A 108,901-nucleotide genomic window follows, 5' to 3' on the forward strand; every position below is an offset into this window, starting at 1 on the left:
GGTTTATGGACAAACGACAGCGAATTCGGATTCGTCTAAAAGGTTTTGATCACAGGTTGGTGGAGCAATCCACCCACGAGATCGTCGAGACTGCAAAACGCACTGGGGCCCAAGTGTTGGGTCCGATCCCTTTGCCAACCAAAAAGGAGCGCTATACCGTGTTGATCTCGCCGCACGTCAACAAGGACGCGCGGGATCAGTATGAAATTAGGACGCATAAGCGGTTGATCGATATTGTTGAACCTACCGATAAAACAGTCGATGCGCTGATGAAACTGGATCTGGCAGCAGGTGTCGACGTGCAGATTAAGCTGAATTGAGGTTGTTGCCATGACGATTGGAGTTGTCGGGCGCAAATGTGGGATGACGCGGGTATTTACCGAGGAAGGGCAGTCGATTCCGGTGACTGTAGTTCAAGTAGAAGAACACCGCGTCACTCAGTTGCGCACTCTAGAGCGTGACGGCTATCGGGCAGTGCAGGTGACCACCGGCAGATGTAAGCCCTCCCGTTTGACTAAGCCGGAGGCCGGGCACTTTGCCAAGGCTGGAGTCGAGCCGGGTCGTGGTCTTTGGGAGTTTCGTCTGGAGCCTGGGGAGGGGGAAAATCTGCAGGTAGGGGAAACCTTACAGGTCGAGTTTGAAGTCGGCCAATACGTGGACGTCTCCGGTTTGACCATTGGCAAAGGTTTTGCCGGGACGATCAAGCGTCACCATTTCAACAGTCAGGACGCAAGCCACGGGAACTCTTTGTCTCACAGAGTGCCCGGTTCGATTGGCCAAAACCAGACCCCAGGCAGGGTGTTTAAAGGCAAACGGATGGCTGGGCGTATGGGCAATGTGCGCCGGACCGTGCAAAACCTTCAGATCGTGGCTGTAGATAAGGAGCGCAATTTGCTCTTGATTAAAGGGTCGATACCGGGACACAAAGGGGCTGATGTCATAGTCCGGCCGGCGGTAAAAAAATAGGATGAGCCATGAGTATTGAAATTCCAGTCATCAGCGAGAAGGATTCAGCGCAACCGTTGGCGGTTTCCGAAACTGTTTTCGGGCAGCCTTTTAACGAGCCTCTCGTGCATCAATTGGTGACAACTTATTTAACCAACGCAAGAGCAGGCACTAAAGCGCAGAAAAACCGCTCTGCGGTTAGCGGTGGGGGGAAAAAACCTTGGCGTCAGAAAGGCACCGGTCGGGCGCGCGCCGGCACGATTCGTAGCCCACTTTGGCGAGGGGGTGGGAAAGTGTTTGCTGCTTCCCCGCGCGATTATTCGCAAAAACTGAACAAAAAGATGTATCGAGCTGGGATGCGCTCGATTCTGTCCGAATTGCTCCGCCAGAATCGCTTGGCGGTGAGCGCGGATCTGGTGCCCCACGAACCTAAAACTAAGGCGGTAGCTAGTAAGCTTAAAGAATACGGCTTAAAGCGGGTGTTGATTCTAGTGGATAAGAAAGACCCGGCGGTCGAGTTGGCAGTGCGCAACATTCATTACGTCCAGCTCAGTGAGGCAAGCCGTGTTGATCCCGTGTCTTTGGTCGCGGCTGAGAAGGTTGTGCTGACTTCGGCGGCAGCTAAGGTATTGGAGGAGCGTTTAGGATGAATCGGCTGGAATTGATGAAGGTGCTAGTCGCTCCGGTGATTTCGGAAAAAAGCACTCGACTGGCGGAAAATGAGAATCGGTTTGTATTTAAGGTTCGAAAAGACGCTACTAAGCCTCAGGTGAAAAAAGCAGTTGAGCTGATGTTCTCGGTCGAGGTGGAGTCAGTGCAGCTCTTGAATACTAAACCTAAGGTCAAGCGTTTTGGCCGCTTTATCGGCAAACGTCCAGGCTGGAAAAAAGCTTACGTGCGTTTGAAGCCGGGGCATGAAATCGACTTGTCTGCATCCTGAAAGTGCGTAGCCAAAGATTGAAGGAATAAGGTCATGTCAATCGTTAAATGCAAACCGACCTCGCCGGGTCGCCGCTTCGTCGTTCGGGTCAAAACCGAAGGGTTGTATAAGGGGGATCCTTACGAGCCGCTGGTAGAAAAGCTGGTCAAAACCGGTGGGCGTAACAATGTAGGTCGTATTTCGGTTCGCCATCGTGGGGGTGGGCACAAGCGTCGTTATCGAATCATCGATTTCAAGCGTGACAAAATCGGCATCCCAGGTAAAGTAGAGCGCTTAGAATACGATCCCAACCGCACTGCCCATATCGCATTGATTTTGTATCGGGATGGCGAGCGGCGCTACATTATCGCGCCTAAAGGTTTGCAAGTCGGCGATGAGATTCTCTCCGATAAGGAGACGCCGGTTAAAGTCGGCAATTGCATGCCTTTACGTAATATTCCGGTAGGCGCCCAGTTGCATTGCGTTGAAATGACTCCTGGCAAAGGCGCACAACTGGCCCGCAGCGCTGGTACCTCGGTGCAGCTGTTAGCGAAGGAGGGAGTGTATGCCACCTTGCGCCTGCGGTCTGGAGAAATGCGTAAAGTCCACATCGATTGCAAAGCGGTGATCGGGGAAGTGAGTAACCCCGAGCACAACCTGATTTCTTTAGGCAAAGCAGGTGCGAGTCGTTGGCGTGGCCGGCGACCGACGGTAAGAGGGACAGCGATGAACCCGGTTGATCATCCCCACGGAGGCGGTGAGGGGCGCAATAAGGGCAAGCACCCTACCTCTCCTTGGGGGCAGCCGACAAAAGGCTATAAGACGCGACGTAATAAGCGTACCGACAATATGATTATTCGGCGACGCAGCGCGAAGTAAGTTAAGTTAAGAGGGAAAGGCAGTGCCACGTTCGGTTAAGAAAGGTCCGTTTGTCGACCATCACTTGTTAAAAAAGGTCGAGCAAGCGCTTCAAAGCAAAGCTAAAAAACCGATTAAAACTTGGTCTAGACGGTCCATGATTGTCCCTGAAATGGTGGGGTTGACGATTGCAGTACATAACGGTCGTCAGCACGTTCCGGTATTAATTACCGAAAATATGGTGGGGCATAAGTTGGGTGAGTTTGCGCCGACTCGCACTTTTCGCGGGCATGCGGCAGATAAGAAATCCAAATAGAAACCTAAGGGGTTGCAATGGAAGTAGCAGCAAAGCTGCGTTATGCTCGAATCTCCGCGCAGAAATGTCGCCTGGTAGCTGATCAAGTGCGGGGCTTGCCGGTAGGCAAGGCTTTGAATATTCTTCAATTCAGCAATAAAAAAGCGGCTGCTCTGGTTAAAAAAGCATTGGAATCAGCGATTGCTAATGCTGAGCATAACGAAGGTCTAGACATTGATGAGCTGAAGGTTTCCACTATTCATGTGGATGAAGGACCAACAATGAAACGTTTTAGGGCCAGGGCAAAAGGGCGTGCTAATCAGGTTTTAAAACGCACCTGTCATATCACTGTCAAAGTTTCTGAGAGCAAGTAATATGGGGCAAAAAGTTAATCCAATCGGAATCCGACTAGGATATGTTCGGGATTGGAATTCTCGTTGGTATGCCAATTCCAGGAATTATCCTGTGCTTTTGCACCAAGACTTAGATGTGCGTGAATTTCTTAAAAAGAAACTGGCTCATGCTTCAGTAAGTCGGATTCAGATTAATCGCGCGGCTAATAATGCGCAGATAATCATTTACACAGCGCGCCCCGGATTGATTATCGGCAAAAAAGGTGAAGATATTGATCGCCTGCGCCGGGAGATTGGAGAAAAACTAGGAATCCCGTTGCAGATCAATGTAGAGGAGATTCGTAAACCGGAGCTCGATGCTCAATTAGTCGCCGAAGGAGTCGCTCAGCAACTGGAAAAACGCATTATGTTCCGGCGGGCTATGAAACGCGCCGTCCAGAATACTATGCGCTTGGGCGCAGAGGGAATTAAGATCAGCGTGGCTGGGCGCTTGAATGGAGCAGAGATTGCTCGGAGCGAGTGGTATCGCGAAGGGCGGGTCCCTTTGCATACTTTACGCGCGGATATCGATTATGGCTTTGCCGAAGCGCATACTACTTATGGGGTGATTGGGGTTAAGGTCTGGATTTTCAAGGGTGAGGTGTTTGAACCAACTGCCCGGTCCGAGGTTAGTAAATAGGAGCCTAGGATGCTGCAGCCTAAACGAACTAAATATCGTAAGCAACAAAAGGGTAGGAATACCGGACTGGCGACGCGTGGTAATAAAGTGAGCTTCGGTGAGTACGGCCTTAAGGCGATAGGCCGCGGTCGAATTACTGCGCGTCAAATTGAAGCTGCACGCCGGGCGATTACGAGGTATGTACGCCGCGGTGGGAAATTATGGATCCGGATTTTTCCGGACAAGCCGATCACTAAAAAGCCTTTAGAAGTGCGCATGGGTAAAGGTAAGGGCAGCGTGGAATACTGGGTAGCGGAAGTTAAGCCTGGTATGGTGCTTTACGAAATCGAAGGGATTCCAGAAGAGACGGCGCGTGAGGCGTTCCGGCTAGCTGCAGCTAAGCTGCCGATAAAGACTTCGTTTACTCTGCGGACGGTGATCTGATGAAGGCCAACGAATTACGTGAAAAGACCAAAGAGGAGCTGGAAGCTCTTTTGGTGGATCTTCATAAAGAGCAGTTTAATTTATGGATGCAAAAAGGAACTGGCGCTTTGACTCGACCGGATCAGCTGAAAAAGGTCCGCCGTGATATTGCTCGGATAAAGACGATACTAAGCGAGATGGCAAGAGCTTGAATTATGAGTGAGCAACGAGAGAATTTAAGGACATTAACGGGTCGAGTGGTCAGCAACAAGATGGATAAGACCATTGCAGTGCGTGTGGAACGCCTTGTAAAACACCCTTTATATGGGAAATATATCAAGCGTTCTACCAAGTTGCTTGCCCATGACGAAGAGAATCAGTGCCAAGAAGGGGATTTGGTTGCTATCGCCTCATGCCGCCCCTTGTCTAAGCGTAAGGCATGGAGATTAGTAAAAATTTTAGAAAGAGCCAAATAGCGTCAATGGAGGATAGCTATGATCCAGATGCAAACAAGGCTTGAAGTCGCAGACAATAGTGGTGCTAAGGAAGTTCAATGCATAAAGGTTTTGGGCGGTTCGCATCGGCGTTATGCAAATATCGGTGATGTTATTAAGGTCAGCGTTAAAGACGCGATTCCCCGCGGGCGCGTTAAAAAAGGCGATGTGTACAATGCGGTGGTGGTACGAACTAAAAAAGGCGTCCGCCGGCCAGACGGTTCGGTGATTCGCTTTGATACTAATGCCGCGGTTTTGCTCAATAACCAAATGCAGCCTATTGGTACCCGCATATTTGGGCCGGTTACACGTGAATTGCGAACCGAGCGGTTTATGAAAATCATTTCTTTGGCCCCGGAAGTGCTTTAAGCCGGATAGGTTTGATAAAATGCGTAAGATTAAGAAAGACGATGAAGTCATCGTTTTGACAGGAAAAGATAAAGGCAAGCGGGGTAAGGTCAAGCGCGTGCTTGCAAACGATCGGGTGATTGTAGAAGGCATCAACGTCGTCAAAAAACATCAGCGGCCTATCCCAGCAAGAGGCATTGCAGGTGGGATCGTAGAAAAAGAGATGCCTATCCATATTTCTAACGTCGCGATTGTTAATCCTCTGACCGGCAAGGCCGATCGGGTTGGCTTTCGTTTCTTGGAAGATGGCCGCAAAGTGCGTTATTTTAAATCTAACAACGAAGTAATTGACGTCTAAAAACATGGCCAAACCACGGTTGGAATTAGAATACCGAGAACGGATCGTGCCAGAATTGGTTAAACAATTCAATTACAGATCCGTTATGCAGGTTCCAAAGATCACCAAAATCACCATCAATATGGGTTTAGGTGAAGCGGTGACCGACAAAAAAGTTTTGGACAATGCTCTTCAAGATCTTGCTTTGATTTCCGGGCAAAAAGGGGTGGTAACCCGCGCCCGTAAATCGATCGCGGGTTTTAAGATTCGTCAAGGCATGCCGATTGGCTGCAAGGTCACTTTGCGTCGCGAGCGCATGTATGAATTCCTTGACCGTTTGATCAATGTGGCGATTCCCAGAATTAGGGACTTCCGGGGCTTGAATCCAAGGGCATTTGATGGGCGCGGTAACTACACCTTAGGGATCAAGGAGCAGATTATTTTTCCGGAAATCGATTATGACAAGATCGACGCGCTTCGAGGTATGGACATTACTATTACCACCAGTGCACGAACCGATGATGAGGGTCGTGCACTGTTAGAGAAGTTTAATTTCCCCTTTAGGAGCTAAGACTGATGGCGAAGAAGTCTATGGTCGCCAGAGAGGAGCGGCGTAAGCGCCTGGTAGCTAAATACGCTGCAAAGCGAGCCGAGCTGCGGAAGATTTTGAAAGATCCGGCGGCCTCATTCGAAGATAAGTTGAAAGCCCAATTGAAATTGCAGCAACTGCCGCGAGATTCCAGTCCGGTAAGATTGCGCAATCGTTGCAAGCTAACTGGACGCCCGCGAGGTTTTTATCGCAAATTTGGTCTTGGGCGTAATAAGCTTAGAGAGTTGGCCATGCGTGGTGATCTGCCGGGAATCACCAAGGCAAGCTGGTAGAGGATGAAGCGATGAGCATGAGTGATCCGATTGCGGATATGTTGACCCGCATCCGAAATGCCCAGATGGTAGGGAAAGCAAGTGTAAAAATGGCTTCTTCCAAGCAGAAGGAGGCTATTTGCCGCGTCCTAGCAGATGAGGGCTACATCGCCGGGTTCGAAGTTGAGCGCAGCGATGGTAAAGCCTTTCTGACCGTGCGCTTGAAGTATTTTGAAGGCCGCCCTGTAATTGAAAACCTGCAGCGGGTAAGCAAGCCCGGTCGGAGGATCTACCGGGGAAAAGATGAACTACCCAAAGTACAAGGTGGTTTAGGGATTGCAATTGTCTCCACCTCTAAAGGAGTAATGACCGACAAAGCAGCACGTAAACTGGGGTTGGGTGGAGAAGTAATTTGTGTCGTTTCATGATTTGGAACGAAGGAAAATATATGTCTAGGATAGCGAAAAAGCCTGTACTAGTTCCTAAAGGAGTGGAGGTTAGCCTGGAAGGCAAGAAGTTGTCGGTCAAAGGCGCAAAGGGGAACTTATCTCAGTCTATTCCAGATGCTGTTGAGGTACAGTTAGGAGACGGCGTGATTAACGTGCGCTATCGCCAAGATGCTAAACAAGCCAAGGCGATGGCAGGCACTTTACGCGCTTTGATCAACAACATGGTGGCTGGGGTTCATCAAGGATTTGAAAAAAAACTCGTACTACAAGGAGTAGGCTATCGCGCCCAAGCTCAAGGCAAGCAGTTGACTTTGACTTTGGGGTTTTCTCATCCGATCGTGTATGAAGTTCCTCCGGGGATCACGATTGAAACTCCAAGCCAAACCGAAATCATAGTCAAAGGTGCAGATAAACAGCAAGTGGGCCAAGTGGCAGCGGATATTCGCGCCTATCGCCCTCCTGAGCCTTACAAAGGTAAGGGAGTCAGGTATGCCGACGAATACGTTGTCAAGAAAGAAGCGAAAAAGAAGTAAGGGTGTCGCATGGATAAGAAAGCATCACGAATGCGGCGAGCTGCCAAAACGCGGGCGCGGATTCGCCGATTGGGTATTCATCGTTTGACTGTGCATCGGACACCTAAGCATATTTACGCGCAGATTACGACTGCAGACGGATCGAAAGTATTGGCAAGCGCGGCTACGGTCCAGGCGGATATTCGCAGTAAAGTCAAATATACTGGCAATATCGAGGCGGCAAAGCTCGTGGGCGCTGCGATCGCAGAAAAAGCGCTTGCGGTGGGAATAGAGCGGGTTGCTTTTGATCGTTCTGGGTTTTTATATCACGGTCGGGTGAAGGCTTTGGCTGAAGCAGCCCGTGAGCATGGGCTGAAGTTTTAGGAGAGCATTGAAATATGACAGACGGAACGATGCAGACGGGCGGGGAACTGCAAGAAAAACTCGTGGCTGTTCGCCGCGTAGCTAAAGTGGTCAAAGGAGGACGGCAGTTCGGTTTTACCGCCCTAACGGTGGTAGGGGATGGCAACGGCCGAGTGGGTTTTGGCTTGAGTAAAGCCCGCGAAGTTCCTGTAGCGATCCAAAAGTCTTTGGAGCAAGCCCGCAAGAATATGGTGCAAGTTAAGCTGCGGGGAGATACCTTGCAGCATCCCATTACGGTAACCGAAGGTGCGGCTAAAGTGTATATGCAACCGGCCGCCGAGGGTACGGGTATTATTGCGGGTGGGGCGATGCGTGCGGTGTTCGAGGCCGTTGGAGTACATAACGTTTTGGCTAAGTGCATTGGTACGACCAATCCAATTAATGTAGTCCGGGCAACAATCAAAGGCTTGGCTGAGATGCAGGATCCCAAATACGTAGCTGCCAAGCGTGGTAAAACTGTAAAAGAGATTCTTGGTTGAGGAAGAAGAAATGGAAAAAAAGCTCAAGGTTACTTTGATACGCAGTAAAATTGGTCGAATTAAGTCCCATCGGGATTGTCTGCGTGGATTAGGCCTTAAGCGCATGCATCAGTCAGTAGAGGTAAGAGATACCCCGGAAATTCGGGGAATGATCCGGAAAGTATCTTACATGCTGGACGTTGAGGAAGGCAGGTGATGTATTTAAACACGCTGAAACCAGCAGCTGGTAGTAAAAAGGACCGTAAAAGAGTAGGCAGAGGGATAGGCAGCACCTTAGGGAAAACCTGCGGTCGCGGGCATAAAGGCCAAAAAGCGCGTGCCGGTGGTTATCATAAAGTTGCCTTTGAAGGCGGGCAAATGCCCTTGCATCGCCGTTTGCCGAAAGTTGGATTTCGTTCCCAGAATAAACGCTACGTAGATGAAATCCGACTCTTTGAATTAAACAGGTTAGCAGATGATGTGATCGACCTTGAAACGCTGCGGCGGGCAAACTTGGTTTCTGGGCAGACTAAACAGGTCAAGATTATTGCCTCAGGACAGCTCAAACGACCGGTAGTTATTCGAGGTCTGATTGTAAGCAAAGGGGCCCGTCTGGCGATCGAAGCAACTGGTGGTAGGGTAGAAAATTCGTGAGCACTCCAAGCATAGCAATGCTGGGCCGCTTTGGCCATTTGAGAGAGTTGCGCCAGCGTCTGTTTTTTTTGTTGGGAGCTTTAGTTGTTTATCGGCTGGGTGCGCATATTCCAGTTCCTGGCATTGATCCTAAGGCACTCGCCCTGCTGTTTAAACAGCAGGGAGGATCGATATTGGACATGTTCAACATGTTCTCAGGTGGCGCCCTAAAGCGTCTAAGCATTTTTGCCTTAGGGATTATGCCGTATATTTCAGCTTCTATTATTATTCAGCTTCTGACTATTGTAATACCGAAGCTGGAGCAGCTGAAGAAGGAAGGCGAATCGGGGCGTCGCAAGATAACGCAATATACTCGTTATGCGACGGTATTTTTAGCCACATTTCAGTCGATTGGGGTGGCGGTTGCGTTGCAAAACCAAACGGCGGGCGGTCTGCCGGTGGTAATCAACCCCGGCCTGCAATTTGTGTTTATTACGACAGTAACCTTGGTTACTGGGACAATGTTTTTGATGTGGCTGGGTGAGCAGGTCACCGAGCGGGGGATAGGGAACGGGATTTCGATGATTATTTTCGCAGGAATTGTTGCTGAATTGCCCTCCGCCTTAGCCACAACTTTAGAGTTAGCGCGAACTGGAGAAATGAGCCCTATCACTCTGGTAGTATTGTTTGCTTTAGCAATCGCGGTAACCGCATTCGTAGTCTTTGTGGAAAAAGGGCAAAGGCGCATTCCGATTCATTATGCTAAACGTCAAGTGGGACGGCAGATATATGGAGGCCAGCGGAGTTTTTTGCCTTTAAAGCTAAACATGGCTGGCGTGATCCCGCCGATCTTTGCATCCAGTATTATTTTGTTTCCAGCGACGGTAGCTAGTTGGTTTGGAAGCGCCCAAAGCATGGAGTGGTTGCAAGATGTAGCTGCGGCTTTATCTCCAGGACAACCTTTATATATTTTATGTTACTCAGCTGCAATCGTGTTCTTTTGTTTTTTTTATACGGCGGTGGTATTCAATGCCAAAGAAACCGCTGAGAATCTGAAAAAATCAGGCGCGTTTATCCCTGGAATCCGGCCAGGTGCGCAGACCGCGCGTTACATCGATGCCGTCATGACCCGCCTTACTTTAATCGGGGCAATATACATCACTTTGGTGTGTCTTTTACCAAATTTTCTGATCTTATATTGGAATGTTCCTTTTTACTTTGGCGGAACTTCGCTTTTGATTATCGTAGTAGTGGTTATGGATTTTATGGCTCAGATTCAAACCCATCTGATGTCTCAGCAGTATGAAAGTCTAATGCGCAAGGCTAATCTTAAGGGAAAAGCTTCATCTACCGGGTTAACGCGTTAACGTTGAATTTAAGAGGTTAACATGAAAGTCCAAGCTTCAGTGAAGCGGATTTGTCGAAATTGTAAAATAATACGCCGTAAAGGCGTTGTCAGAGTAATATGCAAAGAGCCTCGGCATAAACAGCGCCAGGGTTGAAACGTTTACGATTTCTGAAAGGAGACCAAGCGCATGGCGCGTATCGCTGGAGTCAATATTCCAGATAATAAGCATGTAGTTATTTCTTTGACGTCGATTTATGGGATTGGTCGATCTCGGGCGCGGCAAATCTGCGAATCGGCTCAAATCGAACCAACCACTAAAGTAAAAGATTTGACGGAGGAGCAGATCGATCGCATTCGGACTGAAGTGAGCCGGTATACTGTGGAAGGCGACTTGCGAAGAGAGGTCGCCATGAGCATTAAGCGCCTGATGGATATCGGGTGCTACCGTGGTTTGCGTCATCGGCGTGGATTGCCGGTGAGAGGGCAAAGAACTCGCACGAATGCAAGAACCCGCAAAGGTCCAAGGCGTCCAGTGCGGAAATAAATAGGTAAGCTTTGTTGTATCTAGTGAGGTAATTGATGGCGACTCCGAGTCGTACGCGTAAAAAAATACGGAAAGAAATTTCTGATGGGATCGCGCATATCCATGCATCCTTTAACAATACGATTGTCACTATCACCGATCGCAAAGGAAATACATTGACGTGGGCCTCTGCAGGAGGATGTGGGTTCAAGGGATCACGTAAAAGTACTCCTTTTGCTGCTCAGGTAGCTGCGGAAAAAGCAGGTAGTGCGGCTAAAGAATACGGTATGAGAAACTTGGACGTTCAGGTTAAAGGACCGGGTCCTGGTCGTGAATCGGCAGTACGAGCGCTCCATAATTTGGGTTTTAGGATTGTGCAAATTTCAGACGTGACGCCGATTCCCCATAACGGCTGTCGTCCGCCGAAAAAACGGCGTGTGTAGGAGGAGCAACGATGGCACGATATATTGGTCCACGGTGTAGGTTGGCTCGGCGGGAAGGTACGGACCTGTTCCTGAAAAGCCGAGGTAAATCGCTGGAAGGAAAATGCAAATTAGATCAATCGCCTGGTCAGCATGGGCAGAGACGCCGGGGGCGGCTGTCCAACTATGCTATGCAGCTCCGTGAAAAGCAAAAGATCAAACGTATTTACCAGGTTTTGGAACGTCAATTCCGCAATTATTATAAGAAAGCAGCGCGGCAAAAAGGGTCCACGGGCGAGAATCTATTATTTCTCTTGGAAAGCCGCTTGGATAACGTAGTTTATCGGATGGGTTTTGCGTCTACTCGGATTGAAGCTCGTCAGTTGGTTATCCATAAGGCTATTTTAGTCAATGGTTCTGTGGTTAACATTCCCTCTTATCAGGTTAAACCAGGAGATATAGTTGCAGTCCGGGAGAAAGCGAAAAAACAGCAGCGCATTCAAGAAGCTCTGACGGTAGCTGAGCAATATGGATTTCCTAGTTGGGTAGAGGTGGATGTTAAAAATATGTCCGGAGTTTTCAAATCCCTGCCTGACCGTGCCGACCTGGGTTCAGACATTCAAGAGCAACTAGTAGTAGAGCTGTATTCGAAGTAATCCGGTTAAAAAATCATGATCGATCTTTTGTTAAGCTCTCATAAACCCCGCGTTGTCAGTATCGAGACCGATTCGAGCCGGCATCGTTCTAAGATTGTGATCGAGCCGCTCGAGCGCGGTTACGGACATACTCTCGGCAATGCGTTGCGTCGGGTACTTTTATCCTCCATTCCGGGCTGTGCGGTGACCGAGGTGCGAATCGAGGGGGTGCTGCATGAGTACATGACGATTGAGGGGGTGCAGGAAGATGTTATCGACATCTTGCTAAACCTTAAGGGTTTAGCGGTTATTCTGCACCAAGGCGATGTTGCGGAATTAAAGCTGTCGAAAAAAGGCCCCGGGCCCGTATTAGCCGGAGATATTGCTCTAACCCACGATGTCACCGTCGTTAATCCAGAGCTGGTAATCGCGAATTTGACCGACGTTGGCGAATTGAATATGACCTTGAAGGTAGCGCGTGGCCGCGGCTATCGTCCTGCTGCCGATATGCGTATGGAAGAGGGAGATCAAGCAATAGGTGTTTTGCGGCTTGATGCTTCTTTTAGCCCGATTCGTAAGGTCGCTTATCGAGTTGAGAACACCCGAGTTGACCAGCGCACCGATCTGGATCGGCTAGTCATTGAATTGGAGACTAACGGCACGATTGAACCCGAGGAATGTATCAAACAAGCCGCCCGGATTTTGCGCGATCATCTTGCGGTATTCGTAGATCTTCAGGAAGAACAACGGGAAGAACCTAAGGAAAAAGGTCCTAAGTTTGCGCCGATATTACTGCGGCCGGTAGACGATCTTGAATTGACTGTGCGTTCGGCGAATTGTTTGAAAGCAGAAAATATTTTCTACATCGGGGATCTCGTCCAGCGTACGGAAGTGGAGCTTTTGAAAACTCCCAATCTGGGTAAGAAGTCCTTAACTGAGATCAAGGATGTGCTGGCGTCTAAAGGATTGTCCTTGGGTATGCGGTTGGAAGGCTGGCCGCCTGAAGATTTGAAGCGGCCGGAAGAAACTAAAAAAGAAGACAAGGCAAAAGCATCTTCTTAAGATTTAAGGGAAAAGGAAAATGCGCCATCGTAAAGCAGGAAAACATTTAAGCCGTACCAGCAGTCACCGTCAGGCTATGTTTCAGAATATGACAGCCTCGCTGTTCCGGCACGAGTTCATCAAAACCACCTTGCCCAAGGCGAAGGAGTTGCGTAGGGTGGCAGAGCCTTTGATCACTTTGGCTAAAGAGGATAATACGGCGCGCCGCCGCTTGGCATTTGCCAAATTGCGGGATAAACAGGTTGTGACCAAGTTGTTTAGCGAATTGGGTCCGCGTTATAAACTTCGGCCAGGGGGGTATATACGCATCCTAAAGTGCGGTTATAGGCCTGGGGATGCGGCGCCAATGGCTTATGTGGAATTGGTAGATCGCCCCGTTAAAGAAGCCTCAGAATCGGAATAAAGCAAAGCCGGGAGGTCCCCGGCTTTACCTTCATCTTTTGTCCTGAAGCGAATTAAGCAACGCTTCCGCTTCCTTGCGTTCTGGAAACGGCCGTTTCGATGCCAGAGCTTGCTTTAGACTGGCGATCGCTTCTTGTTTTAACTGGCTTTTTTCCTGGGCCAGCGCCAAGTGATAGCGGATCGAAGGGTCTTCAGGTGCTAAAGTGGCCGCTTCTTCTAAGACTTTCAAAGCCCGTTCGGCGTTGTGATTGGCGAGCAGGACCACCCCCAAGGTGTCACCGATTTGGGCCGATTTGGGCGCTGCCGCATACGCTTGCTCAGCATAGCGCAGGGCGCTTTTAGGGTCTTCTTTGCGCAGCAACCAGGCCAAGTCGTTTAAAGCCAGAGGATTTTGCGGGCTGATCTTAAGCACTTCAGACAGAGCTTGGCGCGCTTCTTGTTCTCGCCCTAGAGTCTGATAAAGGCCAGAACGCAAGTATAAGGCCTGCGCGTCTTTGGGATAACGCAGGTTCCATTCTTCTAAGACTTGAATTGCTTTTTCTTTGTTGCCAGCGCGCCAAAGCGCATTGGCAAGATGAGCGACGAGGATACTGCTTGGCTGTTTGGCGAGCGCTTTTTGATAGTATTCGACCGCCTCTTCCGCGTGGCGTTGGCGCATTGCCCACCAGCCTTGCAGAGCCAAAACTTCCGCGTCCTCTGGAAAATCTTGCGCCAATTGCTTGAGGGCGCTTTGGGCTTGTTCGGGCTTTCTCTCCAAGGCCAAGAGCTTGACCATCGCCAGGCGCGCAGGCAAGAACTTGGAGTCGAGTTTTAAACTTTCTTCCAGCTCCCGCCGGGTTCCTTCTGCGTCTTTGAGCTGGGCGTGAGCCTGCGCGAGAAGGTAATGAGCAAGAGGCGAAGCGGGAGCGACTTTGGCTAACGCTTTGGCGGTTTCAAGTGCGCGCTTAGGTTGTTGGGCCTCGAGTTGGGCTTTAGCCAGCACCGCCAAGAGCTCAGGATGCTCGGGGTAACGGCTGCGGATCTCCTCGAGCAAGTTCTGGCTGCGCTCGGGCTGACCGAAAGTGAGATAGTACTTGGCCAATTCCAGGCGCGGTTGCAAAAGCTCCGGTTGGGCTTGGATCAGGCCGGTTAGGCGTTCTTCCATCGCCTGGAACTTGCCTTCGCGGAAATCCATTTCAGCCAGCCGCAGCCGAGCCAAGGCATTGTCGGGATGGGCTGTTAAAACTTGCTGGTAGATTTGCCGCACCTTGTCGAATTGCTTGTTTTTGAAGGCTAGGCGCGCTAGGTTCTCGGCGGTGGTGGGATGGCCAGGCTCGATTTGCCAAGCTTGCTCCAGCGCGGCCTGCGCGGCTACCTCATTGCCCTGCGCGTAGTGCCACATCGCTTCGAGATTGAACGGCAAAGGGTGCTTGGGCAGCTTGCTTTTTAAGCGCTCGATGGCTTGCTTGGCTTTTTCAAACTGCTTTTCGCGCAGGTACGTGGTGGCGAGCAGGACTTCCGGTTGCACGAGGCTTGGGTCTTCGACGAGGGCTTTTTCCAAGGCTTTCAAACCCTCCTCCTTGAGCCCAGCGGCGAGCATCCCCATCCCCAGGCGCGCTTCGACCGCGCCCGATTCGGGTTTAAGCTCGGCGAGCTTCTGCAGGTATTGCAGCCCTTCTTTGGGGTGGCCGCTGGCCAATTCGATGTTGGCCATGAGGTTCAAAGCCAAAGGGTCCTCCGGGCGGCTGAGCAGCACCGGCATGAGCAAGGAGCGGGCAGCCTGGAAGTCTTTTTGGCGGTATTTGACGGCCGCCTGTAGGAGATGGGCTTGCGGAGAGCCTGGAAAGAGGCGAGCAAAGCGCGATAAATACGCATCGGCTTGCTGCAGTTGGTTTTCGCTCAAGGCGACCAAGCCTAAATAAAACAAGGTAAAAGGGTAGTTTTCGTTGAGCGCCAAAGCCCGATCCAAAGGTTCTTTGGCCTCTTTGAGTTGACCTTGGGCGATTTTGAGGTAGCCTTCGGCAAAGTGAGTGAGATACAGCTTAGGGGCGGTCTTTTTTAAGATTTCGATATCTTGCTCGGCTTCTTGCAGTTTTTGCAATTCGATGCGCACCAAGGCGCGGTTAGCGCGGTCAATTTCGTTTTGGCGGCGGTGTTCGATCGCCTGAGTGTAAGCCGCTTCGGCTTCTTTGAGCTGGCCGCGGCGTTTGTGAAGTTCGGCTTTGAAGCTGAATGCTTGCCCTTCGGGGGCGGCTTGGAGGGCGTCGTCGACCAATTTGAGCGCCTGTTCAAGGTCGTTTGCAGCCACGGCTAGATAAGCCAGTCCCAGCTTGCCGTGCGGCGCTTTGGGATCCAGGCGCAAAGCTTCTTCGTACTCGCGCCTGGCCTGCTCGGGTTTGTTGAGCGCCAGCCAAGCGTCTCCGCGGTAGGCGGCCAAAAGCGCCTGGCTTTCGGGCGGCAAGGAGGGGGGCAGGGTGATTTCGTCGAGCAGGGCCTGGAATTTCCCCTGCAGCTTGAGGGCTTCGGCCAAAGGCAAGAGCACCGCCTCGCGGGCAACGCCGAGGTCTATGGCCCGCCGAAGCTCTTTCTCGGCTGTCTCGCCGTCGCCCAATTTGGCGCTGATTTCTCCCAAAAGCCTTCGGGCTTCAGCGTTGCTCGGGTTTTTTTGGAGAGCGTTTTTCAGTTCGATGACGCTGGTGCGAAGATCGCCTCGGTCTTGAGATTCCTTGGCGCGGGCAAGGTGCTCTAAGTCGCTAGCGCGGTCGCCGCAACCGCTCAAACCGAGCCAAAGGGCTAAACCTACCCCGATCAGCGCCTTGGGTTTTTTGGCTTTGGCGAGAAAACGCGGAGAGTTGACTGGCGGTTTTTGCGCGTTGGCCATGGATTGCTTCTCCATCGGGATGGCTAAGTTTGGAAGTTGCCCTTGCAGAGTATAGCGCGCTGAAGCGGAGTGCGCTCATCAAAAGAAAGATAGGCGGGGGATCGGCCTATAGTCTAAACTTAGCTTGAAACCAAGCAGGCGATTTCCAGCGATGGCAGATGCCGATTTAAATCCTCAAGCCGACGGGAAAGACCAGCAATTCGATCTGCGTGCCAAGTTTTACGAATATTTTGAGTTGGTTCCTGCGAGCACGGCAACGCTCAAGCGCGAGGTGTACAAACTTAGGTTTCAGGTGTATTGCCTTGAGACCGGATTCGAGCGCCCTGAGGATTGTACAGTGGTTAAGGAGGACGGCAGGGAAGTTTACTTGGAGACGGATCCTTATGACCGCCGCAGCGATCATTATCTGGTCCGCCATCGCCGTTCCGGTCTGTACGCCGCCACGGTGCGCTTGGTGCTGCCGGATCCAGACGATTTGTTCCTGCCTTATCCAATCGAAGAGCACTGCGTGTTGGAGACGCCGGTCACCGATCTGGGAATTCGCCGTCATTTAGCAGAAATTTCGAGGTTTGCCGTTTCCAAGGAATTCAAGCGGCGCCCTAATGAAGCCGGAACCTTGGCTGGGATCGGGGCGCAGCCAGAAGTGTATTTTGCTCCCGACGAGCGCCGGGTGTTGCCCCACATTACCGTCGGTCTATTTGCTGCGATCGTGCGCATGACCCGCGCTCACGCGATCACCCATTGGTACGCAGTGATGGAGCCCGCGCTGTTGCGGTTTCTGCGCTTGTTCGGGATCCACTTTTCGCCGATCGGACCGGATGTCGACTATCACGGCCTAAGGCGGCCTTGCCTGGCCGAAGTCGATCGTGTCTTGCCGGGGATCAAAAAAGTCAATCCATCGGTGTGGGAATTGATCACCGATAACGGCCGCTATGCGTAAGCAATAACCACCTGCGATAAGCAAGCCGCCTATTCGTGCAGCGCCGACGGTAGTTTTGTACAATAAGCTGAATTTGGAATGGCGCGCATGGCAAAGTGGCAGGCACGATCCGCATCGCAACCCGCAAGAGCCCTCTAGCGGTCTGGCAAGCCGAGTACGTTGCTTCCTGCCTGCGACGGCAGCACCCGGCGCTTAAGATCGAGCTGGTGCGGATGACCACCCAAGGGGATAAGATCTTGGATGTGGCTCTGGCCAAGGTGGGCGGCAAGGGCTTGTTTGTCAAAGAGCTGGAGCAAGGGATTCTCGATGGCCGGGCCGAGATCGCGGTCCACTCCATGAAGGACGTGCCGGTGGAACTGCCCGAGGGCCTGCATATCGGCGCCATCTTAAGGCGCGAAGATCCGCGCGATGTGCTCGTCAGCGTCGAATTTTCCGGTTTAGATCAGTTGCCGCAAGACGCCCGCGTTGGTACCTCCAGCCTGCGCCGCCAGTGTCAGCTTAAACGAAATTTTCCGCAGTGGCGCATTATTCCCTTGCGCGGTAACGTAGGCACCCGGCTAGAGAAACTAAAAAGTGGGCAGTTTGACGCCATCGTCCTGGCCGGGGCAGGCATGAAGCGCCTCGGGCTGGAAGGACAGATCACCGAGTGGCTCGATCCAGAGCTGTGCTTGCCGGCGATCGGCCAGGGAGCGATTGGAATCGAGTGCCGCTGCGACGATGCTTTAGTCAATCGTTTGATCGCGCCGTTGCACGATCCGGGCACCGCGGCGTGCGTGCTCGCCGAACGTGCCCTAAACGCCCGCCTGCAGGGCGGCTGCCAAGTGCCCATCGCCGGCTTGGCCGAGTTGCGTGAGGGGCGCCTGTATCTGCGCGGGCGGGTGGGAATGCCGGATGGGAGCGAAGTGATCGCGGCAGCGATCGAAGGGGGAGTGGAGGAGGCGCAGGATTTAGGATGCGCCTTGGCCGAGACCCTGCTCGCCCGAGGCGCGGATCGGATTTTGCGGTCGGTGTATGGCTAGAGGGCTTGCGGGGCGGCGCGTCTTAGTGACTCGGCCCCAAGAGCAAGGCGAAGGCTTGTGCCAGGCGATCGAGGCGCTCGGTGGGGTCGCCCACCTTTGCCCGATGCTGGAGATCGTTCCGCTTGACCCGCCGGCGGCGGGGTGGTGGCAAGGCGCCGATTGGCTGATCTTCGTCAGCGCCAATGCGGTTCGATTTGCCCTCAAGGCCGGCTTGCCTACGGGTGGGCAGTTTAAAGTCGCAGCGATAGGCCAAGCGACGGTAAAAACCCTGGCTAAAGCTGGGATTTGCGTGCATCTGCAAGCGCCTCCGCCGCACACTTCAGAAAGCTTGCTCGCGCAGGAACCCTTGCGCCAGGTTTTAGGCCAACGCGTCGTGCTCGTGCAGGGGATCGGCGGCCGCACGGAACTGGCCGACACCTTGAGCGCGCGCGGTGCCCGGGTCGAGCGCGTCGAACTGTATCGGCGGGCTTCGCCTCGGCCAGAGACGGTCGCACGCCTTCAAAGCTTGCTCGACCAGGGGCTGGATGTGGTGTTGATCAGCAGCGGCGAGAGCATGGACAATTTGCAACAAGCTGCCGGCGCGAAGATCGATAAGCTCTTGGCCTTGCCGGTGATTGTCGTAAGTTCCAGGCTGGCTGCGAAAGCGCGCGAGGTAGGGTTTACCCAAGTGATCGAGGCCGCCTCGGCGGTGGACGAGGCAGTGGTGGAAGCGCTGGTAGCGCGTTTCGGTTTAACCTGAGGAGAGACGATGGCACGATTGGACCGCGCGGAGGAGTACGAAGAAGAAGGTCTATCGCGGTTCGGCTTTTGGATCGCGGTGATTCTCGTGATCCTGCTGTTGAGCCTGGGCGGGGCGGGTTATTACCTGTTCTATTGGCTCCGGGCCGAGCAGATGAGGTTGGGCGGGGAGACAGGCAAAGAAAGCCAGCGGCTTATCGATTTGACCCATCAACTGACCGCGCTGCAAAAAGAGGTGGCCACCCTCCACGCACAGGTAGCCCAGCTGGAAGGGGCGGAAACCGCCCGCCGGCAGCAGTGGCAAGCGATGCTGGCCGATCAGGCCAAGGTCTTCGACGAGAAGCTAGCGGCCCTCTCCAAGCAACTGGAATTGAGCCACGCCAAACTCCAGACCCAGGTGCAGAGCCTTCAGCGCCAAATTAGCCGGACCAAGACCGATGTGATGCTCGCCGATGCCGAGTACCTGCTCAGCGTCGCCAGCCAAAAACTCAGCTTGGTGGGAGATATTGGCGCGGCGCTGAAGGCGATGGAAACCGCCGACGAGCTGTTGCGCCTCGCTGGCGATCCGGCGCTGTTTAAGGTGCGCGAGGCGCTGGCGCGCGAGATCGCGACCTTAAAAACTACGCAGGCTCCGGACGTGGTAGGGATTTCCGCGCAAATCTTGGCGCTTGAGAGGCAGGTCGAATCGGTGCCTTTGCGCCTGCCCCACATGGGCAAGGTCGCCCCGAAATCCGAGGCTAAAGGGGAGGGGTTGATTGAGGAATGGAAAGAAGTACTCACCATCCGCCGCCGGCAAACCGAACGGCCGGTGGAAGCGATCCTGACCCCGGAAGAGGTCGAGGCGATTCGCCACGCGCTGATTTTGAAACTGGAGACCGCCAGGCTCGCGGCGGTGCGGGGTCAACCGGAGCTCTATCGGAGCAGCCTGGAGGCAGCGCGAGCCTGGCTAAGCGAACACTTTGACACCCAGGCGCAGCCGGTGCAGGAGTTTTTGAGCCAGCTGGAGGCCGTCTCCAAACAACCGGTGGCGGTGCAGATCCCGGAAATCGGTTTGGCCCTCAAGCTCTTGCGGGAGCTGCCGCAGCTCAGGTTGGAGCAGATTCTCTTGCCCGCGGCAGAGCCTCAGGCTGGCGACGCGACGCAACCTGCGACCCCATCCCAGTAAGGGCAAGCCATGCAGGCGTGGAAAAAACAACTTATTCTCTGGTCGGCGATTTTGGTGTTGGCAGCGATCGCGGCCGTTTTCCTGCCGCGCTTGGAACTGTTGCGTAGTGGTTATGTGTTGATCGGTTTGGGGCGGTGGGAGATCGAGCTGACTTTCTTGACCCTGGTGCTGATCGTACTGGTTGGTTTTGTTTTGTTCTATGCGACTTTTAGGTTGATCGGTCTGCTTTGGTCCTTGACTTCTCCGCGCCGCCAGAGGCAAAGCGAAACCGCTTTCCGGCAGTTGGTGGAAGGCCTGCGCCAGGCCGCCGAAGGGAACTGGGAACAGGCCGAGCGGGTATTGATCCAAAGCGCGGGTTTAAGCGACCAAGCGCTGGTCCATTACCTGACTGCGGCGCGCATCGCCCAGCGCCGAGGGGCAAAGGCCATGCGCGATCGGTATTTGCAGCAAGCCTACGAGGCAGCTCCCGATGCCGAACTTGCGGTCAAGCTGACCGAGGCGGAGCTGCACTTGGAGGACGAGAAATTCGACCAGGCGCTGGAGACGCTGTTGCGTTTGGAGAAAATCGCCCCCGGCAACGCTTGGTTGTTGAAATTGCTGCATCAGGCGTATGCCAAATTGGAGGACTTCCACGCGCTGCACACACTGCTGCCGCGCTTGCACGAGCAGAAAGTCCTGATGGAAGCTGAGGTCCGGTTGTTGGAGCTGGAAACCTACAGTGCCTTGTTGAAGCAAGCGGCAGCGCGTAAAGACGCGCAGGCGCTTTCCTCCCAATGGCAGCAGCTGCCCGAGCACGCGCGGCGCTTGCCGGAGCTGCAGGCGATTTATTTTGCCGGAATGATCCGGTGCGGGCAAAGCGCGGCCATCGAAAGCCCGCTGCGCGAGGCTTTAGCGGCCCATTGGCAGGCGCCGCTGTTGGTGCTCTACGGCACGCTGGAGCTGGATGCCGCCGCTCAGCTGCGTGAGGCCCAAGGCTGGCTCGAAAAGCATCCGAACGATCCCGTGCTGCTTTCGGTGCTCGCCAAGCTCGCCGTCCGCGCTGGCGCGCCGGAGTTGGCCGAGGACTACCTGCGCCGCAGCTTGGCGCTGCAGCCCTCGGTGGAGGCGTATCGGCTGCTGGGCGACTTGCTGCAGCAAAAAGGCGATTGGCAGGGCGCCAGCGATTGCTACCGGCGCGGTTTGATGCTTGCCTCGGAAGCAGTGATCGAAGAAATCGAGGCGCATCCTGAAGGTTAGAAGATATTCAGAGCGCTCCAAATCTCATCCACCCGGCGTTTTACTTCTGGGTTCTGGACGATGGGCCGGCCCCATTGACGCTCGGTTTCCCCCGGCCACTTGTGGGTGGCGTCGAAACCGATCTTGGAACCCAAGCCTGCAGTCGGCGAGGCAAAGTCTAGGTAATCGATCGGAGTGCGCTCGAGGATGGTGAGGTCGCGGGCCGGGTCCATGCGGGTGGTGATGGCCCAGATCACGTCCTGCCAGTTGCGGATGTCGATGTCGGCGTCGGTGACGATGACGAATTTGGTGTACATAAACTGGCGCAAAAACGACCACAATCCCAGCATTACCCGTTTGGCGTGGCCGGGGTATTGTTTCTTGATGCTGATCACCGCCAGGCGGTAGGAACAGCCCTCGGGCGGCAGGTAAAAATCGACGATCTCGGGGAATTGCTTTTTGAGGATCGGCACGAACACCTCGTTGAGCGCTACCCCTAAAACCGCCGGCTCGTCCGGGGGGCGGCCGGTGTAGGTGCTGTGGTAGATAGGATTTTGCCGTTGGGTGATGGTCTCGATGGTGAATAGGGGAAACTCCTCCACCTCGTTGTAATAGCCGGTGTGATCGCCAAACGGCCCCTCGGGAGCGGTCTTGCCCGGATGGATAAACCCTTCTAAAACGATCTCAGCGCTTGCTGGCACCCAAAGCTCAGACAACTTGGCTTGGACTACCTCGGTTCGGGCGCCGCGCAGGAGGCCTGCGAAAGCGTATTCCGACAAGGTGTCCGGGATTGGGGTGACCGCCGCCAGGATCGTTGCCGGATCCGCCCCCAGGGCCACCGCCACCGGAAACGGCTTGCCTGGATGGGCTTTTTGCCATTCCTGAAAGTCCAGCGCCCCGCCGCGATGGGCGAGCCAGCGCATGAGGGTTTGATTGCGCCCGATCACCTGCATCCGGTAGATCCCTAAGTTTTGGCGCTCCTTGTAAGGCCCTTTGGTGATCACCAGCGGCCAGGTGATGAGCGGGCCGGCGTCTTCCGGCCAGCAGGTTTGGATGGGATAGCGGCTAAGATCGACTTCGGACCCTTTGAGCACCACTTCCTGACAAGGCGCGGATTTGATAACCTTAGGCGCCATGGTGAACACTTTTTTAAACATCGGCCATTTGCCGAACGCATCCCGCATTCCCTTAGGGGGTTCCGGTTCCTTCAGAAAGGCTAGAAGTTTTCCCACCTCGCGCAACTCGGCCAGCGATTCTGCCCCCATCCCCAAGGCGACCCGTTCCACGGTGCCGAACAGATTGCCCAGCAGCGGGATTTGGGATCCCTTGGGACGCTCGAACAGCAAAGCAGGCCCCTGAGCTTTTAAGGTGCGGTCGCAGATTTCCGTGATTTCCAGATACGGATCCACCTCCAGCGCAACGCGCTTGAGCTGGCCGCGCCGTTCCAATTGCGCGAGAAAGTCGCGTAGGTCGTGGTAGGGCATCGCCGGCATTTTAAAGGATCTATCGATCCCCGAATAATAACAGTTAAGGCAGATAATGGCAGCGGTCAAAGCGTCGGTAGTGATTCCGGTAAAAAACGGTGGGGAGCTGTTTGCCCGTGTGCTTGAGGCTGTGATGGCCCAGGAAACCCCGTGGCCTTTCGAGGTATTGGTGATTGACTCGGGATCCAAAGACTCGTCTCGAGAAGTGGCCCGTTCGTTGAAAGCTAAGCTCCATACCATCGATCCGGACCAATTCGGTCATGGTCGGACGCGCAATTTGGGTGGGCAGTTGACCCGTGGGGAGTATCTCGTTTATATCACTCAAGATGCCCTTCCGGCCGGTCGCGATTGGTTGCGTACTTTGGTGGAACCTTTAGAACGCGATGCGCGCATCGCAGGAGCCTTTGGCCGTCATTTGCCCTACCCTGATTGCAATCCGATCACGGCACGCGAGTTGGAGGTGCATTTTTCCGGGTTTGGTTCCGCAGTAAACGTGTTTGCGATCGATGACTGGAACCGCTACCGGGTCGATGTTGGATACCGTCAGTTCCTTCATTTTTTCTCTAACAACAATTCCTGTATCCGCCGCAGCGTGTGGCAAGAGATTCCCTTTCCGGATGTGGATTTCGCCGAGGATCAGCTGTGGGCTAAGGCGGTTTTGGAAGCTGGCTGGCGCAAAGCATACGTCCCATCGGCCTGCGTGTTTCACTCTCATGATTTTGGTGTGCTAGAAACCTTTCGGCGCGCTTTTGATGAGTCTAGAGCCTTGAAAAAATATTTCGGTTACGACTTGGTGCCGTCCTTAAATGTTCTCTTATATCAATGGCCTCGCTTTATCTTGCGAGATTGGGGCTGGGTGGTGCAAGCCGATCTTTCTGGCCTTGAGCGATGGCAGTGGTATGCGGAGGTGCCGGTACGCTCCTTGGCGCGCTTATTTGGTTTCTGGCTAGGAGGTACAGAAAGGCTCCCTGATTGGGTGGAGCGGCGTTTTTCCCGCGATCAGGCTTTAAAGTCTCAGAGCGCAGGGTAAGCGCGTGGGACGGTTTGGATACCGATTGCAGCGAGCTTTGTCGCTCCTTAAGGTCCTTGGCGTTTTGGGGTTTCTGCGGTTTCTGGTTCGCCGACTGTGGCGGGGTCGCGGGGGCTTTGGCCAGATCGATTTGTTTGCTCATTATGCTTTCTTGGAGGCGAATTCAGCGCTTGGAGCAGATTGCAAGATCAAGGAAGGAGTCCCGAAGAATACTATGGTATGGGTTATCCCCGGCTTTGAGATTGGCAGCGGGGGGCATCTGAACATCTTTAGAATGGTGCGCAATCTTGAGCTTTTGGGTTATCGCTGCCAAATCTGCATTGTTGGGGAAAACCGGTTTTCCTCCGGTGCGGAAGCTAGGCGGATAATCCGCAAGCACTTCGTGCCCCTTGATGCTGAGGTGGTTATTGGTGCAGAGCATGTCTTGCCTGCTGAATTCGCAGTTGCAACTGCATGGATGACTGCTTACATTGTTCGCGCACTGCCCGAAGCCTCCCATCGCTTGTATTTCATTCAAGATTTCGAGCCTTGGTTTTTCCCTATGGGAAGCGATTATGTGTTCGCTGAGCAAACTTATCGCTTAGGTCTGGTTGCCCTCGCTGCAGGCGATTGGCTTGGGAAGATAGCTGCAGATTACGGAATGCGGGTGCACGTATTTCGGTTCTCCTACGAGAAGGAGCGTTATCGGCCCTTGCCCCGCCGTCCAGGACCTAGACGGGTTTTCTTCTATGCTCGTAACGTCACCCCGCGGCGCGGTTTCGAGTTGGGTATGCTGGCTTTAAAGAAAGTCAACGAGAGATTGCCAGACGTGCAATTCGTGCTCGCCGGTTGGGACGTGTCTGCCTACCGCATCCCTTTCCCGGCGCTCAACGCGGGGGTCGTGCCGCTGGACGAGTTGGCGGATCTTTACAGCCAGTGTGACTGCGCCTTGGTGATTTCCCTGACCAATGCGTCTTTGCTGCCATTGGAGGTCATGGCTTGCGGTTGTCCGGTGGTTTCTAACCGCGGACCCAACGTCGAATGGCTGCTTCGGGATGGCGAGAACGCTCTGCTTGCCGATCCTACCCCGGAAGGCTTAGCTCAAGCGGTAATCCAGGTGCTCGAGGACGATCGCCTACATCGGAGGCTGCGCGAGGGCGGGCTGGTCTCTGCCGCCTCTACCGACTGGATGGCTGAGGCGGTCAAGATCGACGCCTTTCTTAAGGAATTGCGCCGTGGTGTTTGATAGATTGGAGCTGGTTCGATTTCTACAGATATTGCGCCTATGGACTCGCCGTGAGGTTACTGCCCGCTATGCAGGCTCTTTGATAGGGGTACTTTGGGCTTTTTTGTTACCTTTAGGTAACATTGCTCTCTTTTATTTTGTATTTGCGGTGGTCCTCAAAGTGAGGATACCTGAGCTTAACCTTGAGCACGGTTATTTTTTTTATTTGCTAGCAGGTTTGCTGCCTTGGATGGGGTTAGCCGAAGGAATTACTCGGGCCACCTATTCTTTGGTAGTGCAAGAGCAGTTAATCCAGAAGATCGCGTTCCCAGTGGCAGTATTTCCAGTCTCGGCAGTGCTTGCGTCCTTGCTACCGCAACTTATCGGTATGCTGATCTTCTTAGGGCTGTTGGCCATCTCTGGTCTGCTTACGTTTTCTACCTTAGGGCTAATCCCTTTACTTTTGTGTCAATTGGCTATGACCTGCGGTCTTGGTCTGCTTTTGGCGGTACTTGCGGCGGGTTTCCGTGATTTACTGCATCTGGTGCCAATTTTGGTCCAGTTTCTGTTCTATGCTACCCCAATTTTGTATTCGCGCAGTATGGTACCTGAGGAGTACCAGGTGTGGTTTTTTTTTAACCCTTTTGCCGCATTGGTGGACGGTTACCACGCTGTTTTACTTAGCCTGCCTCTCCCTATTTCGAGTCTGCTCGCCTTACTCGTCTGGACGGGTTTGCTGGGGGGCGGGGGGCTGTGGTTGTTCCGCACCCTGCGCGGTGCTCTGGGAGATTGGCTGTGACCATAGCGGTACGGCTAGAGAACGTCTCCAAGGGCTATGCCTTCTTCCCTCGCCCGATAGACCGCCTGCGTGCCTTGTTTGGCGGGGTTTCTCAGCAAACCTGGTACTGGGCTTTGCGTGACGTTTCCCTGATGGTGGCGGCTGGGGAAACCTTCGGGATCATCGGCGAAAACGGTGCGGGTAAAAGTACCCTGCTCAAGCTCGTTGCCGGCACTATTCGCCCTTCATCGGGTCGGATACAGGTTAGCGGACGAGTGGCAGCGTTGTTAGAGTTGGGGGCTGGCTTTCATCCGGAGGAAAGCGGTTGGGAGAACATTCGTTTAATGGGCGCTTTAGCTGGGATTCCAACCACTGAAATGCCTCGTTACGTGGAGGAAGTGGCGGCGTTCTCAGAACTGCCCGCGGATGTTTTAGCTCGCCCGGTCAAAACCTACTCCTCTGGGATGTTTATGCGCCTGGCTTTTTCCGCTGCTACTAACGTAGACCCGGATATTCTGGTCATCGATGAAGCGCTCTCAGTGGGGGATATACACTTTCAGAAAAAAAGCCTAGACCGCATTTTGGCTTTCCGCGACCAAGGGAAAACGGTGCTGTTTTGCTCCCACAATTTATACCAAGTGCGCAGCCTCTGTTCCCGGGTGGCCTGGCTGGACGCAGGGCGGCTGCGTCTAGTGGGGGAGACCGAGAAGGTAGTGAGCGCTTTTGAGAACTACGAGCGGGAGAAAAACGCGGGTCTGCGCGAGGCGATTCCAGGAACGCCGTTTTGCAACTTGGATCGGATCGCCGATGCGCCGGTGCGCCTGCGCGCTGTTGCTTTTGCAGATGCGGAAGGCAAGCCGGTGGCGGAGGTGGAGACGTTTCAACCCTGCCGAGCAGTGGTTGAGATCGAGTCGGCTGCATTTACCCCATGCCACCTGGGGGTGGCCATCGTCCGCAACGATCGCGAGAACGTCTTTGGCACGGCCACTCACTTTTATCCTGGTGCTCGCCCCTTATGCCCTAATGGCATCCTACGCCTTGCGTTGATTTTCCCCTCCTTGCCCCTGCTTTCTGGCGAGTATTTTTTAAGTGTCTATGTCTTGGATGATTCCGGCCTCCAAGTCTATGACATGGCCGAGTTGATCTGCCCGTTTACCGTGCGGGGAAAAGGACGGGAGGTCGGGATCGTTTATTTGGATCACCGCTGGGAGGTGACCTGATGGGCAAGCGCCTGTGCTATCGGCTGTGGTATCCCACACTGGCGCGCCTTCCCCTTCCTTTAGGCTATGCGTTGGCAGCGGTTTCTGGGATTTGGGAGATGCTAATGGATCAAGGCGGGCGGTATGCGGTGTCAAACGGCTTGCGCTATCTGCTGCCAGGGCTATCACCGCTGCGGCGGGCCGAGATCCTGGCCCGTCACTTTGTCATGAAGTCTTTAGAGCGCTTGGACGCCTTTGTGCTCATGGCGGATGCTCGCCGCGCGGCTTGCCTGGTACAGGTTTCGGAACTCGAAATCTTGCGCCAAGCCCGAGCTGCGGGCAAAGGCGTGATTTTGGTGATGGCCCATTTTGGCCGCGTCAATCTGCATGCTTTAGGTTTGGCTCTGGCCGGCGAACGATTGGGGATGTTGACTATGGCCATCGACGCCAATCCGGAGCTGGATCCAATCGAGCGCGATTACCTGCGCGCCAAGGCCGCTGCTCTGCATCGTCACCTCGGCGGGAGCTGGATTCGCCTTGGCGACAACTTGAGGGAACTTCATCGCGAGCTGGCGCGGGGAGAAGTCGTCATAATCCTGCTGGACGCTTACGTGCCGGGATGGGAAAAGCGCGCGATCCGGTCGCTGTTCCTCGGTGGCCGCCTCGTTTTGCCGAGCGGTATTTTGCGCCTGGCTAAGCGCACCGGGGCACGACTGATATATGCCAGTGCCCTCCAGGAGGGCTTTCGGGTGCGGGGCTACCTGGAGCTTCTCCCTCATGAGCCTGAGGCGGCTTTTCAGGCTGCGGTCCACTGTTTGGAGCGCGACGTCCAAAAATATCCCTGGCTTTGGTGGCAGTGGAATCTGGGGCCGCAGATCTTTGAACCCTGTAAAGAAAGGAAAGAGGCATGAAACGCTGTCTGGTTATCGGCGGCAATGGCTTTATCGGTAGCCATGTGTGCGAGCGCTTATTGGAACTCGGCCATGAGGTGGTGGCTTTCGACGTCGCGCGGGATTTTTCCGCGTTCAAAAGCCTGCACAATCCTCGCCTGCATACGGTTACAGGGGATTTCCTCAATCGGGCCGAGGTCAAAGCGGCGCTTGAAGGGATCGACTGGGTCTTCCACCTGGCCACTACTACCACCCCGGCGACCTCCAATCAGAATATCGTGTTCGACATTCAGAGCAACGTCATCGCCAGCATCGAGTTGTTCGAGGAGGCCGTATCGGCCGGGGTCGAAAGGGTTTTATTCGCCTCTTCGGGAGGCACGGTCTATGGCCGCCCTCCTGTTAACCCGGTGCCTGAGGACGTCCACCACGATCCTCTCGTATCGTATGGCGTTACCAAACTGATGGTCGAGAAATATGGGGCGTTATTTGAGGCCTTGGCCGGCCTTAAAGTGATAGCCCTGCGTATTGCCAACCCTTACGGACCTAGACACCGCAGCGCCACTCAAGGGGTCATTCCGATCTTCATCCGCCGCCTCCTCGCGGGGAAATCCTTGCAAATTTGGGGGGACGGCAGCATCGTGCGGGATTACATCTACATCGACGATGTGGCCGAGGCGTTTTGTCGGGCAGCGGTTTACGATGGACCGGAGCGGGTGTTCAACATCGGCAGCGGCCGGGGAATTTCCCTGAACGCCTTGGTGGAACATCTGGCGCGACTGAGTGGCCGACCCCCAGAGGTCGAGTATTTCCCGGCAAGGTCGTTTGACGTTCCCGAGATCGTTCTGGACATCTCCCGCGCCGTCCGCGAATTGCGCTGGCGGCCTGAGGTTTCCCTGGAAGAAGGTTTACTGCGTACCTGGGAATGGTATCGTAAAAATTCTCTATGACCCAGTTCCAGACCGATGCCGAACGTTACAGCTACGCCGTGGATCTTGCCTCTGAAGTCCCGGCGGCCAAAATCTTGCGCCTTGTCGGGCAAGGCAAGCGGGTGTTGGAGTTGGGCACGGCGGTGGGGGTGATGACTCGGATTCTGCACGAGAAGCAGAACTGCACCGTCGTGGGAGTGGAGCGTAATCCGGAGACCGCCGCCATCGCTTCCGCCTGGTGCGAAAAGATGGTGGTGGGGGACCTCGAGAACTTAGATTTGGCTGCCGAGACCGGCGCAGAGTTCGACGTCATTCTCGCCGCCGACATCCTCGAGCACTTGGTGGATCCTTGGCGTTGTCTGGAACGGCTGGTGCCCTTGTTGCGTCCAGGGGGATACCTGGTGGCCTCGGTTCCCAACGCGGCGCACAATAGCCTTGTCGCTGCCTTGCTGCAAGGGCGTTTTCCCTACCGGGCTAAAGGGCTTCTGGACTTTACCCATCTGCGTTTTTTCACCCGCGCCGACCTGGAGGAGATGCTGCTCGCCTGCGGCTTTCTGCCGGTAGTATGGGACGTTTACCGCCTTCCCCCCGAGCAGGCTGAATTTGACTGGCTCTGGCTTGCCCTGCCGGAGGCGCTGCGCGACTGGCTTGCTGCTAGGCAGGACGGCGATGTCTATCAGTTCATCGTCAAGGCGTATCCGGCAGCAGAATCTGAGGTGCGCCTGGAGTGGCATAAGCGGCTTGAGGCCGGCGAGCAGGAGCGGGTGCGCCTTCAAGCGAAGCTAAAGGCCGTAGAAGCTGACTTGGCCGAACACCGCAAAGCGTTTGCCGAGGCCAGGGAGCTTTTGCTGGCGCGAGAGCAAACCATAGCTAAGCTCCAGGCCGAACTGGAAGAACACCGCAAAGCGTTTGCCGAGGCCAAAGAGCTCATCGCTGCCCGCGACCAGGCCATCGCCCAGCTCCAGGCCGAACTGGAAGAACACCGAAAAGCCACCACTGAGCGACCAGCCGCGCCGCGTTGGTGGCAGAAATGGCGTCGTCTCAAACCTTGAAAAACGGAGGCATCGATGATCCGCACGCTTTCGCTCGTGCTATTGACTGCGATGTTGGCTGCTTGCGCCACCTTGTGGCTGAGCCAGGAGGAGCGTTTGAGGCAGCGCGTGGTTGGATTTTGGGACGCCCTCAAGGCGAACGACCTGGTGGCCATGTACGGTTATGAGGAGCTGTCGCGAAATCCTCAAGCGAGCCTGCAGAAATACGTGCAAAGCAAAGGCGGGATCCGCTATTTGAGTTACAAGATCCAATCGATCCGGATTTTGAACCCCGACGAGGCCGAAGTGAGCTTGGAGGTGGAATATTTAGTTCCGCCGGCGATCCAAAAGCCAATCAAGTCTAAGATCCGCGACCGCTGGGTGAAAATCGGCGGCACCTGGTACCATGCGCTCAGGAAACCCGGCTCTTGAGGAGCCCGACCGCCTGGCCAAGCCGGGCCTTTGGCTGCAGGCTTGGTTGATCGCCGCGGCGATCGGCTTCAGCTACGGCCATACCCTGGATGTGCCGTTCTATCTCGACGATTACCTGACCGTCCAGACCAACCCGGCGGTCAAGCAGTTTGACCTGGGCCGCCTGTGGCACGAGGAGCCGCTGCGCTTTTTGGGTTATCTCAGCCTGGCCTTGGATTATAAGCTGCACGGCCTGGAAGTGGCAGGCTATCACTTTAGCAATCTGCTTTTGCATTTCTTGGCCGCTTTGGCCCTTTGGCAGTTGGTGCGCGAGCTGGTCAAGACGCCGGCCGGGCAAAATGCCGCCGGCGCGGGATTGCCTTTGGCGGCGGCGCTTTTGTTTGCCGTCCATCCCTTGCAAACCCAGGCGGTGACTTACATCAGCCAGCGCTTTGCGGTGCTGGCGGCGCTGTTTTATCTGACCGCTCTGGTCTGCTACCTGCGCCTGCGCCTGGCCTCCGGCCTAAGGCACCGGCTGCCGTGGGGGGTAGGGCTGGTACTGGCTGCGGCCTTGGCGCTCTTGAGCAAGCAGAACGCCGCCACCTTGCCGTTGGCCATTCTGTGGGTGGAAATGGTCTGTTTTCCGGCTTCCCGCCACGCCGCTGGGCTGCGCTTAGGCGCCCTGGCCGCATTGGGGTTAGGTTTAGGCCTGCTGTGGGCGGTCAATTACCTGCCGCCGCTTAAATTCCTCGACCGTCTCACGCGCGAGACCGATTGGTTTGGCCGCAGCGATTACCTAGCTGCCCAGGTCAAAGTCCTGTGGTGGTATCTTCGGCTGTTTTTCTGGCCGCTGGGCTTGCGGTTGGATTACGCCGCCCATCAAACCCCTACGTGGTCCGATCCTTGGGTCATCGTGGCGGCTTGGGGGCATCTGACCCTCATCGGCCTGGCGCTTTGGAATCTAAAGAGAGCGCCGCTTGCGGCTTTTGGGGTCTTGTTTTACTACACCGCCCACCTGGTCGAGTCCTCCATCGTCCCGATCCGGGATCTGATCTTCGAGCACAGGACCTATCTTCCCAACGCCGGCTTAAGTATAGCCTGCGCCTTTGGGCTGCTGGTTTGGCTTCCGCGCCGCCTGCCCAGGCTTGCCTGGCTGGGCCCGGGGGTGTTCTGCCTGGCGCTCGTCGGTCTTCTCTGGCAGACCTGGCAGCGCAACCAATTTTGGCGCGACCCGATCGCGTTCTGGGAGGATAACGTCCATCTGGAGCCGCAGGCACTGCGGCCCAAGTTGGAGCTGGCGCGCGAATATTTTAACGCCGGCAGGGTGCAGGAGTCCTTGGCGCTGGGCAGGCAAATCGCCGCCTCCACCCCTTGGCCGCCCAAGGCGCCGTTGCCGCAGAGCGTGGTGGCCAATCTGGCCGCCGCCTATCTGGTGGCGGGCGACTACGACCTGGCCCTGCGCGCGGTGGAGGACACCTTAAAGCGTCCCTTGTTGCCGCAGGTGAAAAAGCGCCTCTACTGGGTGCGCGGCAGCGTGTATCTGGCTCAGAAGCGCTATTCCCCGGCCGAGGCCGACTACCGCGCGGCGCTGTCGCTCGATGGCGAGGACGCGGCCCTGTGGCTGTCTCTGGGCGAGGCGCTGCTCGCCCAGGGCAAAAGCGCTAAGGCCAAGCGCGCCTACCGCAAAGCGCTTGCTCTTGAGCCAGACAACGCTCTGGCCAAACAGCGCTTGGCGCAGCTTGGGGGAGGGGCGTAAATGGGTGGCCAAACCTGCCGCAAGATTGAATTTGCAAGTCCGGCGGCGTTGTGGCTATACTCATTCAAGTCCATCAAGGCAAGGGTTGTCGATTTGGCGTTGCCTGAATGCAACAAAACAAGCGCGTGGAAACCGATTACAAAAGCGCTTTTGCGATTTCTTGCTTGCCAAAATCCAACAATGCCGTTATATTGAAGCCTAGCCTTGAGCTTTTTTTAGGTCAGGGCAGGCGTTTGAGTTTGTGGTTTCGCAACACGTAAGGGAGAAAAGCGATGAAGATGAAAAAACTAGCGCTCAGCACAGCCATCGCCGCGGCGATGGGGACGACCGCTGTCCAGGCGGTGGTCGAGTCCGAATATTCGGTAGGTTTGCTCGTTCCGAACGTGATCCACGACGGCAAGGGAAACACGACGGCAGTGGGTCTAATTGCCCGTCGGCCCGGGGTGATTTATTGGACCTTCTTCGATCAAAATTCTAAGCACGTCACCGACGGCCAGATCAAAGTTACCGAAAACGACTACGTTTCTTTCGTCTGGCAGGACGAAGGGGGGTTCGGCACGGAAAACCAGCGCGGCTATTTAGTGTTCGTCGAGGACGTGGACCCGGACGGGGCAGGTCCTAACGTTCCGGACGGCGTGATCAATGTAAGTGACTTTCAGAAGGCCCCGCTGGCAGGGCATGCGGTGCAGGTGATTCCGCCGAACGACGTGGCTTTCTTGCCCAGCGTGCCTTTGACCGACATCGATTTCGAGGGCGATTTGGGCACAGCGATCGATCCGACCAATCTGACTGCAACGAGCGTCGATTATTTGATGGCCGGGGCCAACTGCGTCTCTAATGGGGCCACCAGCAATGGCCAAATCGGCACGTTGACCGAGACCATCAGCGGGCCGCTCCAGGAGGAGATCGACATGCGTTATTTCATCGACGGCAAAAGCGGGGGTCGCGATACGAGCATTCTCGCGTGGTCGGCGAGCGCCATCAAGGGCACCTACACGGTCAACATGTTCGACGATCAACAAAACCGCAAGTCGGTGAACTTCGAGCTGCCCAACGAAGAGCAAAACTTCATCGACGTCGAAAAGATCGTCGGCCGGCCGGCCAATTTCCTAGACGGCTTCATCCGCTGGCCGGTACCCTGTGGCTTTGTGGATGACCAGCACAAAAGTGCCGCTCCCTGGAACGGCGTGGTCACCTTCAGCACCATCTCCGCGCCGGACTTCGGGGCGGTGCAGACCATCATCAACCCTTGGGGCAACAACGTAACGCCGGAAGCTGGGGAGCAGACGATCGCAATCGAATAATAAATTTTAGGCGATTTCGCCTTGAAGCAAGCGCCGGCTTTGCCGGCGCTTTTCTTTGGAGGGCTTGCACTTGAAAAGTGCCTGGCTGCTGCTTTTGCTTTTGCTTGCCGCGTGCGCGCCCTTGCCTGAAAGGCAAGAGGCGCCCTTGCCGTTTGCCAAGGCCAGCCCGTGGGACGCTTTGCTGCTTGAGGAAGACGGGCGATGGTTTCTAATCGCCAGCCTCCACGGCGACAACGCCCTGGGACTTTGGGACCTTGAGCAAAACAAGGAAATCGGCCGCTACGAGGAGGCCGGCTATCACCCCGACGGCCTGTGCCGGTGGGAGGGAGAGCGCTTGGTCCTGGCCGCCGAAGGCGAGCGCCAGGTTCAATTGTGGCGCCTGCAAGGCGGCCGGCTGGTCTTGGAAAAAGCGCTTCCTGCCCCCTTTGCGGTGCGCGATTGCCTAGCGGTGGATTTGGACGGCGACGGCCATAAGGACCTGGTGCTCACTCCTTACGCCGGCGCTCAGGTGGTGATCTGGTGGGGGGCGGGAAATTTTGCCTTTCCCCAATCCCAGGCGCTTGCCGCCGCCCCCACCCCCTGGCACGCGGCGGTTATCGATTGGAACGGCGATGAACTCCCCGATCTTATCTGGAGCGATTGGGATACTGGTTCCATCCGCGTGCAGCTCAATTTGGGCCGGAGGCGGTTTGCGACCCGCTTTCTGCAGCCTGTAAGCCCAGGCTCACCGCGCCAGGTGGCGGCCGGCGACATCGACGGCGACGGCAGGGAAGATGCGGTCGCCGCGCTCGAGACCGGAAAGGCGGCGCGCGTCTTTTACCACCGCGGCCAAAACGTCGAGACCGAGGACATCCCCGCGCCCGAGTGGGGCTATTCCAGCGCCGCGGTGCTCAAAGACGGCACTGTGGCCTTGGGCGAGGAAGGGCGGGTGATCCTGGCGCGCAAAGGCCCTTCGGGCTGGAGTCTGCGCCAGCTTAAAGCCGGCAGCCTGCCTTCGCGCCTTCGGGTGGGAGACTGGAACGGCGACGGCAAAGAGGATCTGCTGGTAGTCAATTCGGCAGGCCCTGGGGTGAACGTTTATTTTGGGCCGCTGTGGGAAAAGGCCAAAGCGCTTGAGGAGAAGCGATGAGAGCGTGGGTGATTTGGCTGTTGGGCTTGAGTCTGAGCGTGTGGGCCGCAGAGGATCCGGTCCTGGCTGTAATCGGCGATGAGAAAATCACCGCGGGCCAAGTGCGCGCCTACGTGAAAAAACGCCCCTTGCTTGCGGGCTATCTGGCGACCGGTTATCCGGGCTGGCGACGGGTGTTGGTGGATCTCATCGACCTTAGGCTTTTGAATCGGGAAGGCGAGCGCCTGAAAATCCCACGCGAGGCCGAAGACGACGAGGACCTTTACGCTTTGCGCGTCAAGCGCAAGCTTTTGCCCCCCTGCGCGAAGCCCGACGAAAAAGGGGCCAAGCGCTTTTATCAAGAGCACCCGGAGCGCTTCTCCACCCCGGCGTTCGTACGCCTAAATCGCCTGGAACTGCCGGTCTCAGCCCAGATCGAGGGCAAGCCGGCGATCGAGTTTCTCCAAGAGGCGGGCGAGCGCGTGCGCGCCGGCGAGAAGAACTTGGCTGAGCTCGCCGAGCTTTGCCCGCAGGGCAAAGCCTGCCTGCAGGATCTGGGCTTTGTGCGCACTGAGGCCTTTGCCGAATTGGGCGAGGCGGGGCTGAAAGCTTTGCAAACGGCCAAGGTCGGGGAGGTGGTCGGCCCGCTCGTGGTGGGAGAGTGGGTCTATCTCTATCAGGTCACTGCCCGCCGCGAGCCGATCCTGGCGCCGTGGGAGCAGGTCCAAGCCGAAGCCGCCGAGGAAGCCTTGCGCTTTTGCCGAAGCGAGGCCTTTGCCCGCCTGCGCCAGGACCTTTATCGACGTTACGGCGTGGTCCTGCACGAAAAAGCCCTGCAGACCTTGCGCTAGCCATGCTCGGCATCCCAGGGCTCACCTCCCATCATCCCGGCATCGACCGGATGGGAGCGGGATGCCGGATCGCGGCTTCGGTGAGCGTGTGCCGCTTCGACGAGGGCCGCTCGCGCATCGTCTTGGGCGAGCGGGTCAGCCTCTATGAAGGCGTGCGGCTGGTAATCGGGGACGGTTTATGCCCTGAGGCGCGCCTGGTAATCGGCGACGATACCATCGTCAACGTGTACGCGTATCTTTCCGGCGAGGGCGGGCTGGAGATCGGGCCCAAAGTCTTGATCGGCCCGCACGCCATGCTTTTATCCGCCGGCCATCGCACCGAAGGCAACTTGCCGATCCGGGACAATCCCTTAAGCTATGGGGCGATTCGCATCGGCGAAGGGGCCTGGATCGGCGCCGGGGCGATCGTGCTGCAAGGGGTTTTGATCGGCGCTGGGGCGGTGGTGGGGGCTGGTTCGGTGGTGACTAAAGACGTGCCGGACGAAGCGGTGGTGGTGGGCAGTCCGGCGCGCTTTCTGCGCTGGCGCGATGGTTGCCGTTCTCGCTTAACGTGGCTTAAGCGTCTATGGAGCGGCTAAGAATCCCGGTCAGCGTGGTCCTCGTCAACTGGAACGGCGGGGAGATGCTGATGCGAACGCTTTCGGCCCTGGCCGAGCAGAGCGTTTCGCCGCAGGCGGTGGTGGTGGTGGACAACGCCTCGGGCGACGGTTCGGTTGAAGAGGCGGCGCGAAGATTTCCCTGGGTGCGGCTTAGACGGCTGGATAGAAACCTAGGCTTTGCCGCGGCCAACAACCTGGCGCTGCGCGAGGAGGTAAAAACCCCATGGGTGGCTTTGCTTAACCCCGACGCGGTCCCCCAGCCCGACTGGCTCGAGCGCCTGTGGCAGGGCGTTTGCGAGCATCCGGGCTATGCCGCCTACGGCGGCAGGATGCACCGGTTGGACGATCCTTCCCGCCTGGACGGCAGCGGCGACTGCTATCACCCCTGCGGCTGGGGATGGCGGCGCGATTTCAATCGCCCGGAGGCCGAGGGCGAGCGTGTTCCGGGGGAGATTTTTTCTCCGTGCGCGGCAGCGGCCCTCTACCGGCGCCAAGACGTGCTGGAAGTGGGCGGGTTCGACGAGGATTTTTTCTGTTATTTTGAAGACGTGGACCTGGGGTTTCGTTTGCGGCTTGCCGGCAAGCGCTGCTATTTTCTGCCCGAGGCGGTGGTTTACCATAAAGGCTCTTACAGCACCGGCTACAAGAGCGATTTTACCGTCTATTATGGTCTGCGCAACTCGATTTGGTGCTGGTGGAAGAACCTGCCTTGGCGCTGGATCGCGCGCTATCTTCCGGCGCATCTTTTGTTCTGTTTGGGGTTTTGCCTTGCCGCGGCGGCGCGCGGGCAAGGAAAAGCGGCGCTTTTGGCCCTGCGCGATGCCTTTTGGGGTCTTCCCAAAATGCTGGCCAAGCGCCGCCCGGTTTCCCTGCAAGAAACCGCCACCTCGGCCATGACGCGCTCGTTTGGAGAGCTTTGGGCCGCGTTTTGGGCGCGCCGTGCCTGATCTTATCGCCTCCATCGTCGTCTATCGCTCGCCCTTGCCGGCTTTGGAGAAGGCGCTCTTTCACCTGCGGCAGGCGGGCGAATGCGCTGTGGCCCAAGGGCAACTTGGCGCTTTCAAAGTGGTTCTGGTCGATAACGCCTCCGGCCCGGAATACCGCCGCGCCTTGCAGGACTTGATCCGCCGCTGGCGGCAAAGCTTAAGGCTTGAGCTCATCCTGAGTCCCGCCAACGGCGGCTACGGCCTGGGCCACAACCAGGTGGCAACGCAAGGAGGGGATTTCCGCCTGGTGCTCAACCCCGACGTGTTTTTAGAAACAAAAGGCCTTGCGGCCGCGCTTGAGTTTCTTAAAGAGCATCCCGAGGTCGGCGTGGTGGTGCCTCGGGCGCTGGACGGCCAAGGCCAAAGGGCCTATTTGTGCAAGCGCTATCCCAGCGTGTTGGTCCTGGCGCTGCGAGGGTTTGCCCCGGCCTGGCTGAGAGCGCCGTTTCGATCCCTGCTCGCGGCGTATGAGATGCGCGATCTTAACTGGGATCGGGCGCAGTTCGATCTGAGCTTGGTCAGCGGCTGCTGTCTGCTCGTGCGCGGGCGGGTGTGGCGGCAAACCGGCGGGTTTGATCCTCAGTATTTTTTGTATTTTGAGGACTTCGATTTTTCTTTGCGCGCGCGTAGAATCGCCAAAATCGCTTATCTTCCCGATTTTCAAATCGTCCACCTGGGCGGAGGGGCGGCGCGCAAGGGCATCCGGCATACGATCTGGTTTTTGCGCGCAGCGTTTCGGTTTTTCCGTCAATACGGCTGGCGCTGGATCCATCCAGGCGACTGACGCCTTGCGCGCTAAAGGCGTGTACACTGTTTTTCTTTAAACTACAGGAGGCGATTGTGGCGCGCGCCGAAAAGAAATTCACCAACCGCCTGATCCTGGAAAACTCCCCTTATCTCCTCCAGCACGCCCACAACCCGGTGGACTGGTACCCGTGGGGGGAGGAAGCCTTTGCCAAGGCCAGGCGCGAAGCCAAGCCCATCTTTCTCTCCAGCGGCTATTCGAGCTGCCACTGGTGCCACGTGATGGAGCGGGAAAGCTTCGAGGACGAGGAAATCGCCGCCATCCTCAACCGCGATTTCGTCCCGGTCAAGCTCGACCGCGAGCAGCGCCCCGACGTGGACGCCGTCTACATGCACGCGGTGCAGCTTTTGACCGGCCACGGCGGCTGGCCCCTGTCGGCCTTCCTGACCCCGGACGGCAGGCCATTCTTCGGCGGCACCTACTTCCCGCCGCAGGCGTTCAAGCGGCTTTTGCAGCAAGTGGCGGAGGCTTGGCGATCCCGGCGCGCCGAGATCGAGGCGCAGGCCGAAAGGCTCAAACAAGCGCTTCTTGAGCTGGAAAGCACGCACCCCGGGGAGATCGGCCCCGAGACCGTCGAGGCGGCGATCGCCGAAATCCTCGCGCCGTTCGATCCCCGCCACGGCGGCTTCGGCGCCGCGCCCAAGTTTCCCAACGAACCGTGGCTGGCTTTGCTCATCGACGAGCTGTGGCGCGGTGACGATCCCAAGGTGCTGGAAGTGGTGCGCAAGACCCTCGATGCCATGGCCCGCGGCGGCCTCTGCGACCAAATCGGCGACGGCTTTCATCGCTACTGTGTCGATGCCGCCTTCCAGATTCCCCACTTTGAAAAGATGCTCTACAACCAGGCCCAGCTCGGCCGCCTTTATGCTCGGGCCGCCGCCTTGACCAAAGACGCCCTGTTTGCCTACGCGGCGCGTTGCACCTTCGACTTTGTGCTGCGCGAGCTGACCGCCCCGGAAGGCGGCTTCTACGCGGCCATCGACGCCGACAGCGAAGGCGAGGAGGGCAAGTTCTACCTCTGGACTCCTGAAGAAATCCGCGCCGCCCTGCCCAAAGACGACGCCGAACTGGCCATCGAGCTCTTCGGGGTCAGCGCGTCCGGCAATTTCGAGGGCAAAAACGTCCTCCACCTGCCCCGGCCCCTGGCCGAGATCGCCCAAGCCAAAGGCATGACCGAAGAAGAACTGCTGGCCTGCCTCGACCGCATCCGCCAGCGCCTGTACCAGGTGCGCAGACGGCGGGTGCCGCCCCTGCGCGACGACAAGATCGTCACCGCCTGGAACGGCATGATGATCGCCGCTCTGGCCGAGGCCGCCCGCCTGTTCCACGAACCCAAATACCTGCTCGCCGCGCGCCGCGCCGCCGAGTTCTTAAGCCGCCACCACCTGCAAGGCGAGCGGTTGCTGCGCGCTTCCCGGAACGGGCGGCCGGCGGGGGAGGGGCTGCAGGAGGACTACGCCTTTCTCGCCGAAGGCTTTTTAGCCCTGTACGATGTGAGCGCCGACCCGGTCTGGCTCCAGGAGGCTGAGGCCCTCACCGCGGCCATGTTGGCGCAGTTCTGGGACGAAGCGCGGGGCGCTTGCTTCATGAACCGCGCAGACGAAAGGTTGGCAGTGCGCCCTAAGGACCTGTTCGACGGCGCCTACCCGTCTGGGAACGCGGCCGCCGCGCGCGTGCTCGCCCGCCTTGCCCGCCGCACCGGCAAGCTCGCCTACGAGAGGTACTTCAAGCCGCTTGCCGCCGCGCTAGGCGCCTGGGTGCGCCAACATCCGTCCGGCTTTGCCTATTTGCTCTTGGCCTGGCGCGAATCGCAAGCAGGCGAGGCGGGGCCGGTGCAGTGGGCCGCGGGCGGCCAAGTTCGCCTCAGCGGCTTGTGGCAGGGAAGGGAAGGCGTGGTCTGGCTCAGGATCGCCGACGGCTGGCATCTCAACGGGCCGGAAGCCACCGAAGACCTCATTCCCACTCGCTTGAGCCTGGACTGGCCGGCCTGCGGCTGGCGCCTCGGGCCGATCGCCTATCCTCCGCCCCAGAGTGTCAGAATTTTTGACAGCCGCCGGCCGTGGCGCGGGTATCTGGGCCGGGTCGAGCTGCGTTTTCGGATCGAAACCGCTGGACGGGGCCCTGTGCCCTTGAAACTGCAGCTGCAGGCCTGCGGCGAACGCAGCTGCCTGGCGCCGGAGACGGTGCGGTTTAAGGTGCCGGGGTAAAATGCCTATCGTGAGCCGTTTTCTCGGTATCATCATAACCATGTACTATAACGATCATGCCCCGCCGCATTTCCATGCCCGTTATGGAGATCAAGAGGCGGCCGTTGCCATTGATAATGGTGAAATTTTGGCCGGACGGTTGCCGCCCCGGGTGTTGGGTCTGATCCAGGAGTGGCGTGAGGTTCATCGGCATGAATTGCTGGAGAACTGGCATTTGGCCTCCCAGCATAAAATCTTGAAACCAATCGAGCCACTGATATGACTTCATTGCCAAAACTGATCGAAGCGAAATACATCGCTGATTACAGGATTTGGGTGCGATTCGCCGACGGTGTGGAGGGGGAGATCGATCTGAGCGGTGAGCTGTGGGGCGAGGTTTTCGAGCCCCTGCGTGATCCTGGCGAATTCGCCCGTATGCGCGTGGATGCGGAGGCAGGCACTGTGGTCTGGCCCAACGGGGCGGATTTTGCTCCGGAATTTCTTTACCACAAGCTTCGGCCCGAATATGCCCTCAAACCCGAGGCGGTCAACAGCGCGGCCTGAATGCCCCTTGCTCGTCCTCTTTAAGGATTGTGTGCGGGCCTACTGCCGAAGGCTTTCTGAGCTTGTCAGAATTTTTTACAGCGGCCGCCGCCGGATGTTCAAATATTCTTTATAAATCAATAACTTTAATATAATGGTACGATGCTTGCTTGAAATTTTTCGCGCCTGCCCGCGGGCAGGTGGGTTGGGAAAATTTCAATTTTTGAATCAGGAGAATCGGCCATGAAAAAACTGCTTTCCCTCTTTGGCCTGGCCCTGGCCCTGTATGCTGGGGGGGGGCAGGCCCTTCCGATAATAACCGATGTATATGTTACGGACAGCGATCCTGGCTCAGTGGCCTACGTCGAGTTTGACGTAACAACGGCCGGTACTTTTTCGATCGCTGCCCAGGGCCAATTTTCTTTAGATCCTGACGGGTATTGGAATTGGGATCCCCAGATCCATTTATTTGCTTCCAGCCTTGCCCTGGCGAACCTCATCGCGTCAAACGATGACAGCTTCGGCTGGGATTCGTTGATCAGCGCAATTCCTTTGGGAGTGGGGCATTATATCTTGGCCGTAAGTGAATATCACTTTACCCCCAGCGAGGCGATCTCGGGAAGCAATGCTTCGTCTGTGTATGATCCAGGCTGGATTCGTGTGACCATTGATTCGCCCGATGGGGATGCGCGTTTGTCTTCTGTCCCCGAACCCGCTACCCTGGCCTTGTTCGGCCTGGGGCTTGGGGCCTTGGGTTTTGGCCGCCGCAAGGCTCAAGTGTAAAGTTTCTTTACGCGAAAGGACGGCGCCCGCTTTCCGGCGGGCGTTTTTTAAAGGGGTCAGGTCTTGCAATCCAGCAAAATCTTATCCATGCTTGCAATATGACAAGGCCGCCGGCAGGTATGGCCTCAGGTGTTCGCTTTGGTGTCAAGGGGTGTTTCGGTAAATTGCTTTCCGATGTCCCACTCGGATGATTTCTATGATCAAAACGTCTGCAAGCACCGAATAGACGATCCGGTAATCCCCGGTGCGAAGCCGGTAGGTGTGGGATGCGCCACGCAATTTCCTGCTTCCTGGAGGATGCGGGTCGTTCGCAAGCGCCGTAACCTTCTTCAGAATTTTGGGGATGACCGTCTTGGGAAGCTGCCTCAATTCCTTTTCCGCCGAGCGTTTCCACTCAATCCGGTAAGAGGCCATCCCTTTCGAGCTTGTGCATGAGTTCCTCGTGGGGGACCGTCTGCTCGTCCCGCCTTTCCGCGAGCGCTGCGAGATCCTCCAAATCCTCAAGGAGTTCCTCAAACTCGGAAAGCGGTAAGATGACCGCCTTTTTTTCGCCTTTCTCGTCGCTGATATATTGAATGTGTATATCGGATATCCGGACCATCGGAGAATCACCACGATACTTACTATTTTTGCCAGTCTAGAGCAAACGGGTCAGGTCTTGCAATCCAGCCGATCTCATCAATCCGGTAAGAGGCCATAATCCTTCGGGTGATAGACAAAGGCGGCAAAAAAATTTAAACTTGTTAGAGTTCGTCCCCATCGTCTAGCCGGCCTAGGACACAGCCCTCTCAAGGCTGCAACACGGGTTCGAATCCCGTTGGGGACGCCAAACTTCTAGACACGTTCTTTCTTCCTGCGTAGAATAACGCTTCTTTCGGGGCCATAGCTCAGCTGGGAGAGCGCTACAATGGCATTGTAGAGGTCGCCGGTTCGATCCCGGCTGGCTCCACCACTTTCCGTCCCCATCGTCTAGACGGCCTAGGACACAGCCCTTTCAAGGCTGCAACACGGGTTCGAATCCCGTTGGGGACGCCAACACCCGCCTCAAGGCGGGTTTTTGTTTGGCGGAAGGGCATCCATGGACTTGATTGCGATCGCCGGCGAACTCGCGCACAAAGCCTCTAGGTTAAATTTCGGGCCGCCGGTGGCCTGCGTCTACAATCCCTTGGAATACGCTTGGCAACCCCACCGGCAGTACCTGGAGCGCTACGGCCAAGCGCCCAAGGAAATCCTGTTGGTGGGCATGAATCCGGGTCCCTGGGGCATGGTCCAGACCGGCGTGCCGTTCGGGGACGTGGTGTTGGTGCGCGACTGGCTCGGCGTTGCCGCGCCGGTCGGGCGGCCGGCAAAGGAGCATCCGGCCCGGCCGGTGTTGGGGTTTGCCTGTCGCCGGCGGGAGGTGAGCGGCATGCGGTTGTGGGGCTGGGCGAAACAGACCTACGGCGTACCTTGGCGCTTTTTTGCCCGCTTCTTCGTCCTCAATTACTGCCCTTTGGCCTTTTTTAAGGAGACCGGCGAGAACCTTACCCCCGACCGACTGACTGCGGAAGACCGGCGGCCTTTGCTTGAAGTGTGCGATGCGGCGCTTAAGGCGGCGGTAGAGTATCTCAAACCCCGCTACGTTTTCGGCGTGGGGAGATTTGCCGCGCGCCGGGTGGGCAAGGTGCTGGCGGGAACGGAGATCGTCGCCGGCGCGGTCCCCCACCCCAGCCCGTTAAATCCTGCCGCCAACCGGGGTTGGGCGCAAGCCTTCACGCACGCGTTGGCGGCGGCGGGCGTCCGGCTGCCTTGAAGGACGATTCTTGACCTAAATTGTAGGGTAAAAGGATAATGGCAACCGTCTTAACGCTTTGCGAGGGAGTCTATGTCCGAGACACCTATCCTTTTTACCGACCGAGCCGCGGCCAAAGTCGCAGAACTTTTGGCGGAGGAAAATAACCCCGACCTCAAGCTCAGGGTGTACATTACCGGCGGCGGGTGCAGCGGGTTTCAATACGGTTTCACCTTTGACGAGCGCGCCGCCGAGGACGACACCGTGATCGAAAAGCACGGCGTGACGGTGCTGGTCGATTCCATGAGCCTGCCTTATCTGCAGGGGGCCGAAATCGACTATAAAGAAGACCTTGCCGGGGCGCGCTTCGTCATCCGCAATCCCAACGCCAAGACGACCTGCGGCTGCGGTTCGTCGTTTGCGGTTTAACCCGCCGGGTAGATCCCGCCCAGGATCACTTCACGGCGGGCGCCGGTGACCGCAGGCAAATTGCCCGGCAAGCCTTCCAGAGTCCGCCAGGCTAGCCAAGCGAAAGCCGAAGCTTCCACCCAGTCGGGGTCGAGGCCGTAGCTCGCCGTGGTCTCCACCGGGCAGCCGCAGTACGCCGCCAAAAGTTCTAAAAGATAGCGGTTATGGGCGCCGCCCCCGCACACCAGGAGCCGGTCCGGTCGGGCGCTTTTGAGGCTTGAAGCCACTGAGGCGGCGGTCAGGTGGGCGAGGGTAGCCTGGACGTTTTGGGGTGGGATCCTAAAGCCCTGGAGCTTTTCTTCAAGCCAGGCCAGAGAGAAATACTCGGGACCGGTGCTTTTGGGAGGCGGTAGGCGAAAATACGGGTCGGCGAGCAGGGCTTCGAGCAATTCAGGCACTGCCTTTCCCGCGCGCGCCCACTGCCCGCCCTCGTCCCACGGTCTGCCTAAGTGTCGGTCGGTCCAGCGATCGAGCAGCGTATTGCCAGGACCGGTATCGAAACCGGTGACAGGTTGCCTAAGGTCTTTAGGCAGCAGGGTGAGGTTGGCGATTCCGCCCAGGTTCAGCACCGCGCGGTTTTCTTCTGGAGAAGAAAACACCGCCTTGTGGAAGGCGGGGACCAGCGGGGCGCCTTGGCCTCCGGCGGCCAGGTCGCGGCGGCGGAAGTCGGCCACGACGGTGATCCCGGTGATTTCGGCGATGCGGTTGGGATCGCCGATCTGCAGCGTGTAGGGGTAAACGCCCTGCGGATGGTGGTGCAAGGTTTGACCGTGGCTGCCGATGGCGCGCACTTGGCGCGGCAAGATTTTGGCCTTCTCGAGCAAGGCCAGAGCGCAGCGGCCAAAAAGCTCTCCCAGTTCGGCGTCCAATTGGCCGAGCACCTGGGTGGGAACGGTGGCGGCAAAGCAATAGCGAGCGAGCCGCTGTCTGAGCTCGTGGGGAAACGGCGTGTAATGGCGCTCGCGCAGGGCGAACGCCTGGGCGGAGACCTCCGCCAGCACGGCGTCGATGCCGTCGAGGCTGGTGCCGGACATCAGGCCGATGAAGTACTCGCCCATGAAAGCGCCAAAGTGCCCAATAAGGGTTGTTAAGTTTAATGGACTGCGTGTAACCTTTGCCAGTTAAACACACCTTAAAAGCAACCATGCAGGCAGCGACCGCATTGACCGAACTTAAACGCGGCACCGAAGAAATCCTCCGCGAAGACGAACTGTTGGCCAGACTCGCCGAGGGGCGCCCGCTCCGCGTCAAGGCCGGTTTCGATCCCACCGCTCCGGATTTGCACCTAGGACATACGGTTTTGCTCAACAAACTCAGGCAGTTCCAAGAGCTCGGGCACGAGGCGATCTTTTTGATCGGCGATTTCACCGGCATGATCGGCGACCCTACCGGCAAGAGCCAGACTCGCCCGCCGCTGACCCGCGACGAGGTGATCGAAAACGCCCGCACTTACGAGGAACAGATTTATAAAATCTTGGACCCGCAGCGCACTCTGGTGATGTTCAATTCGAGCTGGCTGGGCGAGCTTTCTGCCGCCGATCTGATCCAGCTGGCGGGCAAGTACACCGTGGCCAGGATGCTCGAGCGCGACGATTTCAAAAAGCGCTACCAAAGCGGCCAGGCGATCGCCATCCACGAGTTTCTGTATCCCTTGCTGCAGGGCTACGATTCGGTGGCGCTCAAGGCCGACGTGGAGTTGGGAGGGACCGACCAGAAGTTCAACCTTTTGGTCGGCCGCTACCTGCAACAGGTCTACGGCCAAAAACCGCAAGTGGTGATCACCCTGCCGATCCTGGAGGGGCTAGACGGGGTGCAGAAGATGTCCAAGTCGCTCAAAAACTACATCGCTATTTGCGAACCGCCTGAGGAGATGTTCGGCAAGCTCATGTCGATCTCGGATACCCTGATGTGGCGCTATTTCGAGCGGTTGAGCCTGCGCCCGGCGGCGGAGATCGAGGGCCTAAAGCGCGCCTGCGCCGAAGGCAAAAACCCGCGCGAGGCCAAGATCGAGCTGGCGCTGGAAATCGTCGGCAGGTTCCACGGCCCGGCGGCGGCGCGTCGCGCGCTGGAAGATTTCGAAGCGCGCTTCAAACGCGGGGAGCTGCCCCAGGACATCGCCCTTTGTAGAATCGCCGCGCCTTCCGGCACAGGCTTGGGCGTTGCCTACCTCCTCAAGGAGGCAGGGCTCGCGCCCAGCACTTCTGAGGCGATCCGCTTGATCCGGCAGGGGGCGGTGCGGGTCGACGGCGAACGGCTCGGCGATCCGGGGCGCACGATTGCGGTCGGCGAAACCCACGTCTTTCAGGTCGGCAAGCGCCGCATCGCCAAAATCGAGGTGGTTGGAGGGGAGGCGTGATGGGGCCGAGTTTGCAAGAAGTGTTGACGTTTACACCTAAGCCCCTCCAATTCGGGACCAGCGGCGTGCGCGCCCGCGTGGAGGAGCTGACCGACCTTGAGGTGTACTGTCTGACCCGCGGCACGTTGGCGTATTTCGAGCGCATCGGCAAGCTCGCGTGCGTTGCCAAACCCAAAGAGGCCATCGCTATCCCTCTGGCCGGGGATCTTAGGCCGTCCACCTTGAGGCTGCTTGCGGCGACCGCCAAGGCGATTGCAGACGCAGGTTACCAAGTGGATTACGGGGGATTCTTGCCGACCCCGGCGTTGACGTACTACGCCTTGGCGCAGGGGGTGGCGAGCTTTGTGGTGACCGGCAGCCACATCCCCGCCGACCGCAACGGCCAGAAGGCCAACCGCTGCGACGGGGAAGTGCGCAAAAGCGACGAAGCCGGGATCCTGGAGGCGGTCGAGGCGTTCCGCCGCCAGGAGTACGCCCGCCCGGCGGAAGCTTCGCCGTTTGCCCCCGATGGCCAGTTCAAACCTCAATTTCGCCCCGCCTTGCCTAAGATCAACCCGGCCCCGGCAGCGCGCTACCGCGACCGCTATCGGGAAGCGTTCGCCGGTTCCCTTGAGGGTTTGAGGGTATTGTTCTTCGAGTACAGCGCGGTGGGCCGCGAGCTGTTGCCGGAGATCTTGACCGCCGCTGGGGCCGAAGTGATTTGCGTTGGCCGGTGCGAGGAGTTCATCCCGCTCGATACCGAGGCGATCTCAGAGGCGCACCTTGCGCTGCTTGGCGACTGGGTGAAGCGCCAAGGCGCACCGCTCGATGCGGTGGTGAGCACCGACGGCGACAGCGATCGGCCGCTTTTGCTTGGCGTCTCCGGGGAGGAGCTTACGCTCTTCCCGGGCGACCTGTTGGGGGCGGTCACGGCGGAGTATCTGGGTGCGGACGCGGCGGCGGTACCGATCAGCGCCAATCCGGCGTTGGAGGAATTTTTGGCCGCGCGGGGAATCGCTTTGCGCCGTACCCGGATCGGTTCCCCTTACGTGATCGAGGCCATGCAAGACTGGATCCAAAGCGGCAAGCAAAAAGTCGTCGCCTGGGAGGCCAACGGTGGTTTTTTGGTGGGATCGGATCTGCTTTTGGAAGGCGGGCCGCTCCAAGCGCTGCCCACCCGCGATGCCGCTTTGCCGATTCTGAGCGCGCTGGCGGCGGCCAAGCGGCGCGGGACGGATCTGATCGGGCTGCTGCGCGAATTTCCCCAAAGCTTTGGGTGTTCTGACCTCATCGATGGTTTTCCCCAAAGCTTAAGCCGCAAAATCGTTTCTTATTTCGCCCCGCCGGAAGCCGGGGTCGAGGAGGTGCGCTTTGGCGACGGGGCGGTGGCGTTGCTGGGAGGAGGGGCCTTCGAGCTTGCTCGTTGGCCTGCAACGAGCCCGCAGGCAGAGCGGTGGTTGGCGCGCAAACGGCTGCTGGAAGAGGTTTTTTCCTCGCGCCTGGGGTTTGCGCCTCTCCTCGCCTTCAACGTGCTCGACGGCGTGCGCGGTTACTTTGCCAACGGCGAGGTCGCCCACGTGCGCCCCTCGGGCAATGCCCCCCAGCTTCGCATCTACGCTTACGCGGCCACCCCGGCGCGGGCCAAGGAAATCGCCCGGCTCGCTGTGGCTCAAGGCGGACTGCTCGAACAGCTGGCGCGCAAAGTCAGCGCAGCTTGACCCAGGTCAGGACCAATTTGGCCCGGCCAAAGCCTGGGACTTCGCCTTCGATTTGCAGCGGCAGGCGCGTTTTGGGGTCGCGCAGGAAAATAATATCGCCTTCCATGCCGAGAAATTCAAAGGGCTCGGGATCGTTGCCCTCGGCTTCTTGGGGCAGAGGGTGGATGCGAATGCGTTCGGCGTGGATAAGGGCCTGCACCGGGTGCGATTTTGCGCCTTGCCTTAAGCGATAGTTGACCTGCACGGGCTCTGGGCCGGTGGGTTGGAAGCTGACCGGGTACACGCCTTCCTTGTTGAACAAGCAAACCACCGTCTCGGCGGTGGGCCAGTCCTGGGAGAGCAGCAGGAGGATCGCGTACGGGTCGGAGATCAAAGCGCAGCGGCGGATGACCGTTTGGGGAAAGGCGTGAAACGTTTCGTTGGTAATGGGCCAAGTCGTGGGCGGTTTGAGCTCTTGCTCTGGGTTGTTAGGCTGCTGGCGGATCCGATAAACCCCTGGGGCGGCGTAACGGTAGGTTTTGTAATCGCCCCCTGGCCCGATTTTGAGCCGGTTGCGTTGCAAGGCGGTAAGATCGGGTTGCATCCAAAGCTGTCCTAGCCAGGTCTTGCTCGACAGGAACCATTTTAGGCGGGTTTCTACCCTCAGGCGGTAGACTTTGCCGTGAGGCTTTAGAGCGCCTGGGCGTTCGAGCAATTCCGGTCTGGCCTGGTCGGCGGTAATCGTTTTTAGATCCGCTTTGACCGTTAAAGCCGGGGGCAATTCCAGCCGCAGTTCACTCCAGGCAGGAAGATCCAACTGTGGCTGGGCTTGGATCGCTAAGCTAAGCCAGGAGAGCAAAAGCCCAGTTGCCCACCGGGCCGCTTGGTATCTAAAAGCCATCCTAAATCCGATTGGGGCCAGACCCTAAAAAAAATTAAATTATGACACGCGGCGGGTTTTCCCTAAACGGAAAGTTCAGCTTGCGGTCTAAATTTAAACCGTTGCGTTCAAGCTGTGCTTAAATAGCAAGATTGGCTAAACCCGCTCAGCGAGTTGCTGTATGAGAATGACACCACAGGAATTTTTGCGCTGGGACGCCAAGCGCATCACCTTGCTCGGGATGTCCGGGGTAGGCAAGACCACGCTTGCCAACAAATTGCCCAAGGCCGAATGGTTCCACTACTCGGGCGATTATCGGATCGGCACCAAGTATTTGGAGGAGCCGATCCTCGACAACATCAAGCGCCAAGCCATGCAGGTGCCTTTTTTGCGCGACTTGCTGCGTTCCGATTCGATCTATATCTGCAGCAACATTACGGTAGAAAACCTAGCTCCCATCGCCACCTTTTTGGGCAAGGTCGGCGATCCGGCGCAAGGCGGGTTGCCGCTTGCGGAATTCAAACGCCGCCAGGCGCTGCACCGCCAGGCCGAGATCGCCGCCATGCTGGACGTGCCGGAGTTCATCGACAAGGCGCGCGAGATTTACGGTTACCGCCACTTCGTCAACGACGCCGGCGGCAGCGTGTGCGAGTTGGACGCGCCGGAGGTGCTCGAAACTTTGGCCGAGCATACTTTAATCCTTTACCTCAAGACGACGCCGGAATTGGAGCAGACTTTGATCGAGCGCGCCCGTCGCAACCCCAAGCCTTTGTATTATCGAGAGGAGTTTTTGGACCGCCAGCTGGCGGAATTCCTCGCCGAGCGCGGCTACGCCAGCGCCGATCAGATTCCGCCGGACGAGTTCGTGGCTTGGGTGTTTCCGCGTTTGTTTCACTCGCGCCTGCCGCGCTATCAGGCGATCGCCGACCGCTACGGCTATGTGATCGACGCCAGCGAGGCGGCCAAGGTGCGCGACGAACAGGATTTTCTCCAGCTGGTGGCCGATAGCCTCGCGGCCAAAGAAGCCCCTTCCCGCAACGAGTGAGAGGAGGAAAATTATGCCTTTGGTTGCCCATACCGAGCTGCCCACGTTTGCACGTCTTAAGGCCGAGGGCCAAAAAGTGCTGTCCCTGGAGGCGGCGCGTCATCAGGACATCCGCGAACTCCACATCGGCCTGTTGAACATGATGCCGGACAAGGCGTTGGAAGCGACCGAACGGCAGTTTTTCCGGCTGCTCGGGGGATGCAACCAGATCGTGCAGTTTTACGTCCACCCGTTTACCATCGAGGGACTAAAACGCAGTCCCGAGGCCCGCGCGCATATCGAACGTTACTACGAACCGTTTGCCAAGATCCGCGCAGAAGGGCTGGATGCCTTGATCATCAGCGGCGCCAACGTGACTTGCGCCGACATTTCCGAAGAGCCTTTCTGGGGGCCTTTGACCGAAGTCTTCGATTGGGCTAAGCGGCATGTGACTTCTATTTTGTGTTCGTGCCTGGCGACCCACGCGCTGGTTCAGTACAGTTACGGCATCCGCCGCACCCGCTTGCCGGCCAAGCGCTGGGGAGTGTATTCCCACCGCGTGGTGGAACCGCGCCATCCTTTGGTCGCCGACATCAACACCCGTTTCGACGTGCCCCATTCGCGCTTCAACGAACTGTTCCGCCAAGACCTAGAGCGGGCGGGACTGAAAATCTTGGTAGAAAGCGAGGTGGCCGGCGTGCACCTGGCGGTCAGCCCGGACCTCTTGCGGGTGGTGTATTTCCAAGGGCACCCCGAATACGATACCGTCAGCCTGCTCAAAGAATACAAACGCGAGGTGGGCAGGTATTGCCGCGGCGAGCGCGAAGACTATCCGCCGCTGGTGGAGAACTATTTCAACGCCCAAGCTCAGGCGATTTTGCGGGATTATCGGGCGGCGGTGGAAAGCGCCAAGCGCCGGGGAAAAGAGCCGCCGGAGTTTCCAGAAAGCGCGTTGCTGCCGCTGCTCGACAACACCTGGCGCGATACCGCCAAAGCGGTGTTCAACAATTGGTTGGGGCTGGTCTACCAGGTGACCGACCAGGATCGGCGGGTGCCGTTTATGCCCGGCGTGGATCCGGACAATCCTTTGGGAATAGCGATTTAGCGCACCAAGCGCAGGAGGTCAAAAGCGGTGATGATGCCACGCACGCAGCGCTTGTCTCCCACCAGCACGCGGTGGATGCGGCGCTCGATCATCAGTTCGGCCACTTCCCGCGGCGAAAGGTCGGGTGGAACGAAAACCACCTCGTCGGTCATGATGTCGCCTACGGTGATATTTACCCCATCCAGCTTGAGGCGGTCGCGTCCTTGGAAGCGCAAGGCCCGGATGACGTCGGTCTTGGAGGCGATGCCGACGATCTCCCCAACGGCGTTTTGGACGGGGGCGCCGTCGATGTCTTGGACGGTCAAAAACTCTTCGAATTGGTCCAAGGTCATTTCCGGAGGGACGCAAACCACCTCCGGTTGCATGATGTCTTTGGCTTGGAGGGTCATGGAGTGATGGCCTAAAGATGAGAAGACTAAAGCTACCTGAAAATTCATTCGATCACAAGAATCTAACGGTTTTAACTTGAATGGAGTCGTGCCGATGTCAGTTCGTTTGCTAATAAGTTTGGTGGCGTTCGTGCTTGGGCTAGGGGGCGCGCGTGCTGAATCTTTGCGGGTCTGCGCCGACCCAGTCAATCCCCCGCTGTCTACAAGACAAGAAGACGGCTTTGAAAATCAGATCGCCAAGTTGTTCGCTGAGGCCTTAGGGGAAAAAGTCGAATATACCTGGTTCCCCCAAAGGATCGGTTTCCTGCGCAACACCCTGCAGGCCAAAGACCCCGAGACCGAGCGCTACAAGTGCGACGTAGTCATGGGGCTGCCTGCCGGTTTTGAGTTGGCCGCGACCACCAAACCGTATTATCGCTCCACTTACGTGTTGGCGATTGCCCTTGGCAAAGGCTTTGACGACATCGACCGCCCGGAAAAGCTGTTTGACCTGCCCCCCGGACGCAAAGCCAAGCTCAGGATCGCCATGTTCGATCGCACTCCTGGCGTGACCTGGCTGTTGCGCCACGGTCTGCTCGATCAGGGGCGTACCTATCAGGCGATGACCGGCGATCCGAACGTCAACACCGCCATGACGCTGGAGAAGGAATTTACCGCCGGCAGAATCAACATGGCTCTCGTGTGGGGGCCGATCGGCGCCTATTTGGCCTTGAAACACCCCAAAGACTTCCGGCTGCTGCCGCTCAAATCGGAGCCTGGAATCCGCTTTGATTACGCCATTGCCATGGGAGTGCGGCGCGACGACAAGGCGTTGAAAGCCAAGCTCGATGCGCTGATCGAGCAGCACCGCGAGGCGATCACGGCGTTGCTCAAGCGCTATAAAGTCCCGCTGGTGGACAAGGAAGGCAATCTGCTCTGAAACAAAAAGAGAGGCGATGGCAAAATCGCCTCTCTATCCATCACGAGAAGGAGGAGTCCAAAAGAGGCAGAACTAGCGGTAGGCGGAAAAAGCTTTATCTTGTTGGATAGCTTGCTCGGTGGTGACGTATTTGCCGTGTTCCTGATTTTTGACCATCCACAAAGCGGTGGCCACGGCGACGATGACGGCGGCGATGATGTACCAAAAGTAATCTTTTTCCTGTTTAGGTTGTTCGCTCATCGTGTTCTCCTAAAAGATATTGGTTGGTAAATGAGTCAGATGCGCCTGACGGAACTTACGTTACCACTTGCGCTGCGATCGGTTTTTGACCTAAAGCAAAAATAGCTTAGCGAAGCTGGCGGCGCAGGACTTTACCCACCGCCGATTTGGGCAGTTCGGCGCGAAACTCGATCCAGTGGGGACGCTTGTAGGCGGTGAGGTTGGCGCGGCACCAAGCCTGGATTTCCTCTGCGCTCAGGCTGGGATCGGCCTTGACCACGACCAGTTTGACCGCCTCGCCGGTGTGGGGATCGGGCACGCCGAGGGCGGCGCATTCCTTGACTTTGGGATGGGCGCTCACCACTTCCTCGATTTCGCTGGGATAGACGTTGAAACCCGAGACTAGGATCAGATCCTTTTTGCGATCCACCAAATAGAAAAATCCGCGCTCGTCCATCTTGGCGATGTCGCCGGTGCGCAGCCAGCCTTCCGAGTCCAGGACCGCCTGCGTTTCCTCGGGCTTCTTCCAGTAGCCGCGCATCACCTGGGGGCCGCGCACGCACAATTCGCCGATTTCCCCGGGGGGCAGAGTCCGGCCGTCGTCGACGATCCGACATTCGGTGCCTGGGAGCGGCAAGCCGATGCTGCCGGTGAAGGTGTCGCAGTCTAAGGGATTTAAGGTTACCACCGGCGAGGCCTCGGTCAGCCCATAGCCTTCCAGCACCGGACAGCCGGTGAGCTTCTGCCAGCGTTCTGCGACCGCTTTCTGCGTCGCCATGCCTCCCGCCAAGGTGAGCTTTAGGGCGGTAAAATCCAGCTTGGCGAAGCTCGGGGTAGCGAGCAAATGGCTAAATAGCGTGTTGACCCCGGTGATCACCGAAGGTCTAAACTCGCGTAAGGTTTGGATCAGGCCGGGCAAGTCCCGAGGATCGCTGACCAGCCGGTTGCATGCCCCTAGACTCATCCCGACCCAGAGGTTGGCGGTGAGGGCGAAGATGTGGTACAGGGGGAGGGCGGTGACGACGCGCTCGCGGCCAGGTTCCAAGCGCTTGCGAAAGCCTTTGCAGGTGAGCCACAAGCGCGCCTGCTCGATGTTGGCGAGCAAATTGGCGTGGGAGAGCATCGCCCCTTTGGGAGTGCCGGTGGTGCCGCCGGTGTACTGTAGAAACGCCAGGTCATTGGGCTCGAGGGGAACGTGCAAAGGCGTCTCTTGCCCTTCTTCCAGGGCCTGGCGTAGGCTTGCGGTGATCGGAAGCCGAAACGGCGGTACTTGGCGCTTTAGATAGCGTACCGTCCAGTTCACCAGTCGGCGTTTGAGGGGAGGGCACAGGTCGCCGACTTCGGTGACGAAGATGTGCTTGAGCCTAAGCCCGTACTGGGTGCAAGCCTGTTCCAGAACGCGGCCAAAGTTGGCGAGCGCCACGATCCCTGAGGCTTCTGCGTCCTTCAACTCCTGCGCCAATTCCCTAGCGGTGAACAGCGGGTTGACGTTGATTACGGTCAGGCCGGCGCGCAAGGCGCCGATCAGCACCACCGGCGTCTGCAGCAGGTTGGGCAGCATGATCGCCAGCCGCTCGCCTTTTTCCAGCCCAAAGCGGCGCAAGCTGTGGGCAAAACGCAAAGACAGGCGATAGAGGTCGCGATACCTCAGAACCGTACCTAGGTTTACTAACGCCGGGGCCTCCGCGAACTCGCGGCTTATCCGCGCAAACAGCGCGACCAAAGAGGCGTCCTCCAAAGGAGGCAGGTCGGCTGGCAGGCCTTGCGGATAAAGCTTGAGCCAAGGCCGGTCGCTCATAGGGAGAGGCCGTGCTGGTCGAGGAAAAACCGGATCATCGCATGGACTCCACCGGGATCTTCGTACACGATGTTGTGTCGGCGAGCGCCGATCAGGGCCAGGATTTTGCGGTGGGTGCCCAGTTGATCGAAGAGGATTTGGGCGCTGTTTGGGTCGACTACTGGGTCGCCGTCTCCTTGCAAGAGCAAGACCGGGCATTGGACTTCAGGCAAACGCGCCTTGGTTTCGGCGATGAGCCCGCGCAGTTCGTGAAGGGCCTGGATAGGGACGTGGCGATAATTGAGCTTAGGGTGTTCCGACTGGTTGAGCAAGAAACCCTTAAAACCGCCGTTCGGCATCCACTCGGTCAGGCGCCGGGCCTGATGGACCAACGGCACCAGCGCCAGGGTGGGACTGCGAAATTTAATTGGAGGGGCGATCGCTGCTACCGCCGTCAACGGGTCGGGCTGGTCGGCGGCCAAAAGCAGGGCCAGCAATCCGCCGGTGGAGAAGCCGACGACCGCGACGGTTGGGGTCAGGTCGGCGAGAATCTCAAAGCCGCGCCGGACCGAAGCGTACCAATCTGAAAACGTGCGCTCGCGTAGGTCGCACGGGGAGGTGCCGTGCCCCTTGAGGCGGACGCCGAGCACGGTGTAGCCGGCCCGGACCAGGGCCTCGCCCAAAGGGCGCATCGCCGCCGGGGAGGCGAGCAGGCCGTGGACCAACAGCACGCCTTTGGCACAAGCTTTGGGTGAGAACAGAAACGGCTCGGCGCTTTCGGTGAGCGTCTCGAGTTGATTGATCTCGGCAAAGCACGGCGCCGAATAAAATTTTTTATCCCAATGCCAGGATCGGATTTCGTCGTCGAAACGCAGCCCTGCCAACTCGCGCGCGGTCAGCCGCTCGGCCTGATCGAGCGCCTGCCCGACGATTTGCCGAACGCGCGACAGGGGTGCGACCTCGTTGGCGTAGACCAGCACTGGGTTTTCCAGGCGAATGCGGTCGAGTTCGAATTCTTGGCTCAGTTTGGGTAAAAAGTGGTAACAGCCGCCGACCGGTTCGATCAACCCGGCGCTTTCCGCCGTGCCGAAGAACTGCTTGAGAAAAGGCGGTTCGGCGGCGGGCAGGTCGCGGTAATTGTCCGGGTTGCCCAAGCTGCGGTGCAAAAACAGCCTAGGCTCGCGTTGGATGCGCTTGATTGCCAAGTATAGGGCGGCGTTAAAGGTTTGTTTGACGAGCCGGTCGCGGCCGCGCCGCAGCGCCTCGTAGATCAGTGTGGCGGCCAAGTGGCACAGATGGATGGTGACGGCTCGATACATAGCCGCCATATATTGATCCCGAATCCGGTGGGCATTGTGCCGGAGACGGCGGGCCAAGAAGCGTTGCCCAAAGCCCTGGCTGGTGTGCCAGGCGAAGATCTCTTCTAGGTTGTCGATCTGCGGCAAGAGCCTGCGGTAAAGCCAGCGCTCCCAGGGTCTCCAGCACTCGTCTATGCGTATCGGTTCGTCCAAATGGATGTCCATGTCGGTATCTTTCAGAAGCAGATTGCCCTCGATCAAAAGCTCTTCCAGCAGGCGTTTGCTGATTCCCGGGCGGATCGTTTCGATCGCTTTGTGGATGAAATTGTCGTCGATGCGTAAGGGGAAAAAGGTGATGTTGGCCGCTGCGATCAGCGTCGGCTCGCGGCAGCGGGCGAGAAATTCGTCGCGGTCTTGGAGATTCAGCTGCCGTTGCCAGCGCGCTAGGCGATCCTCCTGCCCGCCGGCGTAGGCGGTAAGGACCGCTTGCTTGAACAGATCCAGAACCAAAGCCAACACCGCCGCGCCGGTGTGCTGGCGGCGCCGGTCGAGGGCGGTACGGGAATAGATGCGGTAGCGCCCTTTGCGATCGACGACGCGCCGGTCCTTGACCATGCCGCCTTCCGGAAAGACGATCACTTTGCGGCCGCGCAGGATTTGCCTGGCCAACAACGGCAGCAGCTGGGGGTGGTCGTGGGGGATGGCGCCCACGCTCAGCAACCAGCGGCCGAGGTTCTCATTGACTTCGAACAGCTCTCGGTGGGCGATGGCGCAACAATAAGTGCGGCAGCATTCGTAGAGCAGATATTGGGGAATCAGGGTCTCGAAGCGGGCGAAGTGGTTGAAGACGAAGATCTGGGCTTGGTTTACCAGCCCTTCTGGAGCGTGGAGCTTGAAATTAAGGTGGAGGAAACGCTTGGCGAAGCGGAACAGGCGCACGGCGCGGTCGTAAGCTGCCGTATCTATTTCGTAGGCAGTATAGGGTAGAGCCGGTGCCCGATCGATCGTGGGCATGCAAAAAACGAGGCGGGCCATAAGGCCCGCGTCCTTAAAACTTTGGATTGCTCAGTAAGGCTGGAAACCAGAAGCTTTGATCACCACGAACAAGATCAGCCGGACCAGCCCAAACAGCACCGCTAAAGTCAAGAAGGTGGTCAAAATCAGCAAGATCATCGGTCCGCTCTCGCCGAGTTTTTGGCTCGACCACGCCGACAGCCGCTGCCACAGCGCGGCGAGCCTGCCGTGAAAGAATTTAAGCCCCACCGCTACCGCAATGACCAAGAGCACGATGATCAACGGCACCCAGTTTTCCAGCCCGATGCGGATCTCTTGGTCCAACTCCAGCGAGTGGATGGCAAAGTAATTGACCAGAAAGGCCAAGGATTGGACGGGGATGATGGATAGGGCAAAGGAGAGGATGAACTTATCCAGCGCCGCGTTTTCCGTGAGCTTAAACTCGTCCAGATACAGTTTGACGATGACGTATCCGGGCAGGAACATGATTAGTATGGCGCTTAGGATTTTTTTGATCAGCTCGAGTGGGGAGGTGGTGGTAAACACCATGAAGATGCCGATGAATACCACGCTGACCACGAGGATCCCGGCCCACATTAAAAGGTCGGTTTTGTATTTGCTTTCGAGGTTGAGTTTCATAGCCAACTCCTCTTTGCGATCATTTGCGTTTGAAGAAATAAAAACCTTCCACGCCGCCTTGAAGAACCAGGGTGTCGTCTTTTAGGTCGTAAACTTGATAGACGAGTTGTTTGTCTGGCCGTCCCGGCACATCGGTGACAATCATCCCATCTTTGATCGCGTAATGGAATTCCTGGCGGTCTTCGGTTTTGAAGTGGCGGTTGTATCCCGAAGTGATCAAAGTGCCGTCGGGTTTAAATTCCCAGGTCCGATTTTCAGGGATGCGCGGTCCGGTGATGCGCGGGGCGACTTCCACCAAGGTCCAGGTACCGAGGAGGGGGGAGGCGTCCTGCAGCTGGACCGGCTTAGATTGTTCGGGCGGTGCGCTGGGTTGGCGGATCGTGACCGCTTGGGCCGCATAGGTTGCAACCACCGCAAGGAACAAAAGGATTGTGCGCATAGGGTTCTCCTCTCTCGATTTTGTTTGTTGTTAAGACTGTCATTATCGCAGAAGCTGCGCTAAAAATTGAGGCGTTTCTCTAAGGCATGCTAAAGTTGCATGCATTTTTGGAAGCGTAAGCCATGCCATCTATTCGCCAAATTCTAGCCGAGCGCATTCTGATCCTGGATGGGGCCATGGGCACCTTGATCCAGGCGTATAACCTGAGCGAGGCCGACTACCGCGGCAAACAATTCAAGGACTGGCCAAGGGAGCTCAAAGGCAACAACGATCTTTTGTCCCTGACCCAGCCGGAGATCATCTCCCAGATCCATCGGCGGTATTTGGAAGCCGGCGCCGACCTCATTGAGACCAACACTTTCAACGCCAACCGCATCAGCCTGGCCGACTACGGCATGGAAGATTTAGCGCGCGAGCTCAACTTTGCCGCCGCGCGCCTGGCCAGGCAGGCGGCCGATGCTTTTAGCAGCGAGACTAAACCGCGTTTCGTTGCCGGCGTCCTAGGCCCCACCAACCGCACCGCTTCGATTTCCCCGGAGGTGAGCGATCCGGGTTTTCGCAACGTGAGCTTTCAAGACTTGGTCGTTGCCTACACCGAGGCGGTGGCGGGATTGATCGAAGGCGGGGTGGACCTCATCCTGATCGAGACCGTGTTCGACACCTTGAACGCCAAGGCCGCGGTGTTCGCCGTCAAACAGTACTTGGCCCGCCACGGCCTTGAGCGGCCGCTTTTAATCTCCGGCACCATCACCGACGCTTCCGGACGCACCCTGTCCGGGCAAACCCCGGAGGCGTTCTGGAACTCGCTGCGCCACGCCGAGCCTTTAGCTTTTGGCTTTAACTGCGCTTTGGGACCTAAAGAACTTCGCCAATACGTCGAGGAAATTTCCGCTTACGTCGATACTTTTGTCTCGGCCCATCCCAACGCCGGGCTGCCCAACGCCTTCGGCGGCTACGACGAGACCCCGGAGACGATGGCCGAAGAGATCGGCGCGTGGGCTAAAGAGGGGTGGCTTAACCTCGTCGGCGGCTGCTGCGGCACCACCCCCGACCACATCCGCGCGATCGCCGAGGCGGTCGCGGGCGCGCCGCCGCGGCGGGTGCCCAAACCCAAAGTCATGACTCGCCTGGCCGGGCTTGAGCCCTTGAACATTGGCCCCGATTCTCTGTTCGTCAACATCGGCGAGCGCACCAACGTCACCGGCTCCGCCCACTTTCGCCGCCTGATCCAGGAAGGCCGGTACGATGCGGCGCTCGAGATCGCCAGGCAACAGGTGGCAAATGGCGCGCAGATGATCGATGTCAACCTGGACGAGGGGATGCTCGATTCCAAGGCGGCGATGGTCCGGTTTTTGAATCTTGTCGCCGCCGAGCCCGACATCGCCCGGGTACCGGTGATGATCGATTCCTCCAAGTGGGAGGTGATCGAGGCGGGACTGCAATGCCTGCAGGGCAAAGGCGTGATCAACTCCATTTCCCTCAAGGAAGGCGAGGAAGCGTTTTTGGCCCACGCTCGCCTGGCCCGTCTGTACGGAGCGGCGGTGGTGGTGATGGCCTTCGACGAACAGGGCCAGGCCGACACCAAGGAGCGCAAGGTGGAGATCTGCACCCGCGCCTATCGCCTCCTGCGGGAAAAGCTCGATTTTCCCCCCGAGGACATCATTTTTGACCCCAACGTCTTCGCCGTCGCCACCGGCATCCCCGAGCACCGCCGCTACGGCCTTGATTTCCTCGAGGCGGTGGCCGAGATCAAAAACACGTTGCCCTACGCGCTGACCTCCGGTGGCATCTCCAACGTGTCGTTCGCGTTTCGCGGCAACGACGCGGTGCGCGAGGCGATCCACGCGGTGTTTCTGTACCACGCGATCCGCGCCGGGCTGGACATGGGCATCGTCAACGCCGGGCAATTGGGCATCTACGAGGAGGTGCCTTGGGAACTGCGCGAAGCCATCGAAGACGTGCTCTTGTGCCGGCGCGAGGATGCCGACGAGCGCCTGCTGCAGCTCGCCGCCAGCTATCGCGGGGCAGGGGAAGCCAAGGTGCAGGAGCTGGAGTGGCGCAGCTGGCCGGTGGAAAAACGTCTAGAGCACGCCTTAGTCCAGGGGATCGCCGACTACATCGAGGAGGACACCGAAGAGGCCAGAAAGCTTCTCGGCGGTCCTTTGGCGGTGATCGAAGGTCCTTTGATGGCCGGAATGAACGTGGTCGGGGATTTGTTCGGCGCCGGCAAGATGTTTCTACCGCAGGTGGTCAAATCGGCGCGAGTGATGAAAAAAGCCGTGGCGCATCTTGAGCCCTACCTCAAGGCCGAGCGCCAGGAAGGCAAAAGCGCCGGCAAGGTGTTGCTCGCCACGGTCAAGGGCGACGTCCACGACATCGGCAAGAACATCGTCGGCGTGGTGCTCCAGTGCAATGGCTTTGAGGTCGTGGACTTGGGCGTGATGGTGCCGGCAGATAAAATCCTCCACGCCGCCCGCGAGCAGCAGGTGGATATCGTCGGCCTGTCGGGGCTGATCACCCCCTCGCTGGACGAGATGGTCCACGTGGCCAAGGAGATGGCGCGGCAAGGATTAGATATCCCCTTGCTGATCGGCGGGGCGACCACCTCCCGGGTTCACACCGCGGTCAAGATCGCTCCCCATTATGCGGCTCCAGTGGTCTACGTTCCCGACGCTTCGCGCGCGGTGGGCGTGGTCGGCAGCCTCTTGAGCGCCGAGCTGCGCGGGCCGTTTTTGGCCAATCTCGCCCGCGAGTACGAGGAGGTGCGCGCGCGTCATGCCAAGCGGCAAGAGTCCGCCAGGCTCCTTGCCATCGAGGCGGCGCGCGCCAACCGCTTGCGTACCGACTGGGCAAGTTATCTTCCGCCCATGCCGCGCAAGCCGGGGATACACGTTTTTGACGCCTATCCTTTAGAAACGCTGGTTCGCTACATCGACTGGTCGCCGTTTTTTCAGGCGTGGGAATTGGTGGGTAGCTATCCCAAAATCCTCGACGATCCAGTGGTAGGAAAAGAGGCCAGAAGGCTTTTGGCCGATGCCGAAAAACTGCTCGAGCAGATGGTGGCGGAGAAGTGGCTGACCGCGCAAGGCGTATTTGGGCTTTTTTCGGCCGCCTCCCGCGGCGACGATATCGTGGTTAAGGCCCACGGTCGGGAGTGGGTGCTCCACCACTTGCGCCAGCAGCAGCAAAAACCGCAAGGTCAGCCCAATTACTGTCTGGCCGACTTTGTCGCCCCCGAAGACAGCGGCGTGCCCGACTTTATCGGCGCGTTTGCGGTCACCGCCGGAATCGGCATCGAGGCGCAGCTCGAGCGCTTTGCGCGCGAGCACGACGACTACCGCGCGATCTTGCTCAAGGCTTTGGCCGATCGCCTGGCCGAAGCCTTCGCCGAGCACCTGCACGAGCGTGTGCGCCGCGAGTTTTGGGGCTACGCTCCGTACGAAGACCTGAGCAACGAGGAACTGATTGCGGAGAAATACCGCGGCATCCGCCCGGCGCCTGGGTATCCGGCTTGCCCCGATCACACCGAAAAGCGCACGTTGTTTAACCTGCTCGGCGTGGAAGAGACTACCTCAATTCGCCTGACCGAAAGCTTTGCCATGCACCCTGGCGCCTCGGTCAGCGGTTGGTATTTTTCCCACCCCAAGGCGGGTTATTTCAACGTCGGCCGCATCGGCCGCGATCAGGTCGAGGACTACGCGCGGCGCAAAGGCTGGCGCTTAAGTGAAGCTGAGCAGTGGCTGGCACCGAACCTGGCCTATGCGCCTTAAGTCGGGTAGGAGTTAAAGGCTTTGGAATGGGAGCTAAAGTTGAAGGGTGAACGAGTGCGGGTTGGTCCGAAAATCGGTTTTGTCAGCTTAGGTTGTCCCAAAGCGCTGGTCGACAGCGAGCGGATTTTGACCCGCTTGCGCGCCGAAGGGTATGAGACGGTGCCGAGCTACGCGCAGGCCGAACTGGTGGTGGTCAACACCTGCGGCTTCATCGAGGAAGCGGTTGCCGAGTCGCTCGCCGCAATCGAAGAGGCACTCTCAGAAAATGGCAAGGTGATCGTGACCGGCTGTCTGGGAGTGCGGCCGGAGAAAATCCGGGCACGCTTCCCGAAAGTGCTCGCCATCACCGGCGCGCACGACTACGCGGGCGTGATTGCGGCTATCCACGAACACCTGCCCCCGCCGCACGATCCCTTTCTCAGCCTGGTGCCGCCGCAAGGCATCAAGCTGACGCCGCGCCACTACGCCTACCTGAAAATCGCCGAGGGGTGCAACCACCGCTGCACCTTTTGCATCATTCCTTCGATGCGCGGCCCCTTGATCAGCCGCCCGATCGGCGAAGTTCTGAGCGAGGCCGAGCGCCTGGTGCAGGCGGGGGTTAAAGAGATCCTAGTAATCGCCCAGGACACGAGCGCTTATGGCGTGGATTTGCAGTATCGGACAGAGGTATGGCGCGGCAGAACCTGGCGCACGCATCTGACCGACTTGGCTAAAGGTTTGGGCGAGCTTGGAGTCTGGGTCAGACTCCATTACGTTTATCCTTATCCCCACGTGGATGAGCTTATCCCCCTGATGGCCGAAGGGAGGATTTTGCCTTACCTGGATGTTCCCCTCCAGCACGCCAGCCCCAGGATCCTAAAAGCCATGCGGCGCCCGGCCAACGCCGAAGACACCTTGAAGCGGATCGAAAGCTGGCGTAAGTTCTGCCCCGAGTTGATCTTGCGCAGCACCTTCATCGTCGGTTTTCCAGGCGAGACCGAGGCCGAATTCGAGCAGCTTCTCGATTTCTTAAGCGCGGCCCAGTTGGATCGGGTGGGGGCGTTCAAGTACTCGCCGGTGGAAGGTGCGGCCGCCAACGACCTGCCGAACCCGGTGGCGGAGGAACTCAAGGAAGAGCGGCTTGCGCGCCTGATGGCGTTGCAGGAGAAAATCAGCGCGGCCAAGCTCAAGCGGCGCGTAGGCCAGGAGTATCAGGTGCTGATCGACCGGATGGAAGGCAAGAAGGCGATCGGCCGCACCTACGCGGAGGCTCCCGAAATCGATGGGGTGGTGTACCTCGACCGGGCCGAAAATCTTTGCCCCGGCCAGCGCGTTCTGGTCAAGATCACCAAGGCGGGGACCCACGATCTGTGGGGGAAGGCGGTAGCTTAGCTTGCAGACGCCAAAGGGCGGAGATGTCCTCTTCGCCATGTCCCTTGGCCAGGAGTTCGGCGTAATCGGCGAGCGTCTTTTGCGTCAGGGGCAGTGTAAGTCCTGCCGTTTTGGCTAAAGCCAGGCAAATGGTCAAGTCTTTGTGATGCAGGGCCAGTTTGAAGCCGGGGCGAAAGACGCCTTGGATCATCGTGGGGCCGCGCTTTTCTAAGAACCAGTTGCCGCCTGCGCCTTTGGATAATACGGCAACGGCCTGCTTAAGATCCAGGCCCAGCGCTTGCGCCAAAGCCAATGCCTCGCACACCGCCTGGTTGATGCCGGCGCACAGCACCTGGTTGACCGCCTTGAGCGCTTGACCGCTGCCGACCGGGCCGGTGTGGACGATGGTGCTGGCTACGGCTTCTAGGGCAGGTCGGGCTCTGGCCAAAGCTTCTGGGCTGCCTCCGACCATGGTTACCAACGTCCCGGCGCGCGCGCCTTCGACCCCACCGGAGACCGGGGCGTCGAGGAACTCGGCGCCTCGAGATCGGAGCCTGGCGGCAGCCGTTTGCGCGGTCTGCACGCTCACCGTGGAGTGGTCGATCACGATCGATTCGGCCCCCACGCTTGGAAGCAGCGCCTCGATCACTTCGAGCACGTCGGCATCGGCCGAGACGCACAAGGCGACGATGGGGCAGCTTCGCGCCAGCTCTTTAGGCGTGGCCGCCGCCTCTACGCCCAGTTCTTGCGCCAGGGCGCGCGCTTTGCTCGCAGTTCGGTTCCAGACCGCTTTGAGCCGCCCCGCCTTGGCGAGGTTGCGCGCCATGGACGCGCCCATAGCCCCTAAGCCGATAAAGCCGACGGTGCGCATCTTACTCCTCCAGATAGGTATAGCCGTTGAGGCCGGAGACCAGTTCGTTCTCAAACAGCTTGCGCTCTGCCGCCGGCAGGTCGAGCTGGGCGAGCTTTTTGCGGAATTCGCGCTGCAGGTGCTCGGGCGGGATGTGGACGTAACGCAGAAGATCGGCGGCGTGATCGCCGCGCGCCGGCATGGTCAGGCGCCAGCGGCCGTGTTCATCGAGTTCGACGTTGACCGAGTGGGTGTCGCCGAACAGGTTGTGGATGTCGCCGAGGATTTCCTGATAAGCCCCAACCATGAAGAAGCCGATCAGATAGCGCTCGCCGGGGCGGATGGCGTGCAAGGGCAGGGTGGACTCGATGCTTTGGCGATCCACGTAGGATTTTAGGCTGCCGTCGGAGTCGCAGGTGAGATCCATGATCCGCCCGCGCCGGGTCGGCGGCTCGTTCAGGCGCTGCAAGGGTAAAACGGGGAAGAGCTGCCCAATCGCCCAAGCGTCGGGCATCGATTGGAACACGGAGAAGTTGCAGAACACCTTGTCGGCGAGGCGGTCGTTGAGTTCGTCCAAAAGCTCGCGGTGAGCGCGCAGGTGAAGGCTTAGGCGCTGGCGCAGGCGCTGGCAGATGAGCGCGTTGAGCCGCTCGGCCTCGGCTAGCTGCGCCAGCGAGAGTCGGCCCTGGATATATAGGGCGCGCGCCTCGCGCAAGTCGAACTGGGCGTCATGATAGGTACTAAGCAGTCCATCGTGCTCCAGCCGCTCCAGGGCCCGGTGCAGGTCGGCCAGAACCGGCGGCAGGTCTTGGGCAGGAGCGGGGAGAGAGTCGTGGACCTGTTCCACTTCGATGACGTTGGTGACCAGCACCGCGTGGTGCGCTGTCAGGGCGCGACCGGATTCGGTAATGATTTCCGGATGGGGGAGGTCGGCCTCGGCGCAGATCTCGGCCAAGGCGCGCACTAAGGTGCAGGCGTATTCTTCCAGACTGTAGTTGATAGAGGAGAAGCTGTTCGAATGCGTGCCTTCGTAGTCTACCCCGAGCCCTCCTCCGGCATCGACGATGGCGATGGGCGCGCCTAATCTTCGCAGCTCGACGTAGTAGCGGGCGGCCTCGCGCAGCGCGGCCTTGAAGTCGTCGATGTCGGCGACCTGAGAGCCGACGTGGAAGTGCATCAGCTTGAGCCAGTCCAAACGCCCGCTTTTCTTCAAGGTCTCGACCAGGGCCAGGACATCGCCTGCGGCCAGACCAAACTTGGCTTTTTCTCCGCCGCTGTTTTGCCATTTGCCGGCGGCGACCGAGGTCAAGCGCAAGCGTACCCCAAGTTGCGGGGCGATCCTTAAGGTTTCGGCTTCTTCCAGGATCAGATCGAGTTCCGAGGGTTTCTCCACCACGCTGAATACGTTCAGCCCTAGGCGCTGACCGATCAGTCCCAGGCGGATGTAGGCGCGGTCTTTGTAACCGTTGCAGATCACCGTAGTGCCCGGCGGGGCCAGGGCGAGCAGGGCCAGAAGCTCGGGTTTGCTGCCCGACTCCAGCCCGATGCGGGGCACCTTGCTGTGGAGGATGGCTTCGACTACGCTGCGCTGCTGGTTGACTTTGATCGGATAGACCGGCGTGTATGGCCCCGAAAAGCCGTATTCTGCGCGCGCGGCGGCAAAAGCCTCGGACAGGCGGAGCACGCGGTCGCGCAGGATGTCGGTAAAACGGATGAGGATCGGCAAGGACAAGCCTTCCTGCCCGATCCGCTCGACGATCTCGACCAAATCCACCTGCCCGCGGTTGCGGTCCCGGTAGGGGATGGCTACGAGATGGCCGGTTTCGGCGATGTCAAAATAACCGTCGCTCCAGTGGCGTATAGCGTAAACGTCTCTGGCGTTGTGAATGCTCCAGGTCATGCGGCTAAATGGCTAGGTAAATGCTTTATTATAATGGCTTGGAGTTTCTACCAAGAGCGATCCATGAACAAGCAAATCGTCCTGACCGGAATTACCACCACCGGCACCCCCCATCTTGGCAACTACGTCGGCGCCATCCGCCCAGCCATCGAGGCCAGCCGCGATCCTAAGGTGTTGCCGTTTTATTTCTTGGCCGACTATCACGCCCTGATCAAATGCCAGGAGCCTAAGCGCATCCGCCAATCCACTCTAGAGATCGCTGCGACTTGGCTCGCTTTAGGGCTGGATACCGACAACGCGGTATTCTACCGCCAGTCCGACATTCCCGAGGTGACCGAGCTTGCCTGGATTTTGAGCTGCGTCACCGCCAAAGGCCTGATGAACCGCGCCCACGCCTACAAGGCGGCCGTGGCCGAAAATTTGGAAAAGGGCGAGCAGGATCCCGACAAGGGCATTACCATGGGCCTGTATTCCTACCCTATCCTGATGGCGGCGGATATTTTGTTGTTTAAAGCGCAAAAAGTTCCGGTGGGCAAGGATCAGATCCAGCACCTGGAGATGGCGCGCGATATCGCCGCGCGCTTCAATCACCTTTACGGCGAGCATTTTGTCCTGCCGGAGGCGATGATCCGAGAAGAAACCGCCGTCCTCAAAGGGCTCGATGGGCGCAAGATGAGCAAAAGCTACGACAACACGATCCCCATCTTCGCGCCGGAGCAGACCTTGCGCAAACTGATCATGAAGATCAAGACCAACTCCCTGCCTCCGGAGGCTCCCAAAGATCCCGATACGTGCACGCTGTTTAGCATCTATCAGGCGTTTGCCAGTGCGGAAGAAGTAGAACAAATGCGCCGCCGCTACCAGGAGGGAATTGCGTGGGGAGAGATGAAGCAGTTTTTGTTTGACTACCTCAACGCCCACTTCCGCGAGGCGCGCGAGCGCTATGAGGGCTTGCTGCAGCATCCAGAGGAGATCGAACGCAAACTGCAGGCAGGGGCGGCCAAGGCGCGCGCGTTCGCGGTGCCGTTCATGCGCGAGATTCGACGCGCGGTGGGGATTGCGCCGTTGGCGGAGGGAGCGAGGTAAAAAAAAGACCCGCCGGGCGGCGGGTCCAAAGCGTCAAGAAAGGAGGTTTTACGCTACTCGAGAGGAGGAAGAAGTCAACGTACGCTGCGGTAGTTGCGGATGCAAAACAGCACCGCGAAAACCACGGTCGATCCAATGGCAGTGAGCAGTAGCCATTCCAGAGGAGTGATCATAGCGGCTCTCCCATCAGGATGACCAAACACGAGTGTTATTATATGCTTTTCTTCTTAATTCACAATCTTCGTTTTTTATAATATTTAGTTTCTTATTTTGAAACAAAATTCTGATCAGACCCGATGCTTGCTCTGAATCGCCGTGATTCCGCCGGCGATGATGTGGGCCGTGCGCAAGGGTTCGGGGATGGCGCTGTGGAGGGCGGTGCGGAGGATCACCTGCGTGGCGGCGGTGCTGTCGATTCCGGCGCGTTGTACCCAGACGCCTGCCAACGGTTCCGGTGCGCCTGCTCGTGCGAGCCGCTGCCATTTGCGCCGGCCGCCTGGGACTTTATTAAGGGCTTGGGCGATGGCGGCAAGATTGGGTTGCTTGCGGCTGATCACCAGCACAGGCAAGCCGGTTACGCGGTGCAGCTGTTGGATGTCGACTACGTTGAAACCGGCCAAGGCGATTCCCTGCAGCATGATGAGCTGCAGGTGATGCCGGAAACGGCTGGCGGCGATCAAGCCGGCAAGTCGGGTGGTGGCGTTGGCTCCGTCTCGGCGTACCTTGCCGCAGACCACGCCGTCCAGGCGGGTGCCGGTGAAGATCGCGCCGACGACGGGGACGTCGCCGCGGTGATTGCGGTTAAAGGGGGCGTCGTCAAAACCGATGATGTGCGCTGGCAATCGCATGGCATCCCAAGCCCGATCAGGAACAGGTAAAATACGGCAGACACTGAAATAACCGCGCAGTATGCAGGAGGGTCCGATGCGATGGCTGAAAATCTGGGGGATGGTGTTGCCGGGCGCCTTGATCGCTTTTACGCCGCCAACGATCTGGGCCGAACCAGGAGAGCAGACGGCGCAAAAGTCGCCGCAAGCCACAGAAGCGGCGGCGGTGGTGGCAAAGCTCAACCGGGCTTTGCTTAAAGCCATGCGGCAGGGCAAGGCGCTGGGTTATGCCGGGCGGTATAAGCTGCTCGAAGCGGTGGTCAAAGAGGTCTATGATTTTAACTCGATTTCCCGTTATGTACTCGGTTCCCATTGGAAGCTGCTTTCTCCTGAAGAAAAACAGACCTTCGTGCGGAAGATGACGGAATTTGGCATCGCCGCTTACGCGGCGGAATTTAACGATTATGCCGGCGAGCAATTCAAGATTGTGGGAGAGGAGCCGTTTCGGACCCAGCTCAAGGTGGTAAAGGCGTTGCTGGAAGTGCCCAACGGGCAGAACGTCCAGTTCATCTACGTCTTGAAACCCACTCCGGCGGGCTGGAAGATCATCGATGTACGCTACGATGGCGTCAGCGATCTGGCGCTCAAGCGTGCGCAGTTTTCCGGGATTCTGGCCAGGGAGGGGTTCAAAAGCCTAATCGCCAAGCTCGACGAGAAGATCGCCAACTACGCCAAAGGCCAACTGGAGGAGAAAAGCTAATACAAAGGCTCATCATAAAACATCAAAATCAACCCGATCAGCCCCATCGCTCCCATTGCGGTGATCCCAGCCCAGCGGGCCGCCGGTGGCTCGAGCTTCAATTCCAACCAGCGGGCCGCTGCCATGACCACGGCGAGCAGACCCATTACCGTGTGGGTGGATTGGATCAAGTATTCGGTCTTTAGCTCAAAGCCAGCGTGGGAGTGGGTGAGCAGCAAAATGCCGCCGAAGGCGCACAAGACCGGAAACAAATAGCGCAGCTTGTGGGCGCGCTCCTGAGTGCGGGCGCGGATTTCCAAAGTCCCTAGGACAAAGGCCAAAAGCGTGGCGATGCGGTGCTGGAGGATTTCGCCATCGCCCAAAGTGCTCTCCCAAAATCCTATAGGACCAAGCGGCCAGGCTTGGGCATCGGAGCGGAAGAACAAAAAGACCGCCAGCGCGATGAATCCGGCCGGCCAGTAATGCGGCCAGCGGGAGGGCCTGAAGTAGCCGAACAGGGCGACCGCGGCCATGACGGTCAGAAACAGGCCGGAGACGTTGTGGTTGAAGTTGGACCATTGGGAGGCTGCCACGGGCGGTTGTTTGCCGACGATGGTGGCGCGCTGGGCCTCGCCGATCAGAAGCTCGGCGTGGCTGGGGGAGGAAAGTTGTGGCCATTTGGGCTTGAACATCTGCCACACCTCACCAGGCGAGGCGACAAGCTGCGGGATGTCCACCGCCGGCGGTTGGCTCGACAAGGTGGCCGCCACGAACAGCAGGCTTACCAGGATGAAAGATTCGGCCTCGATGAGGTGCGGCACGGTTCGGTACAAGAGCGGATCGGGTTGCCCTCTTTGCCAGCGCGTTGCGCTGCGGTGGTTGATCCAGGCAAATCCCAAAGCGAGCGCAAGCAGCGCGACTTTGGTCAGCAGCAAGCTGCCGTAGCCGGTGCCAAGCAAGGCGCAAAAATCGTCCACGTAGTTCAAGGCCAAGGGTAGGCCTGTGAGCGCCAAGGCAGAAACTGCCACAATTCCTAGCTTAGAGAAGCGCGCAAGCGCCCATGGCCACAAGGGGCGGAGCTGGGGATGACGGTAGGACGTGCGCCAGAGCACGAGCAACTGCACCACGCCGCCGAACCAGATGGCCCCGGCGGCCTGATGGATCAGGGTGAACAGCATCAGCATTTCCCGATGCTCAAATCGCCCCACGGCGTGGGTGAGCCACGCCCCGCTGAGGACGACCGCTGCCATCAGGCCAAAGATCCAGCGCCATAGCCTGGGATCGTGCGGGGCGTTGAGCAACCTGCGGGCTGCGATTCCCAGGGCAAAGCTCAAGATCATCCGCGCAAAACCGGCGCGGAACTGGATCGTCCCAAGATAAGCCGAAAGCGGCAGGTGGCCCAAGGTTTCCTTAAGGACGAAGGCCTTGGCGATCAAGGCCACGGCGTGGCTGGCCGCAAGCGCAAACGCCCCCAAATACAGCCAGCGCAGGCTGTGCGCGATAAGCAGGCCGGCGCCTTGCTCCTTGGCCAGCAGCGGCTTGAGAGCAAACCTCCCCCAAACCAACGCGCCGAGCGCGATCGAGAAGCTGATCAGCCCGGTCCCGCCCATGAAGGCGTCGAGAAAATCGGCCAGACCCTGAATTCCTCCGACCGCGAGCGTAGGCATGGCTAGTTTCCCTCGTGGACGAAGAACTTAAGCACTTCCTCGGTCAGATGGCCGTCGGCGGCAAAGACTTTGAGCTGCAAGGCGTATTCGCCGGGAGGCAGGGGAGGAAGGTCCACCACGATTTCCCCGCGGGCTGTGCCGGGCCGGGAGGGGAGGGGCCGTTTGCGGTCGCCTTGGGTCACCAAAAGGGCTTGGGAGAGCTTGGTTTCAATATCGGAGTTAAAGCGTAAAGTGACCGAACTTGCCTGATTAGGCAAAGGGGGGTGGGTATGCAAAGTGGAGCGGACGATCACCGCGTGGGCGGAAACGAAATTTGCCAGAAAGGCCAAGCTCAGAACGATCAAAGACGCGAGAGAACGAGGCATCGGCTGCACCTGAAGATTTAAGCGGTTTGTTTAGCTTTTAAGGCATGGCCGGCTAAGGTTTTGCCAAGATCCCAGATCGCGCCGGGGACCTGGTGGCAATCGGCCAGCACCTGGTCGCAGGCGTTGACGATCCAGGCCACGTCTTTGGCGCCGATCACCAAAGGCGGCAGGAACTTCACCACGTTCATGCCGTGTCCTGCCACTTGGCTCAAGATCCGGTGGCGCTTGAACAAGGGAATGGTGATCATCTGGCTGAACAAGCCTTTGTTAGCCGTCTCCAAAAGGCTCCACGCGGCTTTTAATTTGAAGCTTTGGGGTTTGCCGAACTCCAAAGCCAGCATCAGCCCCTTGCCGCGTACCTCCTGGAGAAACTCGTATTTGTCCACCAAGGCCGAAAGTCCTTCGAGCAAGGCCTGGCCCTGGCGGGCGGCGTTGGCGATGAGGTCTTCTTCTTCGAGCACGGTAAAGAAAGCCAGCCCTGCCGCCATCGCCAAGTTGTTCTTGGAGAAGGTCGAGCCGTGGACCACGGCCCGATCCATGCGGTTGAAAACCTTGTCCATGATGCGCGCGGTCATCGCCACCGCGCCCACGGGGACGAATCCACCCGAGAGGGCTTTGGCCATCAGCAGCATGTCCGGTTCCACCCCCCAGTGCTCCACGGCCCAAAGCCGCCCGGTGCGGCCTAGACCCGTCTGGACCTCGTCGGCGACAAACAGCGCGCCGTATTTGCGGCACAGGCGGGCCGCTTCGGGGAGGTAATCGTCGGCGGGAAGATTGACCCCCTTGCCCTGGATCGGCTCGACGATGAAGGCGGCGGTTTCGCGCTCTTGGAGCGCGCGTTCCAGCGCTTTAAGATCGTTGAACGGAACCGCCTCGCAGTCGGGCAGCAACGGCCCAAAGCCTTGGCGGAAGATGGGCTCGCCGTTGAGCGACAGCGCGCCCATGGTCAGGCCGTGGAAGGCGTGGTGGCAGTAGAGGATGCGGCTTCTGCCGGTGGTGTAGCGGGCAAATTTGATCGCCGCCTCCACGGCTTCGGCCCCGGAATTGCAGAAAAACACCCGCGTCAGCGGCTCGGGCGTGTTCTGGATCAGCTTTTGAGCGAGCAGGCCGGCCAGCAAGGAGACGTCCATCTGCACCAGGTCGGGAAGGTCGTCGGCGAGGACTTCCAAGAGCGCGGCCTTAACTTTAGGGTGATTGCGGCCCAACGCGAACACGCCAAAGCCGCTCAGAAGATCGAGGTACTCGTTGCCCTGATCGTCGTACAGGTACGGCCCTTGGGCCTTGGTGTAAACCCGATCGTAGCCGATGGTCTTTAAGACCTTGACCATCTGGGAATTTAAAAAACGCTCGTGGAGGGAAAAATTCTCTCCACGGTGGGTTTGCAAGAGTTCAGCGATGGAAAGCGTCATGATGGGTTCCTCTGGATCAAACCGCCGGCAAACGCCGGCAAGATAAAGAAAGTGCAGGCGAGCGTCAACGTCAAGCCGAGCCCTAAAAGCTTGCCGATGCTGGCGATGCCGGCGTGAGAGACCAAAGCGAGGCTGACAAAGCTGGCCAAAGTAGTTAAGGCGCTGAAAAATATCCCTCGCGCGGTGCTCGTGGTCAAGACCGGCCGGTCCGGCGGCAGTTGGCGCATGCGGTGGACCATATACACGCCGTAGTTTACCCCGAGCCCAAACAGGAGCGGCAAGGCGATGACGTTGGCGTAATTGAACGCTTGTCCTAAGGGTGAGGTCAGGGCCGCAGTAAAGACCGAGGCCAAGACCAAAGGCAGCAGAACTAAAAACACCTCGCTCGCGCGGCGCAACAGCAGGTAAAGCAGCGCCGCGATGAACGCGATGGCGAGAGCGAACGCCTTAAAAAACGCGCCTAGCATGACGCGCATCGATTCGATATAGACTAAGGGCAGGCCGGTGACTTCGGGGTCGACCGCGCGCACTTTTTGGACAAACTCGCGTACGTTTTGGAGCGCGTTCATATCTTTGGCAGGAAACACGTCGATGCGGTAAATACCGTTTGCTATCCAGCGCGCGCGCAAGTCTTGGGGTAGGTCTTCCACGCCGAAAGCCTGGGCTTTTAGCCCAAGCTGCAGTTTTTCCATCACTTGGGGGAAAGTAGCGAGCACGCTGAACTGCAGGCGGTCGATCAAGCCGCGGCACTGGGCGGTCGAAAGCTGCCGGCAGCGGCCGACGAAATGCTCTAAGGCGGTCAAAAGCTCGCCGCGCGCCTTAGGACTCAAAGCGCCTTCTTGCCGGCTAATTTGAAGGCGGAACTGTTCCAGCTCGGCGAGCGCGGTAGCGCCAGGCTTAAGGGTCAGGGGACGCTCGAACTGGGGGCCGAGCAACAAGGCCAATTCCTCAATGTTGGCAAGCTTGTCTTCCTGATCGGAAGGGACTAAATCGAAGACCGAAACCGCCGCCTCGACTTCTTCTAGGCTTTCTAGCTGCCGTTTGCGCGCTGCCGCTTGCGCTTCCCCTTCGCTTAAGCTGGTGAGAAACATGGGGGAGGTTTCCTTAGTCGCCAAGAGCTCTTTGAAGGTGCGCACCGACTCTGAGTTTGGATCGCGCAGGTTGACTGGATTGAAATCGACTTCCACGGCGCACAACCCCCCTAAGGCGGCAAGCACGGCAAAAAAGCTAAGTTTTTTGATCCAGGGCGCGCGGCGTTCAGGGAGGAGGGCAAGCGCAGGTGGAAGGAACATGCTCTGGCGCCTGATCCAGACGGTGGACGGCTTGATCTGCAGAAAGCACAGCCAAGCCGGCAGCGCCGTCAAGGTGACAAAAACTACGATAAACATGCTGGAGCCGGCGATGATCCCAAGTTCTGCCACTCCCCGGTAGGGGGTAAAGACAAAGCCGAACATCCCCAGTGCCGTAGTCAACGCGCACAGGAACAAGGTCGGCGCGACGGTGCTTAAGCTTTGGCGTAAGGCAGCTGGCGGAGGCAGTTGCTCGAGCAGGTATTCGCGGTAGCGCAGGATCAGGTACGTGGCGTAATCTACCCCCATGCCGATGTAGAGCACCGCAAAGGCAATGGAGATAAGGTTGAGTTTTCCTACGGCGAGCGCGGCAAAACCGAGCGAGTAGGAAAGCCCCAAACCCAGCGCGAACAAGGCCGCCGCGGTAAGTTTAAAAGAGCGGAAACCGATCCAAAGCGCCAAGCACACGAGCGCCAAGGAGAGAATGCTGGCAAACTCGGTGCCCTGCGTGATGCTCAAGAGCTCCTCGTGCTCTAAGACCGGCTCGCCCGTCATCTTGATTTCTACCGGAACCCCATACGCTTCCTTAACCTGAGCGATGGCTTCGCGGATCACGGCGATAGGTTTCTCCGCCGGCAGGACGTGGGTAAAATCGAGCACCGGCGAGACGATAATGAAATGCAGGGTATGGCCTATCGCCTGTTTGGGGGCAAACATCAAATTCTGCCACGACAGAAGATAGGGCTGCCCGGTAAGGGCGGCCTCTAACGCTTGGCTAATCTGGACCGCGATGGGATCTAAGGCGACCGGCAAGCGCTCCTGATAATCCAAGGCTTTTACGAGCAAGGCCAGCAGGCTGCCTAGGCGAAAGTCTTCGTAGAGTCTGGCGATGAACGGTTGGGCCTGGGCGAGATCGCTTCCCAAACGCTCAAGTTCTGCAGTGTCTAAATATAAAAGCCCTTGGCGGTCAAAAAACGGATGCACGGTGGGAGAGTACACCGAGGCGATGGCTTCGGGGTGCGCGGCCAGGACGGTTCCTAAGCGGCGAGTTGCGTTTTCGCTTGCCTCCGGTACGGCCGAGCGCACCAACAGCACGATCGCGTTTTTATCCTGGGGAAACAGCGTTTCGACGCGGTGGCGCTGTTGAATGAAGGGTAAGGATGGATCGAGCATCTTTTCGGTGCTCGTTTCCACCTCAAGCTGCCGGGCCGCGTAATAGCCGCTCGCAGCGGCTCCTAGAGTCAACGCCGCCAGAATCCAAAACGGGTGAGCTAAAAGCCTACAGGCGAGCTGTTGGAGAGGCTTTAACACGGCAGGCCGAAACCTTGAGGAAGAAGGCACTGCGCGGCCTGGGCCAGACGGGCGTGGGCGGCGCGGAATTTTCGCCCCAAAGCGATCGCTTCTTTGATCTGACGAGGCTGGCGCAGCAGTCCGAGCCCAAGCTTCGGCAATGAGATCCCTCCCCGGCCGTCGTCGGCGGTTAAAATCGCTTTGGGCACAGGAGTGGTGGCCGTGTCCGCGATGGCCCTTACTGCGAGGAAAGGCAGACGCCGTTCTGCCGCCCAACCGGCGAGAAAAGCGCTCTCCATGTCCGCTGCCGCCGCGCCGGTTGCCTTATGCAGCGCCCGTTTGTGGGCCAAAGTTGCGAGCACGCGATCGCTCCCGGCCAAAGGGGCGGTAACGAGGGGCCGCACGCCGGCGAGAATCCGGTGCAAGTGCGACCACCATCCAAGATCGGCAAGGAACGAGATTGGGCCATGGGGGAAAACAAAGCCTTGGGGCAGCAGCAGCGTTCCTGCAGCCAGCCCCGACTCGAGCGCGGCCGCACACCCCCAGCTGAGGAGGGCGCGAGCGCCGGCTCGATACAAGTCTTCCGCCGCCGCTTGCGCCCGTGAAGGCCCCATGCCCGCCACCCGAACTTGAATCCGGGGTGAGAGCGCCAGCGACTGGCCGATCGGGATACGCTTGGGGCAAAGGCTTAGGCTCTCGTCCGGGAGGGCAACGACGATCCCTAACACAGGCGTTTTGTTTCGTTGCGGTAGCGAGCGAGGGCCCAGAGCGGAAAGAATTTGTCGTAGCCGTAATACTTCAGGTAAAAGACCCGCGGGAAACCCGGAGCGTTGAAGTATTCATCCCGCCAGAAGCCGTCTTCTTGCTGCGTGCGCAGCAGAAAATCGATGCCCCGCTGCACTGCCTCGCTTTGGGTTTCGCCCGCCGCCATCAGGGCCAGAAGCGCCCAAGCGGTCTGACAAGCCAGGCTGGTATGAAAACGGCCACGGAGGGAGGGGTTGTGGCGGTCTTCGTAGCTGTCGTTGCTTTCTCCCCAGCCGCCGTCTTCGCGCTGGACGCTTTTGAGCCAAGCTACGGCGCGAAGCACCCGCGGGTCGTCTTTGGGAACGCCGTAATGCTCCAATCCCATCAGCACCGACCAGGTGCCGTAAATATAGTTGCTCCCCCAGCGTCCGAACCAACTGCCGTCCGCTTCCTGCTGGCGCCAGAGGAAGTCTAGCCCGCGTTTGGCGACTTCGCGGAAATAGGGGACGGCTTTGCCCGCCGCCGAAAGCAGCATGACGCAGCGGGCGCTGACGTCGGCCTCAGGAGGATCGAGCAAGGCGCCGTGGTCGGCAAAAGGAATTTGGTTCAAATAATAATAGGTATTATCCGGATCAAAGGCGCCCCAACCGCCGTTTTTCGACTGCATGCCGGCGATCCAGCGCACCGCCCGGAGGGCCGCTTCGCGGTGTTCGGGTCGATCGCTGTTTAATAGGCTATAGGCGACCACGGCGGTGTCGTCCACATCCGGGTAATAGGAGTTGTTGAATTGGAACGCCCAGCCGCCGCCTTCCAGATGCGGCCTCTTTGCCTGCCAGTCGCCCGGCTGGTCGCGGAGCTGCTTGCTTACCAGCCAATCTAAGGCGCGGTCGATCGCCGCGGCGACTTTGGGGTCGTCTTCGCCGCGCTGGACCTCTTGGAGGGCGAGCAGGCTCAGGCCCGTGTCCCATACCGGAGACAGACAGGGTTGGCAGTAAGACTCGTGATCTCGGTGCAGCAAAAGCTTTTTGAGCGCTTGTTTGGCGATTTGGCGACGCGGATCTTCGGGCGGGATCCCAAGCGCTTCCATCGCCTCGTAGGCGTTGACCATCGCGGGGAAGATTCCACCCAGGCCGTCCTCGCCGTTTAAGCGCTCGGTCACCCAGGCGAGCGCTTTTTCCAGCGCCCGTTGGCGAATGCGGAAAGGAATCCAAGGCTCCAGCTTCAACCCGATTCTTTCCAAGGCCAAAACGAACTTCCCCAAGGGAGTTCGGACGTGGGAGAAATAACCCCTTTCCTGCTCCGGCGGCGTGACGAACAGCTCGCGAATATCGACGTTTTTGGGATTTTTCGCCTTGACCTTGAGCGAGTACAAGATGGACAGAGGCACCATCACCGTGCGCGACCAATACGCCACTTTCTCGAGATGGAAAGGGAACCAGCGAGGAAGCAGCATGATTTCTACCGGGATGAACGGTATGCCGCGCCAGGGGATTTGCTGGAAAAAGGCAAGCAAGATGCGGGTGAAGACGTTGGCTTTGGCTGCCCCTCCTTGAGAGAGGATGAATTCTCTTGCTTTCTGCATATGGGGGGCGGACGGACTGTCTCCAGCCAGCTTGAGCGCGTAATACGCTTTGACCGAGCAACTTAAGTTGCCGCGCCCGCCGGTGTACAGCGGCCAGCTGCCGTCTTCCTGTTGCTTGGCGCGCAGATAATTGGCCAGCCTGGCTTGCAAGATTTCGTCCACTTCGTCCATGTGGTGCATCATCAGGATATATTCGGCCGGAATCGTGCAGTCGGCTTCCAGCTCGAATACCCAATAACCTTCGGGATGCTGGCGCTGCAGCAGAGCGCTTTGGGCCTTGGCGATGGCGCGATCCAGCCGGTTTTGTTTGCGATCGGAGTTTGCTTGCGACAAACTCGTCAATGCGGATGGTTGAGTCATCGATTTGGCCTCCTTCGGATGGTTGTCTTGAAAGAAAAAAGATTTACGTTGCCGTCTGCGGTGGACTGAGCGCGAGCTGTTCTGCAGGCGCCGGGCCGGGCAAACCGGAGCCGGCCAACCCAAACAACCACCTCAGCAGCTCGTTGTGGCGATGGCTAAGATGCGTGATGAGGATCACCGCCTTGACGCTGCGGCGCGAAATCTTGACTTCGGCGGAGCGGCTAAAGTACGGGTGGCGGTGAATTTTGCGCAGGGTCAGGATCGCCATCCCCAGCGCCCACAAACAGAAATCGCGCAGGCCGGTTTCCGAGTTAGGAATCAACAAGGTGTATTCCAAGGCGTTGCGCAGGTGGCCGTGGGCGATGGCGATCAACTCGCGCAGGCCGGCGACAAAAGCCGGATCGCGGTGGCCGGGACGGAGATTGTTAAGCTCATACCCGTGGGCTAGAAAAATATCGCGAGGCAGCCAACACACACCGCGCTCTCGGTCGTCCCACACATCCTTGAGAATGTTGGTCATTTGCAACCCCTGGCCGAACGAGACCGCAAGCTCGAGCAGGCGCTCTTCGTGCTTGGCCATGGCCGGAAAGTGGTGGCAAAACACCTGAGTCAGCATTTCCCCCACTACGCCCGCCACGTAATAGCAATACCGGTTCAGATCCGCCAGCGTCGCCAGCCCGGCGCGTAAATCCTGATCTTGAAAATCGGCCATGCCGTGGCTCATGATCGCCACGCAACGAGCTAGGGCCTCACGGTCGGCGGGAGAGAATTTGTGAGTGATGGCAATCACCCGCGGAATGGCCTGGATCAGTTCGCGCTCGGCCAAAGGAGTGCGGTTCGAGAGGCGGGCGGCAAACTCCTGCGCAAATTCCGCCGCGTTTTGCCGGCCTTGGACCACCTCCACGAAGCGCTCGCAGAAACGCCGTTTGGCGGCGCGGTCGAGGGTCGCCTCGTCTTCGATGGTGTCGACGATCCGGCACAAAAGGTAGCCGTTGGCGATTACCTGGTGGACGGGCTCTGGCAATCGAGGGATAGTCAGCGCAAAAGTGCGCGAGACACCGTCGAGGAAACGCGCCTGGAAGGCGGAATCGGTAAGCGCGTCAAGGTCTTCGCAGGTGGCAGAGATTAAATTTCTCATTAAAAGCTTTCCCCATTAAGCAAAGACGAGCTCGCGGCGCTGTGGTGGTAACTTAGGCAAAAATTGAGACCAATTCTATGGATTTTGGGCCCAGATCGTCAAGTTGCTGTTGTATTTTCACCTAATCTATTAAACTACTGCCCAGGTTGTTGGGGCTGATTTTAGAAATTTGTAGCTTTTTGACAACAAAAAGCTTGTTTGCGACGAAAGGCTTGCCTTTGGCGTTAAAACAAAGCTAAATAGTCAAGAATACGCCAAATCAAAAATTTACAAGGAGAGGGACGATGAGCATTCCTTTGCGACAAAAGCTTGCGATTGCCCGGTATCTTTTGAGCAAGAAACTCAAAGGCGAGCGCCGTTATCCCTTGGTTTTGATGCTGGAACCCTTGTTTCAGTGCAATTTAGCCTGTGCCGGATGCGGCAAGATCGACCATCCCGACGAGATCTTAAAAAAGCGGCTGAGCGTCGAGGAATGCTTGCAAGCGGTAGATGAGTGCGGTGCGCCGGTGGTCTCCATTCCTGGCGGTGAGCCTTTGCTCCACAAAGACATGCCCAAAATCGTCGAAGGGATCGTAAGGCGCAAAAAATTCGTCTATCTATGCACCAACGCCCTGCTGTTGAAAAAGCGCTTAAAAGATTATACGCCCTCTCCTTATCTGACCTTCTCCGTGCACTTGGATGGCCTAAAGGCGCGCCACGACGCTTCGGTCTGTCAAGAAGGCGTGTTCGAGCGAGCCGTCGAGGCGATTCGCGAAGCTTTGGCGCGAGGGTTTCGGGTGACGGTCAATTGCACCCTGTTCCAGGGCGAAAGCGCCGAAGAGATCGCCGAGTTTCTGGATTTCTGCATGGACCTGGGGGTAGAAGCGGTGACCATCTCGCCCGGGTTCCAATACGAGCGGGCACCGCGCCAGGACGTATTCATCCGCAATCCCGAGACCAAGGAATTGTTCCGGCGCTTGTTTCGGCTAGGCAAGCAGCGGGGTAGAAAAAAGTGGCGCCTGAATCACTCCGGTTTTTATCTGGATTTCTTAGCCGGTAACCGGGCCTATGCCTGTACGCCTTGGGGCAATCCCACCCGCAACGTGTTCGGCTGGCAAAAGCCTTGCTATTTCTTAGCCGATGAAGGATACGCAAAGAGCTTTAAGGAGCTTATGGAAACCACGCCGTGGGAAAAATACGGCACTGCCAATCACCCCAAATGCGCCAACTGCATGGCGCACTGCGGCTATGAGCCTACGGCGGTGGCAGACACTCTAGCCCATCCGCTGAAAGCGGCCTGGGTGGCTTGGTTTGGACCGCGCACTTCTGGGCCGATGGCGCCCGAGCCCATCCCAGCTTACTTGCAAAAGGAACAGCCGCTGCCCAAACCGGCCGAAGCCGTCGAGTAGACGCAGATTTCGCTTCCATGGATTGGTTGGATCTCTTGGCAGCGGGGGCTGCTTGTCTGTGGGCGGGGATTTTGATTCTGCCGTGGCAGCCATGGCGCATTCGCGAAGTCTTAGAACCCGACTGCCGCGCAAGTTGCCCTTATCACGACCTCACCGTTCTGATCCCGGCCCGCAACGAGGCCGACTGCCTGGCCGCAACGCTTGCGGCGCTGGCCGCTCAAGCTCCCGGCCTGAAGGTCATCGTCGTGGACGATAACTCCGAAGACGACACCGCGGCCATCGCTCGTAAAGCGCCGAATTTGGCCTTGACCGTCCTTACGGGAAAACCGCTTCCCCCGGGCTGGAGCGGCAAGCTTTGGGCCTTAGAGCAGGGCCTAAAATGCGTGGAGACAGAGAAAGTGCTGCTGCTCGATGCCGATATCCGGCTCGAACCTGGGATGCTGGCCGCGCTGCTTGCCAAGATGGCGCGCGAGCGTTTGGATTTCGTCTCGATCATGGCCCAGCTTAAGACCGAAAGCTTCTGGGAAAAGCTGCTTTTGCCGGCGTTTGTGTATTTCTTTAAGCTGCTTTATCCCTTTTCCTTAGCCAATTCAAGAACGAGCCGGGTAGCGGCGGCTGCCGGCGGTTGTATCCTGACCAAAACCGAGGTGCTTAAGCAGTGCGGGGCGTTTGCCAGCCTGAAAGACGCTTTGATCGACGATTGCACCTTGGCCAAGCGCGTCAAGCGCCAAGGCTATTCCACTTGGCTTGGTCTTTCCCACGGCGTGCTCAGTCAGCGCCGCTATGTTCGGTTGAACGCCGTTTGGGATATGGTAGCGCGTACCGCTTTCACGCAGCTGCGCTACTCCATTGGGCTTTTGGCTTTGTGCACGGCGGTGCTTGGGTTGTTGGCCTGGGTGCCGGTGATGGCGTTGTTCCAGGCTAAATTTTGGTGGCTAGGTGCGGCGAGTTTGGGGATGATGCTGCTTTCTTACCGACCCGTCTTGGGTTTCTATCGCCTGCCGTGGGCGTTGGGGCTGGTCTTGCCCGCCGTGAGCACTTTGTATCTTCTGATGACCTGGGATTCGGCGCGGCGTTACTGGCGAGGCGAGCGCAGCCGCTGGAAAGGGCGGGTGTACGGCAGAGCAGCCAAGCTAGAGGACAAGCAAACTGTGGACTAAATAGCCAGCCAGCTTCTGACGGCCTTTGAGCGCGCCCAACTCGATCACGAACGCGAAGGCAAAGACTTGCGCTCCTAAGCGCGTTACCAGTTCACCGCTGGCCTGAGCGGTGCCGCCGGTGGCCAAAAGATCGTCCACGAGCAGTACTGAGTCGCCTGGACCAACAGCGTCGATGTGGGCCTCTAGGGCGGCTTCGCCGTACTCCAAGGTGTAAGAAACGCTTTGCACATCGTAAGGGAGCTTGCCGGGTTTGCGCAGCGGCACGAACCCTACCCCGAGTTCCCACGCCGCCAGGCTGCCAAAGATAAATCCACGCGCTTCCATGCCGGCGACGGCGGTGATGGGCGCGCCAACAAACGGGTGAATGAGCTGATGAACGGCCAGCCTGAGCGCAGCCGGGTCGCGTACCAGGGGAGTGATGTCCTTGAACTGAATCCCAGGTCCTGGGAAATCCGGGATAGTGCGGATTTTTTGCCTAAGCTTGGCTTGCCAATCGAAGCCGTTCATGCGATGACTTTGAGGGGCTGATTTTGCTTCAAAAAGCGCTCAATTTGCAGGCGGATGCCGCGCGCGTCGAGGCCAGCTTCGGCTAGGAGCTCTTCGCGGCTGCCGTGTTCTAGGAAGCGATCCGGCAACCCGAGGTGAAGAATCGGTACGAGGCAGCGATGGGCGGCAAGGCACTCGCTCACCCCGCTGCCTGCGCCTCCTAGGACGGTGTTCTCTTCCACCGTCACCAAGTACGAGTGATCGCGGGCCAGTTCCAAAATCAGCGCCTCATCCAGCGGTTTAATAAAGCGCATGTTGGCCACTGTTGCATCCAGCGCCTCGGCAGCCTCCAACGCGGGGGCGAGCATAGAGCCAAAGGCCAAAATGGCGATTTTCTTACCGTAGCGGCGAATTTCACCCTTGCCGATGGGCAGAGGGGTCAGGTCACGCTCCACTTTAACGCCTGGGCCGGTCCCGCGCGGGTAGCGGACCGCGGCAGGTCGGCCGCATTCGATGCCGGTGGTCAGCATTTTTCGGCATTCGTTCTCATCGGCCGGCGCCATCACTATTAGGTTAGGGATGCAGCGCAGAAAGCTTAAGTCGAAACTGCCGGCGTGGGTTGGCCCGTCCGGCCCTACCAGCCCGGCGCGGTCAATGGCGAATAATACCGGAAGGTTTTGCAGAGCCACGTCGTGGATCAGCTGATCGTAACCGCGCTGCAGGAAAGTGGAATAGATGGCCACCACCGGTTTGTAGCCTTCACAGGCCAGCCCGGCCGCCAAAGTAACGGCGTGTTGTTCGGCGATCCCGACGTCGAAATAGCGGTTTGGGAAGCGTTCGGAGAATTCCACTAGCCCCGAACCTTCGCGCATAGCGGGGGTAATGCCGATGAGTTTGGGCTCGCGCTCGGCCATATCGCACAGCCATTGGCCGAACACCTGGGTGTAGGTCATACCTTGGGAAGGCGCTTTGGTCAGGGTTTCCCGGTTTGGGTCAAACGGCGCAACCCCGTGATAGGCGACAGGGTCGCGTTCGGCCGGCAGATACCCCTTGCCTTTTTTGGTGATCACATGCAGAAACTGGGGGCCTTTGAGCTCCCGAAGGTTTTTTAAAGTAGCGATCAAGGTGTCCAAATCGTGGCCGTCGATGGGGCCGATGTAGTTAAAACCCAATTCCTCGAACAAGGTGCCGGGGGCGACCATCCCTTTGACGTGTTCCTCAGCGCGGCGGGCCAGCTCCCAGACTTCCGGGATGCGCTTTAAGATCAGCTTACTCCCCTCGCGCACGGTGGTGTAGAGCTTGCTGGACAGGATCTTGGCCAGATAGTTGGTGAGCGCCCCGACGTTAGGGGAGATCGACATCTCGTTGTCGTTTAAGATCACGAGCAAATTGGCGTCTAAGGCGCCGGCGTGGTTGAGGGCTTCAAACGCCATCCCGCCGGTCAGCCCACCGTCGCCGATGATCGCGATCGCCCGTTGCTCGCGCCCGTCCAAGGCGGCGGCGATCGCCATCCCTAAAGCCGCCGAGATCGAGGTGCTGGAGTGGCCGACTCCAAAAGCGTCGTAGGGGCTTTCAGCGCGCTTTGGAAAGGGCGCCAGCCCCCCGCGCTTACGAATAGTCGGCAGCAAATCGCGGCGACCGGTGAGGATTTTGTGGGGGTAGGCCTGATGCCCGACGTCCCAGACCAGGCGATCGTAAGGCGTGTTGAACACGTAATGCAAGGCAATGGTGAGCTCCACCGTGCCAAGCCCTGCCGCCAAGTGACCGCCGGAGCGGCTGACGCTCTCGAGCAAGTAATGGCGAACCTCGTCCGCCAGCGGCTTTAAGTCTTTCTCATCCAACTGGCGCAAATCTTCCGGGGAGTCGATGCGGCTGAGCAGGGGATACTGTCTGTGGTAGTCGCTCATGGTAACGGTCTGGAATTGGCGGAGCTACACAAAGTCGGCGCCATTATCCAACGGCGAGGAAGATCGCGCAAGCGCTTTCAGAAGCGCTTGCGATCTAGGCGCTCCAAATAAATTCCGAGGATTTCCAACACGAAGGCGAGCAAAATCGCGATGGTTCCGGCTAAAATCTCCGGGGTCAGCCACATCAGCAAAGCGCCAGAGACAATCAGGGCAGCGCCGAGGATGCGCCGATACCGGCTGTGTTTCAACATAAATTCTGGAATGTAGAGGTTTAAGTCTAAATATTTTAGCTGGAATGAGCGGCTTTGGCACCTAGAACGCTTGCAGTTTGCCTAGGTTTTGGCGACTATAGCGGGAGACGAATATTTTTACGGAGGAAGGTATGCATTCAGGCGATTTACCAGCCGACGGTCAAGCGCAAGGCGAGTCCAAGGCGGAGACGCGCGTTGAAGAGAATGAACAGCTCAAAGCTTCGGTTCAAGAAGCCGTCGCGAGCGAAGAAGCGATTCGGGAGAAGGTTCGCCGGTTGACCGTCGAGGCGCTGGCCGAGGGCAAACTGGATGCCGCTCAGGTGAAAGCGATCATTGAGACCGTCCTGCAAGGCGCCAGCGAGGGAATCGCAATTCATGGCAGCCGTGCCCGCGAGGCGTTGGAAGAGGCGGTCAAAGGTCTGGAGGAAGGTTTGGTCAAAGCCGCCGAGGCGTCCAAATTGGCCCTGGAGGAAGCGGCCAGCCGCGCCGACGAATTTACCGAGCAAGAGATCAAAGGCGCGTTCGACCAGCTGCTCGAGCTGGAAAAGCTTTATCTCGACACCTTGGCCGAAGTGGCGCAAAAGGGTAGCGCCCAAGCGGGAGAAATCCTCGCCGATCTCCTTCGGCATGCCCACCACAGCGGCACCGCGGTGGGCGAGTACCTAGCCGAGGTCATGCAGACCCTGCCGCGCAAGCTTCAGGAGGCTGGCCAATGGGGGGTCAAGGCCGGCTTAGATGCGGCCCGCACGTCCGCCGTACGGCTGGCGGCCATTACCAGCGGTTTTCTGGCGGGGATCGCCGAAGCTTTGGACCGGCAAGTGAAGAAAACGCAAGCGAAAAAAACTTAAATTGAGCGAATGCTGTGGGAGGCCGTCAGCGCGATCCATGATCTTGGCCGTCTCTACGACCTGACCCTAATCCTGATCCGCTATGGCTTCACCGGCTTTGTGCGCCGGCTGGGATTAGCGCACGCGTTTGAGCAGGCTGGCCGAGCGCTGCATTGGAAAGCGGTGGAAGAACTGGTCCAGCTCAACACCGCCCAGCGGATTCGGCGGGCGCTGGAGGAGATGGGACCTACCTTTATCAAGCTGGGCCAGATCCTAGCGACGCGGGTGGATTTGTTTCCCCCCGATTGGATCGCTGAATTTGAGAAGCTCCAAGACCAAGTGCCGCCGCTGCCTTTTGCCGCGTTAAAGCCCCAGCTGGAAGAAGACTTAGGGGTAGCGGTAGAGCACGTGTTTGCAGAATTTGACACCGAGGCGTTGGCGGCTGCTTCCATCGCCCAGGTCCACCGCGCGCGCCTGTTTAGCGGGGAGCGGGTGATCGTGAAGATCCGCCGCCCTGGGATCGAAGAGATTGTGGAGGCCGATCTTAGGCTGCTCGAGCGCGTGGTCCGGATCGCCGAGAGCGAGGTCAAGGAACTGCGCCGCTACCGGCCGGTGGAGATCGTCCACCAATTCACCGCCTCCCTACGGCGGGAGATGGACCTAGAGAACGAGGCCCACAACGCCGAGCGGATGGCGGCCAATTTCGCCCACGATCCCTGGATCGTGATTCCCAAGATATATTGGGAATTTTGCTCCAAGCGCCTCAACGTGCAAGGCTACATCGAAGGGATCCCGGCACGCAAACTGCAGCTGGCCGAAGCCTCGGGTTTAAAGCGCAAAATTTTAGCCCGGCGCGGAACCGATGCGGTGCTGAAGATGATCCTCATCGACGGCTTTTTCCACGCCGATCCCCACCCCGGCAATCTCATCTTTTTGCCCGGCAACCGCTTGGCGTTCATCGATTTCGGTATGGTGGGGCGCTTGTCTGAGACCCGCCGCTATCAGATCGTCGATCTTTTGGCGGCCGTGATCGATCGCGACGCGCGCAGCGCGGCCAACGTGCTGCTTGACTGGGCCGGGGATGTCCAAGTGGATATGGACGCGCTGCTGGCCGATGTCGACATCTTCATCGATACTTACCACGGTCTGCCTTTGAAGCAGCTCAAGATCGTCAATATCTTAGGCGATCTGGGCACTCTGATACGCACCTATCATTTGGTGCTGCCGCCGGATTTGGCGCTGTTGTTCAAAGCTTTGCTCACCTTGGACGGCATGGGGCGGCAGGTGGATCCGGACTTCGATCTGATCGTTGCCGCTACCCCCCACGTGCGCCGTGCGCTGTTGCGCCGCTACCGGCCGGACATCGTGCTCAGGCGCGGCTGGCGTACCGCCGGCGAATTGTTCGAGATCATCGCCGCTTTTCCCTACGACGTGCGGCGCCTGATCAAAGCGCTCAAGACCGGAAACCTGCGCTTTAACGTCGATCTCAATCAGCTCAACTATTTCGGCTGGATCCTCGATCGCGCCGCCAGCCGGCTCACGGTGGGGATGGTGACCTCCTCGTTGATCATCGGCTCGTCCATCGTCATGACCGTCACGGGCGGGCCGACCTTGTGGGGACTGCCGATGCTCGGGGTGCTGGGTTTTGCCGGCGCGGGAATCGGTGGAGTATGGCTGTTGATCTCGATCTGGCGAGGGGGGCACCTGCCCCACGGGGAAAAGGAAGAGTGACAAACCCGGCTGCAGCCGGGTTTGTCGGCGGAGTTTAAAGTCCCAAATTTACGCCGAGGACGACTGCGGCCAGGATCGCATAGCAAATCACGGCGATGCTGGCGTGGGCTAAAAGCAAGGGTTTTTGCACCTGACCGGTGCGGTAGCGCCGGGTGGCGGCGGTAAACCCCAACAACGCGATCACTACGACCAGAGCGATGTTGAGATAGACGCGCTTGTCTCCCGTCAGGGCGGCCCCAATCGCCAGCGCTGCGCCCAAGACGGCGGTACCGGCGTGGGTAAGGATGAGCTTGCGATCTACCGGAATCCCGCGGAACAAATCGAGCGCGATGCTCGCCCCAAGGATGGCTGCTACCGTAAACGCGGCTAAAGAAGCGGTTAAAAAAACCATCGCGACACCTCCTTAAACTTATTCCTCTTTTCAAAACTCCAAACAGGACTTCAGAGACGACAGCCTCCCTTGCCAGAGAAAGCCACTTGGTTTCGCTGGCGTGGAGGACTCTGGCAAGTTTAAAAATGTTAGCGTGATTTGGAGGAGAAAGTCCAATGCGCGAGGTTGCATTATGCTTGCAATCTGATAAGCGCGCCGGAATAATATTGAAATGGCGGGAATCGCCGGATGAGCAATTCATGGCGGGCCACGTCGGTCCCCTCGCAGCGCTAGGCCGCCAACCCCGCCAGGCCCGGGAGGGAGCAACGGTAACGGTTGATGCGTGTGCCGGGGTGCGGCTGGCGTGGCCTGCCGCCTTAAAGCGTTAAAAATCCCTCCATGAGTTATCAAGCTCTGGCCCGTAAGTGGCGGCCGCGCCGATTCTCCGAGGTCACCGGGCAGTCCCACGTAGTGCGCGCGCTCCGCAACGCTTTGGTCCACGAGCGCATGCATCCCGCCTGCCTGTTCACCGGCACCCGCGGGGTAGGCAAGACCACTCTCGCCCGAATCTTGGCCAAGGCGCTCAACTGCGAGCAAGCTCAAGAGGGGGAGCCTTGCGGTCGGTGCGAAGTCTGCCTGGATGTGGATGAAGGCCGTTTCGTCGATTTGATCGAAATAGACGCCGCCTCCCGCACTCGAGTCGAAGATACACAGAGGCTCTTGGAGAATGCGCAATACGCTCCCAGCCGTGGGCGCTACAAGATTTATTTGATCGACGAAGTCCATATGCTCTCTACCCATAGCTTCAACGCCTTGCTCAAAACCCTGGAAGAGCCGCCCCCCCACGTCAAGTTTCTACTCGCCACCACCGAGCCGCAGAAAATCCCGGTCACGGTGCTGTCGCGCTGTCTTCAGTTTGCCCTAAAGCGCCTGACGCCAGGGCAGATCGAGGCGCGCCTTGCGCAGATCCTGACAGCGGAAGGGATCGCCTATGAGGAGAGAGCGTTGCGGCGCTTGGCGTACGCTGCCGACGGCAGCTTGCGCGACGCTTTGAGCCTGCTCGATCAAGCCATCGCCTACGGCGGTGGACGAGTTGAGACGAGCGACGTCGAGGCGATGCTCGGAGGAGTGACGCGGGGTTCCCTCAAAGGGTTGGTGGAGGCTCTAGGGCGTGTCGATGCGCGCGCGGCGATGGCCGAGCTCGCGCACCTGCTCGATACGGGGGCAGAGCCTGCCGAGGTGCTCAAGGAGTTGCTCGGCCTGCTGCACCGCATCGCCTTGGCCCAACGCCTGCCTGAGACCGCCGAGCAAGATGAAGAGCGGGATTTCATTCTGGCGCAGGCCAAAGCGCTGTCTCCCGAGGACGTGCAGCTGTATTATCAGATCGGCCTCTTAGGACAAAGGGACTTGCCCTTAGCCCCGGACCCGCGCACGGGTTTGGAGATGGTGCTGCTGCGGATGCTGGCGTTTCGGCCCTTGGATGTGGCGTTTGCGCCAATGGGTGAGGTGGTGCCTGCCCAACCTGCTGCTGCGGTTTGCGAAACGGCGCCGCAAACCAAGGCCGAGGAATGGGCCGCTCTGCTGGAGCGGATGCGGCTTTCTGGGATGACCAAAGAACTGGCCCAGCATTGCGTGTTGGCGCGCTTGGACGAGCAGCGGTGCGAGTTGCTGCTGGACGAGCGCTTTGCCCATTTGCAGAATCCGCGCTGGCAGGAAAAGCTGGAACAGGCGCTGATTACAGCGCTCGGGCGCCCGATCAAGCTAACCATCCAGCTTGTCGACAGCGCTTTAGAAACACCGGCGAGTTTGCGTCAGCGCCGCCAGCAGGAAAAGCTTCAGGGCGCCGTGCAAGCGATTGCCGAGGATGAGACCGTCCAGGAATTGCTTAAGACCTTCGATGCCCAAATTGTGCCGGGATCGATTAAACCGGCGGAGTGAAACAGCAATCGGGAGGATAAGCCGATGAAAAACCCACTGGCCGCTTTAATGCAACAGGCGCAGGAAATCCAAGAGAAATTCCGGCAAGCTCAAGAAGCCTTGGCTAAAGCCGAGGTTCAAGGCGAGGCGGGGGGAGGGTTGGTGAAGGTAATCATGAACGGGCGGCGCGAGGTGCTGCGGCTGACCATAGACGCGAGCCTGTTCAAAGAGGAGGACAAGGAAATCCTCGAGGATCTGGTGGCGGCGGCGGTCAACGATGCGGTGCACAAAGTCGCCAAGCTTAAAGAAGAGAAGATGGCCGAATTGACCGGTGGTTTCCAACTGCCTGGGGGGATAAAGCTGCCGTTTTAAGGCGATGAGTTCGAGCGATTGCTTAAAGCGTCTGATTCAGGCGCTGCGGTGCCTGCCTGGGGTAGGGCCGAAATCCGCCCAGAGGATGGCTTTTTACTTGCTGCAGCACGACCGCCAAGGGGCCCGCCAATTGGCTAAAGTTTTGGATGAGGCGTTGGAAAAGGTCCGACGCTGCCGGTCCTGCCGTAATTTCACCGAAGCGCCGATCTGTGCGATTTGTTTAGATCCCCGCCGCGAGCAGTCTAAACTGTGCGTGGTGGAGAGTCCCGCCGACGCCTGGGCGATCGAACAGACCGGCGTGTTCCGCGGGGTGTTTTTCATCCTCCACGGCCGGCTGTCGCCGTTGGACGGTATTGGCCCGGAGGATCTGGGCTTGGACGAGCTGGAGCGGCGGTTGCAAGAAGGCGAGATCAAGGAGTTGATCTTGGCGACCAACTCCACGGTGGAAGGGGAGGCGACGGCGCATTATCTTGCCGAACTGGCCCGCGGAGCCGGCGTGCGCGTCAGCCGGATTGCCTACGGCGTGCCGGTGGGCGGGGAGTTGGAGTATCTGGACGCGCACACGCTCGCGTATGCTTTCGAAGGCCGGCGGCCGGTCTAGGAAATTTGCGGCAATTTCGCCAGCAATTTCAAATATCGCTGATACCGGGAGCTATCAATCGCCCCACCGGCTACCGCCTCGTGCACCGCACAGCCGAGATCGTCTGCGTGCCGACAATCGGCGAAGCGGCAGCGCGGGATGAACGGTTGAAACTCGCGATAGCCTAAGGCCAGTTGATGCGGGGTAATCCCCGCTAGGCCAAAGACCAAGACCCCGGGCGTGTCGATCAGATCCCCGCCCTCGGGGAGGTGGAACAAGCGGGCGCTGGTCGTCGTATGGCGACCGCGATGCGCGCGGGCGGACAATTCGCCGATACGGATGGTCTGATCGGCGATCAAGGCGCGGAGCAAGGAGGATTTGCCGACCCCGGATTGGCCGGCGAACATTGAAGTTTTGCCTTTCAGCGCCGCGCGCAGGGCATCCATTCCTTCACCGCTCTTGGCGCTCAGGAGAAGGATCGGATACAGCGTCCGGTAAGGCGCCAAGTCGCCTTCGAGCAGCCTCGAGCGCTGCTCTTTTGGGATTTTATCGAGCTTGTTGAACACCAAGCAGACGGCGATTTTCCGAATCTCGCACACCACCAGGTATTGGTCGACCAAAAGCAAGTCGTAGGCGGGTTCGGGGGCGAGGACGACTAGGACCTGGTCGACGTTGGCCGCCGCCGGACGGGGACCGGGGCGGGTCAGCAGGGTTTTTCTAGGCAAAACTTTTAGGATGCGGCCGCGCTTAGGCCAGGTAGCCTCCCACTCGACCCAATCGCCGACGCAGGGCAACTCCTCACACTTTGCCGCCGGATAAGCGAGCGCGAGGTGGCCGTCTGCGTCTTCGATTGCCCATTCTCTGCCAAAACAGGCCACGATACGGCCGCAGCGCACCGAGCTCATTTTGCGGGCGTTCTTTTAAGGTGCGCGATCCGGATGGCCGCCGGGGGATGGCTGTAGTGGAAGGCGGCGTAAAGAGGGTCGGGGGTGAGAGTGGCGGCGTTGTCGCGGTAGAGTTTGACCAAAGCGCGGATCAACGCTTCCGACCGCGTCAAAGAGGCGGCGAAGGCATCGGCTTCAAACTCGTAGCTGCGCTGGACGGCGGCTAAAATGGGCTTTAGGAAAGCGCCAAACACCGGCGCGATCAGGATGAACAGCAAGATCGCCGCCGCCGCGGAAGGCCTTGGCACGCCAAGACCTTGGTAAAACCAAGTTTCTCCGGCCAACCAGCCGAGTAAAGCCAAACTTATGAAGCTTAGGCCGGCGTTTACGAGCAGCAGCTTAAGGACGTGGCGGCGCTTGAAATGCCCAAGCTCGTGAGCCAACACCGCTTCCAGTTCTTCAGGATCCAAGGCCGCCAGCAGCGTGTCGAAAAACACGATCCGTTTGTAGCGGCCAAGCCCGGTGAAGTAGGCGTTACCATGGCCGCTGCGGCGCGAGCCGTCCATTACGAAGATCCCCTGGCTGTGAAAGCCACAGCGCTCCAGCAGCCGCTGGATTCGGGCTTTAAGCTCGGTATCCTCGAGGGGGGTGAAACGATTAAATAGCGGCGCGATCCAAGTCGGCCAGGCCCAGCTCATGAGCAGCGAAAAGCCCATCAAAATGGCCCAGGCGAGCAGCCACCAGCTTTGCCCAGCGTGCTCCATGACCCACAAGACCAACGCCACCAGCGGGGCGCCTAAAACCAAGCCCAGAATCGCTTGCAGGCTTAAGTCCTTGACGAACTGGGCGAAGGTGGTGCGGTTAAAGCCGAATTTTTCTTCCACTACGAAAGTCTGATAAATCGAAAGCGGCAGCTCCAACAGCGCGAGGAGAAACAGCGTCGCAAGGATCAGCGCCGTGCCGTGAGCGATCGGCCCCAATTTGAGCAGCGCCAACCCGCGGTCGAGGGCAGCAATACCCCCGCCCAAGGTGAAACCCAGCAAGAGGATCAGGTGAAAGAACTGCGCGACCTTCTGCACTTTAAGCTTGGCCAGGGTATAATCGGCGGCTTTTTGGTGCGCGGCCAGGGAGAGAGCGGCCGCAAACGCTTCCGGTACTCGGTCCCGATGGCCGAGCACGGAGGCGGCCTGGCGCCGCGCCAACCAGAATTCCACGCCAAAAGAAGCGAAAAGCGCAACCAGAAAGACGATGCTGAAGGTGTTCATGGAGACCGATAGCCGCTTTGCAAAAACCGATTGGACAGCTTAGCCTTTGTGAGTATCCCTGACAACCGCTTTGAGGTTTGCTGGCGCTATGGCAGACAAAGACAATCTGATCTGGATCGACTTAGAGATGACCGGCTTAGATCCGGATCGAGACGCGATTTTGGAGATCGCCACTGTCGTGACCGATCCAGACCTTAACCTCTTGGCCACCGGTCCGGTCCTGGCCATCTATCAACCGGAGAGCGTGCTGGCGGCGATGGACGACTGGAACCGCAAGCACCATAGCGAGTCGGGTTTGCTTGAGCGGGTGCGCAGCGCCGGCGTGAGCGAGCGCGAGGCCGAGGCCAGGACCTTGGAATTTCTAAAGCGCTGGGTTCCGGCCGGTGCCTCGCCCATGTGCGGCAACAGCGTCTGCCAAGACCGGCGTTTCTTATACCGCCTCATGCCCCGGTTGGAAGCCTATTTTCACTACCGCAATCTAGACGTCTCCACCCTCAAGGAGCTGGCCCGGCGTTGGGCCCCCAAGGTGCAGGAGGGGTTCAAAAAAAAGAACGCGCACCAGGCGTTGGCGGACATCCTCGAATCCATCGAGGAACTGAAATACTATCGGGAAAACTTTATTCGCTACTGAGCCCTTGCAGTTTCCGCACGCTGGGAAAATTTAAGGTAAAATAAAATAATTTCCTTATGGCTTTTGGCTATGTCTGAATTTGCCAAAGAAGTCCTTGCCGTTGCGCTCGAGGAGGAAATGAAGCAATCCTACCTCGATTACGCCATGAGCGTGATCGTAGGGCGCGCCTTGCCGGACGTGCGCGATGGCTTAAAGCCAGTCCACCGCCGAGTCTTGTACTCCATGCACGAGCTGGGCAACGATTGGAACAAGCCCTACAAAAAATCGGCGCGCGTGGTCGGCGATGTGATCGGTAAATACCACCCTCATGGCGACGCGGCGGTTTACGAGACCATCGTGCGCATGGCGCAGCCCTTCTCGATGCGCTACGTGCTGGTCGACGGGCAGGGCAACTTCGGCTCGGTCGACGGCGATCCGCCGGCGGCGATGCGGTACACCGAAGTCCGCATGGCCCGCATCGCGCATGAGTTGCTTGCCGATCTGGACAAAGAGACGGTCGATTTCGTCCCCAATTACGACGAGTCCGAGCGCGAACCCAAGGTTCTGCCGACCAAATTACCCAATCTTTTGGTCAATGGCTCGGCGGGGATCGCGGTGGGAATGGCGACCAACATTCCTCCGCACAATCTGACCGAGGTCATCAATGGCGTGCTGGCGCTGATCGACCGGCCGGATATAAGCATCGGGGAATTGATGCGCTACATCCCGGGGCCGGATTTCCCCACCGGCGCGATCATCAACGGCGCTGAGGGCATCCGTCAGGCTTATTTTACCGGCCGGGGGCGGATTTACCTGCGCGCTTTATCCCACGTGGAAACGAACAAGGACAGCGGGCGCCAGAGCATTGTGGTGACCGAATTGCCCTACCAAGTCAACAAAGCCCGCCTGATCGAGAGGATCGCTGAATTGGTCAAGGAAGAGCAGCTTAGCGGAATTGCGGCGTTGCGCGATGAATCCGACAAAGACGGCATCCGCGTAGTGATCGAGCTCAAGCGCGGCGAGCAGCCCGAAGTGGTGCTCAACAATTTGTACCAGCACACCCCCTTGCAGAGCGTGTTTGGGATCAACATGGTGGCCCTGGTGGACGGGCGGCCTCGGTGTTTGAACTTAAAGGAGATTCTGGAGGCTTTCCTCGACCACCGCCGCGAGGTGGTCACTCGCCGCACTCTGTACGAGTTGCGCAAGGCGCGCGAGCGAGTGCATGTGCTGGAAGGGCTGGCGGTGGCTCTGGCCAACATCGATACTGTCATCGAGCTGATCAAGGCGGCTCCCTCGCCTAAGGAAGCGAAGGAACAGCTGCTCGCGCGCAGCTGGCCGCCGGGGGCGGTGCAGGCGTATTTGGCGCGCGATGAGGCTTGGCGCACCCGCCCTGAGGATTTGGAAGAAGGCCTGGGACTCGGGCCGGACGGCTACCGCCTGTCGCCGGCCCAGGCGCAGGCGATTTTGGATTTGCGCTTGCATCGCCTGACTGGCTTGGAACAGGACAAGATCTTTGAGGAATACCAGACCCTTTTGGCGCAGATCGACGCGCTGTTGGCGATCTTAGGCAGCGATGCGCGCTTGCTTGAGGTCATCCGCAAGGAGTTGGTCGAGTTGCGCGAGCAATTCGGCGACGAGCGGCGCACCGAAATCCTGGCCGAGCAGCGCAGTCTATCGGTCGAGGATTTGATCTCCGACGAGAGCGTGGTGGTCACCTTGACCCACGCCGGTTACGTCAAAACTCAGCCCCTCTCGGTGTATCAAGCCCAGCGCCGCGGCGGCAAAGGCAAGACCGCGGCGGCCCCCAAGGAGGAAGATTTCGTCGAAGAGCTGTTGATCGCCAATACTCACGACACCTTGCTCTGCTTCTCCAGCTTAGGCAAGGTCTACGGGCTCAAAGTATACGAGCTGCCTATGGCTAGCCGGACGTCGCGGGGCAAGCCCATCGTCAATCTGTTGCCGTTGGAGGAGGGGGAGCGCATCCATGCGGTTTTGCCGGTGCGCGATTTTGCCGCCGGCGGTTTTGTGTTCTTGACCACGGCTTCGGGGGTAGTCAAGAAAACCCCTTTGAGCGAGTTTGAGTCCTTGCGCGCAAGCGGCAAGATCGCGATCGACTTAAAACCCGGGGATGTCCTGGTGAAAGCGGCTTTGACCAACGGGGAGCAGGACGTGCTCTTGTTTTCCAGCGCCGGCCGGGCGATCTGCTTTAACGAGCGCGAAGTCCGTCCCATGGGGCGGACGGCCGGGGGAGTGCGGGGAATGCGGCTGCCCGAGGGTCAGCGGGTGATTGCCATGGTCTTGGGGACGGAGGGCACGGTTTTGACCGTGACCGAAAACGGCTACGGCAAGCGCACCCGGCTTTCAGAGTTTCCTCGCCATGGCCGCGGAGGACAAGGGGTAATTGCGATGCAGACCTCGGACCGCAATGGCGCCCTGGTGGGTGCGGTGCTGGTCCAGGAAGAGGACGAAATCATGTTGATCACTACCGGCGGCACGCTGGTGCGCACGCGCGTCTGTGAGATCCCAGTGTTGGGACGCAACACCCAAGGCGTGCGCATCATCCGTTTGGAGAAAGGCGAAAAGCTGGTGGGAGTGGACCGAATCGAAAGTTTGCCGGAGGAAAGTTAAACCGATGCGAGTATACAATTTCAGCGCAGGACCTTCGATGTTGCCGCAACCGGTGCTCGAGCGCGCGCGGGAGGAGCTGCTGGAGTGGCGAGGAAGCGGCATGTCGGTGATGGAGATGAGCCACCGCGGCTCCCATTTTCAGGAGATCGCGCAAGCGGCAGAAAACGCTTTGCGCGAGCTTTTGGGCATCGGCGAAGATTATTACTGCCTGTTTCTGCAAGGCGGGGCGACCGGGCAGTTTGCCGCTATTCCTATGAACCTGCTTGGGGACCGGCGTGCGATGGACTACGTGGTGACCGGTTCCTGGTCTAAAAAAGCCCTGGCCGAGGCCAAACGCTACGGCGAGGTTCGGATCGTGGCCAGCAGCGAGCAAGAAAAGTTCACCACGATCCCGGATCCCAGTACTTGGCAGATCAACCCGCAAGCGGCCTATCTCCATTACACCGCCAACGAGACCATCGAGGGGGTGGAATTTCCGTTTGTGCCCGAGACGGATCTGCCTTTGGTTTCGGACATGTCTTCGAACCTCTTGTCGCGCCCTCTGGACGTGAGCCGCTTTGGACTGATCTACGCCGGAGCGCAGAAGAACATGGGTCCGGCCGGAATCTGCGTGGTGATCGTGCGCAAGGACCTGGTGCGCGAGCCTTTGCCGGTGACGCCTTCGATCTGGGATTACCGCCTGCAGGCCAAAGAAGGTTCGATGCTGAATACTCCGCCTACTTACAACTGGTATATTCTGGGGTTGGTGTTGGACTGGCTGCGCGCGCAGGGTGGTTTGGCCGCGATCGAGCAGCGCAACATCGAAAAGGCCGAGCTCCTGTATCAGGCCATCGATCGCTCCGATTTTTACCGTAATCCGGTCGATCCGCGCTACCGTTCGCGCATGAACGTGCCTTTTACCTTAGCCGATCCGAGTTTGGACGCGGTGTTCCTAAAAGAAGCTCAAGCCCAGGGATTGGTGAATCTCAAGGGGCACCGCTCGGTGGGCGGAATGCGGGCGAGCATTTACAACGCCATGCCCATCGAGGGAGTAAAAGCCTTGGTAGATTTCATGCGGGAGTTCGAGCGACGTTATGGCTGAGCCAATGTTTAAAATTCGCACTTACAACAACATCGCAGTCTCGGGGCTGGAGCGTTTTCCTCGGGAAAAATACGAGGTAGCCTCCGAGATTCAGCATCCCGACGCGATCCTTTTGCGCTCCCATAATCTGCATAGCGAAGCTCTGCCGGACACCGTCAAAGCGATCGGACGGGCCGGTGCCGGGGTCAACAACATTCCGGTGGCCGAGTGCACTCGTCGCGGGATCGTGGTGTTCAACACCCCAGGGGCCAACGCCAATGCGGTCAAGGAACTGGTATTGGCGGGCATGCTTTTGGCTTGCCGCAACATCTGCCAGGCCTGGGACTACGTGCGCCGTCTAGAGGGGCCGGACGAACTCCTCCACCAGCAAATCGAGTCCGGCAAAAAGCGCTTCCAAGGGTTTGAATTGGGCGGCAAAATGCTTGGCGTGGTGGGCCTTGGGGCGATCGGCGTGCGGGTGGCCAACAAGGCCCTGGCGCTTGGGATGAACGTCAGCGGCTACGACCCGTATTTGACGGTAGAACGGGCCTGGCAGTTGTCGGCGTCGGTGATTCAAGCGTCCAGCTTGGAGGAACTCTTGTCGATCTGCGACTTTGTCACTCTGCACATGCCGCTGACCGAACAGACCCAGCGCTGCATCAACGCCGAGCGCCTTCGGAGAATGAAACCGGGGGCGGTGTTGCTCAACTTTTCCCGCGGCGAACTGGTCGACAGCCAGGCTGTGCTCGAGGCGTTGGAGGCAGGTCATCTTTACGCGTACGTCACCGATTTCCCAACTGCGGCGCTCAAAGATCATCCGAAGGTGATCGCGCTGCCGCACATCGGCGCTTCCACCCGCGAGGCGGAAGAGAACTGCGCTGTTATGGTGGCCGAGCAGATTCGCGATTTTCTAGAAAACGGCAACATCCGCCACTCGATCAACTTCCCCGAAGTGGTCTTGCCGCGCGCGCCGGGCACCACGCGCATCGCCATCGGCCACGCCAACGTGCCGGCCATGGTCAGTAAGATTTCCGCTTGCCTGGGCGAAGCCGGAATCAATATCCAGGAACTGCTGAACAAGTCCAAAGGCGAGGTCGCTTATTCTTTGATCGACGCGGAAGGCCCCTTGCGCTGGGAGATCGTGGAGCGGATCAAGGCAATTCCTGGGGTGCTGTCGGTGCGGGTAATAGAGTCGCCTGAGCTTGCGATCCGATAAGCGATGGAAGAGGACAGACTGGGAGAACTGCGCCGACAAATCGACGCCATCGACGTCGAGCTGGTGAGGCTCGTCAGCGAACGCGCTCAGTTGGCCCTAGAGGTGGCTAAAGTCAAAGCTGCCGCGGGCGAGAACGATTGTTTCTATCGCCCCGAGCGCGAGGCGGAGGTGATGCGAAAAATCTGCGCGGCCAACTTGGGTCCTTTGGACAATGAAACCGTGATGCGGATTTTCCGCGAGATCATGTCCGCGTGTCTCGCGCTGGAAAAACCCCTGCAGGTGGCGTTTCTAGGCCCGGAAGGGACTTTTACCCAGCAGGCGGCCTACAGGCACTTTGGACACGCCATCGAAGCGCGGCCGTTTCCGGCCATCGACGAGGTTTTCCGGGCGGTAGCGAGCGATGCTTGCCGCTTTGGGGTGGTGCCGGTGGAGAACTCCACCGAAGGCGTGGTCACCCATACGCTCGATAGCTTTCTTAATACTTCTTTGCGCATTTGCGGGGAAGTGGTGTTGCGCATTCACCACCACTTGATGAGCCGCTGCCAGCGCCTGGCCGAAGTGGAGGAGATTTTTTCCCATCAACAATCGTTGGCCCAGTGCCGCGAGTGGCTCGACCGGTTTTGTCCGAACGTCAAGCGCACGGCGGTCAGCAGCAACGCCGAAGGGGCCAGGCTCGCCGCGATCGTCCCAGGCAGCGCCGCCATCGCCGGGGAAGTGGCGGCGCAGCTGTATGGTCTGACCATCCTCGAACGCAACATCGAGGACGATCCGGACAACACCACCCGCTTTCTGATCATCGGCAAGCAGACGGTCGGCCCAACCGGCGACGACAAAACCTCCCTCTTGGTCTCCACGAGCAACACCCCGGGCGCCTTATATCGCCTGCTCGAGCCCTTTGCCGTGCACGGCATCAGCCTGAGCAAGATCGAGTCGCGTCCTAGCCGACGCGGAATGTGGGATTACGTGTTCTTTATCGATTTTGAGGGCCACAAAGACGACCCGCGCGTAGTCAAAGCGCTGGCGCTGCTTGAGCAGCGCGCGCGGATGGTGAAGTGGCTGGGTTCTTATCCCAAAGCGATGGGGTAGCTATGCAAACAATGCGTCCGGAGCCGATGCCGCCCATCGAGGGTTTGACGCCTTATCAGCCGGGCAAGCCGATCGAAGAGCTGGCGCGGGAATTGGGCCTGGATCCTAGGCGCATCGTCAAGCTCGCCTCCAACGAGAATCCTTTAGGGCCAAGCCCCAAAGCGATGGCGGCGATCACCCAAGGATGGGCGGAGATCGCCCGTTATCCCGACGGCAACGGCTTTGCGCTGAAGCAAAAGCTGGCCGCCAAGCTCAGCGTGAAGATGGCGCAGATTACCTTGGGCAACGGCTCCAACGACGTCTTGGACCTGATCGCCCGGGTATTTCTGGGGCCCGGCCGCAGCGCCGTGTTTGCCGAGCATGCGTTCGCCGTCTACCCGATCGCGACCCAGGCGGTGGGAGCTAGGGCGCGCGTCGCTCCGGCCCACGACGGCAGTTGTGGGCCCCGTTTCGGTCACGACCTGGAGGCGATGCTCGCGCAGGTGGCCGACGACACCGCCGTGGTGTTCATCGCCAATCCTAACAACCCGACCGGCACCTGGGTCAGCCGGGAGGCGCTGTGGGGTTTCCTAAAGGCGGTGCCCGGGCGAGTGATCGTGGTCGTGGACGAAGCCTACTGCGAATACGTCGAAGCTGAAGATTATCCCAATGCGCTCGCTTGGCTTGAGGAATTCCCCAACCTGATCGTCACCCGCACGTTCTCCAAAGCCTATGGTCTGGCGGGGCTAAGAGTCGGTTATGCGGTATCGAGCCCCGAGGTGGCCGAGCTTTTGAACCGCGTCCGCCAGCCTTTCAACGTCAATCGCCTCGCGCTTTTGGCGGCGGAGGCCGCCTTGGATGACGAAGCGCACCTGGAGGCGAGCCGAGTGCTGAATCGCGCCGGGTTGGCGCAGCTGGCTGAAGGATTTAGGGCTTTGGGTCTCGATTTCATTCCCTCGCTGGGGAATTTCATTGCCGTGGACGTAGGCCGCGAGGCCGGTCCGGTGTTCGCTGCCTTGCTGAAGAAAGGTGTGATCGTCCGCCCGGTAGCGAATTACGGGCTTCCTAATCACCTTCGGGTGTCGGTAGGGACGCCGGAAGAAAACGCCCGGTTTCTCGCGGCGCTGGAGGAGGTGCTCGCGGGTGCTTGAGCGTCTCTGCATCATCGGCGTGGGCTTGATCGGCGGCTCGGTCGCTCTGGCGGCGCGCGCGTTCGGCCTAGCGCGCCGGATCGTCGGGGTAGATCAAGACCCAAAGTGCTTGCGCCAGGCGCAGGCGTTAGGGGTTGTGGATGCAGGTTGCAAAAGCGTCGCCGAGGGTGCACGCCATGCGGATGGAATCGTGATCGCCGTCCCTGTCGGCGAGATTCAGAAAATATTGGCGACGTTAGCTCCGGTTTGGTCAGCGCGGGCGTTTTATACCGATACGGGCAGCACTAAGGTCAGCGTAATCGAGGCGGCACAGGCCGTGTTTGGCAAGGCGCCGGCCAATTTTGTGCCTGCCCACCCCATCGCCGGTCGTGAACTCTCCGGGGTGGAGGCGGCTGCCGCGGATCTCTTTCAAGGCAAGCGGATAATCCTAACCCCCACGCCTGAAACCGACGCCCGCGTGCTTGAGCAAGTGTGTGGCTTTTGGCGAGGGCTCGGAGGGGAGGTGCACCTTATGGAGCCGGCCCGTCACGATCACGTGCTTGCGGCTACCAGCCATTTGCCTCACGTGCTCGCCTACGCGCTCACCCATCTGCTTGGCCTCAAGGACGAACACGACGAGATTTTCCGCTACGCCGCCGGCGGATTTAAGGATTTCACCCGGATCGCTTCCAGCGATTCGAAAATGTGGGCCGACATTTGCCTTGCCAATGCGGGAGAAATTCTGGCCTGGTTGCAGCAGTTTGAAGGCGAACTTGCCGCCTTGCGAGGGATGATCGAGCATGCGGACCAGCTTGCGCTGCGCAGTTATTTCACCGCTGCCCGGGCCGCCCGCCAGCGGTTTTTAGATCAAGAACAAGCGAGGTCTTCATGTCCGTAAAGATCGATTACGTAGTTGCCCCGGGAGGAGCGCTGCGCGGAAGAGCGCGGGTGCCTGGCGACAAGTCGATTTCGCACCGCGCGATAATGCTCGGCTCGATCGCTGAAGGGGTTACGCGAATCCGGGGTTTTTTGGAAGCCGAGGACGCGCTTGCCACTTTGGCGGCCTTCCGGCGGATGGGAGTGGCCGTCGAGGGACCGGACTCTGGGCGGTTGACCATCTATGGCGTGGGGATGCACGGCCTCAAAGCGCCGTCCGAGCCTTTGGATCTGGGCAATTCCGGCACCTCCATGCGGCTCTTGTGCGGCCTGCTTGCGGGGCAGCCGTTTGACTCGGTTCTGATCGGCGATGCTTCTCTGTCGCGCCGACCCATGCGGCGGGTGACCGAGCCGCTCAAGCAAATGGGCGCAAAGATCGAGACCACTCCGGAAGGTACCGCACCCATTCGCATTTTCGGCGGCCGCAAGCTTACCGGAATTCATTATCAGATGCCGGTGGCCAGCGCTCAGGTCAAATCGGCGCTGCTTTTAGCCGGGCTGTACGCGGAGGGTGAGACGTGCGTTGTCGAGCCTGCCCCGACCCGGGATCACACCGAGCGGATGTTGTTAGGTTTCGGTTACCCCGTGCGCCGGGAAGGCAAGCGGGTTTGCCTGCAAGGCGGCGGCAAGCTTCAAGGGTGCGATCTGGACGTGCCGGCCGATATCTCCTCGGCGGCGTTCTTTCTGGTCGGCGCGAGCATTGCTCCGGGTTCGGAGGTGCTGTTAGAGCACGTGGGGATCAATCCGACCCGCACTGGAGTCCTCGAGATCCTGCGCTTGATGGGGGCAAAGATCGAGGTGCTCGATCCGCGCTCCATAGGCGGGGAGCCGGTCGCCGACCTCAAGGTGTCCTATGCGCCTTTGCAGGGCATCCGGATTCCAGAAGCGCTGGTGCCATTGGCCATCGACGAATTTCCGGTATTGTTTGTGGCCGCCGCCTGCGCGGAGGGAGAAACGGTTTTAACCGGCGCGGGCGAGCTGCGCGTCAAAGAGAGCGATCGAATCCAGGTGATGGCTGACGGCCTTAAAGCGTTGGGGATAGACGCTCGCCCAACGCCCGATGGGATGGTCATCCGCGGGGGGCAGCTGAAAGGAGGGCGGGTCCATTCCCATGGCGACCATCGGATCGCGATGGCGTTCGCCATCGCGGCGCTCCGAGCGCAAGGGCCGATCGAAATCGAAGATTGCGCCAACGTCGCCACTTCCTTCCCCGGCTTTGCCGAGCTGGCCGGGCGGTTGGGGCTAGCGCTCGAAGCGGTGCGGCGTGGCTGAGATGGTTCCCGTGCTGACGATCGATGGGCCGAGCGGGGCGGGCAAGGGAACCGTCAGCCGCGCCCTCGCCAAGCGTTTAGGCTGGCATTTTTTGGACAGCGGCGCGCTTTACCGGGCGCTGGCCTTAAGCGCCATGGCGCAGGGAATACCGCCGGAAGACGAAGATCGGGTCGCCGCCTTGGCGGCCCAAATGCAACTGGAGTTTGGCGGCCAAAGCGGGGAGCGCGTTCTGGTCGATGGCCGGGATGTGACCGATTTGCTCGCTACCGAAGAGTGCGGCCGGGTCGCCTCGAAGATCGCGGCCTTGGCTAAAGTTCGCCAAGCTTTGCTGGAAAAGCAGCGCGCGTTTCGCCAAGCCCCGGGGCTAGTAGCCGACGGTCGCGATATGGGGACGGTGGTCTTCCCAGACGCCCCTTACAAGGTGTTTTTAACCGCAACGCTTAAGGAACGCGCCAGGCGCCGTTTCTTGCAGTTGAAAGCGCAGGGTTTAGATGTTAACCTTGATCAAATAATCAAAGACTTGGAAGAAAGGGACCGGCGCGACCGGGAGCGCAAACAAGCCCCCTTAGTGCCGGCCCAGGACGCGGTCATCATCGACTCTTCCGACCTTTGCGTAGAAGAGGTCGTTGACCGGATCCTGGCGTTGTTGCCGCCGGAGATCGGCAAAAGGTGCTGCCAATCCTAGGCAGTGGGGTTTAACGAGGAAAACTTAAGGGTTTTTCACCTCCGCCGAAGGCGGAGAGCAGATTGCAACAAACAACATGAACGAAAGCTTTGCAGAATTATTCGAAGAAAGCCTAGCAAAAACCGAGATGCGTCCGGGCACCTTGCTAAAAGCCAAGGTGGTCGATATTACCCAGGACGCGGTCATCGTCGATGCCGGGCTAAAGTCCGAAGGCATTATTCCTAAGTGGCAGTTTCTAGACGAGAACGGCCAGCTGGAAGTCCAGGTGGGGGACGAAGTCGAAGTCGCCTTGGACCTGGTGGAAGACGGGCAAGGGGCGACCTTGTTGTCGCGCGACAAGGCCAAGCGCATACGCGCCTGGGAGAAACTCGAGGAAGCTTACGAGAAAGGCGAGCTTGTCAAAGGGCGCATCAGTGGGAAGGTGCGTGGCGGATTCACGGTGGATATCGGCCCGTTGCGCGCGTTTTTGCCTGGATCCTTGGTCGATGTGCGGCCGGTTCGGGATACCAGCTCCCTGGAAGGCCAGGAGCTTGAGTTTAAAGTGATCAAGTTGGATCCCAAGCGCAACAATATCGTGCTGTCGCGCCGTTCGGCAGTGGAAGAGGGGCACAGCGCAGAGCGCGAAGAGCTGTTGAAAAAGCTCAAAGAAGGCGGTGCGGTTAAGGGAGTGGTCAAAAACATCACCGACTACGGCGCCTTCATCGATTTGGGCGGCATCGACGGCCTTCTGCACATTACCGACATGGCCTGGAAGCGGGTTCGGCATCCTTCCGAGGTCGTCCAGATCGGCGATGAGATCGAAGTCAAAGTGCTCAAGTTCGACGAGGAAAAACAGCGCGTCTCGCTGGGCTTGAAGCAGCTGAGCGAGGATCCGTGGCGGGACATTGCGCGCCGCTATCCGCCGGGCACGCGGCTGATCGGCAAGGTAACCAATCTGACCGATTATGGCTGTTTTGTGGAGTTGGAGGACGGCGTCGAAGGCCTGGTCCACGTGTCCGAGATGGATTGGACCAACAAGAACGTCAATCCGGCCAAAGTGGTGCAGGTCGGGGACGAAGTGGAAGTGATGGTTTTGGACATCGACGAGGAACGCCGTCGCATCTCCTTGGGGATGAAGCAGTGCAAACCCAACCCATGGGAAGAGTTTGCCGCCACCCACAAAAAAGGCGAAAAGATCCGAGGGATGATCAAGTCGATCACCGATTTTGGCATCTTCGTCGGTTTGGAAGGAGGGATCGACGGCTTGATCCACCTTTCCGACATTTCCTGGAGCGAGCCGGGCGAGGAGGCTATCCGCAAGTTCAAAAAAGGCGAGGAAGTCGAGGCGGTCATCCTCGCGATCGATCCGGAACGCGAGCGAATTTCCTTAGGCATCAAGCAATTGGAGCAGGATCCTTTCCAAAGCTTCTTAGCTTCCCATGAGCGCGGCAGCATCGTCCAGGGGGTGGTTAAGGAAGTCGATGCCAAGGGAGCCGTGATCGAGTTGGCCGAAGGCGTATTGGGTTACTTGCGGGCTTCGGAGATCAAGCGCGACAAAGTGGAAGACGCCCGCAGCCTGCTTAAAGAAGGTGATGCGGTTGAAGCCAAATTCATTGGGGTAGATAAAAAGACCAAGATGATCTTGCTCTCTATCAAGGCCAAGGAAGAGGAGGAAGAAAAGGCGGCCCTTAAGGATTACGCGCAAGCCTCAGGCGGCGCGCCGACGCTGGGGGATTTGTTCAAGGAACAGATGGAAGAAAAGGAATAGTTTTGCTTGCGGTCAAACGCTTCGGAACGGTATGCCCCCTCTTGTGTGGAGGGGGTTGGGCCAAATGAACAAATCTAAACTGATCGAGGCTCTAATCGCGCGTCTGGCGAAGGAAAAGCGCCTTGAGTTGAACGCTAGGGACGTGGAGCTTGCGGTCAAAAACATCATCGAGTACTTGAGCGAGGCGTTGGCTGAAGGCCAGCGGATCGAAATCCGCGGCTTTGGCAGCTTTACTCTGCGTTATCGGCCGCCGAGGGTGGGGCGTAATCCGCGCACCGGAGATCCGGTGGCTCTGCCCGCCAGGCGGGTTCCGCACTTCAAGGCGGGCAAGGATCTGCGCGAGCGGGTCAATGCTTTGGGTCACAAAGGCCCGTCTTAAAGTAGCGCAAGCGAGAACGAGGCCGGTATCATGTTGGATCCGCAGCGACTGCGCCAGGCGTTGGATGAAGTCGAGCGCCAACTTGCCAGGCGAGGAGTTCAGATCGACAAGGCCGCGTATTTGGCCTTGGAAGAAAGGCGCAAAGCGCTCCAGATCCGGGTTCAGAGCTTGCAGAACGAGCGCAACGCGCGCTCCAAAGCGATTGGTCAGGCCAAAGCCCAAGGGCAAGACATCCAACCGCTGCTGGCGGAAGTCAGTCGGCTCGGCGAGGCGCTAAAGGAGTGCGAGCAGGAATTGGCTGAGGTGCAAACCCAGCTGGACCGATTCCTGTGGGAGTTGCCCAATATTCTGGACGCCGACGTCCCAGACGGCGCCGGCGAAGCGCAGAACGTGGAAGTCGGCCGGTTTGGCGAGTTGCCTGAGTTTGACTTTCCACCCCGCGATCACGTCGCCTTGGGAACCGCCTTGGGCTATTTGGATTTTGAAGCGGCGGCCAAGCTCGCCGGCGCCCGTTTCGTCGTGATTCAAGGCCCCTTGGCGCGCTTGCACCGGGCGCTGATCCAGCTGATGCTGGATGTGCACACGCAAGAACACGGCTACCGCGAAGTGTACGTGCCGTACCTGGTCAATGCCCAGGCGCTCTTGGGCACCGGTCAGCTGCCCAAATTCGAGGACGATCTGTTTCGGATTGAAAGAGATCCCCCATGGTACTTGATCCCCACGGCCGAGGTGCCGGTGACCAATCTGGTCCGCGAACAGATCCTGCCCGCCGAGGCCTTGCCTTTAAAATGGGTGGCGCACACCCCGTGTTTCCGGGCCGAGGCCGGCTCCTACGGCAAGGACGTGCGCGGCATGATCCGCCAGCATCAGTTCGAGAAGGTCGAGCTGGTCCAGATCACCCGCCCGGAAGATTCCAAAGCGGCGCACGAGGAGTTGACCGGCCACGCCGAGGCGATCTTAAGGCGTTTGGGGCTGCCCTATCGCAAGGTGCTTCTGTGCGCTGGGGATACCGGATTTGCCGCTGCCAAGACCTACGACCTAGAAGTCTGGCTGCCGGGGCAGGGGCGCTTTAGGGAGGTTTCCTCCTGCAGCAATTTCGGCGACTTTCAGGCGCGGCGGATGCAGGCGCGCTGGCGCAATCCCAAGACCGGCAAGCCCGAATTGGTGCATACCTTGAATGGTTCTGGGTTGGCGGTAGGCAGAACCTTGATTGCCGTGATGGAGAATTATCAACAGGCCGACGGGACGATCCGGGTTCCCGAGGCCTTGAGGCCTTATTTGGGTGGTCTGGAAGTGCTCGCTTAAATTTAGGAGTTACGATGAGAATGGTATTGTTGGGAGCGCCGGGTTCGGGCAAAGGGACGCAGGCGAAACTGATCTGCGAGCGTTACGGGATCGCCCACATTTCCACTGGGGATATGCTGCGCGCGGCGGTGCAGGCGGGTACGGAATTGGGCAGGCGGGTGAAGGCGATCATGGACGCAGGAGAATTGGTGCCGGACGCCGTCGTTTTGGCCTTGATCGAGGAACGCATCGCTCAGCCGGACTGCGCCAAGGGGTTTTTGCTCGACGGGTTCCCGCGCACGCTCGCCCAGGCGGAAGGGCTGGAAGCCCTGGGGATAGATTTAGATTACGTGATCGAAATCGACGTACCGGACGAGGAGGTCGTCAAACGCCTAAGCGGTCGCCGCGTGCATCCGGGTTCTGGGCGAGTGTATCATCTGCTGTACCATCCGCCAAAAGAGGATTGCAAGGACGATATCACCGGCGAACCTTTGATTCAGCGCGACGACGACCGCGAGGAGACGGTGCGCAAGCGGCTTGAAGTGTATCGACAGCAGACTGCCCCGCTCATCGATTTCTACCGCCGGCGCGCGCAGCAGGGCAAAGTCCGCTTTGCTACCCTTTCAGGGGTTGGCCGCGTGGAGGCGGTTCAGGCTGAGATTAGGCAAATCTTGGCAGGCAAGGCTTGAAAGCGTGCAACTTCTCTTTTCCGGGAAAGATCAAATAAGAACCGCTTTACCAACTAGGCAAACGCATGGCAAAGACGCTTTACGACCGCATCTGGGAAGACCACGTCGTCTTGACGGCCGAGGACGGCACCTCGCTTCTGTACATCGACCGCCAATTGATCCACGAGGTCACTTCACCTCAGGCCTTTGAAGGTTTGCGCTTGGCCGGGCGCAAGCCGTGGCGGCCCAAGGCCAATCTGGCGGTGGCCGACCACAATGTGCCGACCAAAGATCGGGCGCGCGGCATTGCCGATCCGATTTCCCGCTTGCAGGTCGAGACTTTGGAGAAAAACTGCGCCGAATTTGGCATCCCCGTGTTCTCCATGGCCGATTCGCGCCAAGGCATCGTGCACGTGGTGGGGCCGGAACAAGGGTTTACCTTACCGGGGACCACCTTGGTCTGCGGCGATTCGCACACTTCCACGCACGGCGCCTTGGGAGCTCTGGCGTTTGGAATCGGCACGTCTGAGGTCGAGCACGTGCTCGCGACCCAGTGCCTGTGGCTGAAAAAAGCTAAAAACATGCGGATTCAGGTCGACGGCCGGCTGGGGCCAGGGGTGACTGCTAAGGACCTCGTGCTTGCGATGATCGGCAAGATCGGCACCGCCGGCGGTACCGGATACACGATCGAGTTTGCGGGTGAAGCAATCGCGGCGCTGTCGATCGAGGGGCGGATGACGGTGTGCAACATGGCCATCGAAGCTGGGGCGCGCGCCGGGCTGGTGGCTGTGGACGATGCGACGATCGAGTACCTTGCCGGTCGGCCGCTGGCGCCTTCAGGGGCGCTTTGGGAGCAGGCGGTGGCGTTCTGGCGCACGCTGCGCAGCGACGAAGACGCCCAGTTCGATAAAACGGTGACGATTGACGCGCGGGGAATCGAGCCCCAAGTCACCTGGGGAACTTCGCCGGAGATGGTGGTTCCGGTCACCGGGGTAGTGCCGGACCCGGCGCAAGAACCCGATCCCGTGCGCCGAAAAGGGATGGAGCAGGCGCTTAGATACATGGATCTGAGGCCGGGCACGCCGATCCAAGAGATTTATGTGGATAAGGTCTTTATCGGTTCGTGCACCAACTCTAGGATCGAAGACCTGCGCGCTGCCGCGGCGGTGATCAAAGGACGCAAGGTAGCCGAATCGGTCCGTCTGGCGATGGTGGTGCCGGGCTCTGGTCGAGTCAAGGCTCAAGCCGAGGCCGAAGGCTTGGATAAAATCTTCCGCGCCGCTGGGTTTGAGTGGCGCGAGCCGGGTTGTTCCATGTGCTTGGCGATGAACGCCGATCGGCTCGAGCCGGGCGAGCGCTGCGCTTCCACTTCCAATCGCAATTTCGAAGGCCGCCAAGGCTTTGGCGGGCGTACCCATTTGGTCAGCCCGGCAATGGCCGCCGCTGCCGCGATTGCCGGGCATTTTGTCGACGTGAGGAATTTCTAAGATGCAAGCTTTCAAACGCCTGACTTCCCAAGTTATCCCCTTGGATCGGGCCAACGTGGATACGGACGCTATCATCCCTAAGCAGTTTCTAAAATCCATTCGCCGCACCGGGTTTGGACCGTTCTTGTTCGATGAGTGGCGTTATTTGGACCGGGGCGAGCCGGACATGGACTGCGCCAAGCGGCCGAAAAACCCGGAGTTTGTCCTCAACCGGCCGGAATACCAAGGCGGCCAAATCCTTTTAACGCGAGAGAACTTCGGCTGCGGCTCGTCGCGCGAGCACGCCGCTTGGGCGCTTTACGACTACGGCATCCGGGTGATCATCGCGCCGAGCTTTGCCGACATTTTCTACAACAATTGCTTTAAGAACGGCCTGTTGCCCATCGTGTTGGAGGCGGCGGAAGTCGATCGGCTGTTCCAAGAGGTCGGTCCAGGCTACGTTTTGCGCGTGGACCTGGAGGCACAGACCGTCACCAAACCCGACGGCAGCGTGCTGCATTTTGCCATTGACCCGGCCCGCAAACGGCGCCTCTTGGAGGGCTTGGACGATATCGCTTTGACTTTGCAGCACGCGGAGGAAATCTGCGCCTTTGAGGAACGTAGGAAAAACTTGGCGCCTTGGCTTTATGCGGGCGCCTAAACTTTGATCGCCAGGGGATTTATGCCAACGACTAAAAAAATTGCCGTCTTGCCCGGCGATGGCATCGGCCCGGAGATCGTCGGCGAGGCGTTAAAGGTTCTAGATTGCTTGCGCCAAGAGTTTGGCGTGGCGGTGGAGATCGAGGAAGCGTTAGTCGGTGGAGCGGCTTACGATGCGACTGGACATCCTTTGCCGCAAGAGACTTTGGCCTTGGCCAAAGCCGCCGACGCTGTGCTGTTGGGTGCGGTAGGCGGGCCGAAGTGGGAGTCTTTGGATTATGCCTTGCGTCCCGAGCGGGCGCTGTTGGGTTTGCGCGCCGAACTCAACCTGTTTGCCAACCTGCGCCCGGCGGTACTGCACCCCCAATTGATCCAAGCCTCGACCTTGAAGCCGGAGGTGATCGAGGGCCTGGACCTGATCATCGTGCGCGAACTGACGGGGGATGTGTATTTCGGCAAGCCGCGCGGCATCCGCACCTTAGAAAACGGCGAACGGGTCGGGATCAACACCATGATCTATCACGAGGCGGAGATCCGCCGCATCGCCCACGTCGCGTTCAAGCTGGCCGGCCAACGCAAGGGTAAGCTGTGCTCGGTGGACAAAGCCAACGTGCTCGAGAGCACTGAATTGTGGCGCCAGGTGGTGAGCGAAGTGGGTAGAGACTATCCGGAGGTCGCGCTGACCCACTTGTATGTGGACAACGCCGCCATGCAGCTGGTGCGCGCGCCAAAGCAGTTCGACGTAATCCTGACTACGAACTTGTTCGGAGATATCCTGTCGGATTGCGCCGCCATGCTCACCGGCTCGATCGGTATGTTGCCGTCGGCGTCCTTGAACGAATCCGGCAAGGGGATGTACGAGCCGATCCACGGCAGCGCCCCCGACATCGCAGGCCAAAACTTGGCCAACCCTTTGGCGACCATCTTGTCTTTAGCGATGCTCTTCCGCTATACCTTGAACGATGAGGCGACGGCGGTAAGGATAGAGCGGGCGGTGGACGGCGCTTTAAACGCCGGGGTACGCACCGCCGACATTTACTCGCCTGGCACACGCAAGGTCAGCACTTCGGAAATGGGGGACAGGGTAGTGGCGCAGTTGCGCGCTCAAGCCGCTTGAAGGAGGAGGAAATGACCAAGACTTATAACGTCGCGGTGGTAGGCGCCACCGGGGCGGTCGGCGAGGCGATGCTGGAGATCCTCGCCGAGCGCAATTTTCCGGTCGGGGAAGTATACGCTTTGGCGAGCGAGCGTTCTGAGGGCGAACGGGTGCGGTTTGGCGATCGCACCCTGAAGGTCCAGAACCTGGCCAAGTTCGACTTCAGCAAGGTCCAGATCGGGCTGTTTTCCGCCGGCGCGGCGGTTTCTGCCGAATACGCCCCGAAGGCGGCGGCAGCCGGCTGCATCGTCATCGACAACACTTCCCAGTTCCGCTACGACGACGCTATCCC

General features: G+C 58.6%; 116 protein-coding genes, 3 tRNA genes and 1 other RNA gene (1 of these 120 cut by a window edge). 91 read left to right on the forward strand and 29 right to left on the reverse strand.

Annotated elements, in window-relative coordinates; all coding sequences use genetic code 11:
• The first annotated feature begins 5 nt into the window (after positions 1–5).
• The 28 genes from rpsJ to rplQ are packed head-to-tail and all read left to right on the forward strand — an operon-like array spanning position 6 to position 13,359.
• Positions 6–320, forward strand: a complete 315-nt coding sequence (rpsJ, locus tag ACYQ3M_RS06540; protein WP_460035450.1) for a 30S ribosomal protein S10 — start codon at positions 6–8, stop codon at positions 318–320.
• A gap of 10 nt (positions 321–330) precedes the next feature.
• On the forward strand, positions 331–966 hold the full coding sequence (gene rplC / locus ACYQ3M_RS06545; RefSeq protein WP_460035264.1) for a 50S ribosomal protein L3: 636 nt from the start codon (positions 331–333) through the stop codon (positions 964–966).
• Positions 967–974: 8 nt separating this feature from the next.
• On the forward strand, positions 975–1,595 hold the full coding sequence (gene rplD, locus ACYQ3M_RS06550) for a 50S ribosomal protein L4 (protein WP_460035265.1): 621 nt from the start codon (positions 975–977) through the stop codon (positions 1,593–1,595).
• A complete protein-coding gene (gene rplW, locus ACYQ3M_RS06555; protein WP_460035266.1) occupies positions 1,592–1,885 on the forward strand; it encodes a 50S ribosomal protein L23 in 294 nt (97 codons plus the stop codon). The genes rplD and rplW overlap by 4 nt, the downstream gene beginning before the upstream one ends.
• Before the next feature lie 33 nt (positions 1,886–1,918).
• Positions 1,919–2,743: a 50S ribosomal protein L2 gene (gene rplB / locus ACYQ3M_RS06560; protein ID WP_460035267.1), complete on the forward strand. Its 825-nt coding sequence runs from the start codon at positions 1,919–1,921 to the stop codon at positions 2,741–2,743.
• Positions 2,744–2,765: 22 nt separating this feature from the next.
• Positions 2,766–3,038: a 30S ribosomal protein S19 gene (rpsS, locus tag ACYQ3M_RS06565; protein WP_460035268.1), complete on the forward strand. Its 273-nt coding sequence runs from the start codon at positions 2,766–2,768 to the stop codon at positions 3,036–3,038.
• Between the two features lie 17 nt (positions 3,039–3,055).
• Positions 3,056–3,391 carry a 50S ribosomal protein L22 gene (rplV, locus tag ACYQ3M_RS06570; RefSeq protein WP_460035269.1) on the forward strand — a complete coding sequence of 112 codons (336 nt, stop codon included), beginning with the start codon at positions 3,056–3,058 and terminating at the stop codon, positions 3,389–3,391.
• 1 nt (position 3,392) lies between these two features.
• Entirely contained in the window at positions 3,393–4,049 is a 657-nt protein-coding gene (rpsC, locus tag ACYQ3M_RS06575) for a 30S ribosomal protein S3 (protein ID WP_460035270.1), read from the forward strand.
• A gap of 9 nt (positions 4,050–4,058) precedes the next feature.
• Positions 4,059–4,472, forward strand: coding sequence for a 50S ribosomal protein L16 (gene rplP / locus ACYQ3M_RS06580; RefSeq protein ID WP_460035271.1), 414 nt, complete (start codon positions 4,059–4,061; stop codon positions 4,470–4,472).
• A complete protein-coding gene (rpmC, locus tag ACYQ3M_RS06585) occupies positions 4,472–4,663 on the forward strand; it encodes a 50S ribosomal protein L29 (protein ID WP_460035272.1) in 192 nt (63 codons plus the stop codon). The genes rplP and rpmC overlap by 1 nt, the downstream gene beginning before the upstream one ends.
• Positions 4,664–4,666: 3 nt before the next feature.
• Positions 4,667–4,927, forward strand: a complete 261-nt coding sequence (gene rpsQ / locus ACYQ3M_RS06590) for a 30S ribosomal protein S17 (RefSeq protein WP_460035273.1) — start codon at positions 4,667–4,669, stop codon at positions 4,925–4,927.
• An 18-nt stretch (positions 4,928–4,945) separates the two neighbouring features.
• Positions 4,946–5,314 carry a 50S ribosomal protein L14 gene (rplN, locus tag ACYQ3M_RS06595; RefSeq protein ID WP_460035274.1) on the forward strand — a complete coding sequence of 123 codons (369 nt, stop codon included), beginning with the start codon at positions 4,946–4,948 and terminating at the stop codon, positions 5,312–5,314.
• Positions 5,315–5,333: 19 nt separating this feature from the next.
• On the forward strand, positions 5,334–5,651 hold the full coding sequence (gene rplX, locus ACYQ3M_RS06600) for a 50S ribosomal protein L24 (protein WP_460035275.1): 318 nt from the start codon (positions 5,334–5,336) through the stop codon (positions 5,649–5,651).
• A 4-nt stretch (positions 5,652–5,655) separates the two neighbouring features.
• Positions 5,656–6,201, forward strand: coding sequence for a 50S ribosomal protein L5 (rplE, locus tag ACYQ3M_RS06605; protein WP_460035276.1), 546 nt, complete (start codon positions 5,656–5,658; stop codon positions 6,199–6,201).
• A gap of 5 nt (positions 6,202–6,206) precedes the next feature.
• The gene (gene rpsN, locus ACYQ3M_RS06610) at positions 6,207–6,512 is read left to right on the forward strand and encodes a 30S ribosomal protein S14 (protein ID WP_460035277.1); all 306 of its coding nucleotides are present in this window, start codon (positions 6,207–6,209) and stop codon (positions 6,510–6,512) included.
• Between the two features lie 11 nt (positions 6,513–6,523).
• Positions 6,524–6,919 (forward strand): 30S ribosomal protein S8, encoded by a 396-nt coding sequence (rpsH, locus tag ACYQ3M_RS06615; protein ID WP_460035278.1) that lies wholly within the window; start codon positions 6,524–6,526, stop codon positions 6,917–6,919.
• A 20-nt stretch (positions 6,920–6,939) separates the two neighbouring features.
• Positions 6,940–7,473, forward strand: a complete 534-nt coding sequence (rplF, locus tag ACYQ3M_RS06620) for a 50S ribosomal protein L6 (RefSeq protein ID WP_460035451.1) — start codon at positions 6,940–6,942, stop codon at positions 7,471–7,473.
• Between the two features lie 9 nt (positions 7,474–7,482).
• A complete protein-coding gene (gene rplR / locus ACYQ3M_RS06625) occupies positions 7,483–7,836 on the forward strand; it encodes a 50S ribosomal protein L18 (RefSeq protein ID WP_460035279.1) in 354 nt (117 codons plus the stop codon).
• A gap of 14 nt (positions 7,837–7,850) precedes the next feature.
• The gene (rpsE, locus tag ACYQ3M_RS06630; RefSeq protein ID WP_460035280.1) at positions 7,851–8,354 is read left to right on the forward strand and encodes a 30S ribosomal protein S5; all 504 of its coding nucleotides are present in this window, start codon (positions 7,851–7,853) and stop codon (positions 8,352–8,354) included.
• A 10-nt stretch (positions 8,355–8,364) separates the two neighbouring features.
• Entirely contained in the window at positions 8,365–8,550 is a 186-nt protein-coding gene (rpmD, locus tag ACYQ3M_RS06635) for a 50S ribosomal protein L30 (RefSeq protein WP_460035452.1), read from the forward strand.
• Positions 8,550–8,987: a 50S ribosomal protein L15 gene (gene rplO, locus ACYQ3M_RS06640; protein ID WP_460035281.1), complete on the forward strand. Its 438-nt coding sequence runs from the start codon at positions 8,550–8,552 to the stop codon at positions 8,985–8,987. The genes rpmD and rplO overlap by 1 nt, the downstream gene beginning before the upstream one ends.
• 17 nt (positions 8,988–9,004) lie before the next feature.
• On the forward strand, positions 9,005–10,333 hold the full coding sequence (gene secY / locus ACYQ3M_RS06645; RefSeq protein ID WP_460035453.1) for a preprotein translocase subunit SecY: 1,329 nt from the start codon (positions 9,005–9,007) through the stop codon (positions 10,331–10,333).
• A gap of 21 nt (positions 10,334–10,354) precedes the next feature.
• A complete protein-coding gene (gene rpmJ / locus ACYQ3M_RS06650) occupies positions 10,355–10,468 on the forward strand; it encodes a 50S ribosomal protein L36 (protein WP_460035282.1) in 114 nt (37 codons plus the stop codon).
• 33 nt (positions 10,469–10,501) lie between these two features.
• Entirely contained in the window at positions 10,502–10,858 is a 357-nt protein-coding gene (gene rpsM / locus ACYQ3M_RS06655; protein WP_460035283.1) for a 30S ribosomal protein S13, read from the forward strand.
• A 35-nt stretch (positions 10,859–10,893) separates the two neighbouring features.
• Positions 10,894–11,280 (forward strand): 30S ribosomal protein S11, encoded by a 387-nt coding sequence (gene rpsK / locus ACYQ3M_RS06660; protein WP_460035284.1) that lies wholly within the window; start codon positions 10,894–10,896, stop codon positions 11,278–11,280.
• Between the two features lie 11 nt (positions 11,281–11,291).
• The gene (rpsD, locus tag ACYQ3M_RS06665; RefSeq protein WP_460035285.1) at positions 11,292–11,915 is read left to right on the forward strand and encodes a 30S ribosomal protein S4; all 624 of its coding nucleotides are present in this window, start codon (positions 11,292–11,294) and stop codon (positions 11,913–11,915) included.
• Positions 11,916–11,930: 15 nt separating this feature from the next.
• A complete protein-coding gene (locus tag ACYQ3M_RS06670) occupies positions 11,931–12,956 on the forward strand; it encodes a DNA-directed RNA polymerase subunit alpha (RefSeq protein ID WP_460035286.1) in 1,026 nt (341 codons plus the stop codon).
• A gap of 19 nt (positions 12,957–12,975) precedes the next feature.
• Positions 12,976–13,359, forward strand: a complete 384-nt coding sequence (rplQ, locus tag ACYQ3M_RS06675) for a 50S ribosomal protein L17 (RefSeq protein WP_460035287.1) — start codon at positions 12,976–12,978, stop codon at positions 13,357–13,359.
• 30 nt (positions 13,360–13,389) lie between these two features.
• Here rplQ and prsT read toward each other — a convergent pair whose 3' ends face one another.
• The gene (gene prsT, locus ACYQ3M_RS06680) at positions 13,390–16,218 is read right to left on the reverse strand and encodes an XrtA/PEP-CTERM system TPR-repeat protein PrsT (RefSeq protein WP_460035288.1); all 2,829 of its coding nucleotides are present in this window, start codon (positions 16,216–16,218) and stop codon (positions 13,390–13,392) included.
• A gap of 151 nt (positions 16,219–16,369) precedes the next feature.
• Here prsT and ACYQ3M_RS06685 point away from each other — a divergent pair, with 151 nt between their 5' ends.
• From ACYQ3M_RS06685 to ACYQ3M_RS06705, 5 genes are all read left to right on the forward strand, one after another.
• Complete coding sequence (locus ACYQ3M_RS06685; RefSeq protein WP_460035289.1) at positions 16,370–17,158, forward strand: PEP-CTERM/exosortase system-associated acyltransferase; 789 nt, start codon at positions 16,370–16,372, stop codon at positions 17,156–17,158.
• A 95-nt stretch (positions 17,159–17,253) separates the two neighbouring features.
• Positions 17,254–18,177 carry a hydroxymethylbilane synthase gene (hemC, locus tag ACYQ3M_RS06690; protein ID WP_460035290.1) on the forward strand — a complete coding sequence of 308 codons (924 nt, stop codon included), beginning with the start codon at positions 17,254–17,256 and terminating at the stop codon, positions 18,175–18,177.
• A complete protein-coding gene (locus tag ACYQ3M_RS06695; RefSeq protein ID WP_460035291.1) occupies positions 18,170–18,916 on the forward strand; it encodes a uroporphyrinogen-III synthase in 747 nt (248 codons plus the stop codon). Before hemC ends, ACYQ3M_RS06695 begins: the two co-directional genes overlap by 8 nt.
• Positions 18,917–18,925: 9 nt before the next feature.
• Complete coding sequence (locus ACYQ3M_RS06700; protein ID WP_460035292.1) at positions 18,926–20,080, forward strand: uroporphyrinogen-III C-methyltransferase; 1,155 nt, start codon at positions 18,926–18,928, stop codon at positions 20,078–20,080.
• Positions 20,081–20,089: 9 nt separating this feature from the next.
• On the forward strand, positions 20,090–21,316 hold the full coding sequence (locus ACYQ3M_RS06705; protein ID WP_460035293.1) for a heme biosynthesis HemY N-terminal domain-containing protein: 1,227 nt from the start codon (positions 20,090–20,092) through the stop codon (positions 21,314–21,316).
• Here the strand turns inward: ACYQ3M_RS06705 and ubiD are convergent.
• The gene (gene ubiD / locus ACYQ3M_RS06710) at positions 21,313–22,779 is read right to left on the reverse strand and encodes a 4-hydroxy-3-polyprenylbenzoate decarboxylase (RefSeq protein WP_460035454.1); all 1,467 of its coding nucleotides are present in this window, start codon (positions 22,777–22,779) and stop codon (positions 21,313–21,315) included. The two genes, ACYQ3M_RS06705 and ubiD, sit on opposite strands and share 4 nt — an antisense overlap.
• Before the next feature lie 55 nt (positions 22,780–22,834).
• Here ubiD and ACYQ3M_RS06715 point away from each other — a divergent pair, with 55 nt between their 5' ends.
• Positions 22,835–23,809 (forward strand): glycosyltransferase family 2 protein, encoded by a 975-nt coding sequence (locus ACYQ3M_RS06715; protein ID WP_460035294.1) that lies wholly within the window; start codon positions 22,835–22,837, stop codon positions 23,807–23,809.
• A 163-nt stretch (positions 23,810–23,972) separates the two neighbouring features.
• On the opposite strand, the gene ACYQ3M_RS06720 is transcribed toward ACYQ3M_RS06715, so the two are convergent.
• On the reverse strand, positions 23,973–24,230 hold the full coding sequence (locus tag ACYQ3M_RS06720) for a hypothetical protein (RefSeq protein WP_460035456.1): 258 nt from the start codon (positions 24,228–24,230) through the stop codon (positions 23,973–23,975).
• On the opposite strand from ACYQ3M_RS06720, the gene ACYQ3M_RS06725 reads away from it, so the two are divergent.
• From ACYQ3M_RS06725 to ACYQ3M_RS06810, 18 genes are all read left to right on the forward strand, one after another.
• Positions 24,210–25,034, forward strand: coding sequence for a glycosyltransferase family 4 protein (locus ACYQ3M_RS06725; RefSeq protein WP_460035295.1), 825 nt, complete (start codon positions 24,210–24,212; stop codon positions 25,032–25,034). The genes ACYQ3M_RS06720 and ACYQ3M_RS06725 overlap by 21 nt on opposite strands.
• Positions 25,024–25,812, forward strand: a complete 789-nt coding sequence (locus tag ACYQ3M_RS06730; RefSeq protein WP_460035296.1) for an ABC transporter permease — start codon at positions 25,024–25,026, stop codon at positions 25,810–25,812. Before ACYQ3M_RS06725 ends, ACYQ3M_RS06730 begins: the two co-directional genes overlap by 11 nt.
• Positions 25,809–27,011 (forward strand): ABC transporter ATP-binding protein, encoded by a 1,203-nt coding sequence (locus ACYQ3M_RS06735; protein ID WP_460035297.1) that lies wholly within the window; start codon positions 25,809–25,811, stop codon positions 27,009–27,011. Before ACYQ3M_RS06730 ends, ACYQ3M_RS06735 begins: the two co-directional genes overlap by 4 nt.
• Entirely contained in the window at positions 27,011–27,901 is an 891-nt protein-coding gene (locus ACYQ3M_RS06740) for a lysophospholipid acyltransferase family protein (RefSeq protein ID WP_460035298.1), read from the forward strand. Before ACYQ3M_RS06735 ends, ACYQ3M_RS06740 begins: the two co-directional genes overlap by 1 nt.
• Complete coding sequence (locus ACYQ3M_RS06745; protein WP_460035299.1) at positions 27,898–28,827, forward strand: NAD-dependent epimerase/dehydratase family protein; 930 nt, start codon at positions 27,898–27,900, stop codon at positions 28,825–28,827. Before ACYQ3M_RS06740 ends, ACYQ3M_RS06745 begins: the two co-directional genes overlap by 4 nt.
• Positions 28,824–29,858 carry a class I SAM-dependent methyltransferase gene (locus ACYQ3M_RS06750; protein WP_460035300.1) on the forward strand — a complete coding sequence of 345 codons (1,035 nt, stop codon included), beginning with the start codon at positions 28,824–28,826 and terminating at the stop codon, positions 29,856–29,858. The genes ACYQ3M_RS06745 and ACYQ3M_RS06750 overlap by 4 nt, the downstream gene beginning before the upstream one ends.
• Before the next feature lie 15 nt (positions 29,859–29,873).
• A complete protein-coding gene (locus tag ACYQ3M_RS06755) occupies positions 29,874–30,269 on the forward strand; it encodes a hypothetical protein (RefSeq protein WP_460035301.1) in 396 nt (131 codons plus the stop codon).
• Complete coding sequence (locus ACYQ3M_RS06760; protein ID WP_460035302.1) at positions 30,244–32,004, forward strand: tetratricopeptide repeat protein; 1,761 nt, start codon at positions 30,244–30,246, stop codon at positions 32,002–32,004. Before ACYQ3M_RS06755 ends, ACYQ3M_RS06760 begins: the two co-directional genes overlap by 26 nt.
• A 272-nt stretch (positions 32,005–32,276) precedes the next feature.
• Positions 32,277–33,308, forward strand: a complete 1,032-nt coding sequence (locus ACYQ3M_RS06765) for a hypothetical protein (protein ID WP_460035303.1) — start codon at positions 32,277–32,279, stop codon at positions 33,306–33,308.
• A 64-nt stretch (positions 33,309–33,372) separates the two neighbouring features.
• A complete protein-coding gene (locus ACYQ3M_RS06770) occupies positions 33,373–34,437 on the forward strand; it encodes an FG-GAP repeat domain-containing protein (protein ID WP_460035304.1) in 1,065 nt (354 codons plus the stop codon).
• Positions 34,434–35,267 carry a peptidyl-prolyl cis-trans isomerase gene (locus ACYQ3M_RS06775; RefSeq protein ID WP_460035305.1) on the forward strand — a complete coding sequence of 278 codons (834 nt, stop codon included), beginning with the start codon at positions 34,434–34,436 and terminating at the stop codon, positions 35,265–35,267. Before ACYQ3M_RS06770 ends, ACYQ3M_RS06775 begins: the two co-directional genes overlap by 4 nt.
• A gap of 2 nt (positions 35,268–35,269) precedes the next feature.
• Positions 35,270–35,845 (forward strand): acyltransferase, encoded by a 576-nt coding sequence (locus ACYQ3M_RS06780; RefSeq protein ID WP_460035306.1) that lies wholly within the window; start codon positions 35,270–35,272, stop codon positions 35,843–35,845.
• Positions 35,833–36,813, forward strand: coding sequence for a glycosyltransferase family 2 protein (locus tag ACYQ3M_RS06785; RefSeq protein ID WP_460035307.1), 981 nt, complete (start codon positions 35,833–35,835; stop codon positions 36,811–36,813). The genes ACYQ3M_RS06780 and ACYQ3M_RS06785 overlap by 13 nt, the downstream gene beginning before the upstream one ends.
• Positions 36,806–37,636 carry a glycosyltransferase family protein gene (locus ACYQ3M_RS06790; protein WP_460035308.1) on the forward strand — a complete coding sequence of 277 codons (831 nt, stop codon included), beginning with the start codon at positions 36,806–36,808 and terminating at the stop codon, positions 37,634–37,636. Before ACYQ3M_RS06785 ends, ACYQ3M_RS06790 begins: the two co-directional genes overlap by 8 nt.
• Positions 37,637–37,692: 56 nt before the next feature.
• Complete coding sequence (locus ACYQ3M_RS06795) at positions 37,693–39,864, forward strand: DUF255 domain-containing protein (RefSeq protein WP_460035309.1); 2,172 nt, start codon at positions 37,693–37,695, stop codon at positions 39,862–39,864.
• 1 nt (position 39,865) lies between these two features.
• Positions 39,866–40,126 (forward strand): DUF4160 domain-containing protein, encoded by a 261-nt coding sequence (locus ACYQ3M_RS06800; protein ID WP_460035310.1) that lies wholly within the window; start codon positions 39,866–39,868, stop codon positions 40,124–40,126.
• Positions 40,123–40,407 carry a DUF2442 domain-containing protein gene (locus ACYQ3M_RS06805; RefSeq protein WP_460035311.1) on the forward strand — a complete coding sequence of 95 codons (285 nt, stop codon included), beginning with the start codon at positions 40,123–40,125 and terminating at the stop codon, positions 40,405–40,407. Before ACYQ3M_RS06800 ends, ACYQ3M_RS06805 begins: the two co-directional genes overlap by 4 nt.
• A 222-nt stretch (positions 40,408–40,629) precedes the next feature.
• Complete coding sequence (locus ACYQ3M_RS06810) at positions 40,630–41,169, forward strand: DVUA0089 family protein (protein WP_460035312.1); 540 nt, start codon at positions 40,630–40,632, stop codon at positions 41,167–41,169.
• Positions 41,170–41,313: 144 nt separating this feature from the next.
• On the opposite strand, the gene ACYQ3M_RS06815 is transcribed toward ACYQ3M_RS06810, so the two are convergent.
• Entirely contained in the window at positions 41,314–41,583 is a 270-nt protein-coding gene (locus ACYQ3M_RS06815; RefSeq protein ID WP_460035313.1) for a type II toxin-antitoxin system RelE family toxin, read from the reverse strand.
• Complete coding sequence (locus ACYQ3M_RS06820; RefSeq protein WP_460035314.1) at positions 41,564–41,770, reverse strand: hypothetical protein; 207 nt, start codon at positions 41,768–41,770, stop codon at positions 41,564–41,566. The genes ACYQ3M_RS06815 and ACYQ3M_RS06820 overlap by 20 nt, the downstream gene beginning before the upstream one ends.
• Positions 41,771–41,921: 151 nt before the next feature.
• Here ACYQ3M_RS06820 and ACYQ3M_RS06825 point away from each other — a divergent pair.
• The 5 genes from ACYQ3M_RS06825 to erpA all read left to right on the forward strand — a co-directional run bounded on the left by ACYQ3M_RS06825 (position 41,922) and on the right by erpA (position 43,369).
• Positions 41,922–41,998, forward strand: a tRNA-Glu gene (locus tag ACYQ3M_RS06825).
• 47 nt (positions 41,999–42,045) lie between these two features.
• Positions 42,046–42,121, forward strand: a tRNA-Ala gene (locus ACYQ3M_RS06830).
• Positions 42,122–42,127: 6 nt separating this feature from the next.
• A tRNA-Glu gene (locus tag ACYQ3M_RS06835) sits at positions 42,128–42,204 on the forward strand.
• A 43-nt stretch (positions 42,205–42,247) separates the two neighbouring features.
• Positions 42,248–42,961, forward strand: a complete 714-nt coding sequence (locus ACYQ3M_RS06840) for a uracil-DNA glycosylase family protein (RefSeq protein WP_460035315.1) — start codon at positions 42,248–42,250, stop codon at positions 42,959–42,961.
• Between the two features lie 72 nt (positions 42,962–43,033).
• On the forward strand, positions 43,034–43,369 hold the full coding sequence (gene erpA / locus ACYQ3M_RS06845) for an iron-sulfur cluster insertion protein ErpA (RefSeq protein ID WP_460035316.1): 336 nt from the start codon (positions 43,034–43,036) through the stop codon (positions 43,367–43,369).
• On the opposite strand, the gene ACYQ3M_RS06850 is transcribed toward erpA, so the two are convergent.
• Complete coding sequence (locus ACYQ3M_RS06850; protein WP_460035317.1) at positions 43,366–44,466, reverse strand: anhydro-N-acetylmuramic acid kinase; 1,101 nt, start codon at positions 44,464–44,466, stop codon at positions 43,366–43,368. The two genes, erpA and ACYQ3M_RS06850, sit on opposite strands and share 4 nt — an antisense overlap.
• Before the next feature lie 86 nt (positions 44,467–44,552).
• On the opposite strand from ACYQ3M_RS06850, the gene tyrS reads away from it, so the two are divergent.
• A complete protein-coding gene (gene tyrS / locus ACYQ3M_RS06855; RefSeq protein WP_460035318.1) occupies positions 44,553–45,764 on the forward strand; it encodes a tyrosine--tRNA ligase in 1,212 nt (403 codons plus the stop codon).
• On the forward strand, positions 45,764–47,461 hold the full coding sequence (locus tag ACYQ3M_RS06860) for a phosphohexomutase domain-containing protein (RefSeq protein WP_460035319.1): 1,698 nt from the start codon (positions 45,764–45,766) through the stop codon (positions 47,459–47,461). Before tyrS ends, ACYQ3M_RS06860 begins: the two co-directional genes overlap by 1 nt.
• On the opposite strand, the gene ACYQ3M_RS06865 is transcribed toward ACYQ3M_RS06860, so the two are convergent.
• Entirely contained in the window at positions 47,448–48,341 is an 894-nt protein-coding gene (locus ACYQ3M_RS06865; RefSeq protein ID WP_460035320.1) for a hypothetical protein, read from the reverse strand. The two genes, ACYQ3M_RS06860 and ACYQ3M_RS06865, sit on opposite strands and share 14 nt — an antisense overlap.
• Positions 48,342–48,501: 160 nt before the next feature.
• Between ACYQ3M_RS06865 and ACYQ3M_RS06870 the strand changes: the two genes are divergently transcribed.
• Both ACYQ3M_RS06870 and metA read left to right on the forward strand, forming a co-directional pair.
• Entirely contained in the window at positions 48,502–49,365 is an 864-nt protein-coding gene (locus ACYQ3M_RS06870) for an ATPase (protein WP_460035321.1), read from the forward strand.
• A 13-nt stretch (positions 49,366–49,378) separates the two neighbouring features.
• A complete protein-coding gene (gene metA, locus ACYQ3M_RS06875; RefSeq protein ID WP_460035322.1) occupies positions 49,379–50,449 on the forward strand; it encodes a homoserine O-succinyltransferase MetA in 1,071 nt (356 codons plus the stop codon).
• On the opposite strand, the gene ACYQ3M_RS06880 is transcribed toward metA, so the two are convergent.
• Complete coding sequence (locus ACYQ3M_RS06880) at positions 50,446–50,838, reverse strand: CBS domain-containing protein (protein WP_460035323.1); 393 nt, start codon at positions 50,836–50,838, stop codon at positions 50,446–50,448. The genes metA and ACYQ3M_RS06880 overlap by 4 nt on opposite strands.
• A gap of 94 nt (positions 50,839–50,932) precedes the next feature.
• Here ACYQ3M_RS06880 and ACYQ3M_RS06885 point away from each other — a divergent pair, with 94 nt between their 5' ends.
• The gene (locus tag ACYQ3M_RS06885; protein ID WP_460035324.1) at positions 50,933–51,757 is read left to right on the forward strand and encodes a quinoprotein dehydrogenase-associated putative ABC transporter substrate-binding protein; all 825 of its coding nucleotides are present in this window, start codon (positions 50,933–50,935) and stop codon (positions 51,755–51,757) included.
• A gap of 72 nt (positions 51,758–51,829) precedes the next feature.
• Here ACYQ3M_RS06885 and ACYQ3M_RS06890 read toward each other — a convergent pair whose 3' ends face one another.
• The 5 genes from ACYQ3M_RS06890 to ACYQ3M_RS06910 form a co-directional block, all read right to left on the reverse strand.
• Positions 51,830–51,997: a hypothetical protein gene (locus ACYQ3M_RS06890; protein WP_460035325.1), complete on the reverse strand. Its 168-nt coding sequence runs from the start codon at positions 51,995–51,997 to the stop codon at positions 51,830–51,832.
• Positions 51,998–52,103: 106 nt separating this feature from the next.
• Positions 52,104–53,774 (reverse strand): AMP-binding protein, encoded by a 1,671-nt coding sequence (locus ACYQ3M_RS06895; RefSeq protein ID WP_460035326.1) that lies wholly within the window; start codon positions 53,772–53,774, stop codon positions 52,104–52,106.
• Entirely contained in the window at positions 53,771–56,086 is a 2,316-nt protein-coding gene (locus tag ACYQ3M_RS06900) for an alpha/beta fold hydrolase (protein WP_460035327.1), read from the reverse strand. Before ACYQ3M_RS06900 ends, ACYQ3M_RS06895 begins: the two co-directional genes overlap by 4 nt.
• 30 nt (positions 56,087–56,116) lie before the next feature.
• Positions 56,117–56,704, reverse strand: coding sequence for a hypothetical protein (locus ACYQ3M_RS06905; protein ID WP_460035328.1), 588 nt, complete (start codon positions 56,702–56,704; stop codon positions 56,117–56,119).
• 19 nt (positions 56,705–56,723) lie between these two features.
• Positions 56,724–57,143, reverse strand: a complete 420-nt coding sequence (locus tag ACYQ3M_RS06910) for a lipocalin-like domain-containing protein (protein WP_460035329.1) — start codon at positions 57,141–57,143, stop codon at positions 56,724–56,726.
• A 122-nt stretch (positions 57,144–57,265) separates the two neighbouring features.
• Between ACYQ3M_RS06910 and metH the strand changes: the two genes are divergently transcribed.
• Both metH and rimO read left to right on the forward strand, forming a co-directional pair.
• Positions 57,266–60,913: a methionine synthase gene (gene metH / locus ACYQ3M_RS06915; protein ID WP_460035330.1), complete on the forward strand. Its 3,648-nt coding sequence runs from the start codon at positions 57,266–57,268 to the stop codon at positions 60,911–60,913.
• 39 nt (positions 60,914–60,952) lie between these two features.
• Complete coding sequence (rimO, locus tag ACYQ3M_RS06920; RefSeq protein ID WP_460035331.1) at positions 60,953–62,284, forward strand: 30S ribosomal protein S12 methylthiotransferase RimO; 1,332 nt, start codon at positions 60,953–60,955, stop codon at positions 62,282–62,284.
• On the opposite strand, the gene ACYQ3M_RS06925 is transcribed toward rimO, so the two are convergent.
• Positions 62,238–63,134 carry an NAD(P)-dependent oxidoreductase gene (locus tag ACYQ3M_RS06925; RefSeq protein WP_460035332.1) on the reverse strand — a complete coding sequence of 299 codons (897 nt, stop codon included), beginning with the start codon at positions 63,132–63,134 and terminating at the stop codon, positions 62,238–62,240. The genes rimO and ACYQ3M_RS06925 overlap by 47 nt on opposite strands.
• A gap of 1 nt (position 63,135) precedes the next feature.
• Positions 63,136–65,013: a biosynthetic arginine decarboxylase gene (gene speA / locus ACYQ3M_RS06930; RefSeq protein WP_460035333.1), complete on the reverse strand. Its 1,878-nt coding sequence runs from the start codon at positions 65,011–65,013 to the stop codon at positions 63,136–63,138.
• A 63-nt stretch (positions 65,014–65,076) separates the two neighbouring features.
• Here speA and ACYQ3M_RS06935 point away from each other — a divergent pair, with 63 nt between their 5' ends.
• Complete coding sequence (locus ACYQ3M_RS06935) at positions 65,077–66,099, forward strand: tryptophan--tRNA ligase (protein WP_460035334.1); 1,023 nt, start codon at positions 65,077–65,079, stop codon at positions 66,097–66,099.
• A 287-nt stretch (positions 66,100–66,386) separates the two neighbouring features.
• On the opposite strand, the gene ACYQ3M_RS06940 is transcribed toward ACYQ3M_RS06935, so the two are convergent.
• Positions 66,387–66,947: an endonuclease dU gene (locus ACYQ3M_RS06940; RefSeq protein ID WP_460035335.1), complete on the reverse strand. Its 561-nt coding sequence runs from the start codon at positions 66,945–66,947 to the stop codon at positions 66,387–66,389.
• Positions 66,948–67,023: 76 nt separating this feature from the next.
• Here ACYQ3M_RS06940 and ACYQ3M_RS06945 point away from each other — a divergent pair, with 76 nt between their 5' ends.
• A complete protein-coding gene (locus ACYQ3M_RS06945) occupies positions 67,024–67,686 on the forward strand; it encodes an ABC transporter substrate-binding protein (protein ID WP_460035336.1) in 663 nt (220 codons plus the stop codon).
• Here the strand turns inward: ACYQ3M_RS06945 and ACYQ3M_RS06950 are convergent.
• Genes ACYQ3M_RS06950 through ACYQ3M_RS06980 form a run of 7 tightly spaced genes read right to left on the reverse strand, consistent with a single transcriptional unit; the run spans position 67,683 to position 77,509 of the window.
• Positions 67,683–69,332: a copper resistance D family protein gene (locus tag ACYQ3M_RS06950; RefSeq protein ID WP_460035337.1), complete on the reverse strand. Its 1,650-nt coding sequence runs from the start codon at positions 69,330–69,332 to the stop codon at positions 67,683–67,685. The genes ACYQ3M_RS06945 and ACYQ3M_RS06950 overlap by 4 nt on opposite strands.
• Positions 69,333–69,334: 2 nt before the next feature.
• On the reverse strand, positions 69,335–69,697 hold the full coding sequence (locus tag ACYQ3M_RS06955; protein WP_460035338.1) for a copper resistance CopC family protein: 363 nt from the start codon (positions 69,695–69,697) through the stop codon (positions 69,335–69,337).
• 17 nt (positions 69,698–69,714) lie between these two features.
• The gene (locus tag ACYQ3M_RS06960) at positions 69,715–71,106 is read right to left on the reverse strand and encodes an aspartate aminotransferase family protein (RefSeq protein WP_460035339.1); all 1,392 of its coding nucleotides are present in this window, start codon (positions 71,104–71,106) and stop codon (positions 69,715–69,717) included.
• The gene (locus tag ACYQ3M_RS06965) at positions 71,103–73,706 is read right to left on the reverse strand and encodes an MMPL family transporter (RefSeq protein ID WP_460035340.1); all 2,604 of its coding nucleotides are present in this window, start codon (positions 73,704–73,706) and stop codon (positions 71,103–71,105) included. Before ACYQ3M_RS06965 ends, ACYQ3M_RS06960 begins: the two co-directional genes overlap by 4 nt.
• Entirely contained in the window at positions 73,700–74,413 is a 714-nt protein-coding gene (locus ACYQ3M_RS06970; RefSeq protein ID WP_460035341.1) for a phosphorylase family protein, read from the reverse strand. The genes ACYQ3M_RS06965 and ACYQ3M_RS06970 overlap by 7 nt, the downstream gene beginning before the upstream one ends.
• Positions 74,407–76,371, reverse strand: a complete 1,965-nt coding sequence (gene shc / locus ACYQ3M_RS06975; protein WP_460035342.1) for a squalene--hopene cyclase — start codon at positions 76,369–76,371, stop codon at positions 74,407–74,409. The genes ACYQ3M_RS06970 and shc overlap by 7 nt, the downstream gene beginning before the upstream one ends.
• A gap of 43 nt (positions 76,372–76,414) precedes the next feature.
• Positions 76,415–77,509: a phytoene/squalene synthase family protein gene (locus ACYQ3M_RS06980; RefSeq protein ID WP_460035343.1), complete on the reverse strand. Its 1,095-nt coding sequence runs from the start codon at positions 77,507–77,509 to the stop codon at positions 76,415–76,417.
• Positions 77,510–77,793: 284 nt separating this feature from the next.
• Here ACYQ3M_RS06980 and hpnH point away from each other — a divergent pair, with 284 nt between their 5' ends.
• Both hpnH and ACYQ3M_RS06990 read left to right on the forward strand, forming a co-directional pair.
• On the forward strand, positions 77,794–78,897 hold the full coding sequence (hpnH, locus tag ACYQ3M_RS06985) for an adenosyl-hopene transferase HpnH (RefSeq protein WP_460035344.1): 1,104 nt from the start codon (positions 77,794–77,796) through the stop codon (positions 78,895–78,897).
• A gap of 17 nt (positions 78,898–78,914) precedes the next feature.
• Complete coding sequence (locus tag ACYQ3M_RS06990) at positions 78,915–80,057, forward strand: glycosyltransferase (protein ID WP_460035345.1); 1,143 nt, start codon at positions 78,915–78,917, stop codon at positions 80,055–80,057.
• Here ACYQ3M_RS06990 and ACYQ3M_RS06995 read toward each other — a convergent pair.
• The 3 genes from ACYQ3M_RS06995 to ACYQ3M_RS07005 all read right to left on the reverse strand — a co-directional run bounded on the left by ACYQ3M_RS06995 (position 80,031) and on the right by ACYQ3M_RS07005 (position 82,701).
• Positions 80,031–80,564, reverse strand: a complete 534-nt coding sequence (locus ACYQ3M_RS06995) for an adenine phosphoribosyltransferase (protein ID WP_460035346.1) — start codon at positions 80,562–80,564, stop codon at positions 80,031–80,033. The two genes, ACYQ3M_RS06990 and ACYQ3M_RS06995, sit on opposite strands and share 27 nt — an antisense overlap.
• A complete protein-coding gene (gene dxs / locus ACYQ3M_RS07000) occupies positions 80,561–82,450 on the reverse strand; it encodes a 1-deoxy-D-xylulose-5-phosphate synthase (RefSeq protein ID WP_460035347.1) in 1,890 nt (629 codons plus the stop codon). Before dxs ends, ACYQ3M_RS06995 begins: the two co-directional genes overlap by 4 nt.
• A 77-nt stretch (positions 82,451–82,527) precedes the next feature.
• On the reverse strand, positions 82,528–82,701 hold the full coding sequence (locus tag ACYQ3M_RS07005; protein WP_460035348.1) for a hypothetical protein: 174 nt from the start codon (positions 82,699–82,701) through the stop codon (positions 82,528–82,530).
• 131 nt (positions 82,702–82,832) lie between these two features.
• On the opposite strand from ACYQ3M_RS07005, the gene ACYQ3M_RS07010 reads away from it, so the two are divergent.
• Complete coding sequence (locus tag ACYQ3M_RS07010; RefSeq protein ID WP_460035349.1) at positions 82,833–83,549, forward strand: DUF6781 family protein; 717 nt, start codon at positions 82,833–82,835, stop codon at positions 83,547–83,549.
• Between the two features lie 9 nt (positions 83,550–83,558).
• On the forward strand, positions 83,559–85,259 hold the full coding sequence (locus tag ACYQ3M_RS07015) for an ABC1 kinase family protein (protein WP_460035350.1): 1,701 nt from the start codon (positions 83,559–83,561) through the stop codon (positions 85,257–85,259).
• Positions 85,260–85,293: 34 nt separating this feature from the next.
• Here the strand turns inward: ACYQ3M_RS07015 and ACYQ3M_RS07020 are convergent, their stop codons facing one another.
• Positions 85,294–85,650: a hypothetical protein gene (locus ACYQ3M_RS07020; protein ID WP_460035351.1), complete on the reverse strand. Its 357-nt coding sequence runs from the start codon at positions 85,648–85,650 to the stop codon at positions 85,294–85,296.
• A 250-nt stretch (positions 85,651–85,900) separates the two neighbouring features.
• On the opposite strand from ACYQ3M_RS07020, the gene ffs reads away from it, so the two are divergent.
• The 4 genes from ffs (at position 85,901) to recR (ending at position 88,519) form a co-directional block, all read left to right on the forward strand.
• Positions 85,901–85,997: signal recognition particle sRNA small type (gene ffs / locus ACYQ3M_RS07025), an RNA gene on the forward strand.
• Between the two features lie 31 nt (positions 85,998–86,028).
• Complete coding sequence (gene dnaX / locus ACYQ3M_RS07030; protein ID WP_460035352.1) at positions 86,029–87,567, forward strand: DNA polymerase III subunit gamma/tau; 1,539 nt, start codon at positions 86,029–86,031, stop codon at positions 87,565–87,567.
• 24 nt (positions 87,568–87,591) lie between these two features.
• Complete coding sequence (locus tag ACYQ3M_RS07035) at positions 87,592–87,918, forward strand: YbaB/EbfC family nucleoid-associated protein (RefSeq protein WP_460035353.1); 327 nt, start codon at positions 87,592–87,594, stop codon at positions 87,916–87,918.
• Between the two features lie 4 nt (positions 87,919–87,922).
• Positions 87,923–88,519, forward strand: coding sequence for a recombination mediator RecR (recR, locus tag ACYQ3M_RS07040; RefSeq protein WP_460035354.1), 597 nt, complete (start codon positions 87,923–87,925; stop codon positions 88,517–88,519).
• Here the strand turns inward: recR and rsgA are convergent.
• Together rsgA and ACYQ3M_RS07050 are read right to left on the reverse strand one after the other, a co-directional pair.
• Entirely contained in the window at positions 88,516–89,403 is an 888-nt protein-coding gene (gene rsgA, locus ACYQ3M_RS07045; RefSeq protein WP_460035355.1) for a ribosome small subunit-dependent GTPase A, read from the reverse strand. The two genes, recR and rsgA, sit on opposite strands and share 4 nt — an antisense overlap.
• Positions 89,400–90,647, reverse strand: a complete 1,248-nt coding sequence (locus tag ACYQ3M_RS07050) for a M48 family metallopeptidase (RefSeq protein WP_460035356.1) — start codon at positions 90,645–90,647, stop codon at positions 89,400–89,402. Before ACYQ3M_RS07050 ends, rsgA begins: the two co-directional genes overlap by 4 nt.
• 88 nt (positions 90,648–90,735) lie before the next feature.
• On the opposite strand from ACYQ3M_RS07050, the gene orn reads away from it, so the two are divergent.
• The 17 genes from orn to ACYQ3M_RS07135 all read left to right on the forward strand — a co-directional run.
• A complete protein-coding gene (gene orn / locus ACYQ3M_RS07055; protein ID WP_460035357.1) occupies positions 90,736–91,278 on the forward strand; it encodes an oligoribonuclease in 543 nt (180 codons plus the stop codon).
• A 69-nt stretch (positions 91,279–91,347) separates the two neighbouring features.
• A complete protein-coding gene (gene gyrA / locus ACYQ3M_RS07060) occupies positions 91,348–93,885 on the forward strand; it encodes a DNA gyrase subunit A (protein WP_460035358.1) in 2,538 nt (845 codons plus the stop codon).
• 4 nt (positions 93,886–93,889) lie between these two features.
• Positions 93,890–94,966 carry a 3-phosphoserine/phosphohydroxythreonine transaminase gene (gene serC / locus ACYQ3M_RS07065; protein ID WP_460035359.1) on the forward strand — a complete coding sequence of 359 codons (1,077 nt, stop codon included), beginning with the start codon at positions 93,890–93,892 and terminating at the stop codon, positions 94,964–94,966.
• A gap of 4 nt (positions 94,967–94,970) precedes the next feature.
• On the forward strand, positions 94,971–96,161 hold the full coding sequence (locus tag ACYQ3M_RS07070; RefSeq protein ID WP_460035360.1) for a phosphoglycerate dehydrogenase: 1,191 nt from the start codon (positions 94,971–94,973) through the stop codon (positions 96,159–96,161).
• Positions 96,162–96,164: 3 nt separating this feature from the next.
• Positions 96,165–97,247: a prephenate dehydratase gene (gene pheA, locus ACYQ3M_RS07075; RefSeq protein ID WP_460035361.1), complete on the forward strand. Its 1,083-nt coding sequence runs from the start codon at positions 96,165–96,167 to the stop codon at positions 97,245–97,247.
• Between the two features lie 2 nt (positions 97,248–97,249).
• Positions 97,250–98,377 (forward strand): histidinol-phosphate transaminase, encoded by a 1,128-nt coding sequence (gene hisC / locus ACYQ3M_RS07080; RefSeq protein ID WP_460035362.1) that lies wholly within the window; start codon positions 97,250–97,252, stop codon positions 98,375–98,377.
• Positions 98,370–99,254 carry a prephenate dehydrogenase gene (locus ACYQ3M_RS07085; protein WP_460035363.1) on the forward strand — a complete coding sequence of 295 codons (885 nt, stop codon included), beginning with the start codon at positions 98,370–98,372 and terminating at the stop codon, positions 99,252–99,254. The genes hisC and ACYQ3M_RS07085 overlap by 8 nt, the downstream gene beginning before the upstream one ends.
• Complete coding sequence (gene aroA, locus ACYQ3M_RS07090; protein WP_460035364.1) at positions 99,245–100,564, forward strand: 3-phosphoshikimate 1-carboxyvinyltransferase; 1,320 nt, start codon at positions 99,245–99,247, stop codon at positions 100,562–100,564. Before ACYQ3M_RS07085 ends, aroA begins: the two co-directional genes overlap by 10 nt.
• The gene (cmk, locus tag ACYQ3M_RS07095) at positions 100,557–101,249 is read left to right on the forward strand and encodes a (d)CMP kinase (protein WP_460035365.1); all 693 of its coding nucleotides are present in this window, start codon (positions 100,557–100,559) and stop codon (positions 101,247–101,249) included. Before aroA ends, cmk begins: the two co-directional genes overlap by 8 nt.
• 76 nt (positions 101,250–101,325) lie before the next feature.
• Positions 101,326–102,996 carry a 30S ribosomal protein S1 gene (gene rpsA / locus ACYQ3M_RS07100; RefSeq protein WP_460035366.1) on the forward strand — a complete coding sequence of 557 codons (1,671 nt, stop codon included), beginning with the start codon at positions 101,326–101,328 and terminating at the stop codon, positions 102,994–102,996.
• Positions 102,997–103,060: 64 nt separating this feature from the next.
• Positions 103,061–103,375, forward strand: a complete 315-nt coding sequence (locus ACYQ3M_RS07105; RefSeq protein WP_460035367.1) for an integration host factor subunit beta — start codon at positions 103,061–103,063, stop codon at positions 103,373–103,375.
• Positions 103,376–103,405: 30 nt separating this feature from the next.
• Positions 103,406–104,680, forward strand: coding sequence for a serine--tRNA ligase (serS, locus tag ACYQ3M_RS07110; protein WP_460035368.1), 1,275 nt, complete (start codon positions 103,406–103,408; stop codon positions 104,678–104,680).
• Positions 104,681–104,694: 14 nt separating this feature from the next.
• A complete protein-coding gene (adk, locus tag ACYQ3M_RS07115; protein WP_460035369.1) occupies positions 104,695–105,348 on the forward strand; it encodes an adenylate kinase in 654 nt (217 codons plus the stop codon).
• A 65-nt stretch (positions 105,349–105,413) separates the two neighbouring features.
• Positions 105,414–106,814, forward strand: a complete 1,401-nt coding sequence (gene leuC, locus ACYQ3M_RS07120; RefSeq protein WP_460035370.1) for a 3-isopropylmalate dehydratase large subunit — start codon at positions 105,414–105,416, stop codon at positions 106,812–106,814.
• Between the two features lies 1 nt (position 106,815).
• Entirely contained in the window at positions 106,816–107,454 is a 639-nt protein-coding gene (gene leuD / locus ACYQ3M_RS07125) for a 3-isopropylmalate dehydratase small subunit (protein ID WP_460035371.1), read from the forward strand.
• A 21-nt stretch (positions 107,455–107,475) separates the two neighbouring features.
• Complete coding sequence (gene leuB / locus ACYQ3M_RS07130; RefSeq protein WP_460035372.1) at positions 107,476–108,570, forward strand: 3-isopropylmalate dehydrogenase; 1,095 nt, start codon at positions 107,476–107,478, stop codon at positions 108,568–108,570.
• A gap of 11 nt (positions 108,571–108,581) precedes the next feature.
• Positions 108,582–108,901, forward strand: partial view of an aspartate-semialdehyde dehydrogenase gene (locus ACYQ3M_RS07135; RefSeq protein ID WP_460035373.1) — the beginning only. Its footprint extends 703 nt past the window's final position; only the first 320 of its 1,023 coding nucleotides appear in the window; its start codon is at positions 108,582–108,584; its stop codon lies off the right edge, out of view.

This window comes from Methylothermus subterraneus, from assembly GCF_054656915.1.

Excerpts from the sequence above, each read along its gene's own strand:
- rpsJ (WP_460035450.1), top strand. The coding sequence starts at position 6 with ATGGACAAACGACAGCGAATTCGGATTCGTCTAAAAGGTTTTGATCAC.
- rplC (WP_460035264.1), top strand. The coding sequence starts at position 331 with ATGACGATTGGAGTTGTCGGGCGCAAATGTGGGATGACGCGGGTATTT.
- rplD (WP_460035265.1), top strand. The coding sequence starts at position 975 with ATGAGTATTGAAATTCCAGTCATCAGCGAGAAGGATTCAGCGCAACCG.
- rplW (WP_460035266.1), top strand. The coding sequence starts at position 1,592 with ATGAATCGGCTGGAATTGATGAAGGTGCTAGTCGCTCCGGTGATTTCG.
- rplB (WP_460035267.1), top strand. The coding sequence starts at position 1,919 with ATGTCAATCGTTAAATGCAAACCGACCTCGCCGGGTCGCCGCTTCGTC.
- rplV (WP_460035269.1), top strand. The coding sequence starts at position 3,056 with ATGGAAGTAGCAGCAAAGCTGCGTTATGCTCGAATCTCCGCGCAGAAA.
- rpsC (WP_460035270.1), top strand. The coding sequence starts at position 3,393 with ATGGGGCAAAAAGTTAATCCAATCGGAATCCGACTAGGATATGTTCGG.
- rplP (WP_460035271.1), top strand. The coding sequence starts at position 4,059 with ATGCTGCAGCCTAAACGAACTAAATATCGTAAGCAACAAAAGGGTAGG.
- rpmC (WP_460035272.1), top strand. The coding sequence starts at position 4,472 with ATGAAGGCCAACGAATTACGTGAAAAGACCAAAGAGGAGCTGGAAGCT.
- rpsQ (WP_460035273.1), top strand. The coding sequence starts at position 4,667 with ATGAGTGAGCAACGAGAGAATTTAAGGACATTAACGGGTCGAGTGGTC.
- rplN (WP_460035274.1), top strand. The coding sequence starts at position 4,946 with ATGATCCAGATGCAAACAAGGCTTGAAGTCGCAGACAATAGTGGTGCT.
- rplX (WP_460035275.1), top strand. The coding sequence starts at position 5,334 with ATGCGTAAGATTAAGAAAGACGATGAAGTCATCGTTTTGACAGGAAAA.
- rplE (WP_460035276.1), top strand. The coding sequence starts at position 5,656 with ATGGCCAAACCACGGTTGGAATTAGAATACCGAGAACGGATCGTGCCA.
- rpsN (WP_460035277.1), top strand. The coding sequence starts at position 6,207 with ATGGCGAAGAAGTCTATGGTCGCCAGAGAGGAGCGGCGTAAGCGCCTG.
- rpsH (WP_460035278.1), top strand. The coding sequence starts at position 6,524 with ATGAGCATGAGTGATCCGATTGCGGATATGTTGACCCGCATCCGAAAT.
- rplF (WP_460035451.1), top strand. The coding sequence starts at position 6,940 with ATGTCTAGGATAGCGAAAAAGCCTGTACTAGTTCCTAAAGGAGTGGAG.
- rplR (WP_460035279.1), top strand. The coding sequence starts at position 7,483 with ATGGATAAGAAAGCATCACGAATGCGGCGAGCTGCCAAAACGCGGGCG.
- rpsE (WP_460035280.1), top strand. The coding sequence starts at position 7,851 with ATGACAGACGGAACGATGCAGACGGGCGGGGAACTGCAAGAAAAACTC.
- rpmD (WP_460035452.1), top strand. The coding sequence starts at position 8,365 with ATGGAAAAAAAGCTCAAGGTTACTTTGATACGCAGTAAAATTGGTCGA.
- rplO (WP_460035281.1), top strand. The coding sequence starts at position 8,550 with ATGTATTTAAACACGCTGAAACCAGCAGCTGGTAGTAAAAAGGACCGT.
- secY (WP_460035453.1), top strand. The coding sequence starts at position 9,005 with ATGCTGGGCCGCTTTGGCCATTTGAGAGAGTTGCGCCAGCGTCTGTTT.
- rpmJ (WP_460035282.1), top strand. The coding sequence starts at position 10,355 with ATGAAAGTCCAAGCTTCAGTGAAGCGGATTTGTCGAAATTGTAAAATA.
- rpsM (WP_460035283.1), top strand. The coding sequence starts at position 10,502 with ATGGCGCGTATCGCTGGAGTCAATATTCCAGATAATAAGCATGTAGTT.
- rpsK (WP_460035284.1), top strand. The coding sequence starts at position 10,894 with ATGGCGACTCCGAGTCGTACGCGTAAAAAAATACGGAAAGAAATTTCT.
- rpsD (WP_460035285.1), top strand. The coding sequence starts at position 11,292 with ATGGCACGATATATTGGTCCACGGTGTAGGTTGGCTCGGCGGGAAGGT.
- ACYQ3M_RS06670 (WP_460035286.1), top strand. The coding sequence starts at position 11,931 with ATGATCGATCTTTTGTTAAGCTCTCATAAACCCCGCGTTGTCAGTATC.
- rplQ (WP_460035287.1), top strand. The coding sequence starts at position 12,976 with ATGCGCCATCGTAAAGCAGGAAAACATTTAAGCCGTACCAGCAGTCAC.
- prsT (WP_460035288.1), bottom strand. The coding sequence starts at position 16,218 with ATGGCCAACGCGCAAAAACCGCCAGTCAACTCTCCGCGTTTTCTCGCC.
- ACYQ3M_RS06685 (WP_460035289.1), top strand. The coding sequence starts at position 16,370 with ATGGCAGATGCCGATTTAAATCCTCAAGCCGACGGGAAAGACCAGCAA.
- ACYQ3M_RS06695 (WP_460035291.1), top strand. The coding sequence starts at position 18,170 with ATGGCTAGAGGGCTTGCGGGGCGGCGCGTCTTAGTGACTCGGCCCCAA.
- ACYQ3M_RS06700 (WP_460035292.1), top strand. The coding sequence starts at position 18,926 with ATGGCACGATTGGACCGCGCGGAGGAGTACGAAGAAGAAGGTCTATCG.
- ACYQ3M_RS06705 (WP_460035293.1), top strand. The coding sequence starts at position 20,090 with ATGCAGGCGTGGAAAAAACAACTTATTCTCTGGTCGGCGATTTTGGTG.
- ubiD (WP_460035454.1), bottom strand. The coding sequence starts at position 22,779 with ATGCCCTACCACGACCTACGCGACTTTCTCGCGCAATTGGAACGGCGC.
- ACYQ3M_RS06715 (WP_460035294.1), top strand. The coding sequence starts at position 22,835 with ATGGCAGCGGTCAAAGCGTCGGTAGTGATTCCGGTAAAAAACGGTGGG.
- ACYQ3M_RS06720 (WP_460035456.1), bottom strand. The coding sequence starts at position 24,230 with ATGCTCTGCACCAATAACCACCTCAGCATCAAGGGGCACGAAGTGCTT.
- ACYQ3M_RS06740 (WP_460035298.1), top strand. The coding sequence starts at position 27,011 with ATGGGCAAGCGCCTGTGCTATCGGCTGTGGTATCCCACACTGGCGCGC.
- ACYQ3M_RS06745 (WP_460035299.1), top strand. The coding sequence starts at position 27,898 with ATGAAACGCTGTCTGGTTATCGGCGGCAATGGCTTTATCGGTAGCCAT.
- ACYQ3M_RS06750 (WP_460035300.1), top strand. The coding sequence starts at position 28,824 with ATGACCCAGTTCCAGACCGATGCCGAACGTTACAGCTACGCCGTGGAT.
- ACYQ3M_RS06755 (WP_460035301.1), top strand. The coding sequence starts at position 29,874 with ATGATCCGCACGCTTTCGCTCGTGCTATTGACTGCGATGTTGGCTGCT.
- ACYQ3M_RS06760 (WP_460035302.1), top strand. The coding sequence starts at position 30,244 with ATGCGCTCAGGAAACCCGGCTCTTGAGGAGCCCGACCGCCTGGCCAAG.
- ACYQ3M_RS06765 (WP_460035303.1), top strand. The coding sequence starts at position 32,277 with ATGAAGATGAAAAAACTAGCGCTCAGCACAGCCATCGCCGCGGCGATG.
- ACYQ3M_RS06775 (WP_460035305.1), top strand. The coding sequence starts at position 34,434 with ATGAGAGCGTGGGTGATTTGGCTGTTGGGCTTGAGTCTGAGCGTGTGG.
- ACYQ3M_RS06780 (WP_460035306.1), top strand. The coding sequence starts at position 35,270 with ATGCTCGGCATCCCAGGGCTCACCTCCCATCATCCCGGCATCGACCGG.
- ACYQ3M_RS06785 (WP_460035307.1), top strand. The coding sequence starts at position 35,833 with ATGGAGCGGCTAAGAATCCCGGTCAGCGTGGTCCTCGTCAACTGGAAC.
- ACYQ3M_RS06800 (WP_460035310.1), top strand. The coding sequence starts at position 39,866 with ATGCCTATCGTGAGCCGTTTTCTCGGTATCATCATAACCATGTACTAT.
- ACYQ3M_RS06805 (WP_460035311.1), top strand. The coding sequence starts at position 40,123 with ATGACTTCATTGCCAAAACTGATCGAAGCGAAATACATCGCTGATTAC.
- ACYQ3M_RS06810 (WP_460035312.1), top strand. The coding sequence starts at position 40,630 with ATGAAAAAACTGCTTTCCCTCTTTGGCCTGGCCCTGGCCCTGTATGCT.
- ACYQ3M_RS06815 (WP_460035313.1), bottom strand. The coding sequence starts at position 41,583 with ATGGCCTCTTACCGGATTGAGTGGAAACGCTCGGCGGAAAAGGAATTG.
- ACYQ3M_RS06820 (WP_460035314.1), bottom strand. The coding sequence starts at position 41,770 with ATGGTCCGGATATCCGATATACACATTCAATATATCAGCGACGAGAAA.
- ACYQ3M_RS06840 (WP_460035315.1), top strand. The coding sequence starts at position 42,248 with ATGGACTTGATTGCGATCGCCGGCGAACTCGCGCACAAAGCCTCTAGG.
- erpA (WP_460035316.1), top strand. The coding sequence starts at position 43,034 with ATGTCCGAGACACCTATCCTTTTTACCGACCGAGCCGCGGCCAAAGTC.
- ACYQ3M_RS06850 (WP_460035317.1), bottom strand. The coding sequence starts at position 44,466 with ATGGGCGAGTACTTCATCGGCCTGATGTCCGGCACCAGCCTCGACGGC.
- tyrS (WP_460035318.1), top strand. The coding sequence starts at position 44,553 with ATGCAGGCAGCGACCGCATTGACCGAACTTAAACGCGGCACCGAAGAA.
- ACYQ3M_RS06860 (WP_460035319.1), top strand. The coding sequence starts at position 45,764 with ATGGGGCCGAGTTTGCAAGAAGTGTTGACGTTTACACCTAAGCCCCTC.
- ACYQ3M_RS06865 (WP_460035320.1), bottom strand. The coding sequence starts at position 48,341 with ATGGCTTTTAGATACCAAGCGGCCCGGTGGGCAACTGGGCTTTTGCTC.
- ACYQ3M_RS06870 (WP_460035321.1), top strand. The coding sequence starts at position 48,502 with ATGAGAATGACACCACAGGAATTTTTGCGCTGGGACGCCAAGCGCATC.
- metA (WP_460035322.1), top strand. The coding sequence starts at position 49,379 with ATGCCTTTGGTTGCCCATACCGAGCTGCCCACGTTTGCACGTCTTAAG.
- ACYQ3M_RS06880 (WP_460035323.1), bottom strand. The coding sequence starts at position 50,838 with ATGACCCTCCAAGCCAAAGACATCATGCAACCGGAGGTGGTTTGCGTC.
- ACYQ3M_RS06885 (WP_460035324.1), top strand. The coding sequence starts at position 50,933 with ATGTCAGTTCGTTTGCTAATAAGTTTGGTGGCGTTCGTGCTTGGGCTA.
- ACYQ3M_RS06890 (WP_460035325.1), bottom strand. The coding sequence starts at position 51,997 with ATGAGCGAACAACCTAAACAGGAAAAAGATTACTTTTGGTACATCATC.
- ACYQ3M_RS06895 (WP_460035326.1), bottom strand. The coding sequence starts at position 53,774 with ATGAGCGACCGGCCTTGGCTCAAGCTTTATCCGCAAGGCCTGCCAGCC.
- ACYQ3M_RS06900 (WP_460035327.1), bottom strand. The coding sequence starts at position 56,086 with ATGGCCCGCCTCGTTTTTTGCATGCCCACGATCGATCGGGCACCGGCT.
- ACYQ3M_RS06905 (WP_460035328.1), bottom strand. The coding sequence starts at position 56,704 with ATGAAACTCAACCTCGAAAGCAAATACAAAACCGACCTTTTAATGTGG.
- ACYQ3M_RS06910 (WP_460035329.1), bottom strand. The coding sequence starts at position 57,143 with ATGCGCACAATCCTTTTGTTCCTTGCGGTGGTTGCAACCTATGCGGCC.
- metH (WP_460035330.1), top strand. The coding sequence starts at position 57,266 with ATGCCATCTATTCGCCAAATTCTAGCCGAGCGCATTCTGATCCTGGAT.
- ACYQ3M_RS06925 (WP_460035332.1), bottom strand. The coding sequence starts at position 63,134 with ATGCGCACCGTCGGCTTTATCGGCTTAGGGGCTATGGGCGCGTCCATG.
- speA (WP_460035333.1), bottom strand. The coding sequence starts at position 65,013 with ATGACCTGGAGCATTCACAACGCCAGAGACGTTTACGCTATACGCCAC.
- ACYQ3M_RS06935 (WP_460035334.1), top strand. The coding sequence starts at position 65,077 with ATGAACAAGCAAATCGTCCTGACCGGAATTACCACCACCGGCACCCCC.
- ACYQ3M_RS06940 (WP_460035335.1), bottom strand. The coding sequence starts at position 66,947 with ATGCGATTGCCAGCGCACATCATCGGTTTTGACGACGCCCCCTTTAAC.
- ACYQ3M_RS06945 (WP_460035336.1), top strand. The coding sequence starts at position 67,024 with ATGCGATGGCTGAAAATCTGGGGGATGGTGTTGCCGGGCGCCTTGATC.
- ACYQ3M_RS06950 (WP_460035337.1), bottom strand. The coding sequence starts at position 69,332 with ATGCCTACGCTCGCGGTCGGAGGAATTCAGGGTCTGGCCGATTTTCTC.
- ACYQ3M_RS06955 (WP_460035338.1), bottom strand. The coding sequence starts at position 69,697 with ATGCCTCGTTCTCTCGCGTCTTTGATCGTTCTGAGCTTGGCCTTTCTG.
- ACYQ3M_RS06960 (WP_460035339.1), bottom strand. The coding sequence starts at position 71,106 with ATGACGCTTTCCATCGCTGAACTCTTGCAAACCCACCGTGGAGAGAAT.
- shc (WP_460035342.1), bottom strand. The coding sequence starts at position 76,371 with ATGACTCAACCATCCGCATTGACGAGTTTGTCGCAAGCAAACTCCGAT.
- ACYQ3M_RS06980 (WP_460035343.1), bottom strand. The coding sequence starts at position 77,509 with ATGAGAAATTTAATCTCTGCCACCTGCGAAGACCTTGACGCGCTTACC.
- hpnH (WP_460035344.1), top strand. The coding sequence starts at position 77,794 with ATGAGCATTCCTTTGCGACAAAAGCTTGCGATTGCCCGGTATCTTTTG.
- ACYQ3M_RS06990 (WP_460035345.1), top strand. The coding sequence starts at position 78,915 with ATGGATTGGTTGGATCTCTTGGCAGCGGGGGCTGCTTGTCTGTGGGCG.
- ACYQ3M_RS06995 (WP_460035346.1), bottom strand. The coding sequence starts at position 80,564 with ATGAACGGCTTCGATTGGCAAGCCAAGCTTAGGCAAAAAATCCGCACT.
- dxs (WP_460035347.1), bottom strand. The coding sequence starts at position 82,450 with ATGAGCGACTACCACAGACAGTATCCCCTGCTCAGCCGCATCGACTCC.
- ACYQ3M_RS07005 (WP_460035348.1), bottom strand. The coding sequence starts at position 82,701 with ATGTTGAAACACAGCCGGTATCGGCGCATCCTCGGCGCTGCCCTGATT.
- ACYQ3M_RS07010 (WP_460035349.1), top strand. The coding sequence starts at position 82,833 with ATGCATTCAGGCGATTTACCAGCCGACGGTCAAGCGCAAGGCGAGTCC.
- ACYQ3M_RS07015 (WP_460035350.1), top strand. The coding sequence starts at position 83,559 with ATGCTGTGGGAGGCCGTCAGCGCGATCCATGATCTTGGCCGTCTCTAC.
- ACYQ3M_RS07020 (WP_460035351.1), bottom strand. The coding sequence starts at position 85,650 with ATGGTTTTTTTAACCGCTTCTTTAGCCGCGTTTACGGTAGCAGCCATC.
- dnaX (WP_460035352.1), top strand. The coding sequence starts at position 86,029 with ATGAGTTATCAAGCTCTGGCCCGTAAGTGGCGGCCGCGCCGATTCTCC.
- ACYQ3M_RS07035 (WP_460035353.1), top strand. The coding sequence starts at position 87,592 with ATGAAAAACCCACTGGCCGCTTTAATGCAACAGGCGCAGGAAATCCAA.
- recR (WP_460035354.1), top strand. The coding sequence starts at position 87,923 with ATGAGTTCGAGCGATTGCTTAAAGCGTCTGATTCAGGCGCTGCGGTGC.
- rsgA (WP_460035355.1), bottom strand. The coding sequence starts at position 89,403 with ATGAGCTCGGTGCGCTGCGGCCGTATCGTGGCCTGTTTTGGCAGAGAA.
- ACYQ3M_RS07050 (WP_460035356.1), bottom strand. The coding sequence starts at position 90,647 with ATGAACACCTTCAGCATCGTCTTTCTGGTTGCGCTTTTCGCTTCTTTT.
- orn (WP_460035357.1), top strand. The coding sequence starts at position 90,736 with ATGGCAGACAAAGACAATCTGATCTGGATCGACTTAGAGATGACCGGC.
- gyrA (WP_460035358.1), top strand. The coding sequence starts at position 91,348 with ATGTCTGAATTTGCCAAAGAAGTCCTTGCCGTTGCGCTCGAGGAGGAA.
- serC (WP_460035359.1), top strand. The coding sequence starts at position 93,890 with ATGCGAGTATACAATTTCAGCGCAGGACCTTCGATGTTGCCGCAACCG.
- ACYQ3M_RS07070 (WP_460035360.1), top strand. The coding sequence starts at position 94,971 with ATGTTTAAAATTCGCACTTACAACAACATCGCAGTCTCGGGGCTGGAG.
- pheA (WP_460035361.1), top strand. The coding sequence starts at position 96,165 with ATGGAAGAGGACAGACTGGGAGAACTGCGCCGACAAATCGACGCCATC.
- hisC (WP_460035362.1), top strand. The coding sequence starts at position 97,250 with ATGCAAACAATGCGTCCGGAGCCGATGCCGCCCATCGAGGGTTTGACG.
- aroA (WP_460035364.1), top strand. The coding sequence starts at position 99,245 with ATGTCCGTAAAGATCGATTACGTAGTTGCCCCGGGAGGAGCGCTGCGC.
- rpsA (WP_460035366.1), top strand. The coding sequence starts at position 101,326 with ATGAACGAAAGCTTTGCAGAATTATTCGAAGAAAGCCTAGCAAAAACC.
- ACYQ3M_RS07105 (WP_460035367.1), top strand. The coding sequence starts at position 103,061 with ATGAACAAATCTAAACTGATCGAGGCTCTAATCGCGCGTCTGGCGAAG.
- serS (WP_460035368.1), top strand. The coding sequence starts at position 103,406 with ATGTTGGATCCGCAGCGACTGCGCCAGGCGTTGGATGAAGTCGAGCGC.
- adk (WP_460035369.1), top strand. The coding sequence starts at position 104,695 with ATGAGAATGGTATTGTTGGGAGCGCCGGGTTCGGGCAAAGGGACGCAG.
- leuC (WP_460035370.1), top strand. The coding sequence starts at position 105,414 with ATGGCAAAGACGCTTTACGACCGCATCTGGGAAGACCACGTCGTCTTG.
- leuD (WP_460035371.1), top strand. The coding sequence starts at position 106,816 with ATGCAAGCTTTCAAACGCCTGACTTCCCAAGTTATCCCCTTGGATCGG.
- leuB (WP_460035372.1), top strand. The coding sequence starts at position 107,476 with ATGCCAACGACTAAAAAAATTGCCGTCTTGCCCGGCGATGGCATCGGC.